This is a genomic window from Flavobacterium sp. UBA7682 (assembly GCF_002482945.1).
In the GTDB taxonomy this organism is placed as follows: Bacteria; Bacteroidota; Bacteroidia; order Flavobacteriales; family Flavobacteriaceae; genus Flavobacterium.
The window spans coordinates 1-115,343 of sequence record NZ_DLGY01000046.1; the positions used below are offsets into that span (position 1 = coordinate 1).

Here is a 115,343-nt window from a genome sequence, read left to right on the forward strand (position 1 = left end):
CAGTTCGGCAGGAGATGGATGGGATGGAACCTACAACGGACAACCTTTACCTTCAACAGATTACTGGTTTACGGTAGATTATCCGGAGCAAAACACAACGAAACAATTTAAAGCCCATTTCTCATTAAAAAGATAAATTAAAATGAATTTTAGAAAACTTTGTCTACTAGCTATACTTTTTGTATCTCAGCTTTCAAATTCTCAAGAAGGATTACCTGTTTATTCTGATTATTTATCAGACAATTATTATCTGTTACATCCTTCTATGGCAGGCGCTGCAAATTGTGCTAAGCTTAGACTAACGGCAAGACAGCAATGGTTTGGACAAGAAGATGCTCCGGCCTTACAAACGTTAAGTTTTAACGGTTCGCTGGGAGAAAGATCGGGCGGAGGTATTATTGTTTTTAATGACAAGAATGGATACCACTCTCAAACCGGAATGAAACTGACCTATGCGCATCATTTGTTATTTTCTCGTGATAAGGTTGACTTAAACCAACTTTCATTTGGTATGAGTGCCGGTTTTGTTCAAAGTAGTTTAGATCAAAGTACTTTTTATACTAATGATCCATCGTATGATCCAATAATCTTTAATTCAATTCAAAGAGCCTCTTATTTTAATGTTGATATTGGAGCTTCTTATAACTTCCTAGATTTTTATGTACACGCTACCGTAAAAAATGCTTTGGCAAGTGATAGAAAGTTATATTCAGATAGAGAACCGGTTAATTTAAGAAGATTTATTTTGAATTCAGGTTATACTTTTGGAGAGGAAGAAGGTATTCTTTGGGAGCCATCATTTATGTTCCAATTGGTTACCCAAACCCAAGAGAAAACAGTTGATTTGAATATCAAAGCCTATAAAGAATTAGAGTTCGGAAGATTATGGGGTGGAATCTCTTATAGAAGAAGTCTTGATGGGGCACAGTTTGTAGAAGGAAATGCCGTTTCTGATCAAAAAATGCAATACATAACACCTATTTTAGGGGTGAACTTTAAAAATTATGTGTTCTCTTATACGTATTCACATTTGTTAGGAAACGTAAATTTTGATACCGGAGGTTTTCACCAAATTACTTTAGGGATTAACTTATTCTGTTCTCCGGAGAAATACCACTGTAATTGTCCAGCGATTAACTAATTTAAATATAAGTCCCGAGATTCTCGGGACTATTTTTTTTATGGTAATAAAGTCAGTAAATGGGAAACATCCCCAAATTCCAAGCGATTGTTATGTAGCGGAAAATGCGACTATCGTAGGCGATGTTGTATTGGGCAGTTCTTGTAGCGTATGGTTTAATGCAGTTATCAGAGGCGATGTTCATTATATTAAAATAGGGAATAAGGTCAATATCCAAGATGGTGCGATTATCCACTGTACTTATCAAAAACATCCAACCGAAATAGGAAACAATGTTTCTATCGGTCATAATGCAATTGTACACGGTTGTAAAATTCACGACAATGTATTGATTGGAATGGGTTCGATAATTATGGATAATTGTGTGGTAGAAAGCAATTCGATTATTGCTGCCGGTGCTGTAGTTACTCAAAACACAGTGGTTGAATCGGGGACAATATATGCCGGTGTTCCTGCGAAAAAAGTAAAAGACATTGACCAATCGGATTTTGCCGGAGAAATTGAACGTATTTCGAATAACTATGTGATGTATTCGAGCTGGTTTAAGGAAAGTTGAAATTAAAACGTGGACTTTCGGAGGCAGTCAGGTATTTTTTCTAAGAAAACTAAATGTTTAGCTAGCCCCGATAGCAGTGGAAATCCTTTTGTTTTGTAATAGGGCTTCGACTCCCGAAGCGCGTGACAAAACAAAAGATTGTAGCGCATAGCGGGACAACGGTTCAAAGAAAACCCAATGTCGTGCTCCTAAAAATCTTTACTTTTTACTTCGTATTTATTATTGAGAATGTCATTCAAGACCTTTGGATTGGCGTTGGTGTAAAAAAGCGTTTTTCCTTTTTTGGTGTTATTGCTTAAGCCAACACTTTCAGCCAGTAATTTCTTTGTTTGACGTGCGACAGCTTCACCCGAGTCGATGATTTTAATGTGATTAGGGAGTATTTTTTTGATTTGCGGAATCAAGTAAGGATAATGACTGCAACCGAGCACCAGATAATCGATATTGGCTTCAATCATGGGTTCCAGATAGGCGTGCAATAGACGGTTCATTTCGGGTGAATTGATTTCTCCGTTTTCGATTAATGTTACTAAACCCAGCCCAATTTGTTCAATGATTTTGGTGTCTTGGTATTTCTCAACGGTTTGGTGGAAGAGTTCGCTATTTAAAGTGCCTTTTGTGGCCAAAATTCCGATGACATGTTTTTCAGAATTTAAGGCTGCCGGTTTGATGGCCGGCTCAATTCCGATAAAAGGAACGTCATATTTGGCACGCAATTCTTTGATGGCGTTGGTGGTTGCTGTATTGCAAGCAACGACTATGATTTTACTGTTTTGATTGAGAAGATACTCGGTGTTTTTAATGCTTAATTCGATAATTTCTTCTTTAGACTTTTGGCCGTAAGGGGCATTTTTACTATCGGCGAGATAAATGGTGTCTTCGTACGGGAGCAAATCATGAATTTCTCTCCAAATAGAAGTGCCGCCTACACCGGAATCAAAAAGACCTATGGGATTATTATTTGTCATAGAAACAAAAGTAAAAAAAAACTGCTCAATCCCGAAACTTCAGGTGAGCAGTTTTTTAAGTATATATTTTTGATTTTAGAAACCTAAATCTTTTTTGATATCAGCCGTTAAATCCGGACCGTCAGCTAAAAGTAAATCGGCTACGTTTAAAACGTATTGGTATCCTTTAGCTTTACCAATTTTAGTGATAGAAGCTTTAATTTTATCCATTAAAGGTTTAACTAAATCCGCTTCTTTCTTTTGTAATTCTTTTTGAGCGTTATCTCTGTAATCCGTGATACGTTTTACTAAGTCTTGTACTTCAGTTTGACGAGTTGCGTTAACAGCATCTCCAACAGTAGAAGCTTCTTGGTCATATTTTTTTATCTTATTTTGATATTCTTCTGCCATTGTTTTGTATTCCGCATCATAAGTGGCGCTCAATTTTTCCAATTGCTTTTGAGCATCTAACATCGCCGGCATTTTAGAAATAATTTCATTTACATCTACGTGTGCAGTTTTAGCTTGAGCATTGATGGTATAACTTGTTCCTAAAAACAATACAGTAGCTATTAGTAATGATTTCAATCGTTTCATTTTTAAAGGTATTAATTAATTATTATTGTTTATTCTTCTTTTTTCGGTTCCCCGGTTTTTTCTTCTTTAGCTTTTTTAGCTGCTTCTCTATCGGCTAATGCTTTTTTCTTTTTGTCTTCTAGAGCTTTTTTTCTGTCCTCAATTATTTTTGCTCTTGCTGCCGCTTTCGCTTCTTTTGAATTTGGGTCAACGGTTGTTGAGTCTGAGGTTGTTTTATTGGTTTCAGGTGCTGTTTTGTCACCTGTTGTTTTATCGTTAGCAGGAACCGTGCCATTTTTTTTGGCTTCTCTGGCTTCAAGGGCTGCTTTTCTTTTATCGTCTTGCTCTTTTTTCTTGGCTTCAGCAGCTAGTTTTCTGTCTTCCATTATTTTATCTCTGGCTGCTTTCTTGTCATCTAAAGCTTTTTTTCTGGCGGCCAAGGCTGGATTTTCATCTTCTACATCTTCTTGGTATTCTTTTTTCTCTTGTTCTTTGAGTTCTTTATTAGACAATTGTTCTCTTCTTTCGGCACGAGTAATGGCCCTAACAACTTGGTCGCTAATGTCGTGTCTTTTGGCTGAAAATAACATAGTTAAATCAGAAGATTTGTCAAAGATAAAGTCGTATTTTTTAAGTTCTGCGATGTCTTGTACCGCATTGAATACTTGATCTTGTATTGGTTTAACCAAAACGGCTTTTTGAGTCATCAAGTCGCCATTAGGTCCAAATCTCTTTTGTTGGAAATCTAAAAGTTCATCTTCCTGAAATTTGATTTCTTCTTCACGCTCGTCGATTAGCTCTTTAGTCAATAGTGCTTTTTCGGTTTTTAGAGCATCTTTTAACTTTGCAATTTCTACTTTTTTGGCTTCAATATCCTGCTTCCATTTTTGAGCTTTTTGCTCTAATTGGTTATTGGCTTCCGCATAATCGGGAACATTTTGCAGAATATATTCCATGTCTATGTAGCCAATTTTCACGCCTCTTGTCTGAGCACTGGCTTCAAAAACAAAAGACAAAAGTAATATTGATATTGCAAAATATTTTTTCATACGATTATAATTTAGAAATAATGTATCAAATATAATTAAAATTGTTGACCAATTATAAAATGTGTTTCCCAACCATTCTTTTGAGCAAAACCAGGAACAGCATCGAAACCGTGAGCAAAATCTATTCCTAATAAACCAAACGCCGGCATAAAAATTCTAATACCGAATCCGGCAGAACGTTGCAATACGAATGGGTTGTACTCTTTAAATGTGTTATAAGACGAACCAGCTTCTAAGAATGTTAATGCATAAATCGATGCAGCGGCTTTTAATGTTAACGGATATCTTAATTCTAATGAGAATTTGTTGTACACTGTCGCGCCATCTTGATCAGACAATGATTGGTTAGGATAACCTCTTAACTGAATTACTTCACGACCGTCCAAAGAAAAGTTAGCCAAACCGTCTCCACCAAGGAAGAATCTTTCAAACGGAACTAGTCCACGTCCGCTATTGTAAGCACCTAAATAACCAAACTCACCTAAAGCTCTTAATACTAAAGCTTTTGACTGAGAACCGGCTAATCTGGTGTACCAGTCGGCTTTGAATTTTAATTTATAGTATTCTAACCATTTGAATTTTTCTTGGTCTACTTTACCTTGGTCAACTGCTGCATCTTCAAGGTTTGTTACTACATTTCCGTTTACACCATCAACAAGCGCACCCGGAGCAACCCAATTGTCATTAGCATCGAAATAACCTTCTCCTTTATTTTTGAGTTTATACGCTTCTTGATTTTCAAGATCAGCATAATCTATTCCGTTTAGCAACGAGTATGGTAAAGTGAACTTGGCTGAGAAGCTAAATTCAGAACCTGAAGTTGGATAAATCGGATTTACCCCTTTGTTATTTCTGCTTAATCCAAGCGTGAAGGCTAAGTTACGAGAGGCACCATCACCAAAAGTAAATAAGCCGGTGTTGTAATTATTCAAATCATAATATTGGAAACTCACAGAGTTGGAGAATACAAAATAATCATCCGGCACGGTTAATCTTTTGGCATAACCAACCGATAAGGAGGTAATGTTAAAACTCTTAGTTCGGTCAACATTCGTAGAACGTCCAGAGTATAAGAATTGTTTACTATGTGACAATGAGGTAGAAAATTGAATTGGTTTTTTTCCGCCTAACCAAGGTTCAGAGAACGACAAACTATACGTTTGGAAGAATGAACTGGCTTGTAAACGCAAAGCTACTTTTTGACCGTCACCCATTGGCAAAGGTTTATATGCTTCTTTTTTAAACATATTTCTGGCCGAGAAATTGTTGAAAGACAAACCTAAAGTTCCAATAAATCCGCCACCGCCATAACCACCTTGTAGTTCAATTTGACTTGAGCCTTTTTCAACTACGTTATATTCAATGTCTACAGTTCCTGCAGCCGGATCTACGTTTTTGAATTTTGGGTCAATGGCTTCAGGGTCAAAGAAACCTAATTGACCAATCTCACGAATGGTTCTAACCAAATCTTCTTTACTGTATTTTTCTCCAGGTCGGGTTTTAAGCTCTCTGTAAACTACTCTGTCATTGGTTTTGTCATTTCCAACTACCGTAATATTGTTGAAATAAGCAATTGGACCTTCCATTATTCTTATTTCAAAATCGATAGTGTCATTGGCAGTTTTTACTTCAACAGCGTTGATGTTTGAGAACAAGTAACCATTGTTTTGATACAAGTTGGTAATGTCATCTCCATCTGGTTTTGTTTTGTCAGCGATTCGTTTTTCTAATAAAACGCCGTTATAAGTTTCTCCTTTTTTGATGCCTACTACTCTTTCTAATAATTGGTCTGAATAAACCGAGTTTCCTAGGAATTTAATATTACCGAAGTAGTATTTTCTTCCTTCTTCTACTTTTATATTGATGGCTAATTTAGATTTTTTGGCATTCAAAAACACCGAATCTTTGATTACTCTTGCATCTCTATATCCTTTTTCTTTGTATTTTTCAACGATGGAAGTTAAATCTTCTTGGTATTTCTCCTTGATAAACTTTGAAGATTTGAAAATTCGGATTGGATTGATTTGTTTGGTGTTTTTCATGGCTTTTCTCAGTTTCTTGTCTGAGAATTTTTCGTTGCCATCAAAACTAATTTTGGAGATTTTCAATTTGTCTCCTTTGTCAATATTTACCAACATCTTCACCTGATTGCCTTCAGTAGTATCAGGTGTAGTGGTTATAAAGACTTTGGTTTTATAGTAACCGTCTTTCTTGTATTTGTTTTCGATGTAATTTTTGGTTGTGGTAATCAAGTTTTCATTAACAATTTTACCTTTTGTTAAACTGTTTTCTTTGATTAAAACTTCCGTTTTTGATTTTTTTATCCCTTGAATTTTTACATCACTTAGTTTTGGTAACTCCGCAATATCAAGGTCAAGCCAAATACTGTCGCCTTCGGTTTTATTTACAAAAAAATCAATGTCGCTGAATAGTCCAAGCTTCCCTAATTTCTTAATAGCATTACTAATTTCTTCTCCGGGAACCGTCAGTTGTTGTCCTTTTTCCAAGCCGGAAAAAGTAACTACTGTTTGCTCATTGTAACTAATCTTGCCATTTACCTTAACGTTTGCTAAAAAATATTTTTTTCCTTGTTCAAAAGGGAGTCTATCTTGGGCTTGTAATTTAAAAATACTTCCAAAAAATAAGATAATTAGAAATATTCTTGAGGGTGTAATCTGCACTGAAATTTTATTTAATTTGTTCACTTGTTTTTCCAAATCTTCGTTCTCTTTTTTGATAGCTAATGATCGCTTCATATAAATCGTTTTCTTTAAAATCGGGCCACAGTACGTCTGTAAAATAAAATTCTGCATAAGCGATTTGCCAAAGCAGAAAATTACTGATCCTGTGTTCACCACTAGTTCTAATTACCAAATCTACGTCAGGCAGATTGTGCGTGTAAAGATGCTGATTAATAATTGATTCATCAATAGTGTCTATCGAAATTATATTATTTTTAACTTTATCACTGATTATTTTAACAGCATTTAACAATTCCTCTCTAGAACCATAGCTTAAGGCTAATGTTAAGGTCATTCGGGTATTGTTTTTCGTCTTTTCAATGACAGCTAAAAGTTCTTTCTTGGCTGAGGCAGGAAGCAAATCTATGTTCCCGATACAGTTTAATTTAATGTTGTTTTTTTGAAGGGTTTCAAACTCTTTCTTAAGGGAAGAAATCAGCAATTTCATTAAGGTATCTACTTCCAGTTTTGGGCGGTTCCAATTTTCTGTAGAAAATGCGTAAAGTGTTAGATTGTCAATGCCTAGTTTGGCGCAAGTTTCTACGGTAACTCGAACAGATTTGGTTCCGTTTTCATGGCCAAATGCTCTTAATAAACCTTTTTGTTTCGCCCAACGACCATTCCCGTCCATAATGATGGCAAGGTGCTTGGGTAAATTGTCTTTGTTTATTTTATCTAGTAAATCCATTCTTTATTCTGCGCAATAACATGGTTTTTCTGTAAAGGTATACGTTAATGTAAACCCGGTGAATACATACCAGTCTTTGCTGTTTATATTGCCAAATTTCAATGGCGCTAAATTTTCATTCTTAGGTAAACTTCCGTCCAAATTATCGGTAAAAGTATACCTAGCGCCAACCTCAAAGCCTAAAACTATATGGTCAAAAATATTGCTTTTGACGCCAACAATCATTGGAATAGCAAAAGTGCTTTCAGTATAGTCTTTTTTGGTTTGCCCATTAATCACATACAATTCATCATATGCGAAATAAGTAAGACCGGTGTAGACATAAGGCGTTATTTTCTTTTTCAAAGTTTCGTGCAAATTGAAATCAAAAAAATTGAATTCCATACCGGCAGAAAGCTCTTTGATATTATTTTTAAATTTGTAGCCTCTTAAATTCCTTCCGGGAACTTCCGAGTCTAAATCATTTCCTGAAATAGTTGACTGTGTATAGGAAAACCTATACGAATGCCTTGGGCTTTTATTCCATTTATATAAAATTCCGATAGCCAATTTATTTGGAGCAATGTAATTGGTTTTACCCACATCTCCAATAAAGTTACTTCCGCCTAAGAAAACACCAATCTCATTGATTTGTGCCGTCAAAATATTTTGGAAAACCAAACAAAAAAATAATACTAAAATCTTTTTCATCAAATTGAAAATAGCGTGCAAATATAATAATTCTCAGTACTTATATAGCATGAATTTCGGATTTCTGCCAAATAAAATAAAGTGCTGATAATTACTAATGTTAGCAAGGTTCTATTCTAAAACGTTTTTTTTAGAATTGTAGTATACAATGAGGTAAATTTTTTCTAATTTCTCTTGTCTTCACCCCAAAGTAATTTGGTGCGAAGTGTCTTGAAAAACGTTTCTTCCGGAATTTCCACCATATTAATATTGAATGGTGTTTTCTTAATTTTAATAATCGAATGGTTATCCACCGAAGTGATTCTCGAATCCAAAGAAACCAGATATTGTTCTTCTCGACCCGAAACTTTCAGGGTGATTTCGGTGTTGTCCGGAATCACTAATGGTCGGGCATTGAGATTGTGTGGTGCAATAGGAGTGATTACCAATCCTTTTACTTCTGGAGTCAAAATCGGTCCGCCGCAACTCAAAGAGTAACCGGTTGATCCGGTTGGTGTCGCAATAATTAAACCATCAGCCCAATAAGAATTCAAGTGTTCGCCATTCAAGAAAGTTTCAATTGTAATCATCGAAGTGGTGTCTTTTCGGCTTACAGCGACTTCGTTCATGGCAAAATTAATATCGATTTCCGAATTGTTCGGAGAGCATTCAATCGTAAGTAATGATCTTTCGGATATGGTGTATTTTTTTTCTAATACGATTTGCAGAAATGCACCAATATTTTCTTTCTGCACTTTGGCTAAAAACCCTAATCTTCCGGCATTGACGCCCAAAATAGGAATGCCGGAATCACGAACAAAAGTAGCCGCTCTCAAAATGGTTCCGTCACCACCAATACTGATTAGAATATCAAAACTATTGTCTAAATCGGAATGACTGGAGAAAGTCTTGTATGGTCTTTCGACTATCTTTTCTTCATAAAGTATTTTCAAAAACTTTTCTTCAATGACCAATTCAACATTGTTTCTGTTGAAAAAAACAAAAATATCCTTGATGATCGGTCGCGTGTCGTTTTGATAATATTGTCCGAAGATGGCAACTTTCATTTTTAATGTATCAATTGGTTAATGTAGTAATGTAACAATTTTCAAATTGTCACATTGATTTTACATATTTAAATATTTATCCAAGTATTCCGAACGCTCTTTCAAATTATTCAAATAGTTGTCTTCTTGGTGTTCCGAAATGATTTCGTAATTGTAACGACGAAACGTTTGGATGATTTCATTCATTCCTCCCAAAGTAATTTTAACCGTCACTTGCACTTTTTCCGCATTGGCTTCCGAAACAAAAAGACCTAAAAGCTTCCCATTATTGCTTTCTACAATTTGGGCAATCTGACTCATCGAATAATCATTAGTTGTTTTTTCAACTACAATAATACCGCCGGATTCTTTTAAGAAAGGGGTTTCATTTAAAAATTTGATGACATCTGTGATTTCGTAATAGCCAACATATTTATTGGTTTCATCTAAAATCGGAACCAAATTAGCATTGTTTCGAGCAAAAACTTCTAAAACGTCTAACCAAATCATAGCGTTTCTAACAAAAAAACCTTCTAAAGCATAACGATAATCGGCTAACCTTTTTTGTGTTTCAAAAGTTTCAGCATCAACAGAAGATATACAACCTAAATAAATTCCATTGTCTAAAACCGGAAAATGAGAAAAGGTACTATCAGCAAAAAAATCCTGAAGATCAGCAACTGTTTCTTGGCTCGAAAAAGGTTTAAAATCGTTATTGATGTATTCTGAAAGTTCTCTCATGTATTCTTTTCTTTAGCGACTGCAAAATAATCAAATTTTGGGACATGCCGACTTGGTTAACTTTGTATTTTTGTCTAAAAATTAATTTACCGCGAATTTGAAAATGTTTAGGTTTAAAGAAAAATAGTTTTTCGAATTCGTGGATAAAAAATAAAGCATGACAAAATTAAGCGTAAACATCAATAAAATAGCCACTTTGCGAAATGCTCGCGGTGGAAACGTACCAGATTTATTGCAAGTAGCTAAAGACATTCAGCGATTCGGAGCGCAAGGAATTACCATTCATCCCAGACCGGATGAAAGGCACATTCGATACCAAGACGCACGCGATTTAAAACCAATTGTCTATACTGAATTCAATATTGAAGGCAATCCGCAACACAATTTTATCGATTTGGTTCTCGAATGCAAACCCGAACAAGTAACATTGGTTCCCGACACGATTGGAGCGATTACCTCTTCTGCCGGTTGGGATACGGTTAAATTTCAAGATTATTTGACCGAAGTCATTGCGGAATTTAAACGCAATGGTATTCGAACTTCCATTTTTGTAGACCCGATTTTGAGTATGATTGAAGGTGCCAAAAAAACCGGAACCGACCGAATCGAATTATACACCGAGGAATTTGCGCACCAATATGGTTTGGGCAACAAAGCCGGAATTGAACCGTATGTAAATGCAGCCGTTTTAGCCAATGAATTAGGCTTAGGCATCAATGCCGGACATGATTTAAGTTTGGATAACATCAAGTTTTTCAAAGATAACATCCCGGGATTATTAGAGGTTTCTATTGGTCACGCTCTAATTTCAGAAGCCTTATATCTTGGGTTGGATAATGTGGTGAATATGTATTTACAAAAGTTAAAATAGATGTTACATTCAAGAATTGAAGGCGAAGGAAAACCACTTCTGATAATTCATGGTTTTTTAGGAATGAGTGACAACTGGAAATCATTTGGTTCGCTGTATGCTGCTGAAGGGTTTCAGGTTCACCTGCTCGATTTGCGCAATCACGGTAAAAGTTTTCATTCCGATGAGTTCAATTATACGATTATGGCAAATGATATTTTGCGCTATTGCCAACATTATAATTTATCCAACGTCTCTATTATTGGTCATTCTATGGGTGGAAAAGTAGCGATGCTTTTTGCCACTACCTATCCGGAAATGGTTGAAAAATTAATCGTTGCGGATATAGGTCCTAAATATTACCCGCCACATCATCAAGATATTTTAGCCGGATTAAACGCGGTTGATTTTGCTTCCAAACCTGATAGAACAATGGTTGAAGAAACCTTATATCCGTTTATCCCCGATTTTGGCACCCGTCAATTTTTAATGAAAAACCTCTATTGGATAGAGCCGGGACAATTGGCTTTCCGATTCAATTTACCTGTTTTTAATGCTAAAATAGAAACTATAGGCGGGGCTTTGCCTAATGAAAATCATTTTGACAAACCAACGATGTTTATTCGCGGAGGAAACTCCAAATACATTTTAGATAGCGATGTAGTCGACATTCAAAAACACTTCCCTAATTTTAAGTTAGTAACGATTCCCAATGTTGGACATTGGCTTCATGCCGAGAATCCCAAGCAGTTTTTTGAGGAAACCTCAAGGTTTTTAAAATAAAAAAAGCCCTTTCAATTGAAAGGGCTTTTGTAAAACTATTTTTGATAATTAGCTTTTGATAAATTTCTTAACAACTTTACCTGAATCGGTATTGATGTTCATAAAGTAAACTCCTGAATTTAAATCAGAAACATTCATTTCAACTTGAGAAAGATTGTTTACTTTAAATGATTTAACTGTTCTTCCGTTGATATCAGTAATATTTACATCAGTTAAAAGAATATTGTAGTTGTTTGAAATGTTAACAGTATTGTTTGCTGGGTTTGGATATGTGCTAAACTTGTTTGCTACAGATTCGTTAACTCCTAATGCAGTTGTAGTAACTGAAAAATCATCAATCATAAATCCAAATTGATCTGGAGAAGTACAACGAATAGCTATATAAACTGCTTGTCCGTCATAAGCACTCAAATCATAAGTGTATTCATTGTAAACACCAAAAAGAGTTGTCTCTACTGCTCCTATAGCATCGAAATCTGCAACAGCTGTCGTTCCTGTAGAAACAAAAACTTGAAACTCTTCAGCAGCGTATTCTGCATCGCAAGATTTAGCCCAAAATGATAGTGTGTTTTCAGCAGAAGCTAAAGTGATTTGAGGTGAAATCAACCAGTCATCATTATTTGTAATACCTGCACCTGGAACAGCAGCAAAACAAGCCATAGATTTTTGTCCGGAACGAGCAGTCCAGTTACTTGTAGCAGTTGGAGTTAAACCTGTTCCGCCTGTAATAGTAACCGCAGTTGAGTTAAATACAATATATGCCATTGGAGTTCCTGAATTGGTAAAAGTTGTTCCTCCTCCAAAACCATAAGTGTTTCTTAAATCTACATCTGTTAATGTCCAGTTACCAACATTAGCTTTTGCAAAATTAGTGTAAGAGTCGAAGTTGTCTTCAAAAAGAACAGTTTGAGCATTTGCCCCTAAACTACCGATAAATAAAAAAGAAAGTAATAATTTTTTCATATTTGATTTTATTAAAAAGTTAATTTGAACAAATATAGGAATATATTTTTTTTATTTACAAAAATTTAACTTTTGCATCACAAAATTGTTTTTTTTCAAGGAATAAAAATGAATATTGTGATAAAGTGATTAAAATTTAGAGGACAAAAAAGGGCATTATTGTTCATTGTAAATTGAAATTTATTTGCATATTTGATGTAATAAAATAGAAAACCCATGAAACTACTCCTTAGAATATTAATCTCTGCGCTTTTAGTAATGGCTATCGCTTATCTGATGAAAGGTGTAATCGTTGACCAATTTACCACAGCGCTAACCGTGGCTATTGTTTTGGCCTTACTCAACTTTTTTGTAAAACCTATATTGGTGCTTTTGACTTTACCGGTCACTTTTTTTACGCTTGGATTGTTTTTATTGGTCATCAATGCCATTATAATCTTGCTTTGCGACCATTTTGTCGACGGATTTGAGGTCAGTTCTTTTTGGACTGCGATGCTCTTCAGTATCATCTTATCGCTTTCCCAATCGTTGGTTTACCAAATCACTGGTGAGGCAAAATAACCGGGTAAAAATCAATAAAATAAAAACTTGGTAGGGTTGTAGAAATGTTATAATTTTGCAACCCAATTTTAGTATGTAAAAAACACAAGAAATGAACATCACAAGAAATAATGTAGACGCATTAAATGCTGTAGTTACTGTTGAAGTATCAAAATCGGATTACGCAGAAAAAGTAGAGAAAGTTTTAGCAGATTACAGAAAAAATGCTGCTATTCCCGGATTCAGAAAAGGAGCAGTGCCGATGAGTTTAATCCAAAAACAATACGGTAAAGCTATTTTGTTAGAAGAAGTAAACAAATTGTTGCAAGACAATCTCAACAAATATTTAGTAGAAGAAAAATTAGACATTCTGGGCAATCCGTTACCAAAAGTAACCGAAGATTTCAATTGGGATGTGGAAGATTATAAATTCGAATTCGAATTAGGTTTAGCGCCGGAATTTACAGTGGATTTAAGTGCCAAAAACGATGTGGTTCAATACAAAATCATTGCCGACGATAAAATGTTAAACGACCAAGTGGCCCGTATCCAAAAACAATACGGAAAACTAATCGCCAAAGATACCGTTGAAGAAGGAAACGATGTTTCTGGTATTTTTGCCAACTCCGACAAAGGCATCAACAACAGAACGACTTTATCTTTAGACGTTTTCGCGGATAAGAAAACAGCAAAAGCTCTTATCGGTAAAAAAGTAGGTGATGTAGTGACTTTAAAAACCAAAGGTTTATTCGATGACGATCACAAATTGATGGATTTCTTAGCCGTAGGACACGATGATGTTCACGGTTTAGATATTGAAGTGACTTTCACCATCGACGAAGTAACCACGCACGAACCGGCTGTTTTAGACCAAGAATTATTTGATAAATTATTTGGGCCAAAAGTGGTCACTTCTGTAGCCGAATTGAAAGCCAAAATCAAAGAAGACGCCGAAAAGCAATTCACGCAACAAGCCGACCAAAAATTCTTAAACGATGTGACCGAGTCATTAATCGCCAATACTAAATTTGATTTACCGGCCGGTTTCCTAAAAAAATGGATCCAATCAGCAGGCGAAAATCCGCTAAGCGCTGAAGAAGCAGAAGCAGAATACGCAAAATCAGAAAACGGTTTGCGTTACCAATTAATCGAAGGTAAAATCATCAACGAAAATGGTTTGCAAATCACTTTCGAAGACTTAAAAACCTATACAACCGAAATCATCAAAAAACAAATGGCACAATTCGGTCAAATGGATCCGTCTGACGAAGATGTTCAAGGAATAGTGGCACGCGTAATGTCAAACCAAGACGAAGTTCGTCGTTTGTCAGAGCAAGTAATGAACGAAAAAATGCTAAACTTATTCAAAGACAAAGTAAAAGCCAAGTCTAAAGAAGTAAGCTACGATGAGTTCATCAAAGCAATGTATGGTGAATTAAAACACTAATAATATATTTTACTATATTTGAGCGTCAAAGTAATTTGGCGCTTTTTTTATTTATTAGGAGCTTTTTCCAGCTTTCCACTGTATCTTTTTATTGTTTGTAAAACAATAAAAAGGATGCCGTTCCAATCTGGGCTAAAGTAACCTTTTCAGACACAATGTCATCTTTATAAAAAGGCATAAAGTTTGACTAACCAAACAGTATTAAGAACCATAACTCAAATTTAAAATGAACTACGGAAAGGAATTCAAAAAATTTGCTACTAAAAAACACGGCGTAAACAGTATGTATTACGATAAAATCGTGAGTAGCATGACGCCTTATATTATTGAAGAACGTCAATTAAATATTTCACAACTCGACGTATTCTCGCGTTTGATGATGGACAGAATCATCTTCATGGGCACCGGAGTTGACGATTATATGGCCAATATCATCCAAGCACAATTGCTGTTCTTAGAAAGTGTTGACGCTTCAAAAGACATCCAAATCTATATCAACTCACCAGGCGGAAGCGTTTATGCCGGTTTAGGAATTTACGATACGATGCAATACATCAGACCTGATGTAGCCACCATCTGTACCGGAATGGCAGCGTCTATGGGTGCGGTTTTATTGTGTGCCGGAGCAGCAGGAAAACGTTCGGCATTACCACACTCAAGAGTAATGATTCACCAACCATCAGGTGGCGCACAAGGTGTGGCAACCGATATGGAAATCAACTTAAAAGAAATGTTGAAACTGAAAGACGAATTGTACCAAATCATCTCACAGCATTCAGGGCAAACTTTCGAAAAAGTACACAAAGATTCTGAACGCGATTACTGGATGATTGCCGATGAAGCGAAAGAATACGGAATGATTGATGAAGTGTTAAGAAGATAAATGTGTCGAAAGTCAAAAGTCCAAGGTCAAACGACTTTAGACTTTATGGCATTAGACTTTAGACTAAAAGAATGGCAAAACAAGTTTTAGAATGTTCCTTTTGTGGACGAAAAAAACCGGAAACCAATTTATTGATAGCCGGAATAAATGCGCATGTTTGTGATCGATGTATTGAGCAGGCACACGGAATAGTTTTAGAAGAATTAAAAGGCTCCGGCGGTATAAAACCCTCAGTCGATTTGGTTTTGAAAAAGCCGAAAGAAATTCGCGCATTCCTTGACCAATATGTAATCGGGCAAGACCAAACCAAAAAAGTAATGTCGGTAGCCGTATACAATCACTACAAAAGATTGATGCAGCTCCAACACGAAGAAGATGTTGAGATAGAAAAGTCCAATATCATTATGGTGGGCCAAACCGGAACCGGAAAAACATTGGTGGCAAAAACCATCGCCAGAATGTTGGACGTTCCTTTGGCCATTGTTGATGCAACAGTATTGACAGAAGCCGGTTATGTAGGTGAAGATGTGGAAAGTATTTTGACACGTCTGTTACAAGCTGCAGATTACGATGTACCCAAAGCCGAAAGAGGCATCGTCTTCATTGACGAAATTGATAAGATTGCCCGTAAAAGTGACAATCCATCAATTACGCGTGATGTTTCAGGTGAAGGTGTGCAACAAGCTTTACTGAAATTGTTAGAAGGAACTATGGTGAATGTTCCGCCAAAAGGTGGTAGAAAACATCCCGACCAAAAATTCGTTGAAGTCAATACCAAAGATATTTTATTTATCGCCGGTGGTGCTTTTGACGGCATCGAAAGAATCATTTCTAAACGATTGAATCGCCAAGCCGTAGGTTACAATACATCAAAAAATGCAGACGGCATTGACAAAGACAATTTGTTGCAATATATCATTCCTAAAGACATCAAAGATTTTGGTTTGATTCCTGAAATCATTGGTCGTTTGCCGGTGCTAACCCATATGGATCCTTTAGACAAGGCCACTTTGAGAGCGATTCTAACCGAACCTAAAAATGCCTTGATTAAGCAATACGAAAAGTTATTCGCAATGGACGATGTGAAATTTACCATTTCCAATGAAGCTTTAGATTATATTGTAGAAAAAGCGTTAGAATACAAACTCGGCGCTCGTGGATTGCGTTCGTTATGCGAAGCGATACTTACTGATGCGATGTATGATTTGCCAAGTTCTGATGAAAAAGAACTTCACATCGACTTAGATTATACACACGATGCGTTGACTAAAAACTTATTAAAACGTTTAGAAATAGCGTCTTAAATCAGGATGCTACAAGTGCAAAAGGGAACTCATTAGTTCCCTTTTTTTATTTCTTACCGTTGACTTTTTTCATTTCCGTACAGATTTTGTTTAATTCCTGTACATCTTTTGTACAATTCCCGTACATCTTTTACATGATTCCTGTACGGAAATTAAAAATTGCATCGGTATCAGTTGAAAAATGGGGCTTTACCAACTCAAAAAAAATCCCTCAACAGAGGGATTTTTTGTTTATACTTTTCTTATTTCATGAATCCGCCACCGGATTGGTTTTTCTCGATGTTGATTTCAGTATTTTCTTTTTTCAGACTCAAGTCGCCAAAGTTATAGGTTAACGAAATTCTGAATGTTCTTGTATCCGGTTTTTGGTAAAACTTAGTTTCCAAATTGGTCGAAGAAACCAAAGCATTAATTTCATTAGTATTGAAAACATCAAAACAATGCAATCCGATTTTTAAGTTTTTGTTCATGAATTCTTTATTGAATGAAATGTCAAACTGCTGAATCGGTTTGGTAATTTGATAGATTTCCCAGGTGCCTTTTGGCAAAATAAAATACGACATCGAATTTTTGATTCCCCAAGGTAAAATAAATTGTGCTTGCGCCGAATAGTTCCAAATAGGTTTGTTTTTAAACGAAAAGTCATAACCTTCGGTAGTGGCTTTGATGTAATTGACATTAAAGAAAATATAATTCATATTGTCCATATTGTTCATGCGTTTTTTGAACTCTTCTTTGCTTTTAAAGAAATAATCCAACGGAACCGGGAATGAAGCAAAGAAACTCAAGGTTTTGGTCTTGTCAAATTGTTGAAAGGTTTGATTGCTGACCAATTCTCCGGGTTCGGCATTAATAATAAAACGGTTGATGTCTTTGGCAATAGTGTAGTTTCCGCCTAAACTCACAAACTGAAACGCATTAAGTTTCAACTCAAAGTTGTCAAAAAACGTTGGATCCAAAAAAGGATTTCCTTGCGAAGTGTTGTATTGGTCAAAGTTGGCAAAGTTATTCGGATCCAAAACATTGTAATCCGCTTGTTGGATTTTCTTTGAATAAGAAGCCGACAAATTCATGTTTTCATTGATTTCATACATCGCGCTGACATTCGGGAAAAAGTTGGTGTTTTTGAAATTCACCTTGGTTTCATCGCCTTCTTGGATCGCTATTCTGTCAACTTTGTAGTCTTCAAAACGAAGACCGGCAGTAAAATTGAACTTCTTGATTTTCTTTCTGGCTTCGACATAAAAAGCCAAATTGGTTTCGTCATAATCAAAATCTACTACCGAATTGGAAGCCGTATTCAAATTGTAAATTCCTTTGTCCTCTACTTTGATGTAATTGAATTTTCCACCGGTATTGATAGAGAAATTGAATTTATTAAACGGAATGTTAAAGTCGTATTTCAAATAATAATTGGCCAAATTAAAGTCGATTTTTCCATTGAAGAAAGTCGATTCTCCATTGTTTTGACCGGTTGAGATTGTGTTTGGATTGCGATTGAAAAAGTTGCTGTAAGCCGTGATGTCAAACGTTCTGCCTAAAGTGTCTAATTTAGTTCTGTATTGCAAACTCAACTCGTTTACACTATTTTTCATTTTCGAATGGCCATTGTTAGAGAAATCAATTCCGGTTCCGGTTGTTGATGATTCATTGACAATTCTATCGTTTCCTAAATTCAAATTGTAGTTGAATAATAAATTCGATTTTTCATTCAACTTGTAATTGGTTCCGGTTCTGAAATATAAATTACGATTGGTAAATTTCGCCAAATTCTTTTGGTATAAATTTTCCTCAGGAGAAAAAGAAGTGAAAGTTTGATCGTTTCTATTGTTGCTTTCACTGTCAATGTAATTGTACCCTAACATGGTTTGCCAGCTCAAATCTTTTACTTTTCCGTTCAATAAAATCTGCGGACTTGGTTTTTGGTATTTGTTGAAGTTGTAATTGATGTTGAAACTCGCATTCAACCCTTTTTTCCGTTTGGTACTCGTTACAATATTGATGATCGAGCCACTGGCATCCGCATCAAAAGAAGCGCCGGGATTGTAGATTAATTCTACTTTTTCGATAGCATTGGCTGGTAAAGTTGACAAATAGTTTTGCAAATCGGTTCCGCTTAAAGAACTTGGTGCGCCATCAATATAAATGGTGACACCTTTGCTGTTTAATGTAATGGTTCCGGTAGGCGAAGTAATTACACCGGGAATTTTTTTAACAGCTTCCAAACTGCTGCCGCTGTTCAACATCGCATTATCTCTGACGTTGATGGTAGTTTTGTCTGATTCGACTTTGAGATGCTGTTTTTTGTTGCCGTAAATGGTAACTTCTTTCAGCTCGTTGGTTTTTTCTGAAGATTTGTTTTCTTCTGTTTTCGGCGTTTCTTGCGCGAAAATTGAGCCCGTGACAAGTAAGCACAAGGCAATGCTTAGAGATTTCATTTTTGATTGATTTTTGATTGATGATTGTCTGTAAGACTTCAAATCAAAAAAAATGTTACAATCACAAAATGAATTTTCAGCAAATATTTTTTAACAAAGTAGTTGTTTTAGGCGTTTCAATATCACAACGTCCCGGACCGCAACCCAATCTTTTTGGACCACAAGAAGTTATAAAGCTAACTAATACAAATATTGCGAGGATTTTTTTCATTTGATTATTGAAATTTAAAGTTACTTGTTTCGAAGTTTCAGGATTTTATTTGGAATTTACATGGTGTTGCATATTCAACAATTGTTCCAAATAATCTCTCTGATTCGAAAGTCTCGGAATCTTATGTTGTCCACCGAGTTTGTCGTTTTCTTTGAGCCAATCATAGAATAAATTTTCTCGAGCGACATTGATTTTGAGTTCGTTCAATGTCATGTTGTTGTACCGTTTGGCTTCGTAATCTGAGTTGACCGACTGTATGTTTTCGTCCAATGCTTTTTGGAATAAATCAATGTTTTCAGGATGTTTTTTGAACTCAATCATCCATTCGTGTGAACCTTTCTCTTTGCCTTGCATATAAATCGGCGCAACAGTATAATCAATCACTTCGCAGTGTAAAGCCGAACAAGTTTTAGCCAAAGCCAAATCGGTATTTTCTACCATTAACTCTTCACCAAAAACATTAATATGGTGTTTGGTCCTTCCGGAAACTCTGATTCGGTATGGGTTTAATGAAGTAAAACGAACGGTGTCGCCAATCATGTAACGCCAAAGTCCGGCGTTAGTTGTAATCACCATTGCATAATTTTTGAACAATTCCACATCGGATAATCGAACGATTTTCTGGTTGGGTGTGCCAAAAGTATCCATCGGAATAAATTCATAGAAAATACCATAATCCAACATTAACAACAAATCATTTGAATAATTCAAATCCTGAATGGCAAAAAAGCCTTCGGAAGCGTTGTAAATCTCGTAATACTTAAAATCAGATTTAGGTAAAATCTTTTTGTATTGCTCGCGATAAGGTTCAAAACTCACGCCGCCATGGAAATAAACTTCCAAATTCGGCCAAAGCTCAAACATGTTTTCTTTTCCGGATTCGGTTAAAATTCGATTTAGCAAAACCAACATCCAAGAAGGAACGCCGGCAAAACTGGTTACGTTTTCGGTTTTCGTTTCATTGATAATTGCGGTGAGTTTGCTTTCCCATTCGCTCATCAATGAGATTTTATTGCTTGGTGTGCTACTGAATTCGGCCCACATGGGCATGTTTTCAATCAATATAGCTGATAAATCACCAAAGAAAGTATTGTTATTTTCATAAATCTGAGAACTGCCGCCCAGACGTAAACTTTTGCCTAAAAACATTTCAGAATTCTCGTTGTTGTTCAAATACATACACAATAAATCCTTGCTGGCTTTGTAATGACAGTCTTCGAGCGCTTCGTTGCTGACCGGTATAAATTTGCTTTTTGCATTGGTCGTTCCGCTCGATTTGGCGAACCATTTTATGGGTGTGTTCCAAAAAATATTCTGATAACCTTGACGTGTTTCTTCGATCAATGGCTCCAAATCTTCATAAGATGAAACCGGAATTCTTTCAGCAAAAGTTTGGTAAGACTTGATGCTTTCGAAATCATATTTTTTGCCTAAAACCGTTTCGTCACAGTTCCGAATCAAATTCATCAACAACTCATCCTGAACTTCATGCGGGTATTTCAGAAACAACTCAATCTGATGAATGCGTTGTTTCAAAACCCAGGATGCGATAGAGTTAATGATTGGATAGAGCATATTTTGGATTTAAGAATTATTATTTTAACCCTTCAATAAACTCTAAAATGGTTTTGGCTATTTCATTTTGACCCTTTTCGTTGGTTAAATAGTCTTTGTCATTTTGGTTACTGATAAACCCCATTTCAACTATTACAGCAGGAACTTCTGATTTGGATAAAATCCAAAAAGGCGCTTTTTTTACACCGCGATTATTCAAAGGGATGTTTTTTGCAATGACTTCACTCAACTTATTGGCCATTTCTTCGGATTTCAAAGCAGCGATAGATTTGTCTGAATAAAAGGTTTCGATTCCTGTGGTAGTGGAGTTTTTGTTTGAATTGGTATGAAGTGAAATAACCAAATCTGGTTTGATTTTGTTTATAAAATTTGCTCTTTCTTGTAAAGATAAAAAGTGGTCTTCCGTTCTGGTGACATGAATTTTTATATCAGCATCGGTGTTCAAAGACTGAATTTTTTTGGTGACTTCGACTACGATAGATTTCTCAAGAGCCTCTTCATGAGTTGCTCCTAAATCATGTCCGCCATGACCGGCATCAATTACGATATTAATCTCCTTTTTTTCGGCAGTGATAAAAGATAAGGTTGCAAATGAAACAACCAGCAAGGCAACTTTGAATAGGTTTTTCATGGTAAATAAGATTGGGTTAGACGTAAAATGATAACGCTAATATACTAATTTTATTATACTTTTATCCAAAAAACAGAACAGTAGCATGACTTACGAAGGCGTACTCACCAAAATGCAAACCGAATTCTCCAATCCGATTCAGTATTATCTGGTGTTTGAGAATAGTTTTTTGAGCTTAAACCAATTGTTAGACAAGTCATTGGAAATCTCATTTCAAGGTTATCAATGTTTGAATTGCGGTAAAAAGAAAAAGATTTTCCGCCAAGGATTTTGCTATGATTGTTTTATGAGCTCAGCCGCAGCAGGTGATTGGATTATGAAACCCGAATTGAGCACAGCGCATTTAGACATCGAAGACCGAGATTTAGCCTACGAAAAGAAAGTACAGCTACAACCGCATATTGTTTATTTGGCCTTATCGAGTGAAATCAAAGTGGGCGTAACCCGGAAAACCCAAGTGCCGACGCGTTGGATTGACCAAGGCGCTGTTCAGGCTATTCCGATAGTGGAAGTGCCAAATCGTTATTTGGCCGGAATTACCGAAGTTGCTTTAAAAAACCATTATGCCGATAAAACCAATTGGCAAAAAATGTTGAAGAATGATGTGCCTGAAGTTGACTTAATGGCTGAAAGATTAAAATTAGAGCATTTAATTCCAGCAGAAGTTCAAGAATTTTTCAATCCCAACAAAGAGGATTTATATGAATTGCAATATCCTGTTTTGCAATATCCGAGTAAAGTGAATAGTTTGAGTTTAGACAAATCGCCTAATTTCTCCGGAAAACTCACGGGTGTCAAAGGACAATACTTGATGTTTGAAGACGGAACCGTTTTCAACGTTAGAACTTTTGAAGGTTATGTTGTTAAGATAAACGTTTAAATAAAAAACCCTTTCTGTTGAGAAAGGGTTTACTTCGTCAGTTCGCTTCGCTCGTGTCTTTTTTTATTTTGTCGGCGTCGGCGTTGTTGGTTCCGTTTTGGGTGCTGTTTTTTTCTTTTTGTTGAATAAATCTTTGATTAAGTCGTTGGCTTTGGTTTTAACATCTTCTTTTGGTGTCGTTGTTTTCGATGTATCCTTTGGCTTGGTGTTATTGCTGATGAAGTTTCCAAGTGCTGAAGTGCCTTGTTGAACGAGTCTATCTTTCTGTTGTTTGACCAAGTTATTGACCAAAGTCGTTGTGGCTTGTTTGAGATCAGTAGTTACATTTGGATTTTTGAAATTCCCGGTAAGGATTGCGTTTATCGGAATAGTTTCAAATTTCTTAGCATCTGTCGGAGTTAGTTTTCCAATTAAATTATTGATGTCGTTGCCTAAATATTTTGCAGGGACATCCAACTTCACATTGTAATTCATCAATTGGTCAAAACCGTGTGTTCCACCAATAGTCGCTTTTATATCTTGGTATTTGATATCAAAAGGTTTTACGTTGACTTTTCCGTCTTTGAAAGTTAAGGCCGCTTTTAAATCGTTTAAGTTTAATTTGGTCAAATCCACAAAACCTAACTTATTGTCCAAAGCCGTCAATAAAGTCGAGTTGCTTGAATTCACTGTAGTTGAAAGCAATTGTCCCAATAAATCCCCGGTGATACTTTTTAAATCAGGCGTCATTTCTTTCGCGTCTAAATTTCCGGACAATTTGATTTTTGAATTCAGTTTTCCGTTAATCACTCCCGCAATCGGTGCAATTTTTTTCATCATCTCCAATTGGGTAAATGTTTGTTGAATGTCAACTCCGTTTAATCCTAAATCCATGTTGAATTTGGGCGTTTTTTCTTTGGTAGAAACATCACCATTAAACGCAATTGAACCCCCGAAAATATCGGTTTTACCGTTTTCTAAAGTCGCTTTTTGGTCTTTGATAATGACTTTTCCGGAAACGTTTTTCAACACTAGATTGTCATACAAAACCGTGTTGGCTTTGGCTGTTAAAGAACAATTTAAAAAAGCCGGAATTTTCATTGGCTCGCTGGCTTTAGCTTCTTTAGTTGTTTCAGTTCCGGTCGTCATAAAGTCATTTACCGCCAACTGATTCGAATTCAGATTGAAGTTTCCTTTCAACTCTTGGTTTTTAAATATAAAGCCATAGAAATTTTCCAAAACTCCGGTTACGGCTAAATCGGTTTTGCCGGTAGTGGCATTGAATTGTGTCAAATTCACACGACTTGGATTAAAAGAAACCAAAGCCTTGCTGATTTTCATCGTTTTGCCGTTTTCGTCTGTATAGTTGAAACCGGTTAAATCCATCGTTCCTGAATTTTTGATTCGGGCATAATCACTTTTTTCTACCGATTGCATGTCGAATTCCGTTGTTACATCGGCTTTTAAAACTCCGGTTAACGGTTTGTCTAATTTTACCGGATAAGCTTTCGTCAGGTTACCTAAGTTGATTGTTCCTTTCAGTGCCGCATTTACCAAAGCATTTTCGGCTATATTTTTAATATTCGCTTTTGCACTGAAAACATCTTGGTCAATCTGGAAAGATAATTTATCCAAGTTCACATAAGTATCGTTCATCACACCGGTTTCGTTGATGATTTTGGTATCGATGACAATATTTTGAACTGATTTCGGCAAATTCGGATATTGGAATGAAGCATTATTGGAAGCAATATCGATGTTGAATTTTGGCACAGTAGTATCGGAAAGCAATCCTTTAGCAAAACCGGCCACCGTAAAGTCACCGCTGGTTTTCACGTCTTTTAAATTTGCCGCATATTGCGCCGGGATTAAGCCTAAGAAGTTTTTAAAAGAAGAAGTTGGCGTTTTGAATGTCAAATCATATTGTTGTCCGGCATCGACCATTTGGATAAAACCATTGAATTCTAAAGGCAATTCGTTGATTTTTGCTTTGTTTTCTTTGAAAGTATATTTGCTTTGGTCTAAGTCAATTCCGAGAACGGCATCCAAAGAAATGGCTATATTTTTCATGTAGTTCACTTTGTCCATGTCGAGTGACACTTTTGTCGTGGTTTTGGTGACCAAATCCAATTTAGAAGCCGCAAAATCTCCGGTTCCTTCATGATTGATACTGTCTAAAACCAACTTGATTTTTGACTTTTCATCATAATATTTAAATTTGAAATTCTCCACAGCATACTCTTTTATTTTTAGCGAAAGAGGTTTGCTTTTACCGTCATTGGCTTTGCTTTCTTCTTTCAGAGCGATATCGTAATTGCCAACACCATTTTTATTGATAATAATATTAATCAATCCGTTTTTAGAATCGATTCCGTCAATTTGCATTGGTTCGTCGTCACTATTGAAGAGTTGTCCAATAGCCATTTTCAGATTTAATTCTTCAAAAGCCACTAAAGTATCACCTTCAAATGGTGCTTTGTTGATGATAGACAGTTTTTCAATATTTACACTCGCATTCGGGAAGTTTTTAAACAAACTCAAATCGGCATCTGCGAAAGCTACTTTGGCATCGACTTTTTCATTGATAGCCGTTAAAATTTTGGCTTTGATTTGGTCTTTAAAGAAATATGGAATCGCAAAAGCGGAAATTACGAGTAACAACAAAACAATTCCGACTATTTTTAGGATTTTCTTTAACATGATGTGATAGATTTAGTTACGCATTGGCTAAACAAAAATAATGCCTTTTAGCCATAATATGGTTACTATTTAAAGAAGTTTTATGATTTTGGATTAATAGAATTGTTGAGAAATTGTTATTAACAGTCAGTTGGTTTTTGCCGTTATTCTGAAATAGTTTTAGTTAATTTGTGCTTCTATGAACAAGCAGCATCAAGTCATTTTATCTTTAGGTACTAATCAAGGCAATCGTCTCCAAAATATTGAGCGTTGTATTAATGATTTGCACAAGGAAGTTGGCACCATAATCCGAGTTTCTAAGCTTTATGAAACGCCTTCTTGGGGTTTTGAAAGCGAGAAATTTTACAATTGTGCTGTCGTGATGAATACGCATAAATCGGCACATCAAACTTTAGAAGAAGTGTTATTGCTTGAAGAAGCCATGGGAAGAGTTCGCGCAGATAATGACGGTTACCAAGCCCGAATTATTGATATTGACGTGATTGCTTTTGATGAAGAAATTATTGCTTCAGAAAAGTTGCAAGTGCCTCATCCTGAAATGCAAAACCGACTTTTTGTTTTGTTGCCAATGCGTGACTTAAACTTAGATTGGCGCCATCCGATTTTACAGAAATATTTGCATGAACTGTTGGTCCTTTCAGAAGACAAGAGCAATTGCAAAGTAGTTCAAAGCCTTGAAATTCCTATTGCTAAAATCAAGCTCGACCATTTTAACTACATCGCTATTGAAGGAAATATTGGTGCCGGAAAAACAACTTTGACCAATAAATTAGCAGAAGATTTTAATGCGAAAACCGTTTTGGAACGTTTTGCTGACAATCCTTTTCTGCCTAAATTTTACGAAGACCAAAATCGTTATGCTTTCCCGTTGGAAATGTCATTTTTGGCCGATAGATACCAGCAGATTTCGGATGATTTAGCGCAGTTTGATTTGTTCAAGGATTTTATCGTTGCGGATTATCACATTTTTAAATCTTTGATTTTTGCTAAAGTGACTTTAGCCGAAGATGAATTCCGGTTGTATAAAACGATGTTTGATATTATTTACAAAGAAATGCCCAAACCCGATTTATATATTTATTTGTACCAAAGCACCGAAAGACTTTTGGCAAACATCAAAACAAGAGGTCGAAGTTATGAGCAGGAAATTCCAGCCGAATATCTAGAGAAAATCAATAATGGTTATTTGGATTATATCAAATCACAAAAGGATTTGAACGTATTGATCATAGACGTGACCAATAGAGATTTTTTGAATAATCAAGACGATTATGTTTTTATTTTGGAGGAAATTAAAAATAAAATTCAATAGTTTTTTTATCTCAGCATTGAGAAATGCCCTTTTATTTCGGGCATGGTGTTGTCAATTTTGGCTACAAACCAATAATCGGTTGAAGGTAAAAGTTTACCATTATAAGTGCCATCCCAAGCCCAATTAGAATAGTTTAAAACCGTAATTAATTTACCAAATCTGTCAAAAATTCTCACTTCTGCATTGGCGTAGAAATTGGCACCTTTGATTGACCAAGTATCGTTAATATTATCTCCGTTTGGTGTGAAAAAATCTGGAATTGAGATAACTACAAATGGTTTTTGATCCGCACCACATTGATTTGTTTCTCTGACATAAGCGATATACATTCCGCCCTCATTTACCATAAAAACATTAGAACTCTGATAATTGATTCCGTCAAGAGAATACTCAAAATCACCACTTTGTGAGGTGTTGATGGTTACTTGTAAATCTGCGGTATCAATACTTGAAATTACAGGTTCAGGATTATAATTAATAGTGAAGGTTTTGGTTTTTGAACAATTTCCAGGCGCCGGTGTTGTTACGGTAACGGAGTAATTTGGAAGTCCTGTTGTGACAATGGTTTGGGTTGTTTCGCCTGTTGACCAAAGGTAACTCATTCCGGGATTTCCGGAACTTAAGGTAATAACATCATTTTCACATAGGTCAATGGTTTCGTCAGAAAGGATTGGTGTTGCATACACATTTACTTGAATAGGAACTCTATCTGATAAACAATTGCTAAAATTAGCTTCCGCATAAAAAGTAGTGTTTTGATGGATATTTGGTACTATAAAATGAGTTCCCAGAAAAATGGAATTTGTGCTTGTTGCACTATCATACCAAAACATGATTCCCGAAGAAGTTTCAACATCAATAATTGTATAAGCTTCATCACACATATAATGGAGAGAAGTATAGGTTAATATTGGCTTTGGAGTGACATTGGCAACAACAGGAGTTCTGTAAGTATCCGAGCAACCATTAAAATTGGCCGCTGCATAATAAGTGGTAGTAGAGCTTATACTTGGTGTGGTGAAATTATTTCCTGTAGCTATTGGTGTTCCGCCGGTTGAGGTAGTGTACCAATTGACTGTTCCGGTATTAGAAACAGCTTGTAAATTAACGGTTCCGGCTCCGCAACGAGTAGCTGTGGTTGTTGAAGTAATTGCGGCAATTGACATAGTTGAACTGGTTGCAATTTGTAATGTTGGGTCACCGGGCATTCCGCCATACTCAACTATGTAGCCTTTTGGTTGATAATCGCCGCTTGTTGTTCCTGTATTGGTTAAATCATTCCAAGAGCCAGTAATGCCCACGCCAGGAGCGGTTACGTGTGCGTAATTTTCGTTGCCCAAATTATTAGGTTCTCCAATATTCCAAAAGGCATAATTAGTCGTGAAACCAGTGAAATTTCCATTCCAAAAAACGGTTCCTATTTCAGGTCCGGTCATCCATTTCCAAACGCCTTCTGTTTCTTCGTCACTACCGCCAATCCATCCGGCACCGGTGGTTTGTTCTCCTGCAATTTGAGCTTCTTCTCCTGAAGTTATGGTTGCCAAATACCCTTGTAGTCCATAATAGGTGCTGGCTTCTGCTGCAGCTTTTGCTGCTGACCAAGTGATTCCGATGTTGGGAATATACAAATAATAATGTCCGTTTGAGGGAAGATAATTGGCTTGACCAACCGTTATAGAAAAGTTTCTTGTTCCCGATGGATTCGCAGCATTTGAAGAAAATTCAATATCCTCAATAGCAGCTTCCAGTTCTGTGTATGTTGGTTGTCCAGTGATGCCTGATAGTGTTAAGGTTCCTGTTGTGGCGTTCCAGGCCGTACTTATATTCGGATGGTTTCCAATCAAAGTCAAAGTGTCATCGCCTAAATCATATCCGGATGAAATTTGAACGTAAATGGCGTCTATTCCGGGGTCATCAGGATCTGTGATGGTTATGTTGGTTACAATCTTCATTGAAGTTCCGGGACAATAGGTTTGGTTTCCGGTCGCTATTAATATTGGTGCAATATTGGTGGTTTGTTTACTACACAATGAAGTTTTTACGCTCCCAAAAACAAAAGATGAAGAGCAGAACATTAATAATAAAAAGGCAATCAGTTTTTTTTTCATGGCCATAAAAATAATCAAATACTGACCTTTTTTATTATAAAATTATCTTAAAAAGTAAATTATCGCTTTAAAACTTCATTTTTTGGAACAAATCCCAAACGACAATTCCGGCACTAACAGATATGTTTAAAGAATGTTTAGTTCCAATTTGCGGAATCTCAATTGAACCATCACAAAGCTCAATTGCTTTTTGAGATACACCATAGACTTCATTGCCGAAAACCAAAGCATATTTTTTTTCTTTTTCTATGGCAAAATCTTGTAAAAAAACAGCATTTTCTACTTGTTCAATAGCAAAGACTTCGAAGTTGTCTTTTTTTAAATTTTCAATTACGTGAGTTACTTCTTTATGATATTCCCAAGCAACTGTTTCTGTAGCACCCAAGGCTGTTTTGTGAATTTCTTTGTGAGGAGGAATGGCGGTAATGCCACAGAGGTATATTTTTTCAATCAGAAAAGCATCAGCGGTTCTGAAAACTGAACCAATGTTGTGTAGACTTCTGATGTCATCAAGAATGATTGTGACAGGTGTTTTTTCGGCTTCCTTAAAGTCGGCGACTGATTTTCGTTCTAACTCTTTATTTTCAAGCTTTCGCATTTATTTTTTTTGACAAAGATATTCAAAAAAAAAGTCCCGACTAAATCGGGACTTTTCGAATTTATAATTAAGTATAATTAACTTTTTATAGGCTCAACTTTAGTCTCAGCAGGCAATACATTACCTTTAATAGTAAGAACTTTAGTTTCTTGACCTACAGCGTTTGATTTTATAGTTACTGTTTTAGTAAAAGGTTGTCCGGCTCTTGAAGTATCATATTTAACTCCAATTGATCCTTTTTCTCCCGGTTGAATTGCTTTTTCCGGTTTTGTTGGTACAGTACATCCGCAAGAACCTTGTGCGCTTTCAATGATTAAAGGTTTGTTTCCGTTGTTTACGAATACAAATTCTCTTTTTCCGTCAGAATTAGCAGGAATAGTTCCGTAATCGATAGTTTCGTTTTCGAATAACATTCCCGGTCCGTCTACTTTTGGAGCGTCAATTTTCGAAGCTTCTTTTTTAACTGCTTTTTTGGCTGTTTGAGCATTAGAAGTGGTAACGCCAAAAGTAACTAAGGCAGCAAGTAAAATTATTTTTTTCATTTTATAATGTTTTTAAGTTTCTGTAGCAAATCTATCTAAAATATAAAACCGAGCCCTTTTTTTTACCTTAATATTAAATTAATTTTTTTTGCGTCGGCTATTCGAGCTAAAATATTTAAATTCGCTTTCTTATAAATTTAAATCAAAATTCCATTGTCAGCCAAAGAGATTCAACCCAAGGAAACGCCTTTAATGAAGCAATACAACGAGATAAAAAGAAAGTATCCCGATGCGTGTTTGTTGTTCAGAGTAGGTGATTTTTATGAAACCTTTGGCGAAGATGCGATTCGTGCTTCTAAAATACTCGGTATCGTTTTAACCAAACGTGGCGCAGGTTCGGAAACAGAAACCGCATTGGCGGGATTTCCACACCATTCTTTAAATACTTATTTGCCAAAATTAGTAAAAGCGGGATTACGTGTCGCCATTTGTGATCAATTGGAAGACCCTAAAATGACAAAAACTATTGTCAAACGCGGTGTAACCGAATTGGTAACACCAGGTGTTTCGATGAACGATGAAGTTTTAAATTCTAGGTCGAATAACTTTTTGGCTTCAATTTATTTTGGAAAGAAGCAATTGGGTGTTGCTTTTCTAGATGTTTCTACCGGAGAATTCCTGACAGCTCAAGGCAATGAGGAATACATTGATAAGCTTTTGCAGAATTTTAGTCCGAGTGAGATTTTGATTCAAAAGAACAACAAAGGTCAATTCAAAGAAAGTTTTGGCGAAGATTTTAATGTGTTTTACCTTGAAGATTGGGTTTATAAAGAAGATTATGCGGTAGAAACTTTGATGAATCACTTTCAAACCAATTCTTTAAAAGGTTTTGGTGTAGAAGAATTACCCGATGGCATCATTGCTTCAGGTGCGATTCTTTATTATTTATCAGAAACGCAACACAACAAAGTTCAACATATTACTAATATCCAACGCATAGCCGAAGATGCTTATGTTTGGATGGATCGATTTACCATTCGAAATTTAGAATTATACCATAGTCATTCTCAAAATGCCGTAACGCTTTTGGATGTGATTGACCGAACGCTTTCGCCAATGGGTTCAAGATTGTTGAAACGCTGGTTGGCTTTGCCTTTGAAAGATATTAATAAGATTAGAAGTCGTCATGAAGTCGTTACTTATTTGAAGGAAAATCAAGAAATTCTTCAAAAAATGCAATACCAAATCAAACAGATTTCCGATTTGGAGCGTTTGATTTCAAAAGTCGCTACCGGAAAAATTTCACCACGTGAAGTGGTTTATTTGAAAGAATCTCTCGACGCTATTATTCCGATAAAGACTATTGCACTCGAAAGCAAACAAGAAGCCGTTCGTGTTATTGGCGACAATTTGCATGCTTGCGATTTGCTTCGCGAAAAAATAAAAGCCACTCTAAATCAAGATTCTCCGGTTTCAATTGCCAAAGGAAATGCAATCGCGACAGGAATTCATCCCGAATTAGACGAACTGCGCAACATTGCCTTTTCGGGGAAAGAATATTTAGAAGGTATTGAGAAAAGAGAATCAGAGCGCACCGGAATTACTTCTTTGAAGATTTCTTTTAATAACGTCTTTGGATATTATATAGAAGTCCGTAACACACATAAAGACAAGGTTCCTCCCGAATGGATTAGAAAACAAACTTTAGTCAATGCTGAAAGATACATCACGGAAGAGTTAAAAGAATACGAAACTAAGATTCTCGGCGCCGAAGAAAAAATCCACCAAATCGAAAGCCATTTGTTTGAACAACTCGTGATTTGGATTGGTACTTATATCAAACAAGTACAGTTGAATGCTAATTTGGTTGCCCAATTGGATTGCTTGACTTCTTTTGCGCAATTGGCTATAGAAAATGATTACGTGTGTCCGATTTTGGATGATACATTTGAATTAGAAATTAATAATGGTCGTCATCCTGTGATTGAAAAGCAATTACCCGTTGGCGTTCCTTATGTGGCTAATGATGTTTTCTTAGACAGAGAAACACAACAACTCATTATGATTACCGGGCCGAATATGTCTGGTAAATCTGCAATATTAAGACAAACGGCTTTGATTGTTTTACTGGCGCAAATGGGAAGTTTTGTTCCTGCAGAGAAGGTCAGAATGGGTGTTGTCGATAAAATTTTCACCAGAGTTGGCGCCAGCGATAACATTTCGATGGGTGAATCAACATTTATGGTGGAGATGAATGAAACGGCTTCCATCTTGAATAATATTTCAGATAGAAGTTTGGTATTGTTAGACGAAATCGGTCGTGGTACGAGTACGTATGACGGAATTTCTATTGCTTGGGCAATCGCTGAATTTTTACACGAAAATCCTGCAAGGCCAAAAACGTTATTTGCTACACATTATCACGAGTTAAATGAAATGAGCGAATTGCTGCCGAGAATTCAGAATTATAATGTTTCGGTAAAAGAGTTAAAAGACAATGTGCTTTTTATCAGAAAATTGGTTAAAGGCGGTAGCGCACATAGTTTCGGTATTCATGTAGCCAAAATGGCCGGTATGCCTCAAATGGTAATTCAGAAAGCGCAAAAGCTTTTGAAAAAATTAGAGAAAAATCATTCCAGCGACGCACTCAATACAATTAGATCTTCAAAAGACGAAATGCAGCTCAATATTTTCAGCATGGATGATCCTTTATTGGAAGAAATCAGAGAAGATATCTTGAATTTAGACATCAATACTTTGACGCCGGTGGAAGCTTTAATGAAGCTAAATGAGTTGAAAAGAATGTTATTGAAAAAATAAGCTTGTCGCTTGATTTTGCTAATCAGGGAATTAGATTTTTAGAAAGTTTTTTTCAAAAAAAGGTTTGCATAATTGAATTTAAGTATTACATTTGCATCCGCAATACAGTACAAGTGTTGCCGTTCTTACAAAATTTGAAATGCGAAAATAGCTCAGTTGGTAGAGCGCGACCTTGCCAAGGTCGAGGTCGCGGGTTCGAGCCCCGTTTTTCGCTCAACATCTATACGCTCGGATGGTGAAATTGGTAGACACGCTGGACTTAAAATCCAGTGAACAGCAATGTTCGTGCGGGTTCAAGTCCCGCTCTGAGTACAAAAGCCTCTAACTTTGTTAGGGGCTTTTTTTATGCGCTATGGTTTGATTTTTTAATAAGTTTAATTGTTTTATACCGATTCAACTTCGTAACTTCGAAGCTGCTGTGAAAGCAAAAGCCTCTAACGAAAATTAGAGACTTTTTTATTTCAAATCCTTTTAAATGTTGTATGGGCACTTTTGTTATCACTAAAAGATTAAATGACTTCTATAAATTTGAGTTTGTCTCCAGAAAAGGGAAGACAATTTTTACCAGTGCCGATTATGAACTCCGATTTGAGTGTGAAGAAGCTATAGAGGTTTTTAGAGTTTCTGTGGATTCACATCGCTTCCTCAGGTTTAAAACGGCTAAAGGAAAATGTTTTTTTAAATTGATGAATGAAGAAAAAGTTTTTGCTGTCAGCAGAAAGTATTCTACAGAATTGATGATGCAAAAGGGAATTGATGAGATTATTAAGTATGCTTCTAAAGCAGAAATATTGGATTTTTCTGCCGGAGATTCTATTTTCTCAGATGTATAAAGATTAGGAAGAGGTTTGTTTTAGAACTTGTATAAAAAAAAGAAAGCCACGCATTGCGTGGCTTAATTTCTTACTGTAATTTAAAATTACTTAGCAGCTGGAGCTTCAGTAGCTGGAGCAGCAGCAGTTGTGTCAGCAGCAGTTGTGTCAGCAACAACAGTAGTTGTGTCAGCAGCTGGCTCAGCAACAACAGTTGTGTCAGCAGTAGCTTCAGCAGCAGCATCAGCTTGTTTACAAGATACTACAGTTAATGCAGCAACAACAGCTAAACTTAAAAATACTTTTTTCATCTTACTTAATTATAAAAGGTTAATTATTAATTCGGAGCAAAGATATAAATTTTTTTATTTGGAAAAACTTTTATTTTAACTTTTTTTAAAAATCTCTATTTTGCTTCGATTTTCATTTAACAACAATCATGCCAAAACTTAAGAGTTGCTTAATTTCTTTATTTTTTCTTTGGTGCAACGATCTTCATTTCTTTGATTAAATTCTCAGCGCCGGCAAATTTATCTACCACAAATAGTACATAGCGGATGTCAACCATAATGTTTCTGCATATTTCAGGAGAATAAAAAATATCACTCATCGTTCCTTCCCATACTCGGTCAAAATTTAGGCCAATTAAATTTCCATTAGCGTCAAGTGCCGGACTTCCGGAATTTCCGCCGGTGGTATGATTGGTTGCAATGAAGGCGACTGGCATTTTGCCTTTTACGCCATAATTACCATAGTTTTTGGTATTGTATAAATCAATTAGTTTTTGGGGAACATCAAATTCATAATCACCGGGAATGTACTTTTCGATTACACCATCCAAATAGGTAAAGGGTTCGTAAATGACACCGTCATTAGGTTTGTAGCCTTTAATCTTGCCATAAGTTACGCGGAATGTACTGTTGGCATCCGGGAAAATTCTATCTGATTTTTTACTCAATTCCAAAATGGCTTTCATATAAGTTCGTTGCGTTGCAGTTATCCTCAAATTGATTTCATCATATTTTGGCGCTACAGTTTTCAAATAATTGTCTGCCATAATTTTTACAACCTGAAATCCTTTGTCTTTGTTGAGGCTTTCTAATACGGTTTTGCTATCGCCGGTTAGTAATACTTTGACTTTTTCATAGGTAACCAATTGCGATTGGGTAAATACTTCATTAGCTAAAACGGCGGCATTTATATTTTCAAAAGTACTTGGCAAGAATTGTTTTGGGTAAGTATTAGCATAAATGCCAATGGTTTTTTCAAAAACTTTTTCATCAATGGTAGTGTTGTAGTCTTTATAGAAATCACCTAATCCATTGATTAAATTGTTTCTTCTGTCGTTGAAGGATTGCTCACCTTTGGTATTGTAAATTTGTTCTAATTGGTACAATTTGTAACCTAAATTCAGTATTTCAGTATTTCGCAAAGCGACTTCTGTAAAGACATCTCTGGCCAAAGCATAGTCGTTTATTTCAGTATAGTTTTTCTCAAAATCAGCCAATAAATTTCCGTATTCTGCTTGCTTTCCTGCAGCAATCACTTTCTTTTGAAAATCGGCCTCAAATTGTCTTTTTGCTGCTACTGCATTAGCTTTTTTCAAACCTTTGGATTCTCCAATCCATTTTTTCCACGCATTAGATATAGAAGAGTTCTTAGCGGCATATTGAATCTTAATGGCTTTGTCTTTTCGCATGAATTCATTTTGCACTTTTAAAGTAGCGTCGCGAACTTCTATTTTAGCAGGATTTAATGTGTTTACAATTTGTTCAACCGCTACGGCAGGTAAGTATTCTCGGGTTGTTCCCGGAAAACCTAAAACCATAGTGAAATCATTTTCCTTTAATCCATTGATAGAAATAGGAAAAAAGTATTTAGGCTTGTAAGGCACGTTATCAGCAGCATAAGTAGTCGGACGATTGTTTTTGTCAGCATAAATTCTAAACAAAGAGAAATCTCCGGTATGACGAGGCCAAACCCAATTATCCGTATCGGAACCGAATTTTCCAATAGAACTAGGTGGCGCACCAACCAAACGAACATCACGGAAGGTCTCCGTTACAAATAAAATATATTGGTTTCCGTCATAGAAAGTCTTGATGCTGTTTTCTTGCCAAGATTCTTTGGGAGAAGTTTTGCTCAACTCAGCGATATTGTCTTTTATCTTTTTTTGTTTATCCGCTTCTGAAGTCAATGAGGCAACTCCGGAAAGCACTTTTTCAGTAACATCATCTATGCGAATAATAAAGGTTACAAATAAGTCTTTGTTTGGCAATTCCTCTTCCATTTTATAGGCCCAAAAACCATTGGTTAGGTAATCATGCTCAACGGTTGAATGACTTTGAATGTTGTCATAACCACAGTGGTGATTGGTTAAAATCAATCCTTTGTCCGAAATAACTTCCGCCGTACAACCACCGTCAAAATGAGGAACAGCATCTTTTAAACTGGATTTGTTTACAGAATAAATATCTTCGGCACTGATTTTCATGCCCAGATTTTTCATTTCGCTTTCGTTCATTCCTTTCAATAACGAAGGAATCCACATGCCGCCTTGTTGCGCTTGTACCTGAAATACTAAAAGTAGTAGCAGTAATCTTAAAAGTTTCATAGTGTAGTTTGTTTGAAGTAAAGTAATGAGTTTGTTTTTATTTTATTTGTTACAAATATGTTTTAAAATCACATCCGTTGCGCCTTTATTCATTTGCACGAAAGTTTCACAAATATGTCCTTTTTCATGACGAATGTCATCATTCAAAATCAAATTGTCGAAAGCATCGTTAAGTTGGTTTTGATTCGTTATCGAAATACAACCTTCCATATTGGCCAAAGCAGTCGCTTCCGCAAAATGGGAATAATTAGGGCCAACGACAATTGGAATACCAAAAGTCGCCGGTTCTAATATGTTATGAACGCCCGGATTACCAAAACCGCCGCCAACATACGCGATATCAGCATAACTGTAAATTTTGGTTAAAATACCGATGGTGTCTATGATGAAAACATTATTTTCTTGTAGAGACGCGATTAATCGCGTCTCTACGTATTCCGAATATAAAACCGTTTTCTTGGTAATTGATTTTTTCAATTCCAAAATTTGTTCGGCTTTGATATTGTGTGGCGCAATGATGAATTTCACATTGTTATCGGCTTGATTGATGAAATTGACCAACAAGCTTTCATCTTTTGGCCATGAACTTCCAATAACAATTGTCGTAGTATTATTTTTAAATTCTTTGATGAAATCTAATGAGTTGTCTCTGTCTAAAATCGAAACCACTCGGTCAAAACGAGTATCGCCTGAGATTTTTACATTTTGGTAGCCCAAAGATTGGAGCAGTTTTTTCGAACTTTCATTTTGAACAAAAAAGTACTCAAAGGTTTTCAGAGCATTTCGGTAAAAACCACCATACCATTTGAAAAAGGCTTGTTTTTCTCTAAAAATTCCAGAAATTAAATAGGTTTCGATGTTCCTTTTTTTCAATTCGTTCAAATAATTGGGCCAATATTCATATTTGATAAAGAAAACCAAATCGGGATGAACGAGTTTCAGGAATTGTTCGGCATTTGATTTGGTGTCCAAAGGCAAATAAACGGTAGCATCAGCAATCGTATTGTTTTTCCGAACTTCATAACCGGAAGGCGAAAAAAACGTCAAGATTACTTTATGATTTGGAAATTCTTTTTTGATTTTTTCCATTACGGGTAAACCTTGCTCATATTCGCCTAATGAAGCAGCGTGAAACCAAATGGTTTTGTCTTTCGGATTTATTTTAGCCGATAAAGTTTCGAAAACGGTTTTTCTTCCATTGACAAACAGCTTTATTTTGGGACTGAAAAGTGCCAATATTTTCACGAGTTGTGACGCCAAAACCAGTAAAACATTATATAAAAAAAACATCCCCAAAAATTTGATGCGCTAAAATACGTTTCTTTTACGGAAGATGAAATTCTACTTCAGAATTTCTTACTTTTGCTACTCATAATTTTTTAGAAGATGAGAAAAATTCAAATGGTTGACTTAAAAAGTCAATACGAAAAAATAAAAGATACAGTTAACGCTTCGATTCAGGAGGTTTTAGATACTACAACTTACATAAATGGACCATTGGTTCATGAATTCCAAAAGAATTTAGAGGAATATTTAGACGTAAAACATGTGATTCCATGTGCCAACGGAACCGATGCTTTGCAAATTGCCATGATGGGCTTGGATTTAAAACCCGGCGATGAGGTAATTACAGCCGATTTTACCTTCGCTGCTACCGTTGAAGTGATTGCTTTGTTGCAATTGACTCCGGTTTTAGTTGACGTTGATATTGTGAATATGAATATTTCGATAGAAGCGATTAAGAAAGCGATTACACCGAAAACTAAAGCAATTGTGCCGGTACATTTGTTTGGTCGCGCTGCGAATATGGAAGCGATTATGGCGATTGCCAACGAACACAATTTATACGTAATTGAAGACAATGCTCAAGCGATTGGTGCCAATTGTAAATTCTCTGACGGAAGCAAAAAGAAAGCCGGAACTATCGGACATGTGTCTTCTACGTCATTTTTTCCTTCCAAAAATTTAGGTTGTTATGGAGATGGTGGAGCAATTTTTACCAACGACGATGCATTGGCACACAAAATTCGCGGAATAGTAAATCACGGAATGTATGTGCGTTATCACCATGATGTTGTTGGCGTAAATTCACGTTTGGATAGTATTCAAGCCGGTGTTTTGAACGCCAAATTACCGTTGTTAGATGCTTACGGAAAAGCGCGTCAGGATGCAGCTCGTAAATATTCAGCGGCTTTTGAAGGGCATAAAAACATCATTGCGCCAATGATTTGTGATAATTGTGATTGCCATGTTTTCCACCAATATACATTAAGAATTATCGATGCTGATAGAAATGGTTTGATGGAACATTTATTGGCTAAAGGTATTCCGTGTGCGATTTATTACCCTATTCCGTTGCATTCGCAAAAAGCGTATTTGGATTCGCGTTACAAAGAAGAGGATTTTCCGGTAACCAATCAATTGGTAAAAGAAGTGATTTCATTGCCAATGCATACTGAATTAGACGATGAGCAAATCAAATTCATCACCGATAGCGTTTTAGAATATCTAGAAGATAAGAGATAATAGACAATTAGATAATAGACAATTGATTTGGATATACATCTATCATCTTTTAGTCTATTTTCTATAATCTAAACAAAATATGAAAGTAGTAGTAACAGGTGGTTTAGGATTTATAGGTTCACATACGGTTGTAGAATTACAGAATCAAGGTTTTGAAGTAGTAGTAATTGATAATTTATCAAATGCTTCTATTTCAGTTTTAGATGGTATCGAAAAAATTACCGGAAAGAAACCATTTTTTGAAAATATCGATTTAAGAGAAAAAGGCTCGGTTCAAAATTTCTTTCAAAAACACAGTGATACTGTTGGTTTGATTCATTTTGCCGCTTCAAAAGCCGTAGGTGAGAGTGTTGGAAATCCTTTACTATATTACGAAAACAACATCAATACGTTGGTTTATGTATTGCAAGAACTGATAGCATTACCACAAGCTAATTTCATTTTCAGTTCATCATGTACAGTTTACGGTCAAGCCGAAACTATGCCTATCACTGAGGATGCTTCCGTTCAACCCGCAATGTCGCCTTATGGAAACACCAAGCAAATAGGAGAAGAAATTATCAAAGACGTTGCCAGAGTAACCAATTTGAGTTCGGTTTTATTGCGTTATTTTAACCCAATCGGAGCGCATCCAAGTGCTGAAATAGGAGAATTGCCGTTAGGTGTTCCACAAAACTTAGTGCCATTTATTACACAAACAGCGATTGGCTTGCGTAAAGAATTATCGGTTTTTGGGAATGATTACCCAACGGTTGACGGTACTTGTATTCGCGATTATATTCATGTAGTTGATTTGGCAAAAGCTCACGTTGTAGCTTTACAGCGTTTGTTGGACAAACAAAATTTGGAGAAAGTTGAAACGTTTAATTTAGGAACCGGAACAGGAAGTTCGGTTTTAGAAGTGATTCATGCTTTCGAAAAAATATCAGGTCAAAAAGTACAATATAAAATTGTTGACAGAAGAGAAGGCGATGTAGTTCAGGCATATGCCAATACCGATAAAGCAAGGGAGATTTTAGGTTGGAATACGGAATTGTCTTTAGAAGACGCTTTGGCTTCTGCTTGGAAATGGGAACAAAAAGTTAGAAGTTAAGACCTAAAAACACAGATTACCTTGTCGTAATCAATGTCTGTATTACATGAGTGAAAAACCCGATTTTAAATTACTTTTCTGTCTATTTATAGTAGCGGTAGTTTGGGGTACAACTTATTTGGGCATCAGAGTTGCGGTTGAAACGATGCAACCTTGGTATATCACTTCAGTACGACAAGGATTAGCGGCTTTGATAGTTTTAGTTATTTTACTTTACAAAAGACAGTTGGCTTGGATTGGATGGGAAAATTTCAAACTCCAATTCATACCGGCGATTTTAATGATTGTCTTAGCCAATGGTTTTACCACCATAGCGGAGCAAAGTGTTTCGAGTGGCTTGACTTCAATATTGAGTGCTTTGTCGCCATTGGTTGTCTTTTTAGGAGGAACGATGATTGGTCAACAAAAGGCTACACTCAAGGGTTTTCTGGGCGTAATTGTTGGTTTTCTGGGTGTGGTTTTTATTTTCAGAGAAGGTTTGGGTGATATTTTGGACCCCAATTATAAAACCGGTATTCTTTTTTTAAGTATTGCAATTCTCTCGTGGTCTGCCGGAACGATTTACACCAAAATGCATACACACAAATCAAACAATATTGCGTTGAATTTGTTTTATCAATTCTCTATTGCAGCCATAGTTCAATATGCTTTAGCGCTAATTATCAATCCGGATGTAGATTTCGATGCTTGGAGTTCGAGAAGCATTTTGGCCACTTTATACCTTTCTGTTTTTGGTTCGGTGATTGCTTTTTTTGCTTATCATTATGCGTTGAAAAGAGTGACCGCTATTCAGGTTTCGGTGCTGAATTATATCAATACTATTATTGCAGTATTCTTAGGTTGGTTGTTGTTAGATGAGGTAATTACACGCGACTTTTTAATTGCAACTGTTTTGATTATTTTAGGTGTATTCATTACCAATTATAAGCGAGCCCGAGGCACACGAGCCAAAGGCGAACTGAGCAAAGCTAAAGCCGAACAGAGCGGCACGAGCAATAGCGAACTGACGAAGCAAGCTAAATAAAAAAAATCCTCATTTTTGATGAGGATTTCGATTTTGTTATTTTGCAGATTCTTTTAATTTTTCAGCTGCTTCTTCTAATTTTTTAGCGCTTTTTATTTTGGCACTGTCTATTTCAGCTTTGGCTTTTATTTTAGCAGAATCTATTTTGGCTTCCGCTTTTATTTTGGCTGAATCAATAGTTTCTTTTACTTCTTCAGTTACAGCGTCTGATGCCGCATCCAGTTTTTCTTTGGTTTCGTCTTTACAAGAGGCAAGTAAAGCGACTAAAGCGAATGATAAGATTATTTTTCTCATGAGTATATGTTTGATTTAGTTAATTTTTAATAGCAAATTAGGATCAGGACAATTTTTCAAATAAAATGCCAAGTCTTTTGAACTGCAAACTCCGGGATAATCACCGGTTTTATTTTCCATATCGATAATGATTTGAAAATGCAAATGAGGAGAGTAATCTCCATTAATCGGAGGTAAACCTAAACTAGCGATTTGTTCTCCTTGCTGCACAAAGTTACCAACTTTTTTGTCTTTTAAGCTGTCCAAACTCAAATGGCCATATAAAGTATGAAACTTGAAACCTTCTATTTCATGTTCCAAAATAATTGTCGGGCCATAATCACCTAAAGCCGAATTGTCTTGAAAGCTGTGAATTTTTCCATCCAAAGCCGCATAAATAGGAGCCGATTCGTTGATCCATAAATCCAAACCAATATGAATGTTGCGTTCGTCGGTATTCTCATTTTTGAAAACCGTACTTCTTTGGTACAAATTTCGGTGTTCAATGTAGCCGCCAAAAGCGATTTTAGCTTTGTTACTCTCTAAATAGTTTTGAATGTATTGCTGGTAATCTTTCGCAGTAGCTAGTTTTTGGTTTGCCAAATTTTCATTGGTCACCGATAAATCCAAAGCGATATAATCAGTATAATCAATTTCCTTTGAAATGACTTTGATATTTTGAATGTTGCCAAGTAAAGCGATAATTTTTTCCATGGAAATTTATTTATAACACTAATTCAGCATATAATTTTTCGAAAGTAGCATCTAAATCAATACTAAATCCTGAATGCGGTCGAGAAGTTTGTATGCTCGAACTTTTAACAGCTGTTAACCATCTGAAACGTTCCGAAATTTCGAAAGCGCCAATTGGTCCACCATCTTTTTTTCCTTGACCAATTTTTACAAAGGATTCTACATTTTCCTTTAATTGATTGATATCAAATTCAGCACAAATCGACTGGATTTTTTCGGGTACGATATGATACTCAATCCGTAAATATTTTTGCCTTTTACAAAAAAGCAGCAATCCGATATTGATAAATTCTTCGCGCTCTACCTTGGGCACAACACGAATAACGGCGTATTCATATAAGTGTTTTTCGTGCATCTTGCGCTTGTTTTAAAAATAAATCAGCATTCGCCAATCGGAGGGTTAAAAATTGAAAATAGACTTCTTTTATGTCGTCAGGAGATATGACGCCTTCTTCCCATTGTAACCAATCTTCCGGAATTTGATTTACAATTTCTTTCAGAATCGCATCATTTAATTTTGTGGTGAATTCGGTATTTACTTCGTCCAATCGAGTTGCTTTTGGCAATAAAACATGGTCTTTTATCAAAGCAAATGGCGAAACTGCATTGGCTTTCCAATTGTCCCAAGAATGGTGAAAATAAAAAGCGGCTCCGTGGTCAATCAACCATAATTCTTTTTTCCAAATTAAGAGATTGGTATTTTTAAACGTTCGATCAACATTAGTAATAAAAGCATCCAACCAAACGATTTTCGAAGCCAATAACGCCTCGCAATCATTGGTCGCCACATCATAAGTAATCGCGCCGGATAAATAATGCAAACCCAAATTCAAACCCTGACTGAACTTCAACAAATCCTGAATTTCTTCGTCGGCTTCTGTTCTGCCAAAGGCTTCGTCTAAATTGGCAAAAACCAATTCGGGAACAGGTAAACCCAAATAACTTGCAATTTGGCCGCCTAAAAATTCGGCAATCAAAGCTTTAACACCATGACCGGCACCGCGAAATTTCAAAACATATTTAAAATCGTCATCCGCTTCTGCCAATGCCGGAAGCGAACCACCTTCGCGAAGAGGCGTAATATATCGGGTTACGTTAACTATTCGTAAATCTAAATTCATGAATATGGAATTCTTTAAAACAAAGATAGCATAAAAAAACTCCGATGTTTTTATCGGAGTTTTCAATTTTTTGAGGTTAGGCAGAATGGGTTTCCACTTCTCTGTCGATTTTATTAACCAAACCAACCAAGACTTTTCCGGGTCCGACTTCAGTAAAACTAGTCGCGCCGTCTTTAACCATTTGTTGTACCGATTGTGTCCATCTTACCGGAGCGGTTAATTGAATGATTAAGTTTTTCTTTATTTCGTTAGCATCAGAAATTGCACTCGCCGTTACGTTTTGATATACCGGACAACTCGGTGTATTGAAAGTTGTTGCTTCAATCGCGGCAGCCAATTCTTCACGAGCCGGTTCCATCATTGGGGAATGGAAAGCACCACCAACAGGCAACAATAAAGCACGTTTTGCACCAGCGGCTTTCATTGCTTCACAAGCTTTTTCTACTGCTGAGAATTCGCCCGAAATCACCAATTGTCCGGGACAGTTGTAATTCGCCGCCACAACAACGCCGTCGATAGTGGCACAAACGTCTTCCACAATTTTATCATCCAAACCTAAAACCGCAGCCATCGTTGAGGGTTTGATTTCGCAAGCTTTTTGCATGGCGATGGCTCTTTGCGAAACCAGTTTCAAGCCGTCTTCAAAAGACAAAGTACCATTGGCTACCAATGCTGAAAACTCACCAAGTGAATGCCCCGCGACCATATCAGGTTTAAAATTGTCTAAAGTTTTAGCCAAGATTACCGAGTGTAAAAATACAGCCGGTTGCGTCACTTTGGTTTCTTTTAATGCTTCGGCTGTTCCTTCAAACATAATATCTGTAATTCGGAAACCTAATATTTCATTGGCTTTTTCGAATAAGTCTTTTGCTAAAGCTGAATTTTCATATAAGTCTTTGCCCATTCCGGTGAATTGAGCGCCTTGACCAGGGAATACATATGCTTTCATTTGAATAAAATTAGAAGACAAAAATAAGGATAACTATTAAATAAAGAACATCTCATTTAAAATTGTAACTTTCTTCTACTTTCTTACGTCAAATAGGAAACCTTTTAAACCAAAAAATATGAAAAAGAACCTACTTTTTGTGATCCTCTTTTTTTTACTGATTTATTTAACCATGCCTGTACTCAATTATGGTTTCTACAGCATTGGGATTTTGCTTTTACTCCTTTTACTATTGTTGTTTTTATCTTCACTCGGAATTACTACCGACGCTGCTCAAAAGAAGTTTATAGTTAAACAAAAACCAAGAAAATGGATGCTTTTTTTCATGGCATTGGTGTTGGCTTATTTAACAATATTGCCTTTAGTTACATCAGCTACCTTTTTACATGCTTCAAAGTACCAAAAAATGATTGGCGAAGTGAAGAAAGGAAACGAAATAGCCAAGCACATCGCCCCCATTTCTATGGATAAAATCAGAGTGGTTGACCAGAATTTAGCTTATTTGTTAGGAGAAAAAATCATTGGTTCACAACCGGCTTTGGGTAGTCAAATTCAACTCGGTAAATTTTCGATTCAAAAAGTAAATAACGAATTGTTTTGGATTGCGCCTTTGTTGCATTCCGGTTTTTTTAAATGGTTCAATAATTCTGAAGGAACTCCGGGTTACGTGATGGTTTCGGCAACAAATGAACGAGATGTACGATTGGTGGAATCTGTCAATAATAAACCGATTCACATCAAGTACCAACCTTCGGCTTATTTTCAAAGTGATATTCACAGACATGTCTACTTTAATGGATATGCTACTGCTGGCTTAGAAGATTTTGTTTTTGAAGTTGATGAAGCAGGCAATCCCTATTGGGTCATTTCAACCTACCAAAAAGAAATTGGTTTTTCGGGGAAGAATGCAACCGGAGTAATTGTAGTTGATGCGCAAACCGGTGTTATCAATGAATATGCTGTTGCAGCAACTCCGGCTTGGGTTGATAGAATTCAACCGGCTGTAATTATTGAGGAACAATTAAATGATTGGGGAGAATTAATCAATGGCTATTGGAATTTTTCCAACCGAGATAAGTTGCAAATTACAGAAGGTCTGACTTTGGTTTATGGAAAAAATGACCGTTCCTATTGGTACACCGGATTGACCTCTGTGGGTAGTGATGAAAGCGCTGTTGGGTTTGTTTTGGTAGATACCCGAACCAAAGAAACTACATTCTACAAACAAAGCGGTGCTACTGAGTATGCCGCTCAACAGTCGGCAGAAGGTAAAGTGCAGGAAAAGGGATATTCGGCTTCATTGCCAATTCCGTATAATATAAACAACATTCCTACCTATGTAATGACGCTCAAAGACGATGGCGGATTGGTGAAAATGTATGCTATGGTAGCTATTAATGATTATACCATCGTAGGGGTAGGAAACTCGATGAGAGAAACATTAACCGCTTTTAAGAGCGCTTATAATTCTTCCGGGAATAAGATTAATCCGGGTGTTTCGGATGCCAAAAAGAGTTTGCAATCGGTTATTACGCGCATCCAAAATGATGTAAAAAACGGGAATAGTTTTTATTATTTTACCGTAAAAGACTATCCAAGTATTTTTGTGGGTTCAACACAAGTTTCGGGTGAATTGCCTATTACAGTTGTGGGAGATAGTGTCGAAATTTCGTTTGATATTGATGAAGAAAAAGTTATTGATGTTACCCGATTTGACAATAAAGCTTATAAATAATAAAAAGCCCTAACGAACAGTTAGGGCTTTTTTTATAGATTGATTTCTTTTATTATTTTTTTTAAATCACTGTCGAGCGTTTCATTAGTGATTTTTCCCTCTTTGAAATTATCATTGAAACTGGGTAAGGAAAAACTACCTTTTACAATTCCTCCTTGAAAAGGCATTCGTTTTACAGCAATATCCAAAACGGTTCCGCCACCACGCGCTCCTGGTGAAGTTGCCAATAAAAGCAATGGTTTTTCTTGAAAGGTTTTGCTGTTGATACGCGATGTCCAATCTAAAATGTTTTTAAATGCCGCAGTAAAATTGCCGTTGTTTTCGGCAAACGAAATCAGAATAAAATCGGCCTCACCAATTTTTTGGTAAAAATCGTGCGCCAATTGCGGAAAGCCGTCTTTCTTTTCGCGGTCTTTGGAATAAATAGGCATTTCGTAATCGTTTAAATCTAAAAGATCAACACTTGCATTTTTAAACTGTTTCGCGGCATAAGATGCCAATTGTTTATTGATAGAGTCGCTGCTGTTTGAAGCGCCAAAAGCCAGTATTTTTTTAGTCATCTTGTGGTTTATTTAAGTAATAGGTTAAAGCGCCCGACGGGCATTTTTTGATAGTTTCAATAATCTTCTCAGTAGTTGAGTTTTCGGCAATAATCCACGGTTTTTCCTTAGGTTTAAAGACATCAGGGTTGTTGCGAACACAATTGGCAGAATGTATGCATTTTCCCGATTGCCACACGATAGTCACTTCGCCATTAGTGTATTCTTTGGTCAGGTTGTTGGCATCCATTTTATATTGTCGTATTAATGGTTATTTTGTTTTTCAGAATCTTCGAAATCGGACATTTTTCCGCAATGACCAATAAACGTTCTTTTTGTTCTTCACTAATGTTAGTTGGAAAAGTGATGGTTCTTGAAATACTGGTTTCCAATTCGGGAGTCATCTCCTGAGCTAAGTTTAGGGAAATGTTGATTTCAGGAATATCCCAACCTTTGCGGTCAATGTACATTCGCAAAGTTGATAAAGTACAACCGGCTAGTGAAGCCAAGAATGTTGAAAACGGATCTGGACCAATATTATTCCCGCCAACGCTTTCCGGTTCGTCCATTAATAAGGTTCCGTTACGCCAAGAAATGGTGCACAAATATTTTTGGGTACCAATTTTTCCTTCTACGTTATTTTCTAAAAGATTTGCCATGGCTCTACTATTATAAAACGTCTCTAAATTCAGGAACTTTGTCAAAAACGCTTTTCGCAAACGGACAAAGCGGAATAATTTTGATGCCGTTTTCGCGCGCATATTCTACGGCTTTGGTGACCATTTTTTTGCCAAAACCTTTTCCTTCGTTTCCCGGATTGACTTCAGTATGGTCGATAATGATTTTATCTTCACCTGCAAAAACAAAAGTCATCATCGCTTCTTGTTTGCCATCAACATCAATGTAAAAAAAGCCTTTTTTACCCTCGATTTTAAGTTGTACTTCGTTGTTCATAGTTTGTATTTTTTTGTCATTTTGACAAAGGAGAAATCTCATCAAATTATTATCATTATGTGATTTCTCCCGTTGGTCGAAATGACAATGATTATTGAATCATTGGAACTTCCATTAATAATATTTCAGCATCCGTAGTAGCTTCAAAAGTTACTTTGTCAAAGTCGGTTATGCCTAAGCCATCGCGTTCTCCTAAATCTTGTCCGTCTACTTTTACGCTTCCTTTGATTACAAAAATATAAAGTCCATTGCCTTCTTTGTTGCGATTGTAATCCAAAACAATTCCTTTATCCAAATTACCCATGTGAAACCATGCGTCTTGGTGAATCCAAACGCCGTCATCGTCAGCATTTGGAGAAAGAATCTGTTGTAATTTATTATGACGATCGCTAGTGTCTAACGTAATTTGTTGGTAACGAGGTTCTACATTTCTGTATTTCGGGAATACCCAAATCTGCAACAAATTGGTTCTTTTGTCCGGATTCGGATTGAATTCAGAGTGTTGAATTCCGGTACCGGCGCTCATCACTTGCACGTCTCCAAATTTAATCACTTCGGTATTTCCCATACTGTCTTTGTGCGCCAAATCGCCTTCCAAAGGAATCGTGATAATTTCCATGTTATCATGCGGATGTGTTCCGAAGCCCATACCAGAGGCAACAATGTCATCATTCAAAACTCTTAAGACGCCAAACTGAACTCTTTCCGGGTTATAATAGCTGGCAAAACTAAAAGTATGGTGTGCGTTTAACCAACCGTGATCGGCATGTCCGCGAGTGTGTGCTTTGTGTAAAACGGTATTTTTCATTTCTATTTAATATTTGCTTTTTAATTGTCAAATGCAGCCGAAACAAGTTTCGGTGTCATCATGTATAAATTTACTGATTATTATGATACAAATTTACAATCATGAAGAGCGTAGCGCACTTAATGTAGATTAAGAAATGTTTTGAGCAGCAATGGCAAAGCAATAAAGTAAGTTTGAAGCTCGTTTGAAAGGCTCCTAAGCTCAATTTCTTATGTACGTAGAGTGTTTGAAGGGGTCAGAAAAGGGTTTGAAGGAGTCCGAAGCTTTTTCTTGTGAGTCCGAAGTATATTTACATCAGTCCGAAGACCGTTTGAGTGAGTCCGAAGCTCATTTGCGTGAGTCCGAAGCTCGTTTGAGGGCTGGGAAGACTTGAAAATGCTCGAAAATTGTTTTTTTGAATTAAATTTACCTCTTTATAATTTTGGCTCTACTTCTTTAGCATCCGTGCTTTCATTTTACTAAAGAATTCCGGCGTTACGCCAATAAAAGAAGCAATTTGTTTTTGAGGCACTTTTTGAATCAATGTTGGGTATTTTTTGCAGAACTTGTCAAATCGTTCTTCGGCAGTTAGGCTTAGGTTGTCCATTAATCTTTCTTGGTTGGCTACCAAAGAATTTTCGATAAGGATTCTGAAAAAACGTTCCAGTTTCGGAATTTCCAAATACAGTTGCTCTTGGTTTTCTTTAGTTAATACAACCACTTCGGCATCTTCTAAGACTTCGATAAAGAGATTGCCCGGTTTTTGAGACAGCAAACTGTACATGTCGCTAATCCACCAATCTTCGCAGGCAAAACTCAGTACGTGTTCGACTATATTGTCATTGATATTGAAACTTCGAAGTAAGCCCGAATTGACAAAATAACCTTCTTTGCAGACTTGACCGGCGTGTTGAAGAATGGTTTTGGCTTTGAAGTGTTTGGTCTCGGTTTTAGAAAGAAAAAGCAACTCTTCTTCAGGAGTTAAAGAGATGTGTTTGGAAATATTTTGTAGAATCAGACTCATGTTTCAAAAATACTATAAAAGTTACTTCCACGAAAGCATAAAAAAAGCGTCCTGATTCAATCGGGACGCTTATCTATTTTTAATGTTTGTGACCATCATGGTCATTATGATTGTGCTTTTCTATTGGAAGTAGTTTGAAATTAGAAGCTACAAATCGGCCATTTTTAACTTCGCCAACTACTTCTGCTTTTCTGATGGTAGAACAAAAACCATCTTCGGCATGGGCATCACCGTGTTTGTTGATGTCGGTTCCGTCTACAAAATACGATTTTCCATCGATACGAACGGCCAAGTCACAGCCGCCTTTTTCTTTCATCCCAAATTGACATTGGCCACAAGAAGCTTCCACGATTTTTGGTTTTTGTTCTTGCTTTTTTTCTTGTGCATTCGTTGCTGTTACTCCTAATGTAAGGAAAGCAACTAAAAGTAATTTCTTCATAATTATAAATTTACGGTTACTAATTTTGCTGTTTCTTTAGCTTTTTCAACTATGGTTTCAATGGGTGTGTTCAAAGAGTCATTTGTCAAAACAACGCCCATTCTTCGGTAAGGTCTGGAGGTTGGTTTTCCAAAGATACGAAAATCAGTTTTAGGTAACGAAGCTACATCCGAAATTCCTGTGTAAGTTGGATTGGTCGAATTGCCATGGGCCAAAATCACCGCACTTGCACCGGCTTTTTCCAAAGTAATTTCAAAAATGGGTAAACTTAAAATGGCACGCAAATGCAATTCAAATTCGTTAAAATTTTGGGTTCCGGCTAAAGTTACCATTCCGGTATCATGTGGTCTTGGCGATAATTCTGAGAAGTAAACGCCTTCATCAGTCAGGAAAAATTCAACGCCGAAAAGTCCGGCACCGTCAAGGGCTTCAGTAATTTTTTCGGCCATATCTTGTGCTTCAAATAAGTCTTTATCAGAAACCTGAGCCGGTTGCCAACTTTCCTGATAATCGCCACGTTCTTGACGGTGACCGATTGGTGCGCAGAACAACGTTGGATTGTTATTTTGGGTAACCGTTAGCAAAGTGATTTCAGAATGGAAATTAACGAAAGCTTCAACGATTACTTCAATAATATCGCCACGAGAACCTTCTTCGGCATATTGCCAAGCTTTTGCAATGTCGGCTTCAGATTTGATGGTCGATTGTCCTTTCCCGGAAGAACTCATCAATGGTTTTACGACACAAGGAATGCCAACTTCGGTAACGGCTTTTTGTAATTCTTCAGCCGAAGTAGCATAGCGATAATTGGCCGTTCTTAAACCTAAATCTTTGGCGGCTAAATCGCGAATCGCTTTTCTGTTCATGGTAAAATTGGCCGCTTTTGCTGATGGTACAACTGTGATGCCTTGTTTTTCATAATCGTAAAAACGTTCGGTGCGAATGGCTTCGATTTCGGGAACGATAAAATCGGGTTTATGTTTGGAAACGATTCGGTCCAATTCGACACCATCGAGCATGTTGATGATTTCGAATCCATGAGCGACTTGCATCGCCGGAGCGTTTTCATAACTATCGACAGCGATGACGGTTTGCCCAATTCTTTGTGCAGCGATGACGAATTCTTTTCCTAATTCGCCGGAACCTAATAAGAGAATTTTTGCCATACTTTATGTTTTTAAACACAGATTTCACAGATTTACACAAATATAATCGGTGCAAATCGGTGAAATCTGTGTTGTACTATTTTGTTATTAAGTGAGAGCTTCTTTGATTCTTTTGAACGCTTCGGTTAGTAATGCTTCGCTGGTAGCATACGAAAGGCGAATGCAATTTGGGTTTCCGAACGCGTCTCCGGTTACGGTCGCAACATTGGCTTCTGACAACAAATACATCGAGAAATCATCGGCATTGGCGATTAATTTTCCGCGCAAAGTTTTTCCGAAGTAGGCTGAAACATCCGGGAACAAATAAAAAGCACCTTCAGGAACATTGATTTTGAATCCAGGAATTTCTTTGGCTAACTCAACTACCAAGTTTCTTCGGTTTTTGAAAGCTGCCACCATTTCGTTTAAAACGCTTGGATCAGCATCAACCGCAGTAATCGTAGCTCTTTGCGCAATGGAATTGGCACCTGAAGTTACTTGGCCTTGCATTTTGGTACAAGCTTTGGCGATAAATTCCGGAGCGCCGATATAACCGATTCTCCATCCGGTCATCGCGAAAGCTTTGGCCACACCATTCACTGTTATGGTTCTGTCGAATAGTCCGGGAATAGAAGCAATGCTGCAGAAGGTTCCCGAGAAATTGATGTGTTCGTAGATTTCGTCAGAAACGATATAAATGTTTGGGTATTTTTCTAAAACTTTACCAATGGCTGTTAGTTCCTCACGATTGTAAACTGAACCACTTGGGTTACAAGGCGAACTGAACCACATCATTTTGGTTTTTGGCGTGATGGCTTTTTCTAATTCTGCTGCGGTCATTTTGAAATTACTTTCTACAGAAGTTGGTACTTCAATTGGAACGCCACCGGACAATCTGATGATTTCGTAATAAGAAACCCAATATGGTGCAGGCAAAATTACTTCATCACCATCGTTCAACATCACTTGCGCAATGTTGTATAGAGATTGTTTTGCACCTGTAGAAACTACGATGTTAGCCGGTTTGTAATCTAAATTATTATCTCTTTTGAATTTTCTGCAAATGGCTTCTTTCAGTTCTCCGTAACCGTCGACCGGAGAGTAAGTGCTGTAATTTTCATCGATGGCTTTTTTCGCAGCTTCTTTGATAAAATCGGGTGTATTGAAATCAGGTTCGCCTAAACTTAAACTGATAATATCTTTTCCTTGGGCTTTTAATTCTCTGGCCAAAGCCGCCATAGCCAATGTTTGTGAAGTAGATAAATTGTTGATTCTGTCTGATAAAATGCTCATTGTGTTGCTGTTATGGTGTTAAATAAAGAGACGCCAATAAAGGCGTCTGTTTTTATGTTATACTAATTGAGGTTGCCTTCCCAATTCCCTTAAGTGCTTGAAATGCGAGGCAATAGCCGCTCGGGTTGTTTTGAATTCGTAATAAGGCAGTTCACATTCTTTAGCTGTTTGTTTTACGATGTCTGCAATTTTGTCGTAATGAACGTGACTGATATTGGGGAATAAATGATGTTCCACTTGGTGATTTAAACCACCGGTGTAATAATTAACCAACCAGTTTTTAGGAGCGAAGTTAGCAGTAGTAAACAATTGGTGAATTGCCCAAGTATTTTCTATTTCACCATTTTCATCCGGAATTGGATTTTCGGTTTCTTCAACTACGTGAGCTAATTGGAATACCACACTTAAGATAACTCCGGCAGTGTAATGCATTACCAAAAATCCTAAAACTACTTTCCACCAAGTCACGCCTAAAACAATAGGAATTACTATCCAAATAGAGAAATAAATGATTTTAGTGATGATTAAAGTAGTCCAACGAATTACCGGTTTTTTGAATTCGCCGTAAGATAAGTTTCTTTTCAAATAACGTTTCATTTGAAGGAAATCGGTTGTGATTGCCCAATTGAAAGTCAATAATCCGTACAAGAACACAGAGTAATAATGTTGGAATTTATGGAATTTATACCATTTGGCTTCTTTGGTGAAACGCATGATTCTTCCGGCTTCTAAATCTTCATCGTGCCCTAAAATATTGGTGTAAGTATGATGTAAAACATTGTGTTGTACTTGCCAATTGTAAACGTTTCCGGCCAAAATGTAGATGCTTCCGCCCATGATTTTATTGACCCATGATTTAGAAGAATAAGCGCCGTGATTACCATCGTGCATTACGTTCATTCCAACGCCTGCCATTCCGATACCAATTACAACGTTAAGTAAAAGGTAAGCCCAAATAGGCATTTGCATTGCCAATAAAATAAAATAAGGTGTTAGGAAAATAGAAAACATAACGAAAGTTTTCAAATGTAGTTTCCAGTTTCCGGTTCGGTCAAGATTGTTTTCTTTGAAATAGTTGTTTACTCTTGAATTTAGGGTTCTGAAGAATTTTAAACTATCAGTTTTAGAAAAAATGGGTGTTGTGGTATTCATTATAGTATTTCAAATTTTGCCCAAAGATAATTATTATAATTTTTTAAAGATTATAAACAAATCATAATTATTAACCAAAAGCACTATTTTTGTTGAAAAATCAACTTATGGAAGAAATTATCAAACAATTTCCTAATCTTACTGAAAATCAACTCTTACAGTTTCAAAAATTAGAAGCTTTATACCAAGATTGGAATGCGAAAATCAATGTAATTTCCCGAAAAGATATAGACGAATTGTATACCAAACATGTTTTGCATTCTTTGGCTATTGCCAAAATTCAACCTTTTGAACCCGGAACGTATATTTTAGACGTAGGGACCGGTGGTGGATTTCCCGGAATTCCATTGGCGATTTTGTTTCCGGAAACGCGTTTTTATCTGATTGATGTGATTGCCAAAAAGATAAAAGTTGTCAAAGCTGTTGCTGAAGATTTGGGGTTAAAAAATGTTAAAGCCGAACAAATGCGTGCTGAAAATGTCAAAGGAGATTATGATTTTATCATTAGTCGTGCCGTGACCAATATGCCCGATTTTGTGTCTTGGATTAAAGACAAAATCAAAAAGCAAAACAAACACGAATTGAAAAACGGAATACTGTATTTAAAAGGTGGTGATTTAACTGAAGAGTTAAAAGATTTTCTGAAAGCCACAGAATACAACATAGCTGAATTCTTCAAGGATGAATTCTTCGAAACCAAAAAAGTAGTTCATTTGCCTTTGAAGTTTAAAGCATAAAAAAAGCCTCTCGATTGAGAGGCTTTTTTTTAATTTTTTACAATTTTCTTAGTTATGCTTCCTTTTTCATTGCCAATGGTAATCAAATAGACACCTTTGGTCAATGTTACTGGGATTTCTAAAGTTCCGTTGATGGTTTGATTTTTAGTTGTGTAAATGGATTTACCTAACATATCAGTAACAGTGATATTGGCATTCTCAATAGTATATGACGTATTGATTTCAATATTATCTGCCAAAGGATTTTTGACCCAAAGTGTTTCCAAAGCGGGATTATTTGTAGACAAAACACCATTTATAATTTCATTCAAAGCAAAAGTCACATTATTTTGGTTTAAAGTAACGTGATTTTCATTGACTGTCGGAATTGAAGAGGCTACAAATGGCGTTACCGAAGTTCCGGTTACCGATGAATATAGATTATTCGTATTTGAAATCGCCATTGAACTCCAAGTCGGAATGAAAGTGAAATAATCAGCGTTTAAGTTGGTGAAAAATTCGGTTAATAAAGGATCAGTGCCTAAATCCGCTTCAAAACCTGCCATGTCAAATCTTCCTCCCGGCGCCGAATCTAAACCATCGGTGTCACTAGGTGACTTTGATTCAGCTAAGCTTTCGTAGCCAGTAATCCAAACAAAAAACCACTGTTGACCACGAAAACGACTGACTTGATTGGTTTGACTGGCGGCAGGTGTAAATCTCAAATTAATGATGGCTCGTTGTGTTGAGGTTACATTAAAAGTATGATTCATCACTTCAAAATTTGGCGAATAATTCATGGTTCCGTTTCCGGCACCGTTTGAAATAGATACGTTTCGTACTGTTGTTGGGAAACCCATAGTATTTAACTCGTTTTGAAATGCTGCTCTGAAATTAGGAGCGCCGGTCGGAACTAACGATGCTGAAGCGGTGTTAAATTCAAAAGCACTTCCACTTTGCAAATGCCCGTCCATGTGGTCGATTAGCATTTGTCTTGCCGCCGGACTTTTAATCAAGCCGTCGACAATAGGTTGTACTGCCGCACTTCCTAATGGTCCGTATGCCATATAATTGAATAAATGTTGGAAACCAATTGGTACATTCGCCCCTTGATGAGGAGAATCAAAAGAAATGTACAAACGGGTATCGTGGTTTAAATTGTTTATTTCCATATACCGCAAAGCGTATCTGGAAATCAATCCGCCCATACTTGGACCAATGACTACATTTTTTTGATTGCCCACTTTTTGAGCGTTGATTTGATTGATTACTTCTACTAATATAAAAGCATTTCTTTGGATAAAATCAACACCACCGTCAACAATAGTCGTTGTATTTGGTCTGGTATAAGTCGGGAAGTTTACCAAGACTATATCAAATCCTTGCGATCTTAAATAGTCGGCTAAATTTTGTCCGCTTCCATAATTCAATCCGGCATAAATAGTCGCAATATTTCTTGTGTCTCCAGGATCAAAACCATCTATTAAAAAAACCGGTTTGTCTAAGATGCCATCAACGGTATCCGGAAAAATTTCGTATTGGCCTTGTCCAAAATATGGAGCAGTTTCGCCAAAACCTTGATACGGAATCGTCGCTGTGATTGAAGTTGTTGCATTAGGCTGGAAGTTGTTTTGAGAATTTCTATGGACAACACCGCTGTTTTGGTTATCGATTTCAATTGCAAATGATTGGATAATGGTTTCTCCATTGGTAAACTGAATTTTGCAATTCACGATTTGTTTTCCGGCAGTTTCAAAATCAATTCTGAATGGACTATTTCTTGAAATCGTTTTCCAGGTTTCTTCGCCATTAGTTTGAATAGCGACATTTTGAATTACTCTGTCCGTGTTATTGAAAATCAATTCATCTTTCAGTACAAAATGAACTTGGTTACTTTCTACTTTTGGAAGCAAAGACGAAATCAAACTAATAGAGTGTTTTGTAAATACATTTTGAGCATTGGGTTTCAACTGAAATTGATTATTGGAGCCTAAAAATAAATCACCGTTTTCAGTAGCGGCCGAATTAATTTTTTCAAAATCAGTAATCAAAATACTCAATGGCACTTGATTTTGAATTTTTCCTAAACTTGCCGCTTCACGAAGTTTTTCCAATTTTGGTAAGCGTTGCAAAAAATCGGCACGCTGAATTTCGTGGTAAGCTTGCAAGAAATAGGTTGTGGTTACTTCAGAATTTTTCGGTTCAGAAGCATTTGAAATTCCGAAAACGCGGTCGTATAAAATATTGGTTTCCGTTTTGGCTTTCAATAAATCATAAGATTTGTCTTGAGCAAAAGTGTAAATGGAAAAAAAGGAAAATAATAAAAGGGTAATTTTTCTTTTCATAGTTTTAAGGTTGTTGGTTTTTTGACACCCGAAGATACAAAAAATTCATTTTCAACGGAATAAAAAAGTCCGAGCACAAACTCGGACTTTAGATTTTTTATCAAAATTGAAAAATCGGTATTATTCGCCTAAAAAAGGATAACGATAATCTTCCGGAGTAACCATGGTTTCTTTGATGGTTCTTGGCGAAACCCAACGCAATAAATTCTGCATTGAACCTGCTTTGTCATTCGTTCCTGAAGCTCTGGCGCCACCAAATGGTTGCATTCCAACAACAGCTCCGGTTGGTTTGTCATTGATATAGAAATTACCAGCGCTGTTTTGTAACGCTAAAGTGGCTTCTTGAATGGTGTATCTGTCTTGACTGAAAATCGCTCCGGTCAAAGCATATTCTGAAGTTTCGTCAACCAATCGTAAAGTTTCAGCCCATTTGGCATCTTCATAGACATAAATTGTCATCACCGGTCCAAAAAGTTCAGTTTCCATCGTGGCATATTTTGGGTTTGTAGTAACAATCACAGTTGGTTCAATAAAGTAACCTTTTGATTTGTCGTAGTTACCACCAACGATAATTTCGGCATCACTGTCTTTTTTAGCTTGGTCAATAAAACTCGCTAATTTGTCAAACGAACCTTCGTGAATCACTGCAGTAATGAAGTTTCCAAAATCTTCCGGTGAACCCATTTTCATCGATTTTACATCAGAGATCAATTGTTCTTTAACAGCCGGCCACAAACTTTGTGGAATATAACCCCTTGAAGCAGCCGAACATTTCTGTCCTTGGAATTCAAAAGCACCACGCGTGATTCCGGTTACAACTTGTTTTACATTCGCGCTTGGATGTGCCAAAACGAAATCCTTTCCGCCGGTTTCACCAACGATTCTTGGATAAGTTTTGTAAGTGTGAATATTGGTTCCGATTTTTTTCCAGATTTCTTTGAAAACAAAAGTAGAACCGGTATAATGAACTCCGGCAAAATCAGGACTTGCTAAAACGGTATCGGTAATCATAACCGGATCACCAAAAACTACGTTGATAACGCCATCAGGAACGCCGGCTTCTTTGAATACATCAATAATTACTTTGGCTGAAAATACTTGGCTGTCACTTGGTTTCCAAATCACAGTATTACCCATCAACGCCGCACTCGCAGGAAGATTCGCCGCAATAGCGGTAAAGTTAAACGGAGTGATGGCATAAACGAAACCTTCTAACGGACGGTATTCCACTCGGTTCCAAACATCAGAAACGGATTTAGGTTGGTCGTTGTAAATTTGAGTCATAAACTCAACATTGTATCTTAAGAAGTCAATCAATTCACAAGAAGCATCAATTTCTGCTTGATAGATGGTTTTGGATTGCGCAATCATAGTGGCTGCGTTGATTTTTGCTCTGTATGGTCCGGCGATTAGTTCGGCCGCTTTTAAAAAGATAGCCGCGCGTTGTTCCCAAGCCATATTGGCCCATTTTTTTCTAGCTTCCAAAGCAGAGGCAATCGCTTTTTCTACATGTACTTTTTCGGCTAAATGGTATTTTCCCACAACATGTTGGTGGTCGTGAGGCGCTGTCATATTTCGGGTATTTCCGGTGCGAATTTCTTCGTTGCCAATGTAGTTTGGTACGTCTATAGTCTCGTTCCACATTTTTTTATAAGCCGCTAAAACAGCTGCTTTTTCGGGTGAATTCGGGGCGTATGATTTTACGGGTTCATTAACCGCTTTTGGGACATGAAAAAAACCTTTTGGCATGATATGAAAAGATTAAAAATTTGATAATTGAATAGCTAAAGAGATTCTTTTTTAAGAATTTCTAAATGTGATACAAAAGTACAAAGGAAAATTTGAATTTTTGACAAGAAGTCATTTCAAAATTAATTCAAAGCAAAAGGTGCGCTTAATTTAAATGTTGGCACAATCACTTTAAACGTTTTTGTCGAAGTAAAATTAATCATGTTGAAGTAACCGCTCATCGCTCCAAATGGTGAAGATAGTAAACAGCCTGAATTATAAGTGTGTTTTTCGCCGGGTTTTAAAACCGGTTTTTTGCCAATCACGCCTTCGCCGTCAACGATTTCTTTATCATTAAGCGAATCTAAGATTTCCCAATGGCGAGAATTTAATTGAACCGAATCTTTACTGTGGTTTTCGATGGTGATTTCATAACTAAAGGCAAAATGAATCTTGTAGTTTTTGAAGTAAGTACCTTCAAAACTAGTCAAGACCGAAATCTTTATACCTCTTGTTATTTGTGAAACCATGTAGAATTCATTCTATTACGCTGTCAAATTTACAAAAAATACAAATTGATGCGTCAATTCAGTGTTAAATTTTCTAGTTAGTTATATCGATTGAGTTGGCTATTCCTTTTCCGATAATTCTATCGTATCGTTGGTTGTTTTCTCTATAATATACTAAGGCAAAATAATTGTTTTCGGTTTGGATAAAATTACCATCGATGGCATTTTCTTCATCTACAACACCTTTGCTGTCTGCGATTACATATTGGAAATTGGTAAAACCTTGCTTAATCATAATGGCTTTTTCATAAATTCCTTTTTCGGCATTGTATTCCATTTTGTTTTCTTCACTGATGGCGTAATTGTTAAACATACCATTAACATATATCGGTTTTTTGCCATAATAGTTTGGCGCCGAAAGGCTAAAAAACACCCAAGCATAATCGGCTTCAATCTCGCTGTTTTGAGCCCCGATATTTTTCACAATAAAATTACCGTTGATGTCAGGATAGTAAGTGTAAGGCATATTGGCTCTGGCTTCGGCCCGATATAGATAAGCGTTGTAAATATTGCCTTTTGAATCAATTTTGGCGATACTGTTATTGGCGGCACGAATGTCTTTATTTTCAAAAAACAGAAATTCATTCCCTGCCCAAAATTGGGTTTCCGCATCATATTTATAAATCAAATCGTTGCCAATGGTATATTGAGGAACAATATTGGTAATCGCATTGTCAAATTTACCGTTTTGTAATAATAAAACTTTGACATTCTTCAGAGGGCTTTGGAAATTTATAGTAGCCGATTTTATGGCAAAATCTAAATTGTGTTTTTGATTGGTTACCGACAAATTTCTGGGTCTTCTGACTTGCATCGGAACACTGACCAGTTCTTCATAGAGAATAAATTTTTTAGTAAAAACGACTTCTTTATCATCGTTTAAAATTTTGATAACATAATTGCCGCTGACTCTGAATTGTGTAAATCTATTGGGGAAAGACAGTCGGTAATGGGAATAGAGTTGAAGCGTTGTCAACGAATTGGTGTAATCCTGAATTCTTTGGTCGTCAAAACCATTGATGTATTCGGCTTTGGCTAATTGTGAAGGTTTCCAATCATAATCACAATGCGTTATCGTATAAAAATAATTGGCTTCATTGCCATATAAGTCATCAAATTGGACTTCAAAGTTATCGCCCAATCTAAAAATAGGAATCGCATTTTGCCCGTTTTGAACAAAACTAACGGTTTTGATATTGTAAGGTGGTGCGATTTCTTTTTCGACTTGAGAAAAAATATTTCCTGAAAGAAGAATAAATATAAAAATGAGTAGGCTCTTTTTAAACATAATTTTCATTTTTTCGAATGGTAAATATAACAATTATTAATACATGAATTGTGCCGTTTGTTTCTCTAAAGATATAGTAACGCTAATATTTCGTTAAATATATTTTTGTAGGTGTTTATTTTATTAGTTTCACAATAAATGTAATCTTTATCCGTTATTATTTTTTATAAACCACAAAACTAATTTTTATGAAACAAATTTTAAAATCGGTACTGTTTCTTTTAGCATTCCCAGCGGTAAGTTTGGCGCAGGATTTAAAAGGGACAGATGCAATTCCTTTTGATGCTGCTGTGAGAAAAGGAACCCTAAAAAATGGCCTGACTTATTACATCAGAAAGAATAGTAAACCTGAAAACAAAGTCGATTTAAGACTGGTCATTAATGCAGGTTCTATTTTGGAAAACGACGACCAACAAGGATTGGCGCATTTTATGGAGCACATGTGTTTCAACGGAACGAAACGTTTTCCGAAAAATCAATTGGTGGATTATTTACAAAGTATCGGGGTTAAATTTGGTCAACATTTAAATGCTTACACCGGTTTTGATGAAACGGTTTATTTTCTTCCAATTCCGTCAGACGATGCTGAAAAAGTGGAAAAAGGATTCCAGATTATTGAAGATTGGGCTTTCAACGCCAATTTAACGCCGGAAGAAATCGACAAAGAAAGAGGCGTTGTTTTGGAAGAATACCGTCTTGGATTAGGTGCCGATAAAAGAATGGAAGACAAATACATCCCAAAAATGATGTACAACTCGCAATATGCTAATCGTCTTCCTATTGGTAAAAAAGAAATCTTGGAAAACTTCACTCATGATAAGTTAACGAGTTTTTACAAAGATTGGTACCGACCGAATTTGATGAGCGTAATTGTGGTTGGAGATATTGATGTCGCTGCAATGGAACAAAAAATCAAAGACCATTTTGAAAAATACCAAAACCCAAAAAACGAAAAGCCGAGAAAAACTTTTGAAGTTCCTAATCACAAAGAAACTTTTGTAGCTATTGAGAGCGATAAAGAAGCAGCTCAAACACAAATTCAATTGCTTTATAAAGATTATGGTGTGCGAAAACCCAAAAAAACCATTAACGATTTGAAAGATCAGGTGGTAGAAACCTTGTTTTCAACCATGCTCAACAACCGATTAAATGAATTGGCCAATTCACCAACACCACCATTTACCTACGGATTTACTTATCACGGCGGAACTTTTGCTCGTGATAAAGAAGCTTTCCAGTCTTTTGCCATGATAGACGAAAAGAAACAATTAGAAGCTTTGAGAGTATTGGTTTCAGAAAATGAAAGAGTGAAAAAATTTGGTTTCACTACCGGAGAATTTGAAAGAGCTAAAAGCGAAATTTTATCCAGATCGGAAAGCCAATTCAAAGACAGAGACAAAAACAATTCAGAAAATTTCGTTTGGGAATGTCAGTCAAACTTCTTGGATCAAAGTCCAATGCCTGGAATAGAATGGGAATATGCTAATATTCAAAAAATATTATCAAGTATCAATTTGGCGCAAGTTAATGGCTTTATCAAAGATTTTATTAAAGATGATAACCGAGTGGTTGTGATTACTTCGCCTGAAAAAGAAGGACTTAAAAAAGTAACCGAAAAAGAAGTATTGGCTGCAATAACCGTTAATGCCAACGATTTGAAGCCTTACGAAGACAAAGCGGTTGCTAGTAGTTTGTTGCGTAATCCGGTAAAAGCGGGTTCAATTGTGAAAAAAGAAACCAATGATAAAATTGGAGCTACTACTTTAACTTTATCTAACGGTGCCAAAGTAACTTACAAGAAAACCGACTTCAAAAACGATGAAATTTTATTGGAAGCAGTAAGTTTTGGTGGTACCAATTTGTATTCGAATGAAGAAATCAAGAAAACACAATTTGCCAATGGTGGATTAGCTGAAGCCGGTTTTTCGGGCTTAGATCAAAATGATATCGACAAATTTATGGCCGGAAAAATCGCCAATGTAATGCCTTATATCAGTAATACTACTGAAGGTTTTAGGGGAAGCACAACACCTAAAGATTTAGAATATGCATTCCAAATGTTGCATGCCTATTTTACAGATTTGAACTTTGATGCAGCCGCTTTTGATGGCTTTAAGCAAAAGCAGTCTAACTTTACAGAAAACATGATGTCGCAACCGAATTTCTATTTCCAACAAGAGTTCTACACTTATTTGAATAAAGAAAACCCAAGATGGAACGGATTGGTTCCAACGGCTGAAAAATGGGCTACGACCGATTACCAATTGGCTTACAATAAATACAAAGAACGTTTTGCTAATGCTGCTGATTTTGAATTTTTCTTCGTAGGTAATGTAGATGATGCTGCCATGGAAGATTTTGCCAAAAAATATATCGCTTCCTTACCTTCAAACGGTACGAAAGAAACCGCTAAAGATTTAGGTTACCGACTATTGAAAGGTGATGTTAAAAAAGTAGTCAATAAAGGAAAAGACCCAAAAAGTAACGTAACAATTATGTTCTATGGTGACGCCACTTATACCCCAAAAGAAGCGGTGGCTATGACGGCTTTGGGTGAAGTTTTAAGTATAAAATTGATAGAAGAGTTAAGAGAAAACGAAAGCGGTGTTTATGGCGTAAGTGCTCGCGGAAGTATGAATAAAGTGCCTTATGGTTCGTATAATTTTAATATTGGTTTTCCATGCGGACCGGAGAATGCCGAGAAATTGACTGCTTCAGCTTTGGCGGAGTTAGATAAAATCATCAAAAACGGACCGGAAGAAAAAGACGTTAACAAATACAAAGAAGCCGAAGCTTTAGACTATAAAAAGAAGATCAAAGAAAACCGTTATTGGATGACCAATTTCACCAGATCTTTTATGAATGGTTCAAGCCCGGATGAGATTTTAATGGCTTCTGAGAAGGTAAAAGCGGTAACTGCTAAAGAAATTCAGGAGGTTGCGAAGAAATACTTAACAAAAGATAAAACTATCGGAATTTTAATGCCGGAATAATTTTCGTTGAATTATGCCTGAAAAGCCATCATGCTGAAAAGTATGGTGGTTTTTTTATTTAAAGCAAACCGGAATAATCTCGCCTTTGGCCAAACAATATTTCTCGACCAATTCAGGAGCAATTTTGTTAGTGTAATCTTCTTCGATTACAGTAAAGCCGATGCTTCTCAGTTTGTCAAAATAATCTCGACCATAAACTCTAACGTGGTCATATTGCCCGAAAATCTTAGCGCGCTCTTTTTGGTCTACAATTGAATCATCTGAAAAAGTCGTCGCTCTCGATAAATCTTGTGGAATTTGAAAGATTCCCATTCCGCCCGGTTTTAAAACTCTGTATAATTCCTGCATGGCTTTAGTATCATCCGGAATATGTTCTAAAACGTGGTTGCAAAGAATTAAGTCATACGCATTGTCCTCAAAAGGCAAGTTGCAAATATCCGCTTTCACATCCGCTAATGGCGAAAGTAAATCGGTTGTAGTATAATCGATATTGGTTTGCTTTTTGAAACGCTTGTAAAATTCTTGTTCCGGCGCAAAGTGCAATACTTTTTTCTTGATTGTTGCTGTGAAAAAATCAGTTTCGTTTTGTAAATACAACCAAAGCAAACGGTGTCTTTCTAACGAAAGTGTACTCGGTGACAAAACGTTGTTTCTTTGATTCCCATAACCATAAGGCAAAAACATACGGAAACTTTTCCCATCAATCGGATCAGTGAATCGGCTTCCTTTTAACAAAAAAGCTAAAATGGGACGAACCACTATACTCAAACGAATTAGGATTGGTCTTGGGATGGTATTTAAAATGAACTTAAACACAGATTTCACAGATTTTCACAGATTAAATTATAGAATAACGCGTTTGTATTTTAAGCTGTCTTCCCCAAAATTGATTAGTAAACCAAGAAGCAGCTAAATAGTTTAAGGTTTGTTTTAATTCACTATTAGATAGCGTTTCAATGGCTTTAAGTTCTAATATAATTTCATTAAAAACTGTAAAATCAGAAAAATAATATCTTGGAAGCACAATGTCTTTATATTCAATATTGTACTTCTTTTCTCTTTCGTATGGAATATTATTCATTTTAAACTCATATTCCAAAGCATCACCATATACATTTTCACTATGTCCTTTGCCAAGAATTTTATGGACTTCCATGCACAAACCAATTATTTGATAGGTTTCCTCTTTCAGGTAAAAATCTTCCATATATGATTTGTGTAAATTTGTGAAATCCGTGTTATAGCTTATAGTGCCAAAGGCTGTTTCCTAAACTCATCTTCTTCATTACTCACAATGCCCAAAGCTTTATAAATGTAAGCGAATGTCGAAAGCAATTCCGGTTTGCCGTCAATCAACGCTACGTCATGTTCGAAATGCGCGCTTGGTTTTCCATCAGCAGTTAGGATTGTCCATCCGTCTTTGAGTTGTTTGATATTTTTGGTTCCCATATTAATCATCGGTTCAATGGCAACCACCATTCCTTCTACAAATAATTTTCCGCGACCGCGTTTACCGTAATTCGGCATTTCCGGGTCTTCATGCATCTTTTGACCCAAACCATGTCCGACTAATTCGCGAACTACCCCATAACCATGCGCTTCGGTATATTTTTGAATCGCGTTCCCAACATCTTCTACACGGTTTCCGATTTTGAATTCACGAATCCCAACGTACAGACTTTCTTTGGTGACTTGCAATAATTTCTTAACATCTGGCGCAACTTCACCAATTTCAAAAGAATAGGCGTGGTCTCCATAAAATCCGTTTTTCAACGCACCGCAATCCACCGAAATTACATCGCCTTCTTGCAAAGGAACATTGTTAGGAATGCCGTGAACAACTTGCGCATTCGGACTCATGCAAAGTGAATTCGGAAAACCATACATGCCCAGAAATCCCGGTTCAGCACCGTGGTCTCTGATGAAGGCTTCCGCCAATTTGTCTAAATATAAAGTGGTTACTCCGGGTTTGATTTCGGAGGCTATCATGCCTAAGGTTTTGGAAACAATTAAGGCACTTTCGCGCATCAATTCAATTTCTTCTCTTGTTTTTTGGATAATCATGTACTGTAATTTAACTTCGTTCCGATTGGTCTATGACCTCGAATGAGTTTGCAAAAGTAATTATTTTAGCCATACTTACTCAGGATTGGCCATGATTTTAAACAAAGTGGCATTCGAATCCAAAAAGCGATTCTCTAATTGTAATTTTGATAACTGAGCAGCAACCAAGTTGTTTTCGCGTGTATTGATTAAAAAGATAGAGCTTTCGCCAAAAGAAAATAGTCGTTCTTCAGAAGACAACATCGTGCTGTAATCGTTCACTAGACTTTCGATTAACTGTTGTTGTCTTTCTAATGAAGCTATTTCGGTTTGTTGCGCTTTTATTTTGTTTTTCAATTGAACTCGTTCCAGATCCAAATCGAATTTCACTTCTTGTAATTTGTATTTAGCCAATTCTAAACTTCCGCGTTCTTTTCGTAAAAACACGGGAAAAGAAAAGTTCAAGCCGACTTTGTAATCCTGAAATCGGTAATTGTCAAAATAACTCGGTTCGGATAAATAGGTGTAACCCAAATCTATTTTGGGCAAAAGCATATTGGCTTTGAGTTTTCGTTCTACTTCAAGCATTTCGATTTTGTTTTCCAAGGCATTGATTTTGGGATGGTTTTCCAAGGATGGATTTTCGAGCATCAAATCGTTAGTGCGCAACGTTTCTTTGATGGTCGCGGCCAAATTTTCCTCAGGAACAATATCGTCCTGTAATTCGAGCGGTACATTGTTTTCCAACCAAAGGAAGTTTGATAATTCCAATTGGGTTTTAGCCAATTTCAAGCGGGATTCTTCCAAACTCAACTTTCTATTTCTTACGATGATGCCGGCTTCAACACTGTCAATCGCCGGTTTGTCACCTTGTTCAATTGATATTGTAATGCCTTTGTAACGCACTTCGGCATTGGTCAAATAATTTTGGTACAAAGTAACTTCGTTAAAATTTCGCTTCCAATTAAAATAAGCCACCGAAGCATCATACAAAACTGAAACCGCCATTAAATTGCGCTCGGCCTGACTTAAATTGACTTGGATTTTGGCTTTTCGCAAATCGGCCATGCGTTGGTTAATAAACAATCCTTGACCCAATGGAATCGTAATACCAAGAGAAGTCAACCCTTGATTCGGAACCGTATTTTCCGGATTCAGATAAATGCCGTCGTTGTTGTCAAATCCGGCTTTGATTTCTACGCCATACCAAGTTGGAATTTTGAAACTACTATTTAAAATGGAGTAATATTCATTGTCTTTGAATTTTTTTTGTTCAAAATCGACTTCAATCTTTGGATCAAAACCACCTCGAGCTTTCATCAAATTGGCTTGCGCCTGATTGAGTTCTAAGTTGGCACTTTTTACCAAAGGATGGTATTTTTTGACGTAACCTAAATACTCGTTATAGGTGAGTTCTTTAGTCGCGTTTTGGCTCCAAACCGACATTCCGAAAAATAATAAAACTAAAAGGATTGATTTCATTACTTTTTGTCTTTTTGAAGGTTGTTTTTTGGCTGGTAATAATTCGGAGGAAAACCGTTAAGCGTTCGCCAAATTTCAAACCAAACCGGAACATTGTCTAACAAAGCCAAAGTTTGCGCACCGGAACCGATACTAATTTGTTTTGGCCAAGGAATGTCGGTTTCATCAGGAGCAATTAACACTCTGAATTTTCCATTATCGCTGATAAAATTCTCGATGGCTACAATTTTTCCACCAAAAGTGCCGTAAGACATATTGGGCCAACCCGAAAAAACGATGGTAGGCCAACCGTCGAACCAAATTCTCACTTTTTCTCCTTTGTGCAGTAGCGGTAAATCGGTTGGTGTTACAAAAGTCTCCACCGCAATATCATATTTCGCCGGCATAATACTGACGATTTGTGTGCCTTCTTTAATTGTTTCGCCAATACCCGATTGCAGCGCTCGATTGACATAACCGCTTTGTGGCGCTTTGATGTAATACATGCCGTTTCGTATTTGGTAATTGGTGTATTGGTTTTTGAGTTTGTTGACTTGTGCTTCCGTGTCATACTGACTGCTAAGTGCTGTGTATTGGTCGCTTCGGGCTTTTTGTTCTTTTTCGTTGTATTCTGCGATGAGGCGATTGATTTCTACTTTGGCGTTGATCAACTCGTTTTCACTGGCTAAAAATTTGTTTTCTTGGGTGATGATTTTGGCCTCGGTTTCTTGTAATTTCAAGCGTTTTTCTTCTACATCGGTCATGGGTTTTAAACCTTCTTTGTTTAAAGCTACAGAACGATTGAATTGCGTGGTCGCGATTTTAATTTGGGTTCTAACGGCAACCAAATCCATACTGTCGCTTTTGACTTTTAATATTGATTGTTTGATTTTATTTTGAGCTTGTTGCAATTTTAATTGGCGTTCGCTTTGAATGGCAGCAATTTGCGCTTCGAGCGAAGTTACTTTTCCGCCATAAGATTTTCCGGCTTGTTCTTTCGCTTTGAGTTGGCTTTCGGTGTTTTTAACCAAGTTGGGATCAAGGTAATCTTCTTTAGTTTCCGAAATAAAAAGAATGGTATCGCCTTTTTGCACAAAATCACCTTCTTTGACATACCATTTTTCAATTCTTCCGGCTATGGCAGAATGAATAGTTTGCGGTCTTTGGTCGGGTTTTAAAGTAGTAACGGCACCGGTTCCGGAGATGTTTTGTGTCCATGGCAAAAACAATATTAATAAACCCAAGAGAGAAACGCCCACAATTATTTTATTCAAAATTTTGTAATGTGGTCGGTTGCTCAGCGTTTTAAAAGTGCTGTATTTTTCTATGCTATCGCCAATTCGGTTGTTGTTTGAAATGTTCAGCATCTTAGTTATTGTTTGGTGTCTTTAATGATTTTTCCTTCGCTCATGGTAATTTTACGTGAACATTTTTCTTTCCAATACTCATTTTTAGAAGAAACGATTAACGTCCATTTGTTCTCTTTAGAAGTGATAAAATTGATAACTTCCTCAGCGGCATCAGTGTCCATTTTATCTAAAGCATCTTCGTAAAATAGAATTTTAGGTCGGTTGATAATGCTACGTGCCAAAAGAACTTTTTGAGCATTTGACGATGACAGTTGTTTACCTTCGGGATAAATTTTGGTATCCAAACCTTTGGGTAAAGACTTGATAAAATCACCCAAGTTCACACTTTCAATTGCCCATTTCAAATCTTCTTGAGAAATCAACGGATTGTTGAAAGTGATGTTTTCTAAAATTGTCCCTTCAAACGGTGTTTCACCAATGATAATGGTGCTGATTTGTGAGCGGTATTGTTCCAAATCAATTTTTCGGTAAGTATCATCATTAATGTATAACGAACCGGAAGTAGGTTGTAACAATCCGGAAAGTATTCGAATCAGTGTTGTTTTGCCGGAACCGTTTAATCCTTCTAAATATATTTTCTCTGATTGTTCGATGGTTAGGTTTATTTTTTCCAAGACATAATCATTGGCATCGGGAAATTTGTAACTCAGATTTTCTGCCGCCAATTGAATATTGGTATAACAGTAATCTGCCGCCTTTGTGCTAGTTTCTTCAATTTCTAAATCGGTTATCTGGCCAATTTTCTCCACGGCTGTCAAAACATCATAAAGCGTTTCTAAACCGATAATGATTTTTTCTACCGAATTGATGACCAATAATATGATGATTTCTGCTGCTACGAACTGACCGATATTCATTTTTTGGTTCAATACCAAATAACCACCAATCAATAGTAAACCGGCAGTAATGATGATTTTAAAAACAATCAATTGAGTGAATTGTCTTTTGATTACGCCAAAATGTCTTTCCCGATAAGCCAAGTATTCTGAAACCAATCGGTCATTTTTAGTCAACGCAAAATCGAAGTTGGAAGATTTTTTAAAACTGAAATTGTTTCGGGCCATTTCTTGTAGCCAGCTCACCACTTTGTACTTGTATTTAGATTCTTTTAAGCTGCTCGATAAACCGGAATTATAAGAAAATCTAAAGATTACATACAATAAAACAATCAGGAAAATGCCAAAGAAGATAAAAAACGGATGATAAAGCGACAGCAATATAATACCGAAAGCAATTTGTAACAACGCTGAAGAAAAGTCAATCAATAATTTGGATGCGCCTTTTTGTATGGTTAACGTGTCAAAAAACCGGTTGGCCAATTCGGGTGGATATTGGTTGTGCAATGCATCGGTTTTGATTCTAGGCAAGCGAAAACCAAATTCAAACGAGGAACGGATAAATATTTTTTGTTGCAAATTCTCTGTGATACGTAACTGCATTAAGGATAAAATCCCTACCAATGCCACTCCGGCAATAACGATAAATACCAAAACGATCCAAGAAACACTTACTCTACCCGATTGAATGAGGTTGATAATCGCTTGGATGCCCAATGGTAGAGACAAACTCACTAATCCGGCGAAAATGGCGTAAAAAAACACCTGAGAAATGTCTTTTCGGTCTAGTTTCAATAGGTTGATTAATCTTTGAGACGCAGTTAGTGCCATAGTTATTTGCTTAAAGTTTTTTGGGACAAATCAATGTAAAATTGAGTTGGTGAATTGTTTTCGTTACAATTGGTAATGGTTTTCAAATGGTCTTTTAAAAAGTGTTGGTGGAGCGAGCCTTCTACAATAGAAGAAGCGAGGCTTTTGGCATAACCATACTCCGGATTCACTTCTTGAATAATTTCAATGATTCGGTTAATCACTCTTTTGTAAACTAAAAAGAAGCCTTCTCTGTTTTCTTCATCCACTTCTTTGGTCAAAAAAGTTTTGGTAAATTCGGCAATGATGATTTTATTCAAAATCGATTCATTGATGTGAAGCGTGCTTGAATCGTCTTCAATTTTTTCGGTAACCATGGTTATGGCTCTTTTGAGTTTCTCCATCGGGTCGACTATGTTAGAAGTAGAAAACACCAATCGGTATTCCATCCATCCCCAATACCAAGAGGACAAGTAAACTAAAAGTTTGTGTTTGCTTTCAAAATAGCGATAAATTGAACTCTCATTGGAATTAATTCTTTCGCCCAGTTTTTTAAAGGTGAAAACTTCAAATCCAATCTCGTCAATCAGGACGATGCTTTCTTGGATAATTTTCTTTCCAAGGGTTGAAGTTTCCGGGTCTTTCACGTAAATCTTTTCGTTTACTTGAATTTTTATGTTAGAAAGTATAGATTTCATGTTGACAATATTTTAGGCAAAAATAATAGTAATACTATTGAAAATGAAATTTTAACTTTTATTTATAATAATTTGATGGTTGTCTCATGAGAAATGTCATATTTTTATACAGGTTTCCAATATAATTTTGAGCAAAATTTTAAGTTATGAGCAAATATGTTACGGCTGCAGAAGCAGTCAAAGTAGTAAAATCAAACGATAGGGTTTACGTTCAAGCGGCTGCTGCTACACCGACCATTTTAACCAAAGCACTAGCCGACAGAGCTTCAGAGCTTCGCAATGTTGAGGTTTGTCACTTGCACACAGAAGGTCCGGCACCTTATGCCAACCCTGAGTTGGTAGATAGCTTTCATGTGAATTCGTTTTTTATTGGCGCCAATGTTCGCCATACTTTATCAGCCGGAAACGGTTCTTACACACCGGTTTTTTTGAGTGAGTTGCCGCATTTGTTTCGCAAAAAGGTATTGCTGATTGATGTGGCTTTCATCCATGTTTCGCTGCCCGATAAACACGGATATTGTTCGTTAGGGGTTTCCGTAGAAGCAACTGTGGCAGCGATTGAAAATGCCAAAATTGTCATTGCCCAAGTCAATCCGCAAATGCCGAGAACTTTTGGTGATGGTATTCTTCATGTGTCTGAAATTGATTATTTGGTAGAAGTTAACGAACCTATTTTTGGTCATGCGCCAACCCCTTTTTCCAAAGAAGAAGAAAAAATAGGTGAGTATGTCGCTTCATTAATTGAAGATCGAAGTACTTTGCAAATGGGTATCGGCTCGATTCCGAATGCGGCATTAAGTAAATTGACTAACCACAAAGATTTAGGTTTGCACACCGAAATGTTTTCCGATGGCGTGATCGATTTGATTGAGAGCGATGTTATTAATTGTAATTATAAAGGCACCTTGCGCGGCAGAGTTTTAGCCACTTTCTTAATTGGTTCCAAGCGTTTGTATGACTTTGTCAATGACAATCCGTTTATAGAAATGAAGGAATCTTCGATGGTGAACGATACGGCTCGAATTCGTAAAAATCCAAAAATGGTAGCTATCAATTCTGCTATTGAAGTAGATGTTACCGGACAAGTTTGTGCCGATTCTATTGGTGCTAAAATGTATTCCGGTGTTGGTGGTCAAATGGATTTCATTCGTGGCGCGTCTTTAAGCGAAGGTGGAAAAGCCATTATTGCCTTACCATCCATAACTAAAAGAGGCGAAAGCAGAATTGTGCCTTATTTAAAGCAAGGTGCCGGTGTTGTCTCAACCCGTTCCCACGTGCAATACATCATCACCGAAAACGGCATCGCTGACTTGTATGGCAAAACTTTAAAACAAAGACTCAACGAAATGGTGCGAATTGCGCATCCAACGCATCAGGAAAGTATTGAAAGAAGTTATTATGAACTGTTGAAATAAAAAAGCCCTCGAACGAGGGCTTTTTTATAATCTAACTAAAAGCGATTTTCCGGTCATAACCTCAGGTTTTGGAATGCCCATGAGTTCTAAAATAGTCGGAGCCAAATCACCCAAAACACCATCATGAACTCTAATGTGATCTTTATCAACCATAATAATCGGCACCGGATTTGTCGTGTGTGCGGTGTTTGGTGAACCATCAGGATTTATCATGGTTTCGCAGTTGCCGTGATCGGCTATGATAATGGTGGTATAATCATTGGCTAAAGCCGTTTCGACTACTTCTTTGACGCAAACATCTACTGCTTCGCAAGCTTTGATGGCGGCTTCCATTACACCTGTATGTCCAACCATATCGCCGTTGGCAAAATTCAGACAGACGAAATCTACTTCGCCTTTTTGCAATTCGGGAACCAAAGCGTCTTTTAATTCAAAAGCACTCATTTCGGGTTGTAAATCATAAGTGGCCACTTTAGGAGAGTTTCTTAAAATTCGGGTTTCTCCTTCAAATGGTTCTTCACGTCCACCGGAAAAGAAAAAGGTAACGTGTGGATATTTCTCCGTTTCGGCTATGCGTATTTGTTTTTTGTGGTGTTTTTCTAATACTTCGCCTAAAGTTTCATTAAGATTGTCTTTGTCGAAAATTCTGTAGATATTGTTGAAAGTATCATCATAATTGGTCATTGTAACATAATACAAATTCATTTTGTGCATGTTGAAATCGAGGTGGTCTTTTTGCGAAAGGACTTCGGTCAATTGTCGGCCGCGATCTGTTCGGAAGTTGAAGAAAATAACCACATCGCCTTCTCTAATAGTAGCAATCGGTTCGTCGTTTTCATTGGTCATTACCATTGGCGGAAGAAACTCATCGGTCACATTATTAGCATAGTATTCCTGAATGCTTTTGACAGCATTTTTGGAATGAGCACCATTTCCGTTTACAATTAAATCATAAGCCAACTTTACACGTTCCCAACGTTTGTCGCGATCCATGGCATAATAGCGTCCAATTACAGTAGCCAGTTTGACCGATGTGCCTTTAATATGATTGGCGATATCGGCGATAAAACCCGCGCCTGATTTAGGATCAACATCACGACCATCGGTAAAAGCATGGATGTAAACTTTGGAAAGTCCACCATCATAAGCGGCATCCACTAATCCTTTGAGATGATTGATGTGAGAATGTACGCCGCCATCGGAAACAAGTCCGAGAAAATGCACTGCTTTGTCATATTCTTTAGCGTATTGAAAAGCATCGGCGATGGATTTTTCTTTATTGAAAGTTTTGTTTTCTACCGCCAAATTGATTTTGGCCAAATCCTGATACACGATTCGGCCGGCGCCAAGATTCATGTGACCGACTTCGGAATTACCCATTTGACCTTCTGGTAAACCTACGTTTAGACCGTCAGTTCTTAATTGAGCATTTGGGTATTGTTTATATAAGCCGTTAATAAACGGAACATTGGCATTGTCAATGGCGGATACTTTGGGGTCAGGTGATTTTCCCCAACCGTCTAAAATCATCAGGATTACTTTCTTGTTCATGAGTATAATTTTGAACCACAAAGATAAAGCTAAAAATTTGTTTTTTAGAAGCGCTCTCTGGTTTTGGGTTTGGTAAACGAATTGTAAAAGCGAGAATTTTTCACCGAGTTGTAATCAATAAAATAGCGAATACTAATAGAGAAAACATGATTCAGGTTTTCACTGTCGAGGACATCGTTGAGGTTGCTTTCATATTGGCGACTGAATTCTCTGCTGAAAAGAGAACTGTTGTTTCGGTATAAAATACTCACTTGACTTCCGGGAGCAAACCACCAGGAATAGGTAAGATCGAGATTCCATAAATTCAGGTTTGAATTTTTATTGGTAGTATAAGTCGCGTTGTTTACATAGCTACCGTCATTCATTAGCGTTAAGATTTCATGATTGGTGACATACGACCAATAATGGCGAACATTTAAATTAAAGTTCATCTTGTTGTTGATGGAATATTTACCTTGTAGGGTATTGATATACGTAATTCTGTTTCTTCTGGCGAAAATGGTATTGTCATCGGTGTCAAAATCAATCCAGCCAACATTGTTGTTTTGCCTGTTGGCGCTAAAAACATAGATTAAGGAAAAACGATCATTGAAACGGTATCTGGGACTTATGGAAACACCATAATTCCTTCGGTCTTTTTCATCAAAAACAGTTAGGTAGGGATTAATATCAATGGCAAATTTTCGATTGTAATTGGTAGACCATAAAAAGTAAGTCCTGACGTTTCTCGGAATAGCTACAAAACGTTGTTCTTCAAAAGATCTAGGCTCATAAAAATCGTATACTTTTAAAGGATTGGAGTATATTCCAAAGCCATAAAAATCATTTTGTTTGTCGAAGGCATTAAAATATAAATTCAGGTTTCCGGCTTGAATTCTTCCGGTTCTGTTGTCAAATTCTGTGTAAGAGTTAAGAAAGGCTTGAAAAGAATTGAATATTTTATTCGGATTAACTGTTCTATAGTTTGAATTAATATAAAAACCGTGATAATGTGTCATAAAATTGATGCCCAAATCATTGTTGTCAAAGTCTTTTGAAGCATAAACACTACCAATGCTATAACGGTAATTGCCATTAGTTTCTCCTAAATTAATATTAGCAGCAATTCCTTTTTTGTCTTCAATATCAAAGATGTTGTTAACATAGCTGTATTTAAAAGCTCCCGATAAATTATAAGTATTTTTCTTGGTGTTTAAATCCCAAACCAACGCAGAAACATTAGCGTCTCTGAACTCTCCATTTCGAGTTACATTGGTGTTGATTAGTGAAATAGAAGAGTTTTTTCTGAAGCGTTGGTCTAAAACAAAAACATTGTAATTGGCTAATGGCGCAATATTTTCAATTCGAGTTTCTCCAGTATCGTTGTTTTTGATTAAAATGCTGGTATTCTCTGTTACAGCATTTAAAACCCCGATTCCCAGTCCTTTTTTGGTTCTCCCGGAAACTTTTAAAGCATTGATTAATCTTATGGAACCGGGTTGGTCAATAACGGTTTCATTATCAGCTATGTTAATTTCAGGAGTTTCTCCAATTCTTCGCGTGTAAAGCAAACTTCCTTTGCTGAACAAATCTGTTCCTTCGGTAAAAAAAGGTCGGTTTTCGCTAAATTGTTGTTCGAAAGCGGTGAGGTTTAATTCGACATTGTCAAATTTTGTTTGTCCAAAATCAGGTATTAAAATCGCGTCTAAAGTAAATGCATCGTTGATGCCATATTTTATGTCCATACCGCCTTTAAATTCACCCACTGTTTTTTGAGATTTACTCGAATACAAATATTGTGAAGCATACGGAATTAAGAATAATCGAGTAGGTGTTTCAATATTTTCTATACCTTCTAAAATACCCGCTTGTGTACTTTCGTTTGCGATTTTTCTGTCGAGCATTGACCAAGAATACTGTTGTCTGAAACGGCGAACTTCACGGTAAAAATTTATACCCCAAGTTTGTTTTTTTTCCGATGGAAATCTCAATGCGGCATAAGGTATTTTCATTTCAACACGCCATCCGAAATTGGTCACATCAACATGACTGTCCCAAATAGCGTCCCATGAAAAATCTTCTCCATTGGCTTCCGTATAGACACCATCTTGTTGAACACCAGACGCACTTACAAAAAAGCGAAACTCTTGTTGCCCATCATTGTAGCCATTCAGAAGAACGCCAAAATGATCTGCGGTAGCGAAAACATCTCTTAAGGTAAGCTCTTTTAAAATTTTTTGAGGTTCGTCATCATACAAGGTTGCGGCAACATAAATAGCCGTGTTGTCGTACACTATTTTTACTTCGGTTCTTCTTTCATTGGGAGCAGGTTTTCCATTGTCAGGTTCAATCATCACAAAATCAGTAGCAATGGCCGCATCCTTCCAAGCCAATTCATCAAACTTACCGTCAATAGTGATTTTGGTATCAGTAGAACGGGTTTGAAGCGTTTTTTTTTGACCAAAAACCAGGCCGGACAAAAGCAAAAAAACATATAGAAATAAGTAGGAAAATTTAGGCATTGATGATTTTGTTAGACAAACAAAAATAACTATTTAATTGATATTTACAATCTTTAGCTCATTAAAAGCTATTGATTTAGATGGAATTAAGAAAATTAAAATTAGCTTAATAAAAGTCAAATAATTTGGTTTTATATAAATATAATATATATTTGCTCAACCCACGTCTAATATTAAACCTATAACAATCAATGAATTATAAAACCTTCTCTTTGTTGTTTTTTGTGTTGTTGATGTCTTTCAACAGCTTACCGGACAAAACAAACCCGACCATTGCAAGCCCTGAAAAAATCGTAAAAACGGTTTCTGAAAATGTATCTGTTTACAGTCAAATAGACGCTAACTCTTTTGCGTTGCCTAGTTTTGAGAGCTTTAATCTGGCGTTAGACGGATTTAATCATCTTAAAGAAAAAGGACTGATTCAAAAAAATATACTTACGATTGTTGATTTTAGTTTGTCTTCCAATGCCAAAAGACTTTGGGTGATAGATTTAGACAAAAATATTGTTTTGTTTCAAACCTTAGTGGCTCATGGTAGAAATACCGGTGAAGAATTTGCCCAAGCTTTCTCTAATCAAGCCGAATCTTTTAAAAGCAGTGTTGGTTTTTATGCCACAGCTGAAATCTACAAAGGCAAACACGGCATGTCCTTGAAATTAGATGGTTTGCAAAAAGGTTTGAATGACAAAGCCAGAGAAAGAGCCGTAGTAATGCACGGCGCTGACTATGTTTCGGAGTCTTTTATCAAGCAACACAGCAGATTGGGTAGGAGTTTAGGTTGTCCGGCTGTTCCGGTTGAACTTAATCAGAAAATCATCAATGTGATTAAAGACAAATCTTGTTTGTTTATTTACCATCCGGCGGTCAAACAAGAAATTGTTTCCAAGTTAGCTTCTTAGTTTTTTCCACATTACATAATGTACACCAACATCAGGAATATCAAAAGGTTTTCCAATGATTTCGTAGCCCATTTTTTCGTAAAATCCTACTGCATTTTCACGCGCATTGAACCAAATTAAAGACACGTTTTGAGTCTCGAGTATCTTTTCAGAATGTTCAACCAATAGACGTCCAAATCCTTTTCCCTGATTGTTTTCTAAAACCGCCATGCCTCTGATTTGGCTTTGGGCTTTATCTTCAAAAAGAGAGTTGTTATTTTCAAAAAGCGAAATTACGCCTTCAATTTTACCCAGTTCATACAAACCAAAATGTTGTGTTGAAACGAAATCATCACCTTCAAAGTGACAACTTTCAAGTGGTTTTCCTTTTCGGAGCACCGGATGGCGCACGGAAAAAGTTTCTTGGGCTGAAATTTTTCTAATATCTAACATTGTTGTTTTTTATAACTTAATGGTTTTCTATGGTTTATCAATCGTAAAAAAATCTTTGGCTTTTTTCTTGAAAAAAATTTGCATCAAAAGAAACTTATTCTTTATATTTGCACTCGCAAACAAGTTCACGGAACATCTTATTTAAATAAGTGCTTTGCGAAGTAATGCGGAAGTAGCTCAGTTGGTAGAGCTCCAGCCTTCCAAGCTGGTTGTCGCGAGTTCGAGCCTCGTCTTCCGCTCTTAAGTTAAAACCTCTAATTAACGTTAGAGGTTTTTTTATGCAAAAAAAAGAGTGGTTTTAATTTTATTCTCTTAAATAAGCCAAATCTGTTTCCGGTGCTAATTCTTCCGGAGTTTGATTCTGCTGAAACAATCTTGCTGTCAAACTTCCTTTTAAAATTATCTTTTCACCGGTAACTTCCAGCCAACTACCTTCTCGCAATCCTAAAACCGGAGTAGTGTTGAAGGCGTGGAATTCTTTGATTCTCGTTTCGCGGGTTTCGCCCATGTGTTTGCTATTCAAATCCGGATCTAAATAATGCGGATTTAAATTAAACGGAATCAATCCCAAAGTTTTAAAACTTGGCGGATAAATAATCGGCATGTCATTCGTTGTTTGCATCGTCAAACCGGTAATGTTGCTTCCGGCGCTTGAACCTAAGTAAGGCGTTCCGTTTTCGACCGTTTTGGCTAAAACTTCCATGACATCATTTTGATACAATTGGGTAACCAATAAAAAAGTATTCCCACCACCGGTAAAAATTCCTTGGGCTTTTTGAATCGCAGCTGTAGGATTTTCAAATTCATGTAACCCTTTTACAGTCTTATTAATTTTGGCGAAAGCCAAACGAACATTCGCCGTATAATCATCATGAGAAATTCCTCCCGGGCGGGCATACGGAATAAAAAGGATTTCACTACAGTCTTTGAAGTGATTTTCCAAGGTTGGCAACAAATAGTCTAAATAACTTCCTCCGTGTACCGTTGATGTGCTGGCTATAATTGCTTTTTTCATTTTTAATTCATTTTACCTGACCGCCACTGGCCGTCCTACTCTTAATATCAAATCTCAAAAGTAGTGTTTTTGCTAATTTTATTTAACAAAAAATTACCAAGACGTTGGCATTTATTTAGGATAGCGGTAAGATATTTTTACCAAATCTAAATCTTGACATGAAACTTTTTATTAAAATAGTATTATTACTTCTGACCGTTAATACCTTTTATGCTCAAAATGTTGAGACAAAAAGTGTAAAGGGAAAAGTGGTTTGCGAGTCTGTTGATTTAGATGGAATTTACATTATCAATTTGAGTAGCGATACTTCTACGGCTACTGAAAAAGAAGGGTATTTCACGATTAATGTTAGTGTTGGTGATACTTTACTGTTTTCTGCGCTACAAATAAAAGGCAAAAAAATAGTAATTTCGGAAATGGATTTTAATTCCGAATTGTTTTTAGTGAAGTTGGAACCGATGATTAACAAATTAGATGAATTAGTCATCAAACAATACAAAAATATCAATGCTGTTTCTCTCGGGATTATTTCTCCCAACACCAAACATTATACTCCGGCAGAAAGAAAATTAAAAACAGCTTCAGGTGTCGATATAGCCGGAAATACTGATGGTTCTAGTGGAGCTTCGGCAGGTCTTGACCCTTTGTTTAATTGGATGTCAGGACGAACAAGTTTGCTTAAGAAAGAATTGGAAGTTGAGCAAAAAGAAACATTACTCAAGAAATTAGAAAGTCAATATGGTCTTGATTATTTTATTCAAAAATTAAAAATACCCGAGGATTATGTCAAAGGATTTTGGTATTATGTGGTTGAAGATACAAAATTTTCTGTAGCGCTAAATGCCAAAAATAGAACGTTGGCAACCTTTATCTTAACCGAGTTAGCAGTAAAATATATCGATCTATTGAAAGTTGAAGATAAATAGTTACTACTTTTGAATAGTAATAAAAAACAATCCAAAATGAAGTACCTGATACTGATTTTACTTTTTTGTATTCAAAATATCGGATTTTCACAATCTACAGAATTGGTTTTTCTGAAAGGTAAAATTGTTTGTTCTATCAAAGAACTCAACCAAATAAATGTTTTCAATCTTCGCTCAGAATCATCAACAACAACCAATGAGATAGGAGATTATTCGATGTTTGTAAAAGTAGGTGATACGCTTCGATTTAAAAGTTTACAAACCGAAACCAAGGACATTGTTATTCAGCAGGATGATTTAACCAAAAAGCTTTTGGCAACCACACTTATTCCAAAAGTGATAGCGTTGGCAGAAGTTGAAATCAAAGAATACAAAAACATTAATGCCGTGTCGCTCGGTATTTTAGACAAACCAGCTAAAAAATATACTCCGGCCGAAAGAAGATTAGCCGCCGCAGAAGAATTCCATTGGTACAGTCCATTGTTAATTCCGTTAGGCGGAATGAGTTTTGACGGGTTAATCAATTCAATCAGTGGAAGAACGGCTATGTTGAAAAAAGAACTCGAAGTAGAGAAAAAAGAGCTGTTAATGATTAAAATCGAAAACCAATTCGAAGCCAACTATTTCACCGAAAAATTAAAAATCCCTGAAGAGAATGTAAAAGGTTTTTTGTTTTATGCGGTTGAGGATTCAAAATTAATGGAATTAATTAATGACAAAAATAAAGAGATGTCAAAGTTCAGGATGAGCGAATTGGCAACTAACTATTTAGCCTTGCTAAAGCCTGAGAAAGAATAATATGAAAAGATTACTAAAAATATTTCTTTTGTTTTTAATTTTTGTCGGACTTACTTCGGCTGATTCGCATCGGTTTTACGTGTCAATTTACCAAATAGATTTTGTGCCTCAGAAAAAAAGGATTGAAATCACCACCAGAATTTTCATGGATGATTTGAATGATGCGGTCACCAAAGCCTATAAAAAACACACCAACATCGGCACTGAAAAAGAAACGCCTGAAGATGTTGTTTTGCTAAAAAAATACCTTGCTGAAAATTTTAAGCTCTCCATAAATGGCAAACCAAAAGCCTATAATTATTTGAGTAGTGAAGTCGAAACCAATGTCGTTATTTGTTATTTAAGCATCAAAGATGTTGCTAAAGTTACTTCGCTCGGTGTTGAAAATTCTATCCTTATTGATGTGCATTCCGAGCAACAAAATATTATTCAATTCAACAATAACGGCAAGAAGCAGAACCTTTTATTGTCTTCAGCAATCACTAAAGGAATGTTAAAATAATTTTCGGTTTTATTCCTTAAAGTAAATTTATATACATTTATAACCTTAAAAGAAAAGGCTATGAATCCTAAAACTAAGGTTTTATCAATGTTAGTGTTGTTTGTTATGGGTTTAGCCCAAGGACAAGAAGCGCCAAAAACTACTAAATCAGAAGAAAGAAATCCGGATAAATTTAAGCAAATGTATGATTTGTTGGCAACGCCCAATATGTATCGTACAGCATCCGGTGCGCCCGGACCTGAATATTATCAGCAACAAGCCGATTATAAAATCGATGTAGAATTGGATGACAAAAACCAAAAGTTGTATGGTTCAGAAACCATTACTTACACAAATAATGCTAAGGAATCTCTAGATTATTTGTGGGTTCAATTAGACCAAAACGAAAAAGCGAGAAACTCCAATTCGCCTTTGGTAGAAAATAAAAAAACCGATCCGGCGATTTCGGCCCAAGCCTTTTCCAGAAAATATTTAGAAGAAGATTTTGACGGTGGCTTCAGAATCGAATATGTAAAAGATGCGCAAGGAAAGCTGATGAATTATACCATCAACCAAACGATGATGCGTATTGAATTGCCTAAACTTTTAAAACACAAAGAAAAAATTACTTTCTCCATCAAATGGTGGTACAATATTAATAATTACACTATTGATGGCGGTCGTTCGGGTTACGAGCATTTTGAAAAAGATGGTAATAATCTTTATATTTTAGCTCAGTTTTATCCAAGAATGGCGGTTTACAGCGATGTTGAAGGCTGGCAAAATATGCAATTTTGGGGTTCGGGCGAGTTTGCTTTGACTTTTGGAAATTATGAAGTAAATATCACCGTTCCGGCCGATCATATTATGGAAGCGACAGGTTCACTGATGAATAGAAGTGAAGTTTTTACGCCGGAACAATTAAAAAGATATGCCGAAGCCGAAAAATCTTTTGACAAACCAATTGTTGTAGTAACCCAAGCCGAAGCCGAAGCCGCAGAAAAAGGGTTTTCAGACAAGAAGAAAACCTGGAAATTCAAAGCTGAAAATGTCCGTGATTTTGGAATTTCAACGTCAAGAAAATTCATTTATGATGCAATGGCGGTAAAAACAGGCAGCACGACTTCTATGGCAATTTCGTTGTATCCAAAAGAAGGCAATCCGCTTTGGGGTGAATATTCTACCCGAATTGTGGCGCATACACTTAAGAGTTATTCCTATTATACTTTCGATTATCCTTATCCAAAAGCAGTGTCAATCAACGCTAGAGACCAAGGTATGGAATACCCAATGATTTGTTGGAATTATGGTCGTCCTGATGAAAATGGGAAATATTCCGACCAAACTAAATACGGCATGTTAGGGGTGATTTGTCACGAAGTGGGACATAATTTCTTTCCAATGATTGTCAATTCCGACGAGCGTCAATGGACATGGATGGATGAAGGTTTGAATTCATTTATGGAATATTTAGCTGAAAAATCATTTGATCCTAATTTCCCAACGCGTCGTGGTCCGGCCAAAAATATTATCCCTTACATGAGCGGTGACCAAACCGGTCTAGAGCCGATTATGACCAATTCAGAGAGTTTGCGTCAATTTGGAAATAACGCTTACGGAAAACCGGCAACAGCCTTAAATATCTTGCGCGAAACGATTATGGGCCACGATTTATTTGATTATGCATTTAAAACGTATGCGAATCGTTGGAAATTCAAACATCCAACACCGGAAGACTTTTTCAGAACAATGGAAGACGCTTCAGCAGTCGATTTAGATTGGTTTTGGAGAGGTTGGTTTTATACTACTGATTATACTGATATCGGTATTAAAGAAGTTAAAAAATATTTTGTGTCCAATGAAGCTTCGAAAGAAGTCAGCGATTTTTTAAAGACCAGACGTCGTCGTGATTCAAGAAACGGTGCCATGGTTTATATGATTGCCGAAGGAAGTGAAGATTTTAAACCAGAATTGAATAAACCTTTCAAAATTCAGGATTTTCAAGCTTTGGATGATTATGTAAACAAACAATTCACCGCTGAAGAGAAAGCCAAATTAAATGAACCGAAGTACTTTTACCAAGTTACTTTTGACAAACCCGGCGGATTGGTGATGCCAATTATTGTCGAAATTACTTTTGAAGACGGCACGACGGAGAACCATTATTTTCCGGCTCAGATTTGGAGAATGAATGACAAAGAAGTCATAAGAACTTTCGCCACAAAAAAAGCCATTACTAAAATTGTAGTCGATCCAAAGCAAGAAACAGCCGATATTGATACATCGAATAATTCTTGGCCAAAAACAACCGAAAAATCAAAATTTGATTAGTAGAACTTTGTAACTTTGCAACTTCATAATTAAGCTTTTCAAAATATGTTCGGAATAGGTGGCGGCGAATTAATTTTTATCATTTTTATAGCGTTAATGCTTTTTGGTTCCGATAAAGTTCCGGAAATCGCACGAACTTTGGGTAAAATAATGGCACAGCTGAAAAATGCAACCAACGATATTAAATCTGAAATTCAAAAAAGTGCCGATGTACAAGAAATCAATGAATCAGTTAAAGGTTTGACGGCTACTTTTACCGATGAAGTAGAGAAAGTCAAAAGCAATGTCACAGAAAATATATTGCCGGAAGTCAACAAAGCCGCAGAAGATTTAGATTCCTTAACCGGTCCTATAAAACGCCAATTTTAATGCTTGAAAAAATAATCGATCTCGACAAGGAATTACTGGTATTTCTTAATAGTTTAGGTTCTGAACGATGGGATGGATTATGGATGATTATTACCAAGCAAGCCTATTGGACTCCGATTTTTTTATTCATTTTTTATCTTTTACAAAAGAAAATAGGCTGGAAAAATTTTGGTTATTATGTCCTTTTCACCGCAGTGATGATTCTTATTTGTGATCAAACCGTGAATCTTTTCAAATACAGTTTTGAACGTTTGCGACCTTGCAACGACGAAGAAATCAAAGGCATTATCAGATTGGTAAAAACCAGTAGTTCGTTTAGTTTTTTTTCCGGACATGCGACCAATTCGATGGCGTCAGCCGTTTTTGCTTATATGATTTTAAAGCGATATTACAGACATGCTTATTTGTTGTTTTTATTTCCTTTAATCTTTGCTTACAGCAGAATTTACCTAGGGTTACACTTTCCAACAGATATCATAACAGGCTATACTTTCGGGGCCATTTCCGGATATTTGGTCTTCAAAGGATATCAGAAATTTTTAAAGAATAACTTTTCCAAGGATAACTAAAACCTTCTAAAAAAGACTTAATATGGGTTTACATTTTAAAAAATCGATTTTGGGTCTAAGCTTTTTTTTGTTGTTGTCACCATTGGTATTTTCACAAAATCCATTAGAAACAAAACACGAAATCATCAAAAAAAGCTTTTCGCAGCAATGGGAACTCGACAGTATTGACCGATGCGGAACTTTTAGATTAGTTTCCTACAAACCGATTTATGTTACCGCAGGAAGATGGTCAAGCAAGCCCAATCAGTTTCCGGTAAGTGAAAATCCTGAAAATTCTTCTACAGTTTCTCAAGACTATAACAACTACGAAGCTAAATTCCAATTGAGTTTTAAGACCAAAGTAATGCAATCTATATTTTGGGGCAAAGGCGATTTGTGGTTGGCTTATACTCAAAAAGCACATTGGCAAATTTACAATTCAACTTTGTCTCGTGCCTTTAGAGAGTTGAATTATGAACCCGAATTTATCTTAAATTTTCCTCTCAACATTGAACTCTTTGGCGGAAGATTGAAAAGAACCGGAATGGCCTTCAATCACCAATCCAACGGAAGAGCTTTGCCGCTTTCCAGAAGTTGGAACCGAATCATTTTTAATGTTGGCTACGAAGCCGGCAATTGGCAAGTTGAATTAAAACCTTGGATTCGAATTTCTGATGAAGAAGATGAAAACCCGGAAATTACCAAATATGTCGGAAATGGCGAACTTGAATTAGCCTATGAATACAACAGGCATGAGTTTTATGTCATAGTGACGCACCCGTTTAATACCATGAAATATGGCAGTTTACAACTAAATTATGTGTTTCCAATTGAAGGACATATTAGAGGTCATGTGCAATTCTTCCATGGTTATGGAGAAACTATGATTGATTACAATCACGAGCAAACCACCTTAGGAATCGGAATTTCTTTCGCGAATTGGTAATTATTTTATTCGGCTAACCGTTAAGCCATCGCGAATAGGTAATAAAACGGTTTCTACTCTCGAATCATTTTTCAGGAGTTCGTTATATTCTAAAAGGATTTTGGTGGTAATGTCCTTAGGATTTACTTCTTCCAAAACTTTTCCACTCCATAAAACATTGTCGGAAAGTATGATACCGCCTTTATTCATCATCGGAACAATCATATGAAAATAGTTGATGTAGTTTTCTTTATCGGCATCAATAAAAACCAAATCATATTTTTTATTTAAAGTCGGAATAATTTTCAAAGCTTCGCCAAGATGTTGCGTAATTTGGTTTGACCATTGGCTTCTGTTAAAGTATTTTCTTTGAAAATCGACTAATTCTTCTTCAATGTCTAAGGTGTCAATCATTCCGTTTTCGGCTAAACCTTCGGCCAAACATAAAGTGGCATAACCTGTATATGTTCCAATTTCCAAGATATTCGTTGGATGAATAATTTTGGACAACATACTCAAAACTCGGCCTTGAAAATGACCACTCAACATTCTGGGTTGCAGTATTTTTTGATACGTTTCTTTATTAAGCTGTGCTAACAACTCAGGTTCGTCTTGGGAATGTTGCGTTACATACTGATCTAATTCGTCGGAAAGGAAATGCATGATATTATTTTTTACAAAAATACAAATTAACAACTAACCAAAATACCCTAAATTTGCGCCATGGAAATCGAGAAAAAAGACGTCCGAAGTTTGACTAAAGCACAATTGCGTGATTTTTTTGTGGCCAATGGCGACAAAGCATTTCGTGGTAATCAAGTCTATGAATGGTTGTGGAGTAAAGCCTCGCATAGTTTTGAAGACATGACTAATGTGTCAAAAGAAACCAGATTAATGCTAGAAAACAATTTCGTAATCAATCATATCAAAGTCGATACCATGCAACGTAGCGAAGACGGAACGGTCAAAAATGCGGTTCGTTTGCACGATGGTTTAATCGTAGAAAGTGTTTTGATTCCGACCGATACCAGAACAACAGCTTGTGTTTCGAGTCAGGTGGGTTGTAGTTTGGATTGTAATTTTTGTGCGACAGCGCGTTTGAAAAGAATGCGAAATTTGGAACCGGGAGAAATTTACGACCAAGTTGTTGCCATTGATAGAGAAAGTCGTTTGTATTACAATCGCCCGCTTTCCAATATAGTTTTTATGGGAATGGGCGAACCGTTGATGAATTATAACAATGTGATGAAAGCCATTGATATGATTACATCGGAAGAAGGTTTAGGTATGTCACCCAAAAGAATTACGGTTTCTACTTCAGGTGTTTCCAAAATGATTAAAAAAATGGCTGATGATGAAGTGAAATTCAAATTGGCGGTTTCATTGCATTCCGCTATTGAAGAAACCCGAAATCATATTATGCCATTCACCAAGAATTTTCAGTTGCCCGAATTGAAAGATGCTTTGCAATATTGGTACCAAAAAACCAAAAGCAAAGTCACTTATGAATATGTGGTTTGGAAAGGCATCAATGACGATAAAGCTTCGATTGACGCTTTGGTGAAATTTTGTAAATATGTGCCTTGTAAAGTCAATTTAATTGAATACAATCCCATCGATGACGGTGAATTCCAACAAGCGTCAGACGAAGCGATTGACAATTACATCAAAGCTTTGAGTAAATATGATATCGTGGCGAAAGTGCGTCGCAGTCGCGGGAAAGATATTGATGCCGCTTGCGGTCAATTGGCTAATAAATCATAAAAAAAGCTCTCTATTAGAGAGCTTTTTCTTTTTATAACTAAGTCAAAAATAAAACTAATTTCCTAAAGTAATGGTTGTCGTGTTACCATTAATGGTTAAAGTTGCTTGGTTGTCACAATCACCATCTCCGTAATCTAATGTCGCTGTGTTGTCGTTTCTAACAGTAGTTACAACGCCACTAACAATATATGGGCAATTGGCTTCCACTCTCAATGGAGTTGTGATAGTGGAAGTTCTGTTTCCGGTCGGGAAAGTGGTTGACCAACTTCCGGAGATTGAAAATACATTGTCCATCCAAATTATAGGTGTACTAAATCCTTCAATCATTTCTCTTACTCTGTTGCCTTCTCTGTGGTAAACATTTCCGTTTGGAAAAGTCACTGTCATGTCAATTGTCATATTAGCAACAGGATGAACAGCGGTTAAAGTCGCCGTGCTTTGTAATGATCTCACAATAGTCTTGTTGCCTTCGATTAAGATATTGTTATGGTGGAAATCAACAAAACTATAACTTATAGTATGTGAAGGTGTGTCAAAATTCAAACTTCCGCTTACAATGATAGTTCCGTCTAAAACATTGCCGTTTGGTAAAGTGCAATTGTCAAAAACTACCATTCTGGTCCAGGTTGTTGCAGTTAATGCTACGGTTACAGTTGCGCATTCAGGAAGGTCTTGTGTTTCAAGGTCATTTTTTCCGGCACCTGGATTGGCTTGCAGTGCGTATTGGTCTTCTGCAATTTTGGCCACGTCTTCAGTTACCAAATCGATTTTGGCACTTACTTGGGCTTCACTCAATTCCGATGATGGTGAACTGTTATCATCTTTGCTACAGCTTAAGATAAACATAGATAATGCCAATCCTAATACAAGGTTTTTAGTTTTCATAATGGTTATTTTTTGATTCGAATGTTGGAATGTAAAATTTACAAAAGGTTTAATGAAATGTAAATATTTTTTTCAAACGATGGCTTTATTGTATCTTTGAAGACCCGATGGAATTCGGTTGTTATTTTAATGAATATCACTTCGCAAATAAAAAAGCCTATACAAGATGAAATGGAACTTTTCGAGAAAAAGTTCTACGAATCAATGACTTCAAAAGTAGCGCTTTTAAACAGAATCACTTATTATATAGTCAACCGCAAAGGAAAGCAAATGCGTCCGATGTTTGTTTTTTTGGTCGCTAAAATGCTCTCGGAAAATGAGAAAGTCAACGAAAGAACGTATCGCGGTGCTTCGGTAATCGAATTAATTCACACCGCCACTTTAGTTCATGACGATGTTGTTGATGACAGTAATCGCCGTCGCGGATTTTTCTCCATCAATGCATTGTGGAAAAACAAAATAGCGGTTTTGGTTGGTGATTATTTATTGTCGAAAGGATTGTTGCTTTCTATTGATCATGGCGATTTTGATTTGCTTCGAATTATTTCCGTAGCGGTGCGCGAAATGAGTGAAGGCGAATTGTTGCAAATAGAAAAAGCCCGAAGATTAGATATAGTAGAAGAGGTCTATTATGAAATTATCCGCAAAAAAACCGCAACCTTAATCGCTTCTTGTTGTGCGCTGGGTGCCAAATCGGTTTCGGAAGATGAAACTCAAGTTGAAGCGATGCGAAAATTTGGAGAACTCATCGGAATGGCTTTCCAAATTAAAGATGATTTATTTGATTATACCGATGATGCCATTGGTAAACCAACCGGAATCGACATCAAAGAGCAAAAAATGACTTTGCCTTTGATTTATGCTTTGAACAATTGTACCAATAAAGAAAAGAGTTGGTGTATCAATTCGATTAAGAATCACAACAAAGACAAAAAACGCGTTAAGGAAGTCATTCAATTTGTAAAAGACAAAAACGGTTTGCACTATGCCGAACAAAAAATGGTACAATTTCAAGGAGAAGCACTCCAAATCCTCCAAAATTTTCCCCAATCTGATTACAGAGAATCACTTTCGCTGATGGTAAATTATGTAATTGAACGAAAAAAGTAATTTTTTTTAAAAATAATTCCTGCTGTAAAGCATTGATTTTATTGGCTTTTTTCTTTTTTAAATCTCCAAATTGATTTTTTTTCAAATCATCATGCAACCATTTTTTAACGACTCTCGTCTATGCTAATAGAAATCAATTATTAATCTAATATTCTAAAGATCTAAGCAATCTAACAATCTAAATGAAGGTAATCAACTTACATAAAGATGAAAATGAATTAATCGAATTGGCTGTCGAAAACAATCGTCACGCGCAGCATCAGATTTATTCCAAATTCGCTCCAAGAATGTTGAGTGTTTGCCGTCAGTACATCAAAGATGTGCATCAAGCGGAAGACATTATGATCACGGCTTTTATGAAAGTGTTTACCCATTTGAAAAATTTTGAACACAAAGGCAGTTTTGAAGGTTGGATTAGAAGAATTATGGTAAACGAATGTATCTCTTTCATAAGAGTTCAGAAAAAAGTAAAATTTATTGAAGACGAAAATTATTTTGAAGAAAGATATAACAACATCGAAAGCCAGTTTTCGGTTGAAGACATTCAGTTTTTGATTGACAGTTTACCCGATGGTTACAAAATGATTTTCAATTTATATGCGATTGAAGGCTTTAAACACCAAGAAATTGCAACCATGTTAGGTATAAGCGAAGGTACTTCGAAATCTCAATTATCACACGCGCGAAAAATGTTGCAAGAGAATGTTAAAAAATTAAAAAATTACAGCAATGGAACCGAATAATATAGAAAAACAGTTCAGAGACAAGTTGAATGCAAGAGAAATTCAACCATCGGCACAAGCTTGGGACCGATTAGATGCGATGCTTTCAGTAGCGGAAGAAAAAAAAACAAGAAAACCTTTTGGCTTTTTGTTTATTGCTGCCAGCATTTTGGTCTTCGTAACACTTGGTTTGTTTTTGTTCAATCAAAATGGGACAGAAGTTAATCCTCAAAATACTGTAGTTGGAACAGAAACGAAAATCGATACCGTTCAAAAGGGCATAGAGAAAAATCAAAATCCAATAATAGAAAAAAGTCAAGAACAACAAGTAGTAATCAATAAGTTTCAATCATCACCCGAGGCGGAGCCGAACAGTTTGGAGCGTAGCGGAAAAAATCAAAAAACGAATACCAATCAAAATCAAATCATCAAAGACAAACCTATTGAATTTCAAAATTCATCAGATGTGGCTCAAAAAGACCTGCCAAGAATCGCAGAACAAAAGGAAATTATTGTAAAAAAACCGATTGTTCTAAAATCTGACGAAAGTTTGTTAGCCGATTTAGATAAATCAGCCAAACAATCTACAAACCAAAAATCAAGTTTAAAAGTGGATGCCAAAAGCTTACTTTCTCAAGTCGACGGAGAAGTAGAATATACATTCAGAGAAAAAATGCTCCAAAAAATCAATAAAAACTACCAGGAAGTTAAAGTGGCTTTGGCCAATCGAAACAACGAATAATCATTAATCACATTTTTAAATCACAATCAACATGAAGAATTTTATTATTTATGCGTCACTATTGCTATGCTTTTTGGTAAGCAAAGTATCAGCACAGGAAACAGTGAAAGTGTCAAAAGAAGAAACAACTTTTGAATTTCGGGTAAAACTTATTGCCAATAAAATAGAAGCAATAACCAAAGAAGAAAAATCGGCTTTAAAAGCTGAAATCGAATCGGTTAACAAAGAATTGGAAGCCGGTACAATTACCAAAGAGCAAGCGGACGAAAAGAAATTGAAGTTTGCTGAAATTCGTTCTAAAAACATCGAAACAAGAGTCGGACAAGCACAAGAAGAGTTAAAAGAATTGGTGAACCAAAAGGTTGACGGCAAAATCAAAGATAATAGAGAGCATTTTGGGATTCATTTTAACTGGGTTAATAAAAACGATTCCATCAGAAAAAGCAAAGGCGAAAGAAGAACTACATCCCAATTTGTTTTCGCGGCCGGTGTAAACAATTTAGTTACGGACAAAGCAGTGGCTCATTCCGATTACAGATATTGGGGTTCGCATTTTTACGAATGGGGTTTTACTTCAAATACCCGACTTTTCAAAAACGACAATTTATTACATTTGAAATACGGAATGTCGGTTATGTACAACAACTTGCGCCCAACGGACAATCGTTTATTTGTTGTTAACGGAAACCAAACCAATCTTGAAACCAGTGCGGTGAATTTGAAAGATTCTCGTTTCAGAAATGTTTATTTAACGGTACCGCTTCACTTAGAATTTGATTTTACAAAATCAAAAGATAAAGATGGAAAAAAAATATTCAGAACCCATGAAAGCGTTCGTTTCGGAATCGGAGGTTATGCCGGAGTTAGAGTAAAATCGAAACAAAAAACAAAATACGAATTAAATGGGAATGACTTCTCCATCAAAGAAAAAGGCGATTTCAACGCAAATGATTTTATTTACGGCGTCAGTACTTATATTGGATATAAAGAAACCAGTATTTATTTGAAATACGACTTGAATCCGTTATTCAAAGACAACGCTATCAAACAAAACAACATTTCATTGGGTGTTCGATTTGATTTGAATTAAAAAAAATGTTTAGGTTAGTTTATACTTCGAAAAGATGTTTCCGTAATGGAGCATCTTTTTTTATTTTAAATTTTAAATTATGTATTTTTACGCTCATTCATTTTAGATTTCTAACAATCTAACAATCTAACAATCTATTGTGATTACCCGCGAAACTATAGACAAAGTATTTGAAACCGCACGTGTGGAAGAAGTTATTGGTGATTTCGTCCAACTCAAACGCTCGGGAAGTAATTACAAAGGCTTGAGTCCGTTTTCGGATGAGCGCTCACCGTCGTTTATGGTGTCGCCTGTAAAGCAAATTTGGAAAGACTTTAGTTCAGGAAAAGGAGGAAGTGTCGTGACTTTCCTGATGGAGCACGAGCATTTCACTTATCCGGAAGCGATTCGTTTTTTGGCCAATAAATACAATATCGAAATCGAAGAAACCGAAGTTTCTCAAGAAGATAAAATCGAAGCCAATGAAAAGGAAAGTCTTTATTTGGTGTCTGAATTTGCCAAAACCTATTTCCACGAAACCCTTTTAAATACTGAAGAAGGCAAAGCCATTGGGTTGTCTTATTTCAAAGAAAGAGGTTTTACCAATGAAACGATTGCCAAATTTGGGTTAGGTTATTCGCCTGAATCTTGGGATGCTTTTACTAAAGAAGCGTTAACCAAAGGTTACCAATTAGAATTTTTAGAAAAAGTCGGATTGACCATCACCAAAGAAGACGGAAAGCACTTCGACCGATTCAAAGGCAGAGTGATGTTTCCGATTCAAAGTTTGTCAGGTAGAAATTTAGGTTTCGGCGGCAGAATTTTGACCAATGATAAAAAAGCAGCCAAATATCTCAATTCACCCGAAAGTGATATTTACCATAAGAGTAAAGTTTTGTATGGAATTTTCCATGCCAAACAAGCCATTGCCAAGCAAAATAACTGTTATTTAGTTGAGGGTTATACCGATGTGATTCAGTTGCATCAAGCCGGAATTGAAAATGTCGTTGCTTCTTCGGGAACTGCTTTAACACCGGATCAAATACGATTAATCAATCGATTGACTAAAAATATCACGGTGCTTTTTGACGGCGATGCAGCAGGTTTACGGGCTTCTGTTCGTGGAATCGATTTGATTTTGGAGGAAGGTATGAACGTCAAAGTCTGTACTTTCCCCGATGGTGATGATCCCGATAGTTTTGCCAGAAAGAATTCTTATGAGGATTTGGTGCACTATTTAGAGAACAATGCCAAAGATTTTATTCAGTTCAAGGCCTCGCTTTTGATGAATGAAGCCAATAATGATCCAATCAAGAAAGCCGAATTGATTCGCGATATGGTCGTCAGTATTTCCAAAATTCCGGACCGAATCAAAAGAGAAATCTACATTCAGGAAACGGCCCGAATCATGGATATTTCTGAGCAGGTAATTCGTGATACTTTGGCTCAAATAATGCAAAAAGACATTTCGGAAGCAGGTAAAAAGCTCAAAAATTCTGAGACTTCGGGACAAACCGCTTTTGAAGTTGTTAAGAATGAACCAAAAGTTATTCAGGACAAAGTTGATATTATCTATGATTTGGAACGAAAAATAATTGAGATGTTGTTGCTTTATGGTTCGCATGAAGCCGATTTTGATGACTTTATTCTAAAAGCTAATGAGGAAGGTGAAATGTTAGAAGAAAAGGAAACCAACACCTTTAAAGTGTTCCAGCGAATCTATCTGAGTTTGCAAGAAGACGAAGTAGAATTGGCAAATCCAATGTTTCAAGGAATTTATACCGATTTGATTAACTATTACAACCAAAACGAAGAGTTCAATGTTGAGCATTATTTAATGCAATTGTCTCCGGAACATTCTCAAATGGTAACTGATATTTTAATGTCGGAAGAAAGAGAACTGTTGCACAATTGGGAAACCAAACATATTTACGTCAAAACCAAAACCCAAAACGTAAGTCAGTATGTTTCCGAAACCATTATTTCACTACGCGAATATTTAATCAATAAACTGATATTAGACTTGATGAATAATTTCAGCAAAGAAGAAGAAAGTGATTCTGGAGAAATTATGGCAACCATTAATGATTACAACAAATTAAAAGTCAGTTTAACCAATAAAATAGGCAGAATACGGTCAACTTACATATAAAAAAACCCGCATTTTGCGGGTTTTTAGTTTTAAACGATTTCCAAAGTCTTAGCTTTATTAACAAGGTCTACCAAGTTAGTCACATTTAGCTTCGTCAATAAACGAAGTTTATAAGTACTGATGGTTTTCTCATTAAGCGTTAAGATTTTTGCAATCTCGTTGTTTTTCTTGCCGTCGCTTAAGAAACGCAATACCTCAATCTCTCTGTTCGAAAGTTTTCGGTACAAACGCTCTGATTTGTTCTGCTTAGCAATCAACGCTAGGTTTCTCTTGATCTCTTCATTTAGGATAATCTGTCCTTGACTTACTTTGACAATGGTGATCCCTAAATTTTCAAGCTTTGATGTCTTATGAACATATCCTGCACAACCTGCTTTAATAGCGTTAGGCGCATAAATGTGTTCTGACAAACTACTGAAGACGACAACTTTAGTTTTTGGAAAATTTCTGATGATTGACTTGAGTTCATAAATACTCTTTAATCCTTCAAGCTCTAAATCGATGATTAAGACGTCAATTTCTTTGTTTCTTAAAGCATCGGGAACCATAAAAAAATTTCCTACGTTGGAAACGATGCTTATTTCAGGGTGATCCTTGAAGTAAGCTTTCATTCCAAAGTGTACAACCGGAAAGTTATCCGCAATACATACATTTATCATAATTGTGGTATTTGATAAAAATTAATAGAAATTACTGTAAAGTTAAAAAATTATATTCAAAAAATGTTAACAAAATTGATATTATTTTAAAAAAATTGGGATTATACATACAGGAATTGGATTCATTTTGTGTTGATTTATTGTATTTAACTTCTTATAAATCTCAAAAACTTCTTTCTCTCTTCCTGAAAAATCCTCACTTTTTTTGTTGTTTTCTGTTTCTAACATCGCCCATTCTAATTCGTCATAACTCGCTCCCAATTGGTCTTCATCGGTTCTTGAATCGCCAAACAAACCATCGGTTGGTGCTGCATTTTGTATCGACTTCGGTATTTCTAAATATTCTCCCAAAGCATATACATCACTCTTCATTAAATCGGCAATCGGACACAAATCAACACCGCCATCGCCATATTTGGTGTAAAATCCAACCCCAAAATCCTCAACTTTATTTCCTGTCCCGGCAACTAACAAGCCATGAATTCCGGCAAAATAATATAACGTTGTCATTCGCAATCGTGCTCTTGTATTGGCTAACGAGAGATTAAACTTGGTTTCATTATCCGAATGAGGGACGGCTTTCTTGAATGCTTCAAAAACTTCAGTTAAATTGGTTTCTGCATTTTGAACATTCGGAAAACGCTCTTTCAACTGTTCAATGTGTTCTCTACCACGGCTTACTTGATTTGGGTCTTGGTGAATAGGCATTTCGATACACAAAGTTGTTAATCCGGTTTGGGCACACAATGTTGAGGTTACGGCCGAATCAATACCACCAGAAATACCAATCACAAAACCATTTACTTTTGCTTTTGTAGCATAATCCTTTAACCATGTAACAATATGGGTATTAGTTTCCCCTACTTTGATTTTACTTTTTTTAGCCATTTTTTTATGAAAGTTTTTAGAAACGGAAATGTATATTTGCAAATGTAAAAAAATCACAAACTTTTCAGTCCCATTTTGGTCATATAAATTCTCTGTAATGAAAAAGTATTTTGCAATAATAACGTTGGTTTTTCTGCTGGTTTCTTGTGATAAGAAATCTAAAGTAGAAAAAGCAGTTGAAGAAATTCCGGTGGCTTTAAAAGTCAATCGATTTGATCAAGCTTTCTTTGAAGCTTCTCCAAAAGACCTGCCTAATTTAAAAGCCGAATACCCATTTTTCTTTCCGGAAGGATTTGATGATAAGGTTTGGATTGAAAAAATGCAAAACAAAGATTGGAAAGATCTGTATGCGGAAGTGCAAAAAAAATACCCGGATTTCGGCAAACAAACATCCGAAATTGAAGATTTGTTCAAACACCTCAAATACTATTTTCCGGAAACTGTTTTGCCTAGAGTCTACACTGTAATTGGTGAAATGGATTATAACAGTAAAGCGATTTATGCCAATGATAAATTGATAATTGCTTTGGAATTGTATCTCGGGAAAGATGTGAAATTTTATACTTTTCCGGAATATTTGAGACAGAATTTTGAAGAACGACAAATGATGCCGGATATCGTAACAAGTTACGCTATGAGAAAAATTCCGCCACCTACTGACAAAACATTATTGTCTGAAATGATTTATTATGGTAAAGAATTATATTTAAAAGATTTAGTACTTCCCAATCATACAGATGCTGAAAAAATTGGTTACTTGCCTGAGAAAATAAATTGGTGTCAGGAAAACGAAAGTTACATTTGGCGCTTTTTTATAGAAGAAGATTTGCTTTTCAGTTCTGATTCACGATTGGCAAATCGCTTTATCAATTTGGCACCGTTTTCTAAATTCTTTCTTGAAATTGATAACGAATCTCCCGGCAGAGTTGGGCAATGGATTGGTTGGCAAATTGTTCGTTCCTTTATGGAAAATAATGAAGTGAGTTTGCAAGACATGCTGAAAATGGACGCTAAAGAATTATTTGAAAAATCAAAATACAAACCTAAAAAGAATGAGTAATACCATAAAATCCGAAATAAAATTCAATGTCGAATTAGATGAAAACCGCGTACCCGAAAAACTAACATGGACAGCCCAAGATGGCGGCGTTGATGAAGAAGAGGCGAAAGCGATGATGCTTTCCATTTGGGACAGCAAAGCGCAAGAAACACTTCGCATTGATTTGTGGACCAAAGACATGCCGGTAGACGAAATGAAATTGTTTTTTCACCAAACCTTAGTGGCCATGGCGGATACTTTTCAACGTGCAACTGCCGATGAAAAAATGGCGGATACGATGAAAGATTTCTGTGATTATTTTGCGGAGAAATTGGAGTTGAAGAAATAAAAATGCTAATGAATAGATTTGCTCGCAATATCTTCCCAAATCTTTTTATAACATCCCATAATTACATTATAAATTGGCCTTGAAGTTGCGCTCATATGTTCGTCAATATTTCCTCTGGCTGTTTGGGTGTAGACTATTTTTTCAAGTTTTAAATCATAAACTTCTAATGTTATTTCGGCAAAAGACATTTGCTTGAGATAATAGTCGTGTTCAATTAATTTGAAATTACTGATATCGTTCCTGTTACTTTTGCATTTAACATTGACAAAGTAATCGTAATTGGTTCCAATCTTCAGCTTTTTGAGTTCCTCTTTACTTGGATTTAGATCAATTTTGACCGGAATCAGTAAAGATTTTTCTTGTGAAACAAGTTTCACTCTTTCACTTAAGCGCGAATTAAAATTGGTGTAGACCAATTCTGTTAGTTTGTCTTTATAAAACGGATTGATTTCGATGTTTCCGATTAACCATTTTCCTTCTTGAAAATCTAGGCCATTTGTTCTATCGCTGTTGTATAAAGTAAAATGATTCAAGTTGCAACCTGTTGAAATAACAAGTGTTAACAGAATGAATATTTTTTTCATAAATTATAAATCCCCACTTTTAAACATTTCTTCATTTACACTGTCAATAAAGCCCAAAACAGCATCTCTACCAGTGGTTTCAGTTGCTGAGGTTACAAAGTGTTGCGGCATTTCTTCCCAGTTATTGGCCAAAAGTGCTTTTCTATACGCAGCAATGTGAGAATCAATTTTGCCTCTACTGATTTTATCGGCTTTGGTAAAAATGATGCAAAACGGTATTTCAATTTCACCTAAATAGGTAATGAATTCCAAATCAATTTTCTGTGCTTCCAATCGGATGTCGATTAAAACAAACGCGCAAACCAATTGTTCTCTTTTTTCAAAATAATCGGTGATAAACTCCTGAAAAACTTCTTTGGTTTTTTTGGAAACTCGAGCATATCCATAACCCGGTAAATCGACTAAGAACCAATTCAAATTGATTTTAAAGTGATTGATTAACTGCGTTTTTCCTGGTTTTCCGGAGGTTTTAGCCAAATTTTTATGGTTGGTCAACATGTTAATCAAAGACGATTTTCCCACATTGGAACGACCAATAAAAGCATATTCCGGCAAAGGTTCTTTCGGACATTTGCTCACGTCAGAATTACTGATGATAAATTCGGCACTGGTAATTTTCATTGGATTTTATTAAAATAAAAAAGTCCCAAAAGGACTTTTGTTTATAAATGAACTTCTTTTAACCATTCATGTAATAATCGGTTAAATTCGTCCGGATGTTCCATCATTGCAGCATGACCACATTTGTCAATCCAATACAATTCAGAATTGGGCATTAATTTGTGGAATTCTTCAGCTACTTCCGGTGGTGTAACTTGGTCATTTTTACCCCAAATGATACAAGTTTTTACATGCATTTTAGGTAAATCTTTAGCCATATTGTGGCGAATCGCACTTTTGGCAATCGTCAAGGTTTTAATCACTTTGATACGGTCATTCACCACCGAAAAAACTTCGTCAACAATTTCTTTTGTGGCTACATTTGGGTCGTAAAAAACCGCTTCAGCTTTCTTTTTGATATACTCATAATCACCGCGCTTTGGGTAACTGTCACCCATGGCACTTTCGTAAAGACCTGAACTTCCTGTAATTACTAATCCTGCAACTTTTTCCGGGTACATTTTGGAATGGTACAAAGCAATATGTCCGCCAAGCGAATTTCCAAGAAGAATAACGCGGTCAAAACCTTTAAAAGTAATAAAATCTTTTACATATCTGGCAAAAGCCTTGACATTGGTTTTTAAGATGTTTTGGGTGTAAATGGGCAACTCGGGAATAACTACTTTATAACCTAGTGAGGAAAAGTAATTGGCAACACCGCTAAAATTACTCAATCCGCCCATCAATCCATGTAAAACAACGATTGGCGTACCTTCTCCAGCTTCGAAATAGGAATACTTGCCCTCTTTTTTAAAATTTCCTTCCATGTAATTTTTTTGACTTTTTACCTTGGCAACAAATATATGATTTTAAAGATAAAAATAGCTTCATGGCAGGAATATTTACTACTAAAAGGTAGTTTTTCATCAACAAATTTTAAAAAAATCAGTTTGTTAATTATAAAAATTTACCCATCTATTCTCAAGCCAATAAAATCAATTTTATGCAATAAAAACCCTTAAAATGAGTTTTTTATATTTTATTTTCTTCTCAAATCTAAATTCATTAAACATTCATCAAGAATTCGTTGAGGATGAATTTATTGCGTTTTTGACCGAAAAGGGAATGAAGTGGTAAAACTTATCAACAAAGTGGTATTTTGTGGTAAATTGTGGTAATTATTTTTATATTTTTGCTGATAACCAAAATTAACTGCAATTGAACTCCATAATCGGAACATATGAGTGCAAAGTTGACGCCAAAGGAAGGTTGATGATTCCTTCGGCTTTAAAGAAGCAACTGGCTAATTCTCTTCAAGATGGCTTCGTCTTGAAGCGTTCTGTGTTTCAACCGTGTTTGGAATTATATCCGATGATTGAATGGAATTTGATGATGCAAAAGATCAACAAACTCAATCGATTTGTAAAGAAAAACAATGATTTCATTCGTCGTTTTACGGCCGGAGTGAAAGTAGTGGAAGTTGACGATTTGGGCCGATTGTTAATTCCGAAAGATTTAGTGGCTTTTGGTCACATTTCAAAAGATATAGTGCTTTCGTCAGCGGTGAACATCGTTGAGATTTGGGATAAAGATTTATACGAGAAATCAATTGCAGGCGATGATATCGATTTTGCTGATTTGGCAGAAGATGTAATGGGAAATATAAATGATGATGACAATGGAATATCATAATCCGGTTTTGTTGAAGGAAACTGTCGATGGCTTGAATATCAAGCCCGATGGAATTTATGTTGATGTGACTTTTGGCGGTGGCGGACATTCAAAAGAAATTCTGAGTCGCTTAGGACCAAACGGAAGATTGTTCGGATTTGATCAAGATGAAGATGCGTTGGCCAATACTTTACCCGATGAAAGATTCACTTTGATTCACGAGAATTTCAGGTATATCAAGCGTTTTTTGAGATTTCACGGGGTGAAAAGTGTCGATGGTATTTTAGCCGATTTAGGGGTTTCGTCTCACCAATTTGATGTTCCTGAAAGAGGTTTTTCTACGCGTTTTGATGCCGATTTGGATATGAGAATGAGCAAAAGAAATGAACTCGATGCGCACAAAGTGATTAATGAGTATGATGATGCCAATTTAAAAAGAGTGTTTTTGGATTATGGCGAATTAAAAGCAGCGCCGGCCATTGCCAGAACCATTATCGAAGCCAGAGAATACAAAAAAATCAATACAACTGACGAATTAAAAATGGTTTTGGCCAAATTTTTACCGGATCAGTTTAAAAATAAAATCTTGGCTCAGATTTATCAAGCGATTAGAATTGAAGTAAACCAAGAGATGGAAGTGTTGAAAGAGTTTTTGGAACAATCACTTGAAATATTAAAACCGGAAGGAAGATTAAGCGTGATTTCCTATCATTCTTTAGAAGATAGATTGGTAAAACGCTTTATGAAAAATGGCTTATTTGAAGGAGAACCGGAACGCGATTTCTTTGGAAATTTTTCAGTACCGTTCAAGTTGGTTGGAAAACTAATTGTTCCTGACGATGCTGAAATCAAAATCAACAACAGAGCGCGTAGTGCCAAATTAAGAATAGCAGAAAAGCGATGAAAAAAGGAGTTTACAGCATATTAAAAGCCCGATTTCTAGTCAATGAAGACGCTACCAAAAACTGGCGATTCATACTGTTTTTGATTCTGTTAGCGATTTTGATGATTGCTAACGAACACAGGTACGATCAAAAGATTTTTAGAATTGCCGAGTTAACCAATGAAGTGAAAGAATTGCGCTCAGAGTTTGTTGACAACCGCTCCGAATTAATGAAATTAAAAATGGAATCGACCGTTTCCGAGAAAATGAAAGAAAGAAATATTTTCCCTTCATCGGTTCCGCCACAAAAAATAAAAATTAAAAAACCGGTAGAAAAAACTTTCTTCCAAAAATTATGGCAGTAGAAGATAAACATATCTCTTACCGAATTTACTTAGTTGCTTTCTGTCTTTTTCTGATGGCTTTCGCAATTGCTTTCAAACTCACCAAAATTCAGTGGGTTGAAGGTGACTATTATAGAAAATTAGCCAAAGAAAGAACAGTGAAGAACTTCGTGATTCCAGCGAATAAAGGGAATATTTATTCCGCTGACGGAAGTTTGCTCGCTACTTCTATTCCGAATTATAATATCAGATTTGATGCAATCGCACCAAAAGTTGAAGATTTTAAAGAAAATGTAAAGCCATTGGCAGATTCATTGGCTAAAATGTTAGGTAAGCCCAGCAGTTTTTACCATTCTCAATTGACTATGGCCAGAAACAACAAAAATCGATATTTACTGGTTGCGCGTGATTTAAGTTATACACAATACATAAAAATTAAGAGTTTTCCCTTATTCAATTTAGGAGCTAATAAAGGCGGAATGATTACCGAACAAGAAACGGTTCGCGAACATCCTATAGGGAAAATTGCGGAAAGAACCATTGGTTACGAAAGAATCACTCCTGATGGAAAACCGGACGGAAAAGGAATTGAATGGTCTTTTAGAAAATATTTAAATGGAAAAGACGGCAAAGTTTTAAAGCAAAAAATTGCCAAAGGACAATGGAAGCCTATTCGTGATGTAAATGAAGTTGATCCGCAAGATGGTTATGATGTGATTTCTACGATTGATGTTTATATACAAGACATTGCGCATCATGCTTTGTTAAAGCAATTACAAGAATTCAAGGCAGAACACGGTTGCGTAATTGTGATGGAAACCAAAACGGGTAAAATCCGAGCGATTTCCAATTTGGGAAAACTAAAAGAAAGCGATTCAACTTATTTTGAAACCACCAATTACGCCATAGCGGAATCACACGAACCGGGTTCGACCTTCAAATTGGTTGATATGATAGCCTTGTTAGATGACGGTAAAGTGGATACGAGTAAAGTGTACGATAGCCGCGGCGGTATTGTGGAATATAGAGGGAAAAAAGTACGCGATTCACACGAAGGCGGTTATGGAAAAATTTCTTTAGGAAGAGGTTTTGAGGTTTCTTCCAACACAGTTTTGGTACAAGCCGTTTATGAAAATTATAAAAACAACCCAAAAGAGTTCGTTGACAGAATTGATAGAATGGGTTTAAACAAGCCGTTAGGATTGCCATTCCAAGGAGAAGGCAAACCTTATATACCGCAACCCGGCGACAAACATTGGAGTGCAATTTCACTGCCATGGATGGCTTTTGGATATGGTGTTTCGGTAACGCCTTTGCAGACTTTGACCTTGTATAATGCCGTTGCCAATAATGGTGAAATGGTAAAGCCACAATTTGTTTCAGAAATCAAAGAGTGGAATAAAGTCATCAAAAAATATAACAAAGAAGTCATCAATCCAAAAATCTGTTCGGATGAAACGGTTAAGAAACTAAAAGCGGTTTTAGAAAATGTAGTCAAAAGAGGAACAGGTTCCAAATTGTATTCCAAAGATTTTTCGATGGCAGGAAAGACCGGAACAGCGCAAGCCAATTACGGTAAAAACAGTGGAAACGACAAACATTATATTTCTTCTTTTGTTGGGTTTTTTCCAGCGGAAAACCCTAAATACTCTTGTATAGTTGTCGTTCACAAACCAAATACTTCAGGCAATAATTATTACGGAGCCGATGTGGCCGGACCGGTTTTCAAACGCGTAGCTCAAAAGATTTTTACCGATGCGCCATCAACGAATGAAGTCAAAAATCTGAACCAAAAAATCGCCAAGCAAGAGAAAGCCTATAAGGTTTACGAAGACAAGTCAAACATAGATGGAAAAACGATTCCAAATGTAAAAGGGATGAGCGGCATGGACGCTGTGGCACTTTTGGAAAATATGAAAGTGAAAGTAAAAGTCATTGGGTTTGGAAAAGTGAAAAGACAATCCATTCAACCCGGTTCCGCTTTAAGTAAAAATCAAATCATCATACTCGAATTATCGTGATTATTTTAAAAGACATATTATACAAAGTTGCTATCGAAGTCGTAAAAGGTTCGACCGAAATGACTATTGGCAAAATAGAATTCGACTCGCGAAAAGTTCAAGAGAATGATATTTTTGTGGCGATTCGCGGTTCGGTTTCAAATGGTCATGATTTTATTGAGAAAGCCATAAATCTTGGTGCCACCGTTATCGTTTGTGATACTTTGCCGGAAGTTATTGTGACCGGAGTGACTTACATTCAAGTAAAAGATACTAATTCGGCTTTAGCATTTTTAGCTTCTAATTATTACGGCAATCCGTCACAAAATTTAAAATTAGTCGGAATTACCGGAACAAATGGTAAAACAACAATCGCTTCTCTTTTGTTCCAATTGTTTAAAAAAGCGGGTTACAAAGTTGGCTTGTTATCGACCGTAAAAATCATGGTCGATGAGACGGAATACAAAGCCACACACACAACTCCGGATTCCTTAACCATCAATTATTATTTGGCGGAAATGAATGCGGTTGGTGTTGAATTTTGCTTCATGGAAGTGAGTTCACACGGTATTCACCAAAAGCGTACCGAAGGGTTACATTTTTCAGGTGGAGTTTTTACCAATTTGTCGCACGACCATTTAGATTATCATCCAACCTTTGCAGAATACAGAGACGTAAAAAAATCATTTTTTGACCATTTGCCAAAAACGGCTTTTGCCTTGACCAATATCGATGACAAAAACGGTCTGGTAATGTTGCAAAATACCTTTGCCAGAAAATTGACTTATGCCTTAAAATCCTATGCCGATTACAAAGCTCAAATCTTAGAAAATCAATTGTCAGGTTTGTTATTGAAAATCAATGAAAATGAAGTTTGGGTTAGGCTGATTGGGACTTTCAATGCTTATAATTTATTGGCAATTTTCGGAACAGCGGTTGAATTAGGATTGGACAAATTAGAAGTATTGCGTTTGCTTTCTGAATTAGAAAGTGTTTCGGGTCGTTTCCAGTTTATCGTTTCCAACCAAAAAATCACAGCGATTGTAGATTATGCTCATACGCCGGATGCTTTGGAAAATGTGTTGAGCACCATAAATGATATTCGTACGAACAACGAAAAATTGATAACCGTAGTGGGTTGTGGTGGCGACAGAGACAAAGCCAAAAGGCCAATCATGGCGAACATTGCAACAAAACTGAGCAATCAGGTCATCATAACTTCCGATAATCCTAGATCCGAAGATCCAATTGATATTATTGCGGATATGGAAAAGGGCGTTGAGCCTCAAAATCACAAAAAAACCTTGTCGATTGTCGATAGAAAACAAGCCATCAAAACCGCTTGTCAATTGGCTAGCCCAAATGATATTATCCTAATTGCAGGAAAAGGCCACGAAACGTATCAGGAAATTCAAGGCGTCCGCCATGATTTTGACGATATGAAAATTGTAAAAGAACTATTAGAACAGCTAAACAAATAAACCTATGTTATATTATTTATTTGAATACCTCGACAAAACCATGGATGTACCGGGAACAGGAGTTTTCCAGTACATTACCTTTCGTTCTGCTCTAGCCATTCTTTTATCGCTGATGATTTCGACCATTTATGGTAAAAAAATTATCAACTTCTTGAGAAACCAACAAGTAGGCGAAACGGTTAGAGAACTTGGATTACAAGGACAAAATGAAAAAGCGGGAACACCAACAATGGGTGGATTAATCATCATTATTGCCACATTGATTCCGGTAATTTTGTTGACCAAATTGAATAATATCTACATCATCCTTTTGATAGTAACCACACTTTGGATGGGAACTATCGGATTTATTGATGATTACATCAAAATTTTCAAAAAAGACAAACAAGGTTTAAAAGGTATTTTTAAAGTAATTGGGCAAGTTGGTTTAGGGCTAATCGTAGGTTCGGTACTATATTTTCATCCGGGCGTAACCGTTAGAGAAAAAGCCACAATTGTTACTAACCAAACAGAGAACATAATTTCTCAAGTACCGGTTGAGCACAAATCAACTACGACAACTATTCCATTCACCAAAAATAATGAGTTAGATTATGCCAAATTTATTGAATGGACTGGCGAAGGATATGAAAACTGGGCATGGTTGATTTTTATTCCGATAGTAATTTTTATCATCACTGCGGTTTCGAATGGCGCCAATTTAACCGATGGAATCGACGGATTAGCAGCAGGAACTTCAGCCATTTCCGTACTCGCGCTCGGAATTTTCACTTTCGTTTCGGGTAACGTTATTCTCTCAGGTTATTTGAATATCATGTACATCCCAAATTCAGGGGAAATGACGGTTTTTATTTCGGCATTCGTCGGAGCGTTAATCGGGTTTCTTTGGTACAATTCTTATCCGGCATCGGTATTTATGGGCGATACCGGAAGTTTGACCATTGGCGGAATTATAGCCGTTTTGGCGATTTCAGTTCGTAAAGAAATGTTGCTACCGGTATTGTGTGCCATCTTTTTTGCCGAAAACTTATCCGTGATTATGCAGGTTTCCTATTTCAAATACACCAAAAAACGCTTTGGCGAAGGGAAACGAATTTTCCTCATGTCGCCATTGCACCATCATTACCAGAAGAAAGGCTATCACGAAAGTAAAATCGTAACCCGTTTTTGGATTGTAGCCATACTGTTAGCAATCGTTTCCATAGTGACTTTAAAATTAAGATAATGCAAAGATTGGTAATACTTGGTGGAGGAGAAAGTGGTGTGGGAACCGCCATTTTAGGAAAGAAAGAAGGATTCGAAGTTTTCGTGTCCGATATGGGAAAAATAAAAGAAAAATACAAAGACGTTCTTAATCAATATGAAATTAAATGGGAAGACGAACAGCACACAGAAGATTTGATTCTGAATGCCGATGTCGTTATGAAAAGTCCCGGAATTCCCGATAAATCGCCACTGGTAAAAAAACTGTTGGAAAATGGAATTTCAGTCATTTCCGAAATTGAATTTGCTTATCCGTTTACCAAAGCCAAAACCATCGGAATCACCGGAAGTAACGGGAAAACAACAACAACAATGTTGACTTACCACTTGCTAAAAGAAGGCGGATTGAATGTTGGATTGGGCGGAAATATTGGTAAAAGTTTTGCTTGGCAAGTGGCCGAAGAAAACTACGATTGCTATGTGTTGGAATTGAGCAGTTTTCAATTAGACGGAATAATACGTTACAAACCTGACATAGCGATTCTGACCAACATTAGTCCTGATCATTTAGACAGATATGAGTACAAATATGAAAATTATATCGCGTCAAAATTTAGAATAACAATGAACCAAACTGAAGATGATTTTTTCATCTATGACGCCGATGACGAAGCGATTTCAGAGTGGTTACAAAACAATAAAACAAAAGCACAATTAATTCCTTTTTCACTATTACAAACTTTTGAAAACGGAGCCTTTATAAAAAACAATATTATGGACATCATCATCAACAACGAGGAATTTGAAATGAAAACAGCGGACATTTCTTTAGAAGGAAAACACAACATGAAAAACGCTATGGCTGCCACTTCTGTCGCCCAATTGATGAAAATCAGAAAGCAAACCATTCGTGAGAGTTTGTCCAATTTTCAAGGGGTAGAACACCGTTTGGAAAAAGTACTGAAAATTCAAAATGTTCAATACATCAACGACAGCAAAGCAACCAATGTAAACGCAACTTTCTTCGCATTAGACAGCATGACAGTGCCAACGGTTTGGATTGTCGGTGGTGTCGATAAAGGAAACGATTACAGTGAGTTGATGCCGTTAGTGCGCGAAAAAGTTAAAGCAATTATTTGTCTTGGTTTAGATAACAAAAAAATCATCGATGCCTTTAGTGATGTAGTAGATATGATGGTGGAAGTGGACAACATGCGCGATGCCGTAAATACTGCGAAACATTTAACCGAAAAAGGTGATGCAGTTTTATTGTCTCCAGCTTGTGCCAGTTTTGATTTGTTCCAAAATTACGAAGACAGAGGAAACCAATTTAAAGTAGCAGTTCAAAATTTGTAATAGTAACATGAAAGAGCTAATTCACAGTTTAAAAGGAGATAAAGTCATCTGGGCATTCGTTGCCTTGTTGGCGTTGTTTTCGTTTATGCCGGTGTTTAGTGCGAGTAGTAATTTAGCTTACATGCGTCACGGTTCCGGAAATGCTTTGACGTATTTGTTAAAACACGGAGCGCAAGTTTTAGTAGGGTTTTTTATTTTATACAAAATTCACAAAGTACCGTATCACTATTTCCGAACGATTTCACGACTATTGTTGCCGGTCGTTTGGGTGTTGTTAATTTATACATTGCTTAAAGGAACCATTATCGATGGTGCCAATGCCAGCCGCTGGATCCAAATTCCGTTTATCGGAATAACGTTTCAAACGTCAACTTTAGCCTCAATAGTATTGTATGTTTTTGTTGCGCGCTATTTGTCCAAAAGCCGTGAAACACCAATCACATTTCAAAATTCATTGTGGGATTTATGGACACCGGTTTTTATAACGGTAGTTTTAATTTTACCCGCCAATTTATCCACGGCAGCTTTGATCTTTTCAATGGTTTTGATGTTGACGTTTATTGGTAAATATCCATTAAAATATATCGGAATTATTCTGGGCGCCGGAATTATCGGCTTGACCTTTTTTATTTTGGTAGCCAAACAATTCCCTGAAGCTTTTCCAAATCGTGTAGATACTTGGATTAACCGTATTGATAATTTCACCACAGACAAACCCGATGAAGATGATTACCAAATCGAAAAGGCCAAAATCGCTATCGCGTCAGGTGGTGTTTATGGATTAGGTCCGGGAAAAAGTGTGCAGAAAAATTTTTTGCCACAATCTTCTTCCGATTTCATTTATGCCATTATTGTTGAAGAATACGGATTGTTCGGAGGTATTTTGGTATTGTGTATGTACTTGCTTTTGTTGTTCCGATTTGTCGTTGCGGCTCACAAATCCAATTCGCTTTTCGGAAAACTCGTCGTCATCGGTTTGGGTTTCCCGATTATTTTTCAAGCAATGACCAATATGGCGGTCGCAGTAGAATTATTACCGGTAACCGGACAAACATTACCCTTGATTAGTAGTGGAGGAAGTTCCATTTGGATGACTTGTATCGCACTCGGAATTATTTTAAGTGTGACCAAAAAAGAAGAAGAAATTGCAGAGGAATTAGCTGAAAAACAAAAGAGAGAAGATGCTTTACAACGCATGATTGACAAGCAATTGCAAGAAGAGGAAGAAGCTGACTCGAGCCAGAATGGCGAACAGGCGAAGCAAAAAATAGAACTGGAAGGTTTTTCAATCGAAGACAAAGCCAATCCATTGGAACCAATTTTGAAGAAATAACAAATGAGTAAATTAAAATTCATATTAAGCGGCGGCGGAACAGGCGGACACATTTATCCGGCGGTTGCGATTGCCAATGAATTAAAGTCTCGATTTCCGGAAGCGGAATTTCTTTTTGTAGGCGCCAAAGACAAAATGGAAATGCAAAAAGTGCCTCAAGCTGGATATAAAATCAATGGTCTTTGGATTGCCGGTTTGCAACGAAAATTGACCTTACAAAACGCCATGTTTCCCTTAAAATTGGTAAGTAGTCTTTTGACTTCGCGCCAAATTTTAAAAAGTTTCAAACCCGATGTGGTCATCGGAACCGGTGGTTTTGCCAGCGGACCGTTATTGCAAATGGCCAATAGTATGGATATTCCAACCGTGATTCAAGAACAAAATTCGTTTCCCGGAATTACCAACAAACTGTTGAGCAAAAGAGCCAATACGATTTGTGTGGCGTATGAAAATTTGGAACGATTTTTTCCAAAAGAGAAGATTGTTTTCACAGGAAATCCCGTTCGTCAGGATTTGCTGGATGTGGAAACCAAGACAGAAGAAGGAATAGCTTATTTCAAATTAGATACCAATAAAAAAACCTTGTTGGTTTTGGGTGGGAGTCTCGGGGCAAGAAGAATAAACCAATTAATCGCAAAAGAACTCGATTTTCTTTTAGAAAGCGGTGTTCAGGTTTTTTGGCAATGCGGTAAATTGTATTTCGACGAATACCAACATTTCAACGAAAGAGAGAATGTTCAAGTGGTTGATTTCATTGACAGAATGGATTTGATTTATGCGGCAGCCGATTTCGTGATTTCGCGTGCAGGAGCATCGTCAGTTTCTGAGTTGTGTTTGGTTGGAAAACCAACGATTTTTATTCCGTCACCCAATGTGGCCGAAGACCATCAAACCAAGAACGCGAAAGCGATAGTTGATAAAAATGGCGCCATTCTTTTAAAAGAAAGCGAATTGGATTCAACGTTTGAAACCACTTTTTCAGATTTAATTTCCAATGAAGACTTACAGCTAACTTTAAGCCAAAACATAAAAAAATTAGCCAAACCCAACGCCACAAAAGACATCGTAGAAGAAATAATAAAATTAATAAAATCATAGTAACTCAGCCACTCAGCTACTCAGTAAATAAAATGAATCTAAACCAAATCCATAACGTATATTTCATCGGCATCGGAGGCATCGGAATGAGCGCCTTGGCTCGTTATTTCCAAAACATCGGTAAAAATGTTTCGGGTTACGACAAGACGCCAACCATGTTGACCGACGAGTTGATTGCGGGCGGAATGAACATTCACTTTGAAGACAGTATTGGTTTAATTCCAGAAGAGTATTATGTTGAAAATACGTTAGTAATTATCACGCCGGCTGTTCCCGTTTCGCACTCGGAATGGAATTACTTTTTGGAAAGAAATTATACAGTAAAAAAACGTGCGGAAGTGTTGGGAATCATCACCAAAGACACGTTTTGTTTCGCCGTGGCCGGAACACACGGAAAAACAACAACGTCTAGTATTCTCGGTCATATTCTTTATGAAAGTGGTGCAGATGTCACTGCTTTTTTAGGCGGAATTGTAGAAAATTATCATTCCAATTTAATCGGAAACGGAAAAACAGTTACCGTTGTTGAAGCAGACGAATTTGATCGCTCATTTCTGCATTTGCATCCGGATATTGCTTGCGTAACCTCGATGGATGCGGATCATTTGGATATTTATGGCGATGCAAACGCCATCGAAGATTCATTCAGGGAATTCGCAGACAAAGTAGAAAATAAAAATAATTTATTCGTGCCAAAAGGTTTGCCGCTCGAGGGCTTAACCATTGGAATCGATGAAGAATCAACCTATAAAGCTTTCAACATCCGAATCGAAAACGGATTTTATGTTTTTGATGTGCAAACGCCCTCAGAAACGATTCGCGATTTGAAATTCGGTTTGCCGGGAAGACATAATTTAATGAATGCCTTGATGGCTTTAGCAATGTCTAAGACTTATGGTACCCCAACCGAGTCCATTGCCAAAGCCTTGGCTTCATTCAAAGGAATCCAACGCAGATTCTCCTATCAAATTAAGACAAACGACTTGGTTTATATAGATGATTATGCGCATCATCCGACAGAAATTAACGCTGTGCATCAAGCCGTTCGTGAGTTATATCCGAACCAAAAAGTACTCGCCATTTTCCAGCCGCATTTGTTTAGCAGAACCAAAGATTTTGCTGATGATTTTGCCAAAAGTTTGTCGCAGTTCGACGAAATTTTGTTGTTGGATATTTATCCGGCAAGAGAATTACCGATGGAAGGAATTACGTCAAGTTGGTTGCTTTCCAAAATGGAAAATTCAAATAAAAAATGGGTTGCAAAAGGCGATTTAATTCCGTCAATTTTGGAAAGCAGCGCTAAAATAATTGTCACCATCGGTGCCGGAGACATTGGTGAATTAGTTCCGAAAATTAAATTGGCTTTATCATGAAAGTTTTTACTTGGATAAATATCAGATTAGTATTGATGATTACCCTCGTAATCTTCCTGTTTTCGTTCACTTCGCACCGAAATGCCATGCGGAAAGTAAAGAAAACAGAGGTTGTTTTTGTGGGTGAAAACAGTCTTTTTTTGAAGTCTGAAACGGTTAATAAATTGTTAATAGAAAAAAATCAGGACCTAAAAACTATCAATAAAGATGGGTTAGATTTGAATAAATTGGAAAAGTCTATCAACAATCATCAGATGATTCAAAAAGCTGATGTTTTTGTGAGTGTTGATGGTGTTTTAAAAGCAGTGGTGGAACAAAAAACACCAGTCGGCAGAGTGTTTGACGAAACAGGTTCTTTCTATATTGATTATGAGGGAAATAAAATGCCTTTATCAGATAATTACACCGCCAGAGTGCCACTGTTATCGGGGGAAATTACAGCAGTAAAAAAAGAAAAATTGTCTGAAGTTTTGAAGAGAATAGCCGAGGATGATTTTTTGAAAAAAAATATCATTGGTGTACAAGTTTTGCCTAACGGTAGCTTAATTATGGCGAACAGAAATTACGATTATCAAATCGATTTCGGTATAACAATTAACATCGAAAGAAAATTTAAGAATTATAAAGCCTTTTTTCAGAAGGCGGTTTTAGATAGCACTTTGGACCAGTACCGAAGAATTAATTTGAAGTTTACCAAGCAAGTGGTGTGCATTAAATAGAAGATTATGGAAAAAGAGAATATTGCAGTCGGATTAGACATTGGGACAACCAAGATTGTGGCCATGATTGGCAAGAAGAATGAGTATGGAAAGTTGGAAATTTTAGGTGTCGGTAAATCGAAAAGTCTCGGAGTGGCTCGTGGTGTTGTAAATAATATTACCCAAACGATTCAGTCAATTCAACAAGCAGTTCTTGAAGCAGAAAATAATTCAGGTTACAAAATAAACGATGTGGTAGTGGGCATTGCCGGACAACACATTCGCAGCATACAACACACCGATTACGTTATCAGAACAAATCCTGAAGAAGTAATCAGCGGAAGAGATATCCAATTGCTAATCGACCAAGTTAACAAATTAGCGATGCTTCCGGGAGAAGAGATTATCCACGTTTTGCCACAAGAATTCAAAATCGACGGGCAGTCGGAAATCAAAGAGCCTATCGGAATGTACGGCGGAAGATTGGAAGCGAGTTTCCATGTAGTAGTTGGACAAGCATCATCCATCAGAAACGTTGGAAGATGTATTCAAAGTTCGGGTATTGAATTATCAGGATTGACTTTAGAACCATTGGCTTCAGCAGATGCTGTTTTAAGTCAGGAAGAAAAAGAAGCCGGCGTTGCCTTAATTGACATCGGTGGCGGAACAACAGATTTGGCCATTTTTAAAGATGGAATCATTCGTCACACCGCGGTTGTGCCTTTTGGCGGAAACGTAATTACAGATGATATCAAAGAAGGTTGTTCGATTATCGAAAAACAGGCAGAGTTATTGAAGGTAAAATTCGGTTCAGCTTGGCCGGGGGAAAATAAAGACAACGAAATTGTATCCATTCCCGGTTTGAGAGGAAGAGATCCAAAAGAGATATCGCTTAAGAATTTGTCGAAAATCATTCACGCAAGAGTAGTGGAGATTATCGAACAAGTGTTCACCGAAATCAAAGCTTACGGCCACGAAGATCCGCGCAAAAAATTAATTGCCGGAATCGTATTAACCGGCGGTGGTTCACAATTGAAACACATCAAACAATTGGTGGAATACATCACGGGAATGGACACCAGAATTGGTTATCCAAACGAACATTTGGCAGGCAATTCGGGAGAAGAAATTTCAAGTCCGTTATTTGCCACCGCAGTTGGATTGGTAATGAACAGCATCGAAAACAATTCGAATAGTGCTTACAAAATTGAATTAAAAGAGGTAGCTCAGGAAGCGCCGAAACCAATAGCACAACAACCGGTTTTTGAACCAAAAGAAGAAGAGGTTTCGAATGAAGTAGTAGTAGAAGAAAAACCCGAGCCAGAGACTACTGAAAGTAAAATCAGGCGCTCGTTTTTTGACCGCTATGTAGACAAGATTAAAGATTTTTTAGATAACGCAGAATAGAATAAATACCTAACACCAAAATAGTATGATAAGCAACTCAGAATTTGGAAGCATCTCATTTGATTTACCAAAGAATCAATCAAATGTGATCAAAGTAATCGGTGTTGGTGGCGGCGGAAGTAACGCTATCAATCACATGTTCAAACAGGGAATCAAAGGTGTAGATTTCATCGTTTGTAATACCGACTCACAAGCACTTCAAAACAGTCCGGTGCCGAATAAAATTCAGTTGGGTGTAAACTTAACCGAAGGACTTGGCGCAGGCGCAAATCCCGATGTAGGACAACAATCCGCATTAGAAAGTGTGGGCGACATTGAAAAAATGTTGGACAGCAATACCAAAATGGTCTTCATCACAGCCGGAATGGGCGGTGGGACAGGAACCGGTGCTGCTCCGGTAATCGCACAATTAGCGAAAGAAAGAGATATTCTAACCGTTGGTATCGTTACGATTCCTTTCCAGTTTGAAGGCAAAGTTCGTTCGGAACAAGCGTTGTTGGGTGTTGAGAAATTAAGAAAACAAGTAGATTCTTTGATTGTTATCAATAACAATAAATTGAGAGAAGTGTACGGAAACTTAGGTTTCAAAGCAGGTTTCTCTAAAGCTGATGAAGTGTTGGCTACTGCTTCTCGTGGTATCGCAGAAGTAATTACACACCACTACACACAAAATATCGATTTAAAAGACGCAAAAACCGTATTGGAAAATAGTGGAAGAGCCATCATGGGTTCTGCTACTGCTAATGGCGAAAATAGAGCAAAAGATGCTATAATTTCTGCCTTAGATTCTCCATTGTTAAATGATAATAAGATCTCCGGTGCCAAAAACGTATTGTTGCTTATCGTTTCTGGTAATAATGAAATCACCATTGATGAAATCGGAGAAATCAACGACCATATCCAATCGGAAGCCGGTCACAATGCCAATATCATCATGGGTGTTGGTGAAGACGAAACGTTAGGAGATTCAATTGCCGTAACTATCATTGCTACAGGTTTTAATCAAGAACAACAAAATGGACTTTTAAACATAGAAGCCAAGAAAATTGTTCATGCTTTAGAAGACGATCAAAAATTGGTGCGCGACTTAACCCAAAAAACGGTAGAAGTTTTCCAAACCAACACTGACTCGCCAACCCGAGGCGAAGCCGAATTGAACGGAGCTAAAGCGGAAGTAAAAGAAGAAAAAATCGTATTCGAATTAATCGAAGAAGAAGTTGAAACACCAACTGCTCCGACTGCTATTGATGATAACGAATTAATTGCAATGAATCAATTCATCCGCAACTTAGATGTGACTTTCGAAATCGTATCGCCTATCATGGACATCGATTACAAAGTAACAACACCAGAAGTACGTGAGATGAGAGTGGTTGAGCCACAAAATATCATTGAAGAAGAGCAAATCACTTTCACCTTCGATATGCCGGCTGCAACGCCAGTATTTGAGAGAGTAGAAGTTGTTGAAGCTGTTCAACCAGTAGAAGAAAGCCGAATTGTTTTCGACCTTTCTGACGCCAATGACATTGTGGTAAACGAGCCTGTACAGTTTGTTCCGGTAACGGAGTTGAACGAAGGTGGTGTGATTAAATATTCTTTGGAAGAATACATGGAGTTGGAAAACGACTTGCTAAACTCAAAACCGGTTGCTAAAATCGTTGAAGAGCCAATCGCTGAGGAATTAAACATCACCATGAAACCGGTTGCCGAAACCGAAAAACCACAAACAGCTTCAGTAAACTATTTTGACGATGCTTCTCCGGTAGAAATGACCATTGAAGAAACTTTGAAACACAGAGCTGATGAACGCAGAAGAAAATTAAAAGAGTTCAATTACAAATTCCACAACAATCCGTCAAGAATTGAGGAAATGGAAAAAGAACCAGCTTATAAAAGATTAGGGGTTGACCTGTCAAACAACGCCGGCAATACTTCAAATTCAAGAATGTCTTTGGGAACTGATAGTAACGACGATTTGCAAATCAGAACCAATAATTCCTTCTTGCACGATAATGTAGATTAGTCTGCCATTTTTCTAATCGGATGACCCGAAAATTGCTTTGCGATTTTCGGGTTATTTTTTTAACTTCGCAGTGCTTTTTGAGTAGTCCTGATTTTAATTGTGAGCGAAAGGTTCGGGCTGTTTCAGCTAACCATTTTCCTGCTTTCCGCAGTATCTCTTCGAGGATACTTGCTACAATCAGGGCTAAAGAGCCAATCATTTTTAGAGAAATCTAAGAAGTCTAACACACGAGCGTCAGCGAACTGACGCAGTAATCTAATAATCTAAATATGAGTTTAGAAACACAAATCATGGACGAAATGAAAAACGCCATGAGAGCCAAAGATACAGTCGCTTTAGAAGCGTTAAGAGCGATTAAATCGGGTATTATTTTAACCAAAACCGAAGCAGGTGCCAGCGAAACTTTATCTTCTGAAGACGAAATCAAATTATTGCAACGTTTGGTAAAACAAAGAAAAGACAGCGCTAATATTTATACTGAGCAAAATCGCGCCGACTTAGCTGAACCTGAATTAGCGCAAGTAGCCGTAATCGAAAAGTTCCTGCCGGCACAATTATCAGAAGCAGAAGTGGAAGCAATCGTTTCGAAAATCATCACTGAAGGTGGGCTTTCAGGTATGGCTTCCATGGGACAAGTTATGGGGAAAGCCTCAGCAGCCTTGGCCGGAAAAACGGATGGTAAAACCGTTTCGACTATCGTTAAAAAATTATTAACATAATATAGTCTAACTCTCTAAAATGGCTCCGTAGTTCAACTGGATAGAATATCAGATTTCGGCTCTGATGGTTGCAGGTTCGAACCCTGCCGGGGTCACACATAAATAGAATAGCCGATAAAATGTCCAAGTTTACTTGAGCATTTTATTGGCTGTTTTATTTTCAAAGCGGAGCTTTGTCTGGGAAGACGAAGTCAACCCTGCGTATTTTCAAAACGTAAATTTATAATTTGTTGAATAACTTATCAATTTGCTTTTGAGTTAACCATACTGTTGTTCCGCCTTCTTCGCCATTGTTATAACTTATCTTCATCTTCACGCTGGCAATATTCATGGCTTTTGTGAATTGAAGGCTCACTGTTTCATTGGGCAATTCAATCTTAATATCTTCTTTCGGTTGAGCTGTAAGACCATCTTTGATGACAGTATAAAATCCTTCTAAGGCATCATCAATATCTTTAAAGCTGAAGGTTTTGAATTCAGCTATTTGGGGCTTATTGTTATTCTGGTATTTAAAGGTAACTAAGTCACCAGTCTTCGTAATTTCTACGGTACTCAAAGTCGGTGTTCCCACCTTACCGATAAGAACTGGTTTTGCTTCAGTCTTGGCAACCTTTATTTGGGCGTTGGTTGCAAGGACAATAAATAGAAACGATAATAATAGTATCTTTTTACTCACAAGAGTTGATTTTTTTTGGTGTTCGTGAATCTTCGATTTCATAGTGTAGTAAGTTTTGATAAAAGTAAAAAAAAAATCTTATTTGTTGAAATAAGATTCTTTAGTGTTTCATTTTGTTACACGACAGCCGAATCAATCCAATATAAAATTTAAAGTATATTGTTCGGTAGAAACCCTTCGCGTTCATATTAAAAGCTAAAGAATTTCTTGAGCTTTTTTTATATCTTTAGCCAATGGGTATTCTTATTATGGTTTTTGTCTTAGGAGCAGGTTTCCTATATTCTTTCATGTTTATCATGAGTTTTTTGGATGATATTTCGATTGCTATTTTGAATCGACCGCTTTATGTTCATTTGTATATGAATACCAAAAAGATAAACGATGATGAGGAATTTTTCCTAAGGCAGAATTTTCCTTTCTACAGCAAACTTTCAGACAAGCACAAAGTATATTTTCACCACCGCTTGGCCTCTTTTAAGGAGAAATATGAATTTATTCCCAGAGAAGATATTGTAATTACAAGAGAAATGCAAACGCTGATTGCCGGAACTTATGTGATGCTGACTTTCGGAATGC

108 protein-coding genes and 4 tRNA genes (1 of these 112 running past the window's edge) are annotated in these 115,343 nt (G+C 36.6%); 55 read left to right on the top strand and 57 right to left on the bottom strand.

The features are described 5' to 3' along the window. From B3C16_RS13745 to B3C16_RS13755, 3 genes are all read left to right on the top strand, one after another. The coding region (locus B3C16_RS13745; RefSeq protein WP_291132942.1) for a T9SS type B sorting domain-containing protein at window positions 1-136 on the top strand (136 nt) is incomplete at its 5' end. A gap of 6 nt (window positions 137-142) precedes the next feature. Further along, on the top strand, window positions 143-1,141 hold the full coding sequence (locus tag B3C16_RS13750) for a PorP/SprF family type IX secretion system membrane protein (protein WP_121311901.1): 999 nt from the start codon (window positions 143-145) through the stop codon (window positions 1,139-1,141). Window positions 1,142-1,181: 40 nt separating this feature from the next. Next, the gene (locus B3C16_RS13755; protein WP_121311900.1) at window positions 1,182-1,697 is read left to right on the top strand and encodes a gamma carbonic anhydrase family protein; all 516 of its coding nucleotides are present in this window, start codon (window positions 1,182-1,184) and stop codon (window positions 1,695-1,697) included. Between the two features lie 188 nt (window positions 1,698-1,885). On the opposite strand, the gene murI is transcribed toward B3C16_RS13755, so the two are convergent. From murI to B3C16_RS13795, 8 genes are all read right to left on the bottom strand, one after another. Next, complete coding sequence (murI, locus tag B3C16_RS13760; protein ID WP_291132672.1) at window positions 1,886-2,665, bottom strand: glutamate racemase; 780 nt, start codon at window positions 2,663-2,665, stop codon at window positions 1,886-1,888. A gap of 75 nt (window positions 2,666-2,740) precedes the next feature. Continuing rightward, window positions 2,741-3,241 (bottom strand): OmpH family outer membrane protein, encoded by a 501-nt coding sequence (locus B3C16_RS13765; RefSeq protein ID WP_121311898.1) that lies wholly within the window; start codon window positions 3,239-3,241, stop codon window positions 2,741-2,743. Window positions 3,242-3,270: 29 nt separating this feature from the next. After that, complete coding sequence (locus B3C16_RS13770) at window positions 3,271-4,269, bottom strand: OmpH family outer membrane protein (protein ID WP_291132674.1); 999 nt, start codon at window positions 4,267-4,269, stop codon at window positions 3,271-3,273. 35 nt (window positions 4,270-4,304) lie between these two features. Next, window positions 4,305-7,025: a BamA/OMP85 family outer membrane protein gene (locus B3C16_RS13775; RefSeq protein WP_291132676.1), complete on the bottom strand. Its 2,721-nt coding sequence runs from the start codon at window positions 7,023-7,025 to the stop codon at window positions 4,305-4,307. Further along, the gene (locus tag B3C16_RS13780) at window positions 6,958-7,698 is read right to left on the bottom strand and encodes an isoprenyl transferase (RefSeq protein WP_121311895.1); all 741 of its coding nucleotides are present in this window, start codon (window positions 7,696-7,698) and stop codon (window positions 6,958-6,960) included. Before B3C16_RS13780 ends, B3C16_RS13775 begins: the two co-directional genes overlap by 68 nt. A gap of 3 nt (window positions 7,699-7,701) precedes the next feature. Then, window positions 7,702-8,388, bottom strand: coding sequence for a DUF6089 family protein (locus B3C16_RS13785; protein WP_121311894.1), 687 nt, complete (start codon window positions 8,386-8,388; stop codon window positions 7,702-7,704). Between the two features lie 164 nt (window positions 8,389-8,552). Further along, window positions 8,553-9,434: an NAD kinase gene (locus B3C16_RS13790; RefSeq protein ID WP_121311893.1), complete on the bottom strand. Its 882-nt coding sequence runs from the start codon at window positions 9,432-9,434 to the stop codon at window positions 8,553-8,555. 60 nt (window positions 9,435-9,494) lie between these two features. Continuing rightward, a complete protein-coding gene (locus tag B3C16_RS13795) occupies window positions 9,495-10,154 on the bottom strand; it encodes a CBS domain-containing protein (RefSeq protein ID WP_291132680.1) in 660 nt (219 codons plus the stop codon). A gap of 157 nt (window positions 10,155-10,311) precedes the next feature. Here B3C16_RS13795 and B3C16_RS13800 point away from each other — a divergent pair, with 157 nt between their 5' ends. Beyond that, a complete protein-coding gene (locus B3C16_RS13800; protein ID WP_291132682.1) occupies window positions 10,312-11,025 on the top strand; it encodes a pyridoxine 5'-phosphate synthase in 714 nt (237 codons plus the stop codon). Beyond that, the gene (locus B3C16_RS13805; RefSeq protein ID WP_291132684.1) at window positions 11,026-11,787 is read left to right on the top strand and encodes an alpha/beta fold hydrolase; all 762 of its coding nucleotides are present in this window, start codon (window positions 11,026-11,028) and stop codon (window positions 11,785-11,787) included. It begins immediately after the preceding gene. Window positions 11,788-11,835: 48 nt separating this feature from the next. Here the strand turns inward: B3C16_RS13805 and B3C16_RS13810 are convergent, their stop codons facing one another. Then, window positions 11,836-12,750, bottom strand: coding sequence for a T9SS-dependent choice-of-anchor J family protein (locus B3C16_RS13810; protein WP_291132686.1), 915 nt, complete (start codon window positions 12,748-12,750; stop codon window positions 11,836-11,838). Window positions 12,751-12,966: 216 nt separating this feature from the next. Between B3C16_RS13810 and B3C16_RS13815 the strand changes: the two genes are divergently transcribed. The 4 genes from B3C16_RS13815 to clpX all read left to right on the top strand — a co-directional run bounded on the left by B3C16_RS13815 (window position 12,967) and on the right by clpX (window position 16,924). Further along, a complete protein-coding gene (locus B3C16_RS13815; RefSeq protein WP_121311888.1) occupies window positions 12,967-13,311 on the top strand; it encodes a phage holin family protein in 345 nt (114 codons plus the stop codon). Window positions 13,312-13,402: 91 nt separating this feature from the next. Further along, on the top strand, window positions 13,403-14,737 hold the full coding sequence (gene tig, locus B3C16_RS13820; protein WP_291132688.1) for a trigger factor: 1,335 nt from the start codon (window positions 13,403-13,405) through the stop codon (window positions 14,735-14,737). A 226-nt stretch (window positions 14,738-14,963) separates the two neighbouring features. Further along, window positions 14,964-15,620, top strand: coding sequence for an ATP-dependent Clp endopeptidase proteolytic subunit ClpP (gene clpP, locus B3C16_RS13825; RefSeq protein ID WP_291132690.1), 657 nt, complete (start codon window positions 14,964-14,966; stop codon window positions 15,618-15,620). A 71-nt stretch (window positions 15,621-15,691) separates the two neighbouring features. Then, window positions 15,692-16,924, top strand: a complete 1,233-nt coding sequence (gene clpX, locus B3C16_RS13830) for an ATP-dependent Clp protease ATP-binding subunit ClpX (protein WP_121311885.1) — start codon at window positions 15,692-15,694, stop codon at window positions 16,922-16,924. Between the two features lie 242 nt (window positions 16,925-17,166). Here the strand turns inward: clpX and B3C16_RS13835 are convergent, their stop codons facing one another. The 3 genes from B3C16_RS13835 to B3C16_RS13845 form a co-directional block, all read right to left on the bottom strand. Beyond that, window positions 17,167-19,362: a TonB-dependent receptor domain-containing protein gene (locus B3C16_RS13835; protein ID WP_291132692.1), complete on the bottom strand. Its 2,196-nt coding sequence runs from the start codon at window positions 19,360-19,362 to the stop codon at window positions 17,167-17,169. A gap of 256 nt (window positions 19,363-19,618) precedes the next feature. Then, window positions 19,619-21,148: a GH3 auxin-responsive promoter family protein gene (locus B3C16_RS13840; RefSeq protein WP_291132694.1), complete on the bottom strand. Its 1,530-nt coding sequence runs from the start codon at window positions 21,146-21,148 to the stop codon at window positions 19,619-19,621. Between the two features lie 19 nt (window positions 21,149-21,167). After that, window positions 21,168-21,779, bottom strand: coding sequence for an N-acetylmuramoyl-L-alanine amidase (locus B3C16_RS13845; protein WP_121311881.1), 612 nt, complete (start codon window positions 21,777-21,779; stop codon window positions 21,168-21,170). 85 nt (window positions 21,780-21,864) lie between these two features. Here B3C16_RS13845 and B3C16_RS13850 point away from each other — a divergent pair, with 85 nt between their 5' ends. After that, the gene (locus B3C16_RS13850; protein ID WP_291132697.1) at window positions 21,865-22,659 is read left to right on the top strand and encodes a DUF2797 domain-containing protein; all 795 of its coding nucleotides are present in this window, start codon (window positions 21,865-21,867) and stop codon (window positions 22,657-22,659) included. A 63-nt stretch (window positions 22,660-22,722) separates the two neighbouring features. Here the strand turns inward: B3C16_RS13850 and B3C16_RS13855 are convergent, their stop codons facing one another. Further along, window positions 22,723-25,338 carry an AsmA-like C-terminal region-containing protein gene (locus B3C16_RS13855; protein WP_291132699.1) on the bottom strand — a complete coding sequence of 872 codons (2,616 nt, stop codon included), beginning with the start codon at window positions 25,336-25,338 and terminating at the stop codon, window positions 22,723-22,725. A 178-nt stretch (window positions 25,339-25,516) separates the two neighbouring features. Between B3C16_RS13855 and folK the strand changes: the two genes are divergently transcribed. Then, a complete protein-coding gene (gene folK / locus B3C16_RS13860; protein WP_121311878.1) occupies window positions 25,517-26,650 on the top strand; it encodes a 2-amino-4-hydroxy-6-hydroxymethyldihydropteridine diphosphokinase in 1,134 nt (377 codons plus the stop codon). Between the two features lie 5 nt (window positions 26,651-26,655). Here folK and B3C16_RS13865 read toward each other — a convergent pair whose 3' ends face one another. The 3 genes from B3C16_RS13865 to B3C16_RS13875 form a co-directional block, all read right to left on the bottom strand. Continuing rightward, window positions 26,656-28,758, bottom strand: coding sequence for a T9SS type B sorting domain-containing protein (locus tag B3C16_RS13865; protein WP_291132702.1), 2,103 nt, complete (start codon window positions 28,756-28,758; stop codon window positions 26,656-26,658). Window positions 28,759-28,825: 67 nt separating this feature from the next. Further along, entirely contained in the window at window positions 28,826-29,356 is a 531-nt protein-coding gene (locus tag B3C16_RS13870; protein ID WP_291132704.1) for an RNA methyltransferase, read from the bottom strand. A 77-nt stretch (window positions 29,357-29,433) separates the two neighbouring features. Continuing rightward, a complete protein-coding gene (locus B3C16_RS13875; protein WP_121311875.1) occupies window positions 29,434-29,898 on the bottom strand; it encodes a DUF1573 domain-containing protein in 465 nt (154 codons plus the stop codon). A 153-nt stretch (window positions 29,899-30,051) separates the two neighbouring features. Between B3C16_RS13875 and mutS the strand changes: the two genes are divergently transcribed. The 4 genes from mutS to B3C16_RS13895 all read left to right on the top strand — a co-directional run bounded on the left by mutS (window position 30,052) and on the right by B3C16_RS13895 (window position 33,491). Beyond that, on the top strand, window positions 30,052-32,658 hold the full coding sequence (gene mutS, locus B3C16_RS13880) for a DNA mismatch repair protein MutS (protein ID WP_291132706.1): 2,607 nt from the start codon (window positions 30,052-30,054) through the stop codon (window positions 32,656-32,658). Between the two features lie 141 nt (window positions 32,659-32,799). Continuing rightward, window positions 32,800-32,872 (top strand) — tRNA-Gly (locus tag B3C16_RS13885). Window positions 32,873-32,884: 12 nt separating this feature from the next. Continuing rightward, window positions 32,885-32,970 (top strand) — tRNA-Leu (locus B3C16_RS13890). A gap of 170 nt (window positions 32,971-33,140) precedes the next feature. Next, complete coding sequence (locus tag B3C16_RS13895; RefSeq protein WP_121311873.1) at window positions 33,141-33,491, top strand: DUF1508 domain-containing protein; 351 nt, start codon at window positions 33,141-33,143, stop codon at window positions 33,489-33,491. An 86-nt stretch (window positions 33,492-33,577) separates the two neighbouring features. On the opposite strand, the gene B3C16_RS13900 is transcribed toward B3C16_RS13895, so the two are convergent. From B3C16_RS13900 to B3C16_RS13910, 3 genes are all read right to left on the bottom strand, one after another. Continuing rightward, window positions 33,578-33,781, bottom strand: coding sequence for a hypothetical protein (locus B3C16_RS13900; protein ID WP_121311872.1), 204 nt, complete (start codon window positions 33,779-33,781; stop codon window positions 33,578-33,580). A 158-nt stretch (window positions 33,782-33,939) separates the two neighbouring features. Continuing rightward, a complete protein-coding gene (locus tag B3C16_RS13905) occupies window positions 33,940-36,084 on the bottom strand; it encodes a S46 family peptidase (RefSeq protein WP_291132709.1) in 2,145 nt (714 codons plus the stop codon). Between the two features lie 42 nt (window positions 36,085-36,126). After that, window positions 36,127-37,374: a 3-deoxy-D-manno-octulosonic acid transferase gene (locus B3C16_RS13910; protein ID WP_121311870.1), complete on the bottom strand. Its 1,248-nt coding sequence runs from the start codon at window positions 37,372-37,374 to the stop codon at window positions 36,127-36,129. Window positions 37,375-37,470: 96 nt separating this feature from the next. On the opposite strand from B3C16_RS13910, the gene B3C16_RS13915 reads away from it, so the two are divergent. The 3 genes from B3C16_RS13915 (at window position 37,471) to B3C16_RS13925 (ending at window position 40,727) form a co-directional block, all read left to right on the top strand. Next, window positions 37,471-38,610 (top strand): DegT/DnrJ/EryC1/StrS family aminotransferase, encoded by a 1,140-nt coding sequence (locus tag B3C16_RS13915; protein WP_121311869.1) that lies wholly within the window; start codon window positions 37,471-37,473, stop codon window positions 38,608-38,610. A gap of 79 nt (window positions 38,611-38,689) precedes the next feature. After that, the gene (gene galE, locus B3C16_RS13920; protein WP_291132713.1) at window positions 38,690-39,703 is read left to right on the top strand and encodes a UDP-glucose 4-epimerase GalE; all 1,014 of its coding nucleotides are present in this window, start codon (window positions 38,690-38,692) and stop codon (window positions 39,701-39,703) included. 46 nt (window positions 39,704-39,749) lie between these two features. Further along, window positions 39,750-40,727, top strand: coding sequence for a DMT family transporter (locus B3C16_RS13925; RefSeq protein ID WP_291132715.1), 978 nt, complete (start codon window positions 39,750-39,752; stop codon window positions 40,725-40,727). Between the two features lie 36 nt (window positions 40,728-40,763). Here B3C16_RS13925 and B3C16_RS13930 read toward each other — a convergent pair whose 3' ends face one another. The 5 genes from B3C16_RS13930 to fabD all read right to left on the bottom strand — a co-directional run bounded on the left by B3C16_RS13930 (window position 40,764) and on the right by fabD (window position 43,823). Next, entirely contained in the window at window positions 40,764-41,021 is a 258-nt protein-coding gene (locus B3C16_RS13930; protein ID WP_121311866.1) for a hypothetical protein, read from the bottom strand. A gap of 15 nt (window positions 41,022-41,036) precedes the next feature. After that, window positions 41,037-41,714, bottom strand: a complete 678-nt coding sequence (locus B3C16_RS13935) for a peptidoglycan DD-metalloendopeptidase family protein (RefSeq protein ID WP_291132717.1) — start codon at window positions 41,712-41,714, stop codon at window positions 41,037-41,039. Between the two features lie 10 nt (window positions 41,715-41,724). After that, window positions 41,725-42,108: a DUF3037 domain-containing protein gene (locus B3C16_RS13940; protein WP_291132719.1), complete on the bottom strand. Its 384-nt coding sequence runs from the start codon at window positions 42,106-42,108 to the stop codon at window positions 41,725-41,727. Continuing rightward, window positions 42,086-42,874 (bottom strand): HipA family kinase, encoded by a 789-nt coding sequence (locus B3C16_RS13945; RefSeq protein ID WP_291132721.1) that lies wholly within the window; start codon window positions 42,872-42,874, stop codon window positions 42,086-42,088. Before B3C16_RS13945 ends, B3C16_RS13940 begins: the two co-directional genes overlap by 23 nt. A gap of 76 nt (window positions 42,875-42,950) precedes the next feature. Next, window positions 42,951-43,823, bottom strand: coding sequence for an ACP S-malonyltransferase (fabD, locus tag B3C16_RS13950; protein WP_291132723.1), 873 nt, complete (start codon window positions 43,821-43,823; stop codon window positions 42,951-42,953). A 118-nt stretch (window positions 43,824-43,941) separates the two neighbouring features. Between fabD and B3C16_RS13955 the strand changes: the two genes are divergently transcribed. Continuing rightward, entirely contained in the window at window positions 43,942-45,558 is a 1,617-nt protein-coding gene (locus B3C16_RS13955) for a hypothetical protein (protein ID WP_121311861.1), read from the top strand. 32 nt (window positions 45,559-45,590) lie between these two features. Here the strand turns inward: B3C16_RS13955 and B3C16_RS13960 are convergent, their stop codons facing one another. The 10 genes from B3C16_RS13960 to B3C16_RS14005 form a co-directional block, all read right to left on the bottom strand. Beyond that, the gene (locus tag B3C16_RS13960) at window positions 45,591-46,118 is read right to left on the bottom strand and encodes an NADPH-dependent FMN reductase (RefSeq protein ID WP_291132726.1); all 528 of its coding nucleotides are present in this window, start codon (window positions 46,116-46,118) and stop codon (window positions 45,591-45,593) included. Then, window positions 46,111-46,347 carry a (4Fe-4S)-binding protein gene (locus tag B3C16_RS13965; RefSeq protein ID WP_121311859.1) on the bottom strand — a complete coding sequence of 79 codons (237 nt, stop codon included), beginning with the start codon at window positions 46,345-46,347 and terminating at the stop codon, window positions 46,111-46,113. Before B3C16_RS13965 ends, B3C16_RS13960 begins: the two co-directional genes overlap by 8 nt. Before the next feature lies 1 nt (window position 46,348). Continuing rightward, entirely contained in the window at window positions 46,349-46,756 is a 408-nt protein-coding gene (locus tag B3C16_RS13970; RefSeq protein ID WP_291132728.1) for an OsmC family protein, read from the bottom strand. 10 nt (window positions 46,757-46,766) lie between these two features. Next, window positions 46,767-47,051, bottom strand: coding sequence for a GNAT family N-acetyltransferase (locus B3C16_RS13975; protein WP_291132729.1), 285 nt, complete (start codon window positions 47,049-47,051; stop codon window positions 46,767-46,769). 91 nt (window positions 47,052-47,142) lie between these two features. After that, window positions 47,143-47,859, bottom strand: coding sequence for a pirin family protein (locus tag B3C16_RS13980; protein WP_291132731.1), 717 nt, complete (start codon window positions 47,857-47,859; stop codon window positions 47,143-47,145). A gap of 427 nt (window positions 47,860-48,286) precedes the next feature. Further along, entirely contained in the window at window positions 48,287-48,862 is a 576-nt protein-coding gene (locus tag B3C16_RS13985) for a Crp/Fnr family transcriptional regulator (protein ID WP_121311855.1), read from the bottom strand. A gap of 79 nt (window positions 48,863-48,941) precedes the next feature. Further along, on the bottom strand, window positions 48,942-49,301 hold the full coding sequence (locus B3C16_RS13990) for a DUF6370 family protein (protein WP_121311854.1): 360 nt from the start codon (window positions 49,299-49,301) through the stop codon (window positions 48,942-48,944). A gap of 2 nt (window positions 49,302-49,303) precedes the next feature. Then, window positions 49,304-50,467 (bottom strand): formate-dependent phosphoribosylglycinamide formyltransferase, encoded by a 1,164-nt coding sequence (purT, locus tag B3C16_RS13995; protein WP_291132734.1) that lies wholly within the window; start codon window positions 50,465-50,467, stop codon window positions 49,304-49,306. A gap of 87 nt (window positions 50,468-50,554) precedes the next feature. Next, the gene (locus B3C16_RS14000; protein ID WP_291132736.1) at window positions 50,555-51,739 is read right to left on the bottom strand and encodes a pyridoxal phosphate-dependent aminotransferase; all 1,185 of its coding nucleotides are present in this window, start codon (window positions 51,737-51,739) and stop codon (window positions 50,555-50,557) included. Window positions 51,740-51,796: 57 nt separating this feature from the next. Further along, window positions 51,797-52,891 (bottom strand): fatty acid desaturase family protein, encoded by a 1,095-nt coding sequence (locus tag B3C16_RS14005; RefSeq protein WP_291132738.1) that lies wholly within the window; start codon window positions 52,889-52,891, stop codon window positions 51,797-51,799. Between the two features lie 107 nt (window positions 52,892-52,998). On the opposite strand from B3C16_RS14005, the gene rsmG reads away from it, so the two are divergent. Next, a complete protein-coding gene (gene rsmG / locus B3C16_RS14010; protein ID WP_291132740.1) occupies window positions 52,999-53,628 on the top strand; it encodes a 16S rRNA (guanine(527)-N(7))-methyltransferase RsmG in 630 nt (209 codons plus the stop codon). Between the two features lie 29 nt (window positions 53,629-53,657). Here rsmG and B3C16_RS14015 read toward each other — a convergent pair whose 3' ends face one another. From B3C16_RS14015 to B3C16_RS14030, 4 genes are all read right to left on the bottom strand, one after another. Then, window positions 53,658-55,952 carry a T9SS type A sorting domain-containing protein gene (locus B3C16_RS14015; RefSeq protein ID WP_291132742.1) on the bottom strand — a complete coding sequence of 765 codons (2,295 nt, stop codon included), beginning with the start codon at window positions 55,950-55,952 and terminating at the stop codon, window positions 53,658-53,660. A 120-nt stretch (window positions 55,953-56,072) separates the two neighbouring features. Continuing rightward, the gene (gene pruA, locus B3C16_RS14020; RefSeq protein ID WP_291132744.1) at window positions 56,073-57,701 is read right to left on the bottom strand and encodes an L-glutamate gamma-semialdehyde dehydrogenase; all 1,629 of its coding nucleotides are present in this window, start codon (window positions 57,699-57,701) and stop codon (window positions 56,073-56,075) included. A gap of 122 nt (window positions 57,702-57,823) precedes the next feature. Next, a complete protein-coding gene (gene apaG, locus B3C16_RS14025) occupies window positions 57,824-58,210 on the bottom strand; it encodes a Co2+/Mg2+ efflux protein ApaG (protein WP_121311847.1) in 387 nt (128 codons plus the stop codon). A gap of 73 nt (window positions 58,211-58,283) precedes the next feature. Further along, complete coding sequence (locus B3C16_RS14030) at window positions 58,284-59,537, bottom strand: DUF5103 domain-containing protein (RefSeq protein WP_291132747.1); 1,254 nt, start codon at window positions 59,535-59,537, stop codon at window positions 58,284-58,286. A gap of 188 nt (window positions 59,538-59,725) precedes the next feature. Between B3C16_RS14030 and B3C16_RS14035 the strand changes: the two genes are divergently transcribed. Continuing rightward, a complete protein-coding gene (locus B3C16_RS14035) occupies window positions 59,726-62,530 on the top strand; it encodes a M16 family metallopeptidase (RefSeq protein ID WP_291132749.1) in 2,805 nt (934 codons plus the stop codon). Window positions 62,531-62,584: 54 nt separating this feature from the next. Here B3C16_RS14035 and B3C16_RS14040 read toward each other — a convergent pair whose 3' ends face one another. The 7 genes from B3C16_RS14040 to B3C16_RS14070 form a co-directional block, all read right to left on the bottom strand. Next, window positions 62,585-63,355 (bottom strand): class I SAM-dependent methyltransferase, encoded by a 771-nt coding sequence (locus B3C16_RS14040; protein ID WP_291132751.1) that lies wholly within the window; start codon window positions 63,353-63,355, stop codon window positions 62,585-62,587. 13 nt (window positions 63,356-63,368) lie between these two features. After that, on the bottom strand, window positions 63,369-63,737 hold the full coding sequence (locus B3C16_RS14045) for a GxxExxY protein (RefSeq protein ID WP_349680464.1): 369 nt from the start codon (window positions 63,735-63,737) through the stop codon (window positions 63,369-63,371). Between the two features lie 38 nt (window positions 63,738-63,775). After that, a complete protein-coding gene (map, locus tag B3C16_RS14050) occupies window positions 63,776-64,594 on the bottom strand; it encodes a type I methionyl aminopeptidase (protein WP_121311843.1) in 819 nt (272 codons plus the stop codon). Window positions 64,595-64,669: 75 nt separating this feature from the next. Beyond that, window positions 64,670-66,055, bottom strand: coding sequence for a TolC family protein (locus B3C16_RS14055; RefSeq protein WP_291132753.1), 1,386 nt, complete (start codon window positions 66,053-66,055; stop codon window positions 64,670-64,672). Beyond that, window positions 66,055-67,401 carry an HlyD family secretion protein gene (locus B3C16_RS14060; RefSeq protein ID WP_291132755.1) on the bottom strand — a complete coding sequence of 449 codons (1,347 nt, stop codon included), beginning with the start codon at window positions 67,399-67,401 and terminating at the stop codon, window positions 66,055-66,057. The genes B3C16_RS14055 and B3C16_RS14060 overlap by 1 nt, the downstream gene beginning before the upstream one ends. A 5-nt stretch (window positions 67,402-67,406) precedes the next feature. Next, window positions 67,407-69,071: a peptidase domain-containing ABC transporter gene (locus B3C16_RS14065; protein ID WP_121311841.1), complete on the bottom strand. Its 1,665-nt coding sequence runs from the start codon at window positions 69,069-69,071 to the stop codon at window positions 67,407-67,409. Between the two features lie 2 nt (window positions 69,072-69,073). Beyond that, on the bottom strand, window positions 69,074-69,748 hold the full coding sequence (locus B3C16_RS14070) for a TetR/AcrR family transcriptional regulator (protein ID WP_291132758.1): 675 nt from the start codon (window positions 69,746-69,748) through the stop codon (window positions 69,074-69,076). Between the two features lie 146 nt (window positions 69,749-69,894). Between B3C16_RS14070 and B3C16_RS14075 the strand changes: the two genes are divergently transcribed. Further along, a complete protein-coding gene (locus B3C16_RS14075; RefSeq protein WP_121311839.1) occupies window positions 69,895-71,163 on the top strand; it encodes an acetyl-CoA hydrolase/transferase family protein in 1,269 nt (422 codons plus the stop codon). 24 nt (window positions 71,164-71,187) lie between these two features. Here B3C16_RS14075 and gpmI read toward each other — a convergent pair whose 3' ends face one another. Together gpmI and B3C16_RS14085 are read right to left on the bottom strand one after the other, a co-directional pair. Next, window positions 71,188-72,714 (bottom strand): 2,3-bisphosphoglycerate-independent phosphoglycerate mutase, encoded by a 1,527-nt coding sequence (gene gpmI, locus B3C16_RS14080; RefSeq protein WP_121311838.1) that lies wholly within the window; start codon window positions 72,712-72,714, stop codon window positions 71,188-71,190. Window positions 72,715-72,758: 44 nt separating this feature from the next. Beyond that, the gene (locus tag B3C16_RS14085) at window positions 72,759-75,215 is read right to left on the bottom strand and encodes a DUF5916 domain-containing protein (protein WP_291132761.1); all 2,457 of its coding nucleotides are present in this window, start codon (window positions 75,213-75,215) and stop codon (window positions 72,759-72,761) included. 191 nt (window positions 75,216-75,406) lie between these two features. Here B3C16_RS14085 and B3C16_RS14090 point away from each other — a divergent pair, with 191 nt between their 5' ends. Further along, entirely contained in the window at window positions 75,407-76,114 is a 708-nt protein-coding gene (locus B3C16_RS14090; protein WP_291132763.1) for a murein L,D-transpeptidase catalytic domain family protein, read from the top strand. On the opposite strand, the gene B3C16_RS14095 is transcribed toward B3C16_RS14090, so the two are convergent. Next, window positions 76,103-76,546 carry a GNAT family N-acetyltransferase gene (locus tag B3C16_RS14095; RefSeq protein WP_291132765.1) on the bottom strand — a complete coding sequence of 148 codons (444 nt, stop codon included), beginning with the start codon at window positions 76,544-76,546 and terminating at the stop codon, window positions 76,103-76,105. The genes B3C16_RS14090 and B3C16_RS14095 overlap by 12 nt on opposite strands. Window positions 76,547-76,712: 166 nt before the next feature. On the opposite strand from B3C16_RS14095, the gene B3C16_RS14100 reads away from it, so the two are divergent. Beyond that, window positions 76,713-76,785 (top strand) — tRNA-Gly (locus tag B3C16_RS14100). A gap of 65 nt (window positions 76,786-76,850) precedes the next feature. On the opposite strand, the gene pepE is transcribed toward B3C16_RS14100, so the two are convergent. After that, on the bottom strand, window positions 76,851-77,561 hold the full coding sequence (gene pepE, locus B3C16_RS14105) for a dipeptidase PepE (RefSeq protein ID WP_291132767.1): 711 nt from the start codon (window positions 77,559-77,561) through the stop codon (window positions 76,851-76,853). 158 nt (window positions 77,562-77,719) lie between these two features. Between pepE and B3C16_RS14110 the strand changes: the two genes are divergently transcribed. From B3C16_RS14110 to B3C16_RS14140, 7 genes are read left to right on the top strand one after another with little or no spacing between them, the layout of a single operon-like run. Continuing rightward, window positions 77,720-78,487: a hypothetical protein gene (locus B3C16_RS14110; RefSeq protein WP_291132769.1), complete on the top strand. Its 768-nt coding sequence runs from the start codon at window positions 77,720-77,722 to the stop codon at window positions 78,485-78,487. 36 nt (window positions 78,488-78,523) lie between these two features. Then, window positions 78,524-79,285, top strand: coding sequence for a hypothetical protein (locus B3C16_RS14115; RefSeq protein ID WP_291132771.1), 762 nt, complete (start codon window positions 78,524-78,526; stop codon window positions 79,283-79,285). 1 nt (window position 79,286) lies between these two features. Further along, entirely contained in the window at window positions 79,287-79,787 is a 501-nt protein-coding gene (locus tag B3C16_RS14120; RefSeq protein ID WP_291132773.1) for a DUF6702 family protein, read from the top strand. 60 nt (window positions 79,788-79,847) lie between these two features. Continuing rightward, complete coding sequence (locus B3C16_RS14125; protein ID WP_414655267.1) at window positions 79,848-82,097, top strand: M1 family metallopeptidase; 2,250 nt, start codon at window positions 79,848-79,850, stop codon at window positions 82,095-82,097. Between the two features lie 45 nt (window positions 82,098-82,142). Beyond that, window positions 82,143-82,466, top strand: a complete 324-nt coding sequence (locus B3C16_RS14130) for a Sec-independent protein translocase subunit TatA/TatB (protein WP_121311830.1) — start codon at window positions 82,143-82,145, stop codon at window positions 82,464-82,466. After that, on the top strand, window positions 82,466-83,035 hold the full coding sequence (locus B3C16_RS14135) for a phosphatase PAP2 family protein (protein WP_291132775.1): 570 nt from the start codon (window positions 82,466-82,468) through the stop codon (window positions 83,033-83,035). The genes B3C16_RS14130 and B3C16_RS14135 overlap by 1 nt, the downstream gene beginning before the upstream one ends. A 22-nt stretch (window positions 83,036-83,057) precedes the next feature. Next, a complete protein-coding gene (locus B3C16_RS14140; RefSeq protein WP_121311828.1) occupies window positions 83,058-83,960 on the top strand; it encodes a phospholipase A in 903 nt (300 codons plus the stop codon). Here the strand turns inward: B3C16_RS14140 and B3C16_RS14145 are convergent, their stop codons facing one another. Beyond that, a complete protein-coding gene (locus B3C16_RS14145; RefSeq protein ID WP_121311827.1) occupies window positions 83,961-84,602 on the bottom strand; it encodes an O-methyltransferase in 642 nt (213 codons plus the stop codon). A gap of 60 nt (window positions 84,603-84,662) precedes the next feature. On the opposite strand from B3C16_RS14145, the gene rlmN reads away from it, so the two are divergent. After that, window positions 84,663-85,703 carry a 23S rRNA (adenine(2503)-C(2))-methyltransferase RlmN gene (rlmN, locus tag B3C16_RS14150; protein ID WP_291132778.1) on the top strand — a complete coding sequence of 347 codons (1,041 nt, stop codon included), beginning with the start codon at window positions 84,663-84,665 and terminating at the stop codon, window positions 85,701-85,703. A gap of 54 nt (window positions 85,704-85,757) precedes the next feature. On the opposite strand, the gene B3C16_RS14155 is transcribed toward rlmN, so the two are convergent. Beyond that, window positions 85,758-86,588, bottom strand: coding sequence for a hypothetical protein (locus B3C16_RS14155; RefSeq protein ID WP_291132780.1), 831 nt, complete (start codon window positions 86,586-86,588; stop codon window positions 85,758-85,760). A gap of 129 nt (window positions 86,589-86,717) precedes the next feature. Between B3C16_RS14155 and B3C16_RS14160 the strand changes: the two genes are divergently transcribed. From B3C16_RS14160 to dnaG, 5 genes are all read left to right on the top strand, one after another. Beyond that, window positions 86,718-87,698: a polyprenyl synthetase family protein gene (locus B3C16_RS14160; RefSeq protein WP_291132782.1), complete on the top strand. Its 981-nt coding sequence runs from the start codon at window positions 86,718-86,720 to the stop codon at window positions 87,696-87,698. Between the two features lie 182 nt (window positions 87,699-87,880). Then, window positions 87,881-88,441: an RNA polymerase sigma factor gene (locus B3C16_RS14165; protein WP_291132784.1), complete on the top strand. Its 561-nt coding sequence runs from the start codon at window positions 87,881-87,883 to the stop codon at window positions 88,439-88,441. Continuing rightward, complete coding sequence (locus tag B3C16_RS14170) at window positions 88,428-89,162, top strand: hypothetical protein (protein WP_291132786.1); 735 nt, start codon at window positions 88,428-88,430, stop codon at window positions 89,160-89,162. The genes B3C16_RS14165 and B3C16_RS14170 overlap by 14 nt, the downstream gene beginning before the upstream one ends. Before the next feature lie 31 nt (window positions 89,163-89,193). Then, the gene (locus B3C16_RS14175) at window positions 89,194-90,252 is read left to right on the top strand and encodes a hypothetical protein (RefSeq protein ID WP_291132788.1); all 1,059 of its coding nucleotides are present in this window, start codon (window positions 89,194-89,196) and stop codon (window positions 90,250-90,252) included. A 139-nt stretch (window positions 90,253-90,391) separates the two neighbouring features. Beyond that, window positions 90,392-92,383 (top strand): DNA primase, encoded by a 1,992-nt coding sequence (gene dnaG, locus B3C16_RS14180; RefSeq protein ID WP_291132790.1) that lies wholly within the window; start codon window positions 90,392-90,394, stop codon window positions 92,381-92,383. 29 nt (window positions 92,384-92,412) lie between these two features. Here dnaG and B3C16_RS14185 read toward each other — a convergent pair whose 3' ends face one another. Next, window positions 92,413-93,042 carry a response regulator transcription factor gene (locus B3C16_RS14185; RefSeq protein WP_121311819.1) on the bottom strand — a complete coding sequence of 210 codons (630 nt, stop codon included), beginning with the start codon at window positions 93,040-93,042 and terminating at the stop codon, window positions 92,413-92,415. A gap of 81 nt (window positions 93,043-93,123) precedes the next feature. Beyond that, a complete protein-coding gene (gene nadE, locus B3C16_RS14190) occupies window positions 93,124-93,930 on the bottom strand; it encodes an NAD(+) synthase (RefSeq protein ID WP_291132793.1) in 807 nt (268 codons plus the stop codon). A 97-nt stretch (window positions 93,931-94,027) separates the two neighbouring features. Between nadE and gldB the strand changes: the two genes are divergently transcribed. Continuing rightward, entirely contained in the window at window positions 94,028-94,990 is a 963-nt protein-coding gene (gldB, locus tag B3C16_RS14195) for a gliding motility lipoprotein GldB (protein WP_291132795.1), read from the top strand. Next, window positions 94,983-95,318 (top strand): gliding motility protein GldC, encoded by a 336-nt coding sequence (gldC, locus tag B3C16_RS14200; RefSeq protein WP_199717082.1) that lies wholly within the window; start codon window positions 94,983-94,985, stop codon window positions 95,316-95,318. The genes gldB and gldC overlap by 8 nt, the downstream gene beginning before the upstream one ends. A 5-nt stretch (window positions 95,319-95,323) precedes the next feature. On the opposite strand, the gene B3C16_RS14205 is transcribed toward gldC, so the two are convergent. Genes B3C16_RS14205 through B3C16_RS14215 form a run of 3 tightly spaced genes read right to left on the bottom strand, consistent with a single transcriptional unit; the run spans window position 95,324 to window position 97,329 of the window. Continuing rightward, complete coding sequence (locus B3C16_RS14205; RefSeq protein WP_121311817.1) at window positions 95,324-95,902, bottom strand: hypothetical protein; 579 nt, start codon at window positions 95,900-95,902, stop codon at window positions 95,324-95,326. Window positions 95,903-95,905: 3 nt separating this feature from the next. Further along, window positions 95,906-96,523: a ribosome biogenesis GTP-binding protein YihA/YsxC gene (gene yihA, locus B3C16_RS14210; protein WP_121311816.1), complete on the bottom strand. Its 618-nt coding sequence runs from the start codon at window positions 96,521-96,523 to the stop codon at window positions 95,906-95,908. Between the two features lie 41 nt (window positions 96,524-96,564). Continuing rightward, window positions 96,565-97,329, bottom strand: coding sequence for an alpha/beta fold hydrolase (locus B3C16_RS14215; RefSeq protein WP_121311815.1), 765 nt, complete (start codon window positions 97,327-97,329; stop codon window positions 96,565-96,567). A gap of 391 nt (window positions 97,330-97,720) precedes the next feature. Here B3C16_RS14215 and mraZ point away from each other — a divergent pair, with 391 nt between their 5' ends. The 15 genes from mraZ (at window position 97,721) to B3C16_RS14290 (ending at window position 114,186) form a co-directional block, all read left to right on the top strand. After that, the gene (gene mraZ, locus B3C16_RS14220) at window positions 97,721-98,194 is read left to right on the top strand and encodes a division/cell wall cluster transcriptional repressor MraZ (RefSeq protein WP_121311814.1); all 474 of its coding nucleotides are present in this window, start codon (window positions 97,721-97,723) and stop codon (window positions 98,192-98,194) included. Beyond that, complete coding sequence (gene rsmH, locus B3C16_RS14225; RefSeq protein ID WP_199717080.1) at window positions 98,169-99,077, top strand: 16S rRNA (cytosine(1402)-N(4))-methyltransferase RsmH; 909 nt, start codon at window positions 98,169-98,171, stop codon at window positions 99,075-99,077. Before mraZ ends, rsmH begins: the two co-directional genes overlap by 26 nt. Then, window positions 99,074-99,421: an FtsL-like putative cell division protein gene (locus B3C16_RS14230; RefSeq protein WP_121311813.1), complete on the top strand. Its 348-nt coding sequence runs from the start codon at window positions 99,074-99,076 to the stop codon at window positions 99,419-99,421. Before rsmH ends, B3C16_RS14230 begins: the two co-directional genes overlap by 4 nt. Next, window positions 99,412-101,421 carry a penicillin-binding protein gene (locus B3C16_RS14235; protein WP_291132800.1) on the top strand — a complete coding sequence of 670 codons (2,010 nt, stop codon included), beginning with the start codon at window positions 99,412-99,414 and terminating at the stop codon, window positions 101,419-101,421. The genes B3C16_RS14230 and B3C16_RS14235 overlap by 10 nt, the downstream gene beginning before the upstream one ends. After that, window positions 101,418-102,881, top strand: a complete 1,464-nt coding sequence (locus B3C16_RS14240; protein ID WP_199717078.1) for a UDP-N-acetylmuramoyl-L-alanyl-D-glutamate--2,6-diaminopimelate ligase — start codon at window positions 101,418-101,420, stop codon at window positions 102,879-102,881. The genes B3C16_RS14235 and B3C16_RS14240 overlap by 4 nt, the downstream gene beginning before the upstream one ends. Window positions 102,882-102,885: 4 nt before the next feature. After that, on the top strand, window positions 102,886-104,106 hold the full coding sequence (gene mraY, locus B3C16_RS14245; protein ID WP_291132803.1) for a phospho-N-acetylmuramoyl-pentapeptide-transferase: 1,221 nt from the start codon (window positions 102,886-102,888) through the stop codon (window positions 104,104-104,106). Beyond that, the gene (gene murD, locus B3C16_RS14250; protein ID WP_121311810.1) at window positions 104,106-105,440 is read left to right on the top strand and encodes a UDP-N-acetylmuramoyl-L-alanine--D-glutamate ligase; all 1,335 of its coding nucleotides are present in this window, start codon (window positions 104,106-104,108) and stop codon (window positions 105,438-105,440) included. Before mraY ends, murD begins: the two co-directional genes overlap by 1 nt. A 7-nt stretch (window positions 105,441-105,447) precedes the next feature. Beyond that, a complete protein-coding gene (locus tag B3C16_RS14255) occupies window positions 105,448-106,773 on the top strand; it encodes an FtsW/RodA/SpoVE family cell cycle protein (protein WP_121311809.1) in 1,326 nt (441 codons plus the stop codon). Between the two features lie 3 nt (window positions 106,774-106,776). Beyond that, complete coding sequence (murG, locus tag B3C16_RS14260) at window positions 106,777-107,871, top strand: undecaprenyldiphospho-muramoylpentapeptide beta-N-acetylglucosaminyltransferase (RefSeq protein ID WP_291132805.1); 1,095 nt, start codon at window positions 106,777-106,779, stop codon at window positions 107,869-107,871. A 32-nt stretch (window positions 107,872-107,903) separates the two neighbouring features. Continuing rightward, the gene (gene murC / locus B3C16_RS14265; protein WP_291132807.1) at window positions 107,904-109,244 is read left to right on the top strand and encodes a UDP-N-acetylmuramate--L-alanine ligase; all 1,341 of its coding nucleotides are present in this window, start codon (window positions 107,904-107,906) and stop codon (window positions 109,242-109,244) included. Beyond that, window positions 109,241-109,963, top strand: a complete 723-nt coding sequence (locus B3C16_RS14270; RefSeq protein WP_121311806.1) for a cell division protein FtsQ/DivIB — start codon at window positions 109,241-109,243, stop codon at window positions 109,961-109,963. Before murC ends, B3C16_RS14270 begins: the two co-directional genes overlap by 4 nt. A 6-nt stretch (window positions 109,964-109,969) precedes the next feature. Continuing rightward, window positions 109,970-111,349, top strand: coding sequence for a cell division protein FtsA (gene ftsA, locus B3C16_RS14275; RefSeq protein ID WP_121311805.1), 1,380 nt, complete (start codon window positions 109,970-109,972; stop codon window positions 111,347-111,349). A 25-nt stretch (window positions 111,350-111,374) separates the two neighbouring features. Beyond that, window positions 111,375-113,372 carry a cell division protein FtsZ gene (gene ftsZ / locus B3C16_RS14280; RefSeq protein ID WP_121311804.1) on the top strand — a complete coding sequence of 666 codons (1,998 nt, stop codon included), beginning with the start codon at window positions 111,375-111,377 and terminating at the stop codon, window positions 113,370-113,372. A 269-nt stretch (window positions 113,373-113,641) separates the two neighbouring features. Continuing rightward, the gene (locus B3C16_RS14285) at window positions 113,642-114,091 is read left to right on the top strand and encodes a GatB/YqeY domain-containing protein (protein ID WP_291132811.1); all 450 of its coding nucleotides are present in this window, start codon (window positions 113,642-113,644) and stop codon (window positions 114,089-114,091) included. 21 nt (window positions 114,092-114,112) lie between these two features. Continuing rightward, window positions 114,113-114,186 (top strand) — tRNA-Arg (locus B3C16_RS14290). Window positions 114,187-114,311: 125 nt separating this feature from the next. Here the strand turns inward: B3C16_RS14290 and B3C16_RS14295 are convergent. Continuing rightward, window positions 114,312-114,809: a hypothetical protein gene (locus B3C16_RS14295; protein WP_291132813.1), complete on the bottom strand. Its 498-nt coding sequence runs from the start codon at window positions 114,807-114,809 to the stop codon at window positions 114,312-114,314. A 191-nt stretch (window positions 114,810-115,000) separates the two neighbouring features. Between B3C16_RS14295 and B3C16_RS14300 the strand changes: the two genes are divergently transcribed. Continuing rightward, on the top strand, window positions 115,001-115,343 hold the 5' portion of the coding sequence (locus B3C16_RS14300; RefSeq protein WP_121311801.1) for a zinc-dependent peptidase. 461 nt of this gene lie beyond the right edge of the window; the window shows 343 of its 804 coding nt (coding positions 1-343); its start codon is at window positions 115,001-115,003; its stop codon lies off the right edge, out of view.

What these genes read in the sequence shown, in the direction of transcription:
- B3C16_RS14030 (WP_291132747.1), bottom strand. Translation starts at nt 59,537, where the DNA reads ATGTTTAAAAAGAGCCTACTCATTTTTATATTTATTCTTCTTTCAGGA.
- B3C16_RS14065 (WP_121311841.1), bottom strand. Translation starts at nt 69,071, where the DNA reads ATGGCACTAACTGCGTCTCAAAGATTAATCAACCTATTGAAACTAGAC.
- rlmN (WP_291132778.1), top strand. Translation starts at nt 84,663, where the DNA reads ATGGAAATCGAGAAAAAAGACGTCCGAAGTTTGACTAAAGCACAATTG.
- tig (WP_291132688.1), top strand. Translation starts at nt 13,403, where the DNA reads ATGAACATCACAAGAAATAATGTAGACGCATTAAATGCTGTAGTTACT.
- murI (WP_291132672.1), bottom strand. Translation starts at nt 2,665, where the DNA reads ATGACAAATAATAATCCCATAGGTCTTTTTGATTCCGGTGTAGGCGGC.
- B3C16_RS14155 (WP_291132780.1), bottom strand. Translation starts at nt 86,588, where the DNA reads ATGAAAACTAAAAACCTTGTATTAGGATTGGCATTATCTATGTTTATC.
- B3C16_RS14185 (WP_121311819.1), bottom strand. Translation starts at nt 93,042, where the DNA reads ATGATAAATGTATGTATTGCGGATAACTTTCCGGTTGTACACTTTGGA.
- B3C16_RS14165 (WP_291132784.1), top strand. Translation starts at nt 87,881, where the DNA reads ATGAAGGTAATCAACTTACATAAAGATGAAAATGAATTAATCGAATTG.
- B3C16_RS13765 (WP_121311898.1), bottom strand. Translation starts at nt 3,241, where the DNA reads ATGAAACGATTGAAATCATTACTAATAGCTACTGTATTGTTTTTAGGA.
- fabD (WP_291132723.1), bottom strand. Translation starts at nt 43,823, where the DNA reads ATGAAAGCATATGTATTCCCTGGTCAAGGCGCTCAATTCACCGGAATG.
- B3C16_RS13990 (WP_121311854.1), bottom strand. Translation starts at nt 49,301, where the DNA reads ATGAAGAAATTACTTTTAGTTGCTTTCCTTACATTAGGAGTAACAGCA.
- B3C16_RS14115 (WP_291132771.1), top strand. Translation starts at nt 78,524, where the DNA reads ATGAAGTACCTGATACTGATTTTACTTTTTTGTATTCAAAATATCGGA.
- B3C16_RS14235 (WP_291132800.1), top strand. Translation starts at nt 99,412, where the DNA reads ATGGCAGTAGAAGATAAACATATCTCTTACCGAATTTACTTAGTTGCT.
- clpX (WP_121311885.1), top strand. Translation starts at nt 15,692, where the DNA reads ATGGCAAAACAAGTTTTAGAATGTTCCTTTTGTGGACGAAAAAAACCG.
- B3C16_RS13815 (WP_121311888.1), top strand. Translation starts at nt 12,967, where the DNA reads ATGAAACTACTCCTTAGAATATTAATCTCTGCGCTTTTAGTAATGGCT.
- B3C16_RS13960 (WP_291132726.1), bottom strand. Translation starts at nt 46,118, where the DNA reads ATGACTAAAAAAATACTGGCTTTTGGCGCTTCAAACAGCAGCGACTCT.
- B3C16_RS13755 (WP_121311900.1), top strand. Translation starts at nt 1,182, where the DNA reads ATGGTAATAAAGTCAGTAAATGGGAAACATCCCCAAATTCCAAGCGAT.
- mraY (WP_291132803.1), top strand. Translation starts at nt 102,886, where the DNA reads ATGTTATATTATTTATTTGAATACCTCGACAAAACCATGGATGTACCG.
- B3C16_RS13875 (WP_121311875.1), bottom strand. Translation starts at nt 29,898, where the DNA reads ATGAAAAAAATAATTTTACTTGCTGCCTTAGTTACTTTTGGCGTTACC.
- murD (WP_121311810.1), top strand. Translation starts at nt 104,106, where the DNA reads ATGCAAAGATTGGTAATACTTGGTGGAGGAGAAAGTGGTGTGGGAACC.
- B3C16_RS13865 (WP_291132702.1), bottom strand. Translation starts at nt 28,758, where the DNA reads ATGAAAAAAAAACTGATTGCCTTTTTATTATTAATGTTCTGCTCTTCA.
- B3C16_RS14285 (WP_291132811.1), top strand. Translation starts at nt 113,642, where the DNA reads ATGAGTTTAGAAACACAAATCATGGACGAAATGAAAAACGCCATGAGA.
- B3C16_RS13840 (WP_291132694.1), bottom strand. Translation starts at nt 21,148, where the DNA reads ATGCTCTATCCAATCATTAACTCTATCGCATCCTGGGTTTTGAAACAA.
- B3C16_RS14090 (WP_291132763.1), top strand. Translation starts at nt 75,407, where the DNA reads ATGAATTATAAAACCTTCTCTTTGTTGTTTTTTGTGTTGTTGATGTCT.
- B3C16_RS13985 (WP_121311855.1), bottom strand. Translation starts at nt 48,862, where the DNA reads ATGAGTCTGATTCTACAAAATATTTCCAAACACATCTCTTTAACTCCT.
- B3C16_RS13870 (WP_291132704.1), bottom strand. Translation starts at nt 29,356, where the DNA reads ATGCGAAAGCTTGAAAATAAAGAGTTAGAACGAAAATCAGTCGCCGAC.
- B3C16_RS13895 (WP_121311873.1), top strand. Translation starts at nt 33,141, where the DNA reads ATGGGCACTTTTGTTATCACTAAAAGATTAAATGACTTCTATAAATTT.
- B3C16_RS14230 (WP_121311813.1), top strand. Translation starts at nt 99,074, where the DNA reads ATGAAAAAAGGAGTTTACAGCATATTAAAAGCCCGATTTCTAGTCAAT.
- B3C16_RS13775 (WP_291132676.1), bottom strand. Translation starts at nt 7,025, where the DNA reads ATGAAGCGATCATTAGCTATCAAAAAAGAGAACGAAGATTTGGAAAAA.
- clpP (WP_291132690.1), top strand. Translation starts at nt 14,964, where the DNA reads ATGAACTACGGAAAGGAATTCAAAAAATTTGCTACTAAAAAACACGGC.
- B3C16_RS14170 (WP_291132786.1), top strand. Translation starts at nt 88,428, where the DNA reads ATGGAACCGAATAATATAGAAAAACAGTTCAGAGACAAGTTGAATGCA.
- B3C16_RS14015 (WP_291132742.1), bottom strand. Translation starts at nt 55,952, where the DNA reads ATGAAAAGAAAAATTACCCTTTTATTATTTTCCTTTTTTTCCATTTAC.
- gpmI (WP_121311838.1), bottom strand. Translation starts at nt 72,714, where the DNA reads ATGAACAAGAAAGTAATCCTGATGATTTTAGACGGTTGGGGAAAATCA.
- B3C16_RS14070 (WP_291132758.1), bottom strand. Translation starts at nt 69,748, where the DNA reads ATGAAATCTATACTTTCTAACATAAAAATTCAAGTAAACGAAAAGATT.
- B3C16_RS13930 (WP_121311866.1), bottom strand. Translation starts at nt 41,021, where the DNA reads ATGAGAAAAATAATCTTATCATTCGCTTTAGTCGCTTTACTTGCCTCT.
- B3C16_RS14035 (WP_291132749.1), top strand. Translation starts at nt 59,726, where the DNA reads ATGAAACAAATTTTAAAATCGGTACTGTTTCTTTTAGCATTCCCAGCG.
- B3C16_RS14145 (WP_121311827.1), bottom strand. Translation starts at nt 84,602, where the DNA reads ATGCATTTCCTTTCCGACGAATTAGATCAGTATGTAACGCAACATTCC.
- B3C16_RS14045 (WP_349680464.1), bottom strand. Translation starts at nt 63,737, where the DNA reads ATGGAAGATTTTTACCTGAAAGAGGAAACCTATCAAATAATTGGTTTG.
- ftsZ (WP_121311804.1), top strand. Translation starts at nt 111,375, where the DNA reads ATGATAAGCAACTCAGAATTTGGAAGCATCTCATTTGATTTACCAAAG.
- B3C16_RS13810 (WP_291132686.1), bottom strand. Translation starts at nt 12,750, where the DNA reads ATGAAAAAATTATTACTTTCTTTTTTATTTATCGGTAGTTTAGGGGCA.
- B3C16_RS14060 (WP_291132755.1), bottom strand. Translation starts at nt 67,401, where the DNA reads ATGCTGAACATTTCAAACAACAACCGAATTGGCGATAGCATAGAAAAA.
- B3C16_RS14160 (WP_291132782.1), top strand. Translation starts at nt 86,718, where the DNA reads ATGAATATCACTTCGCAAATAAAAAAGCCTATACAAGATGAAATGGAA.
- B3C16_RS13940 (WP_291132719.1), bottom strand. Translation starts at nt 42,108, where the DNA reads ATGCACGAAAAACACTTATATGAATACGCCGTTATTCGTGTTGTGCCC.
- B3C16_RS13955 (WP_121311861.1), top strand. Translation starts at nt 43,942, where the DNA reads ATGAAAAAGAACCTACTTTTTGTGATCCTCTTTTTTTTACTGATTTAT.
- pepE (WP_291132767.1), bottom strand. Translation starts at nt 77,561, where the DNA reads ATGAAAAAAGCAATTATAGCCAGCACATCAACGGTACACGGAGGAAGT.
- B3C16_RS14295 (WP_291132813.1), bottom strand. Translation starts at nt 114,809, where the DNA reads ATGAAATCGAAGATTCACGAACACCAAAAAAAATCAACTCTTGTGAGT.
- galE (WP_291132713.1), top strand. Translation starts at nt 38,690, where the DNA reads ATGAAAGTAGTAGTAACAGGTGGTTTAGGATTTATAGGTTCACATACG.
- rsmH (WP_199717080.1), top strand. Translation starts at nt 98,169, where the DNA reads ATGATGATGACAATGGAATATCATAATCCGGTTTTGTTGAAGGAAACT.
- folK (WP_121311878.1), top strand. Translation starts at nt 25,517, where the DNA reads ATGAACAAGCAGCATCAAGTCATTTTATCTTTAGGTACTAATCAAGGC.
- B3C16_RS14140 (WP_121311828.1), top strand. Translation starts at nt 83,058, where the DNA reads ATGGGTTTACATTTTAAAAAATCGATTTTGGGTCTAAGCTTTTTTTTG.
- gldC (WP_199717082.1), top strand. Translation starts at nt 94,983, where the DNA reads ATGAGTAATACCATAAAATCCGAAATAAAATTCAATGTCGAATTAGAT.
- B3C16_RS14255 (WP_121311809.1), top strand. Translation starts at nt 105,448, where the DNA reads ATGAAAGAGCTAATTCACAGTTTAAAAGGAGATAAAGTCATCTGGGCA.
- B3C16_RS13915 (WP_121311869.1), top strand. Translation starts at nt 37,471, where the DNA reads ATGAGAAAAATTCAAATGGTTGACTTAAAAAGTCAATACGAAAAAATA.
- B3C16_RS13850 (WP_291132697.1), top strand. Translation starts at nt 21,865, where the DNA reads ATGACTTACGAAGGCGTACTCACCAAAATGCAAACCGAATTCTCCAAT.
- B3C16_RS13970 (WP_291132728.1), bottom strand. Translation starts at nt 46,756, where the DNA reads ATGGCAAATCTTTTAGAAAATAACGTAGAAGGAAAAATTGGTACCCAA.
- B3C16_RS13780 (WP_121311895.1), bottom strand. Translation starts at nt 7,698, where the DNA reads ATGGATTTACTAGATAAAATAAACAAAGACAATTTACCCAAGCACCTT.
- B3C16_RS13785 (WP_121311894.1), bottom strand. Translation starts at nt 8,388, where the DNA reads ATGAAAAAGATTTTAGTATTATTTTTTTGTTTGGTTTTCCAAAATATT.
- B3C16_RS14005 (WP_291132738.1), bottom strand. Translation starts at nt 52,891, where the DNA reads ATGAATACCACAACACCCATTTTTTCTAAAACTGATAGTTTAAAATTC.
- B3C16_RS13900 (WP_121311872.1), bottom strand. Translation starts at nt 33,781, where the DNA reads ATGAAAAAAGTATTTTTAAGTTTAGCTGTTGTTGCTGCATTAACTGTA.
- B3C16_RS14120 (WP_291132773.1), top strand. Translation starts at nt 79,287, where the DNA reads ATGAAAAGATTACTAAAAATATTTCTTTTGTTTTTAATTTTTGTCGGA.
- B3C16_RS13845 (WP_121311881.1), bottom strand. Translation starts at nt 21,779, where the DNA reads ATGAAAAACCTATTCAAAGTTGCCTTGCTGGTTGTTTCATTTGCAACC.
- B3C16_RS13975 (WP_291132729.1), bottom strand. Translation starts at nt 47,051, where the DNA reads ATGAACAACGAAGTACAACTTAAAATCGAGGGTAAAAAAGGCTTTTTT.
- B3C16_RS14205 (WP_121311817.1), bottom strand. Translation starts at nt 95,902, where the DNA reads ATGAAAAAAATATTCATTCTGTTAACACTTGTTATTTCAACAGGTTGC.
- B3C16_RS14215 (WP_121311815.1), bottom strand. Translation starts at nt 97,329, where the DNA reads ATGGAAGGAAATTTTAAAAAAGAGGGCAAGTATTCCTATTTCGAAGCT.
- B3C16_RS14125 (WP_414655267.1), top strand. Translation starts at nt 79,848, where the DNA reads ATGAATCCTAAAACTAAGGTTTTATCAATGTTAGTGTTGTTTGTTATG.
- yihA (WP_121311816.1), bottom strand. Translation starts at nt 96,523, where the DNA reads ATGAAAATTACCAGTGCCGAATTTATCATCAGTAATTCTGACGTGAGC.
- ftsA (WP_121311805.1), top strand. Translation starts at nt 109,970, where the DNA reads ATGGAAAAAGAGAATATTGCAGTCGGATTAGACATTGGGACAACCAAG.
- nadE (WP_291132793.1), bottom strand. Translation starts at nt 93,930, where the DNA reads ATGGCTAAAAAAAGTAAAATCAAAGTAGGGGAAACTAATACCCATATT.
- B3C16_RS14130 (WP_121311830.1), top strand. Translation starts at nt 82,143, where the DNA reads ATGTTCGGAATAGGTGGCGGCGAATTAATTTTTATCATTTTTATAGCG.
- B3C16_RS13800 (WP_291132682.1), top strand. Translation starts at nt 10,312, where the DNA reads ATGACAAAATTAAGCGTAAACATCAATAAAATAGCCACTTTGCGAAAT.
- B3C16_RS13770 (WP_291132674.1), bottom strand. Translation starts at nt 4,269, where the DNA reads ATGAAAAAATATTTTGCAATATCAATATTACTTTTGTCTTTTGTTTTT.
- B3C16_RS14135 (WP_291132775.1), top strand. Translation starts at nt 82,466, where the DNA reads ATGCTTGAAAAAATAATCGATCTCGACAAGGAATTACTGGTATTTCTT.
- B3C16_RS13795 (WP_291132680.1), bottom strand. Translation starts at nt 10,154, where the DNA reads ATGAGAGAACTTTCAGAATACATCAATAACGATTTTAAACCTTTTTCG.
- murG (WP_291132805.1), top strand. Translation starts at nt 106,777, where the DNA reads ATGAGTAAATTAAAATTCATATTAAGCGGCGGCGGAACAGGCGGACAC.
- B3C16_RS13905 (WP_291132709.1), bottom strand. Translation starts at nt 36,084, where the DNA reads ATGAAACTTTTAAGATTACTGCTACTACTTTTAGTATTTCAGGTACAA.
- B3C16_RS14055 (WP_291132753.1), bottom strand. Translation starts at nt 66,055, where the DNA reads ATGAAATCAATCCTTTTAGTTTTATTATTTTTCGGAATGTCGGTTTGG.
- B3C16_RS13945 (WP_291132721.1), bottom strand. Translation starts at nt 42,874, where the DNA reads ATGAATTTAGATTTACGAATAGTTAACGTAACCCGATATATTACGCCT.
- B3C16_RS13935 (WP_291132717.1), bottom strand. Translation starts at nt 41,714, where the DNA reads ATGGAAAAAATTATCGCTTTACTTGGCAACATTCAAAATATCAAAGTC.
- B3C16_RS13925 (WP_291132715.1), top strand. Translation starts at nt 39,750, where the DNA reads ATGAGTGAAAAACCCGATTTTAAATTACTTTTCTGTCTATTTATAGTA.
- gldB (WP_291132795.1), top strand. Translation starts at nt 94,028, where the DNA reads ATGAAAAAGTATTTTGCAATAATAACGTTGGTTTTTCTGCTGGTTTCT.
- B3C16_RS14095 (WP_291132765.1), bottom strand. Translation starts at nt 76,546, where the DNA reads ATGTTAGATATTAGAAAAATTTCAGCCCAAGAAACTTTTTCCGTGCGC.
- B3C16_RS13910 (WP_121311870.1), bottom strand. Translation starts at nt 37,374, where the DNA reads ATGTTTTTTTTATATAATGTTTTACTGGTTTTGGCGTCACAACTCGTG.
- B3C16_RS13835 (WP_291132692.1), bottom strand. Translation starts at nt 19,362, where the DNA reads ATGAAATCTCTAAGCATTGCCTTGTGCTTACTTGTCACGGGCTCAATT.
- B3C16_RS14110 (WP_291132769.1), top strand. Translation starts at nt 77,720, where the DNA reads ATGAAACTTTTTATTAAAATAGTATTATTACTTCTGACCGTTAATACC.
- B3C16_RS13855 (WP_291132699.1), bottom strand. Translation starts at nt 25,338, where the DNA reads ATGTTAAAGAAAATCCTAAAAATAGTCGGAATTGTTTTGTTGTTACTC.
- murC (WP_291132807.1), top strand. Translation starts at nt 107,904, where the DNA reads ATGAATCTAAACCAAATCCATAACGTATATTTCATCGGCATCGGAGGC.
- apaG (WP_121311847.1), bottom strand. Translation starts at nt 58,210, where the DNA reads ATGGTTTCACAAATAACAAGAGGTATAAAGATTTCGGTCTTGACTAGT.
- B3C16_RS14270 (WP_121311806.1), top strand. Translation starts at nt 109,241, where the DNA reads ATGAAAGTTTTTACTTGGATAAATATCAGATTAGTATTGATGATTACC.
- B3C16_RS13790 (WP_121311893.1), bottom strand. Translation starts at nt 9,434, where the DNA reads ATGAAAGTTGCCATCTTCGGACAATATTATCAAAACGACACGCGACCG.
- B3C16_RS13980 (WP_291132731.1), bottom strand. Translation starts at nt 47,859, where the DNA reads ATGAAAAATACCGTTTTACACAAAGCACACACTCGCGGACATGCCGAT.
- B3C16_RS14075 (WP_121311839.1), top strand. Translation starts at nt 69,895, where the DNA reads ATGAGCAAATATGTTACGGCTGCAGAAGCAGTCAAAGTAGTAAAATCA.
- B3C16_RS13750 (WP_121311901.1), top strand. Translation starts at nt 143, where the DNA reads ATGAATTTTAGAAAACTTTGTCTACTAGCTATACTTTTTGTATCTCAG.
- B3C16_RS13805 (WP_291132684.1), top strand. Translation starts at nt 11,026, where the DNA reads ATGTTACATTCAAGAATTGAAGGCGAAGGAAAACCACTTCTGATAATT.
- rsmG (WP_291132740.1), top strand. Translation starts at nt 52,999, where the DNA reads ATGGAAGAAATTATCAAACAATTTCCTAATCTTACTGAAAATCAACTC.
- B3C16_RS14085 (WP_291132761.1), bottom strand. Translation starts at nt 75,215, where the DNA reads ATGCCTAAATTTTCCTACTTATTTCTATATGTTTTTTTGCTTTTGTCC.
- B3C16_RS14175 (WP_291132788.1), top strand. Translation starts at nt 89,194, where the DNA reads ATGAAGAATTTTATTATTTATGCGTCACTATTGCTATGCTTTTTGGTA.
- B3C16_RS13965 (WP_121311859.1), bottom strand. Translation starts at nt 46,347, where the DNA reads ATGGATGCCAACAACCTGACCAAAGAATACACTAATGGCGAAGTGACT.
- B3C16_RS14000 (WP_291132736.1), bottom strand. Translation starts at nt 51,739, where the DNA reads ATGAGCATTTTATCAGACAGAATCAACAATTTATCTACTTCACAAACA.
- purT (WP_291132734.1), bottom strand. Translation starts at nt 50,467, where the DNA reads ATGGCAAAAATTCTCTTATTAGGTTCCGGCGAATTAGGAAAAGAATTC.
- pruA (WP_291132744.1), bottom strand. Translation starts at nt 57,701, where the DNA reads ATGCCAAAAGGTTTTTTTCATGTCCCAAAAGCGGTTAATGAACCCGTA.
- map (WP_121311843.1), bottom strand. Translation starts at nt 64,594, where the DNA reads ATGATTATCCAAAAAACAAGAGAAGAAATTGAATTGATGCGCGAAAGT.